We start from the raw sequence: 115,343 nt of genomic DNA, 5'->3' as shown, positions 1-115,343 counted from the left end.
GGTATTGGGGGATGTGCCGTTTTTCAGGTAAACCGCTAAGAAATCCCCTCGCCACAGGGTTTTGTGTTCGCCGTACTTACAAAGGCGTTATTCGGCCGACGAAGGCTTCTCCCAAAGATTGATGCCACCTTCCTGGGCAAACCGGTCGATCTGCGCCAGTTCTTCCGCGCTGAAGCTCAGGTTCTGCAACGCCCCGACGTTCTCGATGATCTGCTCAGGCCGGCTGGCGCCAATCAGCGCGCTGGTCACGCGTGGATCGCGCAGGGTCCAGGCCAGGGCCATTTGCGCCAGGCTCTGCCCGCGACGCTGGGCGATGTCATTGAGCGCGCGTACATGGGCGATGTTCTCCTCCGACAGGTGCGAAGCCTGCAACGAGCCGCCACCCGGGCGGTTGACCCGTGCATCGGCCGGAATGCCCTTGAGGTACTTGTCGGTCAGCAGGCCCTGGGCCAACGGGGTGAAGGCAATCACACCAGTACCCAGTTCATCGGTGGCGTCCAGCAGGTCTTTTTCCACCCAGCGGTTGAGCAGGTTGTAGGCCGGCTGATGGATCAGCAACGGGACTTTCCACTCTTTGAGCAGCGCCGCCATTTCCCGGGTCTTCACGCCGGAATACGAAGAGATGCCGATGTACAACGCCTTGCCCTGCTGCACGGCGGTGGCCAGTGCACTGGCGGTCTCTTCCAGTGGGGTGTCGGGGTCGAAGCGGTGGGAATAGAAAATATCCACATAGTCCAACCCCAGGCGTTGCAAGCTCTGGTCAAGGCTGGCCAGCACGTATTTGCGCGAGCCACCGCCTTGGCCGTAAGGGCCCGGCCACATATCCCAACCGGCTTTGCTGGAGATGATCAACTCATCGCGGTACTGCTTGAAGTCTTCGCGCAGCAAGCGACCGAAATTGATCTCGGCACTGCCGTAGGGCGGGCCGTAATTGTTCGCCAGGTCGAAGTGGTTGATACCCAGGTCAAACGCCGTACGCAGCAAGGCGCGCTGGGTATCGATCGGCGTGCTGTCACCAAAGTTGTGCCACAACCCCAGCGACAGCGCCGGCAGCACCAACCCGCTGCGACCGACGCGGCGGTAAGGAATGGACTCGTAGCGGTTTTCGGCAGCAGTGTAGGTCATCGAAAGGCTCTCTGTTCGGACGCTGGTGGCAGAAGCTAACATTTCACAGACGCATCGGTCAGGCGGAAAGTTCGCGCAAGGCTGCTGCTGCCAGAAAACCCGAACGCGAGCTATAACGCTGGTCACGTCGCACGGTTTGATCGATGCGTTCAAGCAATTGTTCGGGCAACGTGGCGTTGAACCGCACTGATTTCCCGAAATAGGGCGTGACATCAAACTCAACCACCCCCCATATCCCCCCGACGTATTGCGGATTGTCGAGATGATCGTCAATTTCATGGATCTGCGGTAGCGGCTCGCCGTCGGCTATCAGGCCCTCATAGTGCAGCGAGAGCGCTTCTTTCACATTTTCGAATGCCTGGTTCACGGTACTGCCTGCGGAAAAACAACCCGGTACATCCGGGACCGTCACTCCGTATTCGGAATCGGCATCCTTGTGCAGAACGACCGGAAATTTCATTTGGATGAATCCTTCCTCCAGATCCGGCAACCGTCGCAACCGGTCTGATAACAATGTATCCCCATCGGGGATTTCGTAATCGATCATGGGCTTCATTTCAGGCCCGCCTGTTTCAATATGCTGGCGATCGTGCCTCTGGGCAGATCGGCGTCAGGGTGTTTTATCGTCACCCTCCCAGCCTTGAAGGGGTGTTTGTATTGATGATGGCTACCCTTGACTGCCACCAGATACCAACCATCTTCTTCGATCTTCCTGATCATTTCCCGACTTCGCATCACCTTTGCCTTATTCGACAGCTCTGCCGGAAAACTCTAGCCGCGAAAGAGGATCTTGATACACACCATACACACCCTGAAAAATATTAGTTCAATTCTCCAGCCGTTGCACCGCCACCCGATCAGCGCGCCTGCGCAAACACTTCCGTCACCCAATCCACGAACACCCGAACCCGTGGCGACATGTGTCGGTTGTGCGGATAGAGCACCGACACCGGCATGGAGGGCGGTGGGGTGTCGGGGAGGACTTCCTGGATCAGGCCCTGCCGGATCTGCTCTTCCATTCGGTAATACGGGCATTGGATCAGGCCCAGGCCGGCGATGGCCGAGGCGGCGTAGATTTCAGCGCCGGACACTGACAACGTGCCCCCGATCGGCACCTCCTTGAGTTCGCCATCGACCATGAACTCAAACGGATAGAGTTTGGCGGTGGACCGCGAGACGTAATTCACCGCACGGTGATGTTTCAAGTCATCAAGGCTTTTCGGTTCGCCGTACTGGCGCAAGTAACCGGGGCTGGCACAGGTGATCTGCCGAAGATTGGCGACACGCCGGCCGATCAATGACGAATCCGCCAGCGTACCGGAGCGCAGCACGCAATCGACGCCTTCGGCAATCAGGTCGACGAAACGGTCCGCCTCGCTGATGAACAGTTCTATTTCGGGATAGCGGGCCATGAACTGCGGCAACGCCGGAATCACGAAATACCGGGCCTGGGTGCCGTGCAGGTCCACTCTCAGTTTGCCTTTGGGCGCTACGCCGCGAAACGCCAGTTCGGCTTCTTCAAGTTCTGCCAGCAGTTGCACGCAACGTGGGTAATAGGCTTCGCCGTCAAGGGTCGGACGCACCTTGCGGGTACTGCGCTCCAGCAGGCGAACGCCGAGCCAGGCTTCGAATTGATTGAGGGTGTGGGTCAGCGTCGCACGGGGCAGACTGAGGTCTTCAGCAGCCAGGGTGAAACTGCTTCGCTCGTAGATACGCACGAACACCCTCATCGCTTTGACTTGATCCATCAGAATCCGGCGCCTTGATTATTGGTGATTATTGAACAGTCAAGGCAACTCTCCTGCATTTATCGCCGGGAGTAAACATGTGAATCTGGCTCCACTCTTTGCAAAGGAACCCAACCATGACGACTCAAACAGCCAAAGTTGCCATCATCACAGGCGCCTCTCGCGGCATCGGCGCCGAAATCGCCAAGCAGTTGGCCAGCGAAGGTTTTGCCGTCGTAATCAATTACGCCAACAGCGCCAGCGAAGCTTCGAAACTGGTGGTGCAATTGCGCCAGGCCGGTCACCAAGCCATAGCGATCAAGGCCGATGTGTCCTCTGCCGCCGATGTCCGGCGGATGTTCGATGAAACCGAAGCGAAACTGGGCAAGGTCGATGTGTTGATCAACAACGCTGGCATTCTCCAGGTGATGCCCCTGGCGCAGCACAGCGACGAGCTGTTCGACCAGACGTTCGCCATCAACACCCGTGGCACCTTCAACACCCTGCGCGAAGCCGCGACCCGCCTGAACGACGGTGGCCGGATCGTGAATTTTTCCAGCAGCACCGTGGGCCTGAACCTGCCCGGCTATTCGGTGTACATCGCCAGCAAGGCTGCGGTGGAATCCCTGACCCAGGTGTTCGCCAAGGAACTGCGCGGCCGCCAGATCACCGTCAATGCAGTGGCTCCCGGCCCGGTCGCGACCGAATTGTTCATGCATGGCAAGAGCGAGGAGCAGATCCAGAACTACGCGAAAATGCCGCCTTTGGAACGCCTCGGCCAGCCGGAAGACATCGCCAGCATCATTTCTTTTCTGGTGAGCCCGGCCGCCGGTTGGGTGAACGGGCAGATCTTGCGGGCCAACGGCGGTCTTGTCTGAGACTTTCGCCATCGCCAGTCACACTGCCATCGCGAGCAGGCTCGCTCCCACAAGGGAATCACTTAACCTGTGGGAGCGAGCCTGCTCGCGATGAGGCCGGCGCGGTGCAGCTGAAAAACGCTCGGCGGCCTTTGTCTCTGGACCTCGATCAGCGCACCAGATGCAGGAACTGCATGTGTCGCTCGTACTGGTCGAGGATGTCGTTGATCACCTGCTCCTTGGTATAGCCCACCAGGTCGTAATCCTGGCTGCCTTCGCTCAAGTGCACTTCGGCACGGTAATAACGACGGTTGTTGAGCTCCTTGGAGCCCATGCCGCCCCGGGCGAAGGATGGCGTGAAGTAGCCGCGCATCTGCACCTGATAGATGAACGGATGCTGCTCGCCGTGGCCGATTTCCAGACTGACGCTGTCGTTGGCCGGGTCTGGCTGGGTCACCACCGTCAGGCCCTTCTCGACGAACACTGCCGTCACTTCTTCAATGGCCGGACGTACCGTGGTGTCGAGGAAACGGTACACCTCGTCGCGAGACGGAAAATGCACCGCCTGGCTCAAGCGTTGGCGCCAGCCCCCCGTGCCCCGGCGGGCCCCCGAGACCGGGGCCAGGGAGTGCAATTGTGCGATCTGTTTCTGGGATTCCAGGTAGAACGCTTTGTGCAGGCCCCACATCATCAGCAACAGAATCAGCGAGAACGGCAACGAGGTCAGCACCACCGCCGACTTCAAGGCATCGATGCTGCCGGAGAACAGCAACGCGCTGGTCACCAGCGCCGTCATCGCGCCCCAGAACACCCGCAGCCATTTCGGCCCGTCTTCATCGGGATTGCCGCCCTTGGCCGACAGTGTCGAAAGCACCACAGTGCCGGAGTCGGCGGACGTGACAAAGAACACAAAGCTGATGAACACCGTGACCGCGATGACAGTCTTGCTCCACGGGTAGGTTTCCAGCAGCAGGTAAAGGCTCATCGACGGGTTTTCCAGGGCCGACATGCCCAGGGCGCTCATGCCGTGGTTCAGCACCTGGTCGATGGCGCTGTTACCGAAAATCGACATCCACGCCAGGGTGAAGCCCAGAGGAATCAGCAACACGCCAAACACGAACTCACGGATGGTGCGACCACGGGAAATCCGCGCGATGAACAGCCCCACGAATGGCGACCAGGCGATCCACCAGGCCCAGTAGAACACCGTCCAACCGCCGAGCCAGTCGCTGGGTTCGTTATAGGCGTACAGGTCGAAACTCTTCATCGGCAGGGCGCCGAGATAATCGCCGATGTTCTGGATCAAGGTGTTGAGCAAATGCTGGGTGGGTCCGGCGAACAACACGAACAGCAGCAACGCACAGGCCAGCAGCATGTTGATGTCGGACATGACCCGTACGCCTTTGTCGACACCGGCCACCGCGACGATGATCGCCGCGCCCATCATCAGCACGATCAGGCCGACTTGAATCCATTGGGTGTGGGCGACACCGAACAGGTAATCGAGGCCCGAGTTAAGGTGCAACACCCCAAAGCCCATGTCCGCGCCGAGGCCGAACACCGTGGCGATGATGCCGAAACCGTCCACCGCATAGCCGATGGGGCCATTGATGCGCTTGCCGATCAGCGGGTACAACGCCGAACGCAGGGCCAGCGGCAAATTGTGCCGATAGGCAAAGTACGCCAGGGCCATGCCGACGAAAGCGAACACGCCCCAACCATGCAGGCCCCAGTGCAAAAACAGAATCTGCATGGCCTGACGCGCCGCGTCAGCGGTACCGGCCTCGCCCTGGGGCGGCTGCACCAAGTGCGTCAGCGGCTCGGAGACGCAGAAGAAAAACAGCGTGATGCTGATGCCGGCGGCGAACAACATGCCAGCCCAGGACAGGTAACTGAATTCGGGTTCGTCGTGGTCGGCACCGAGCTTGATCTTGCCGTAGCCGGACAAGGCGGTGACCACCACGAAGACCAGATACAGGGTCATCGCCAGCATGTAATACCAGCCAACCGTATTGGCCGCCCAGTTCTGCGCCGCCAGTAGCCAGGCACCGGCCTGCTCCGGCACGGCAATGACCACCAGGCCGAACAACAGGATAAAAGTCGCCGCGAAATAAAACACTGGCGGATTCATGCGGACCAGGCCGCTGGATGGAAGGGACGAGGCACTCATGAGTGAGGCTCCGCGGAAAAGGAAAGAGTGACGATCGAAAACGGACTCGGCAAAGGCAAGCCTCCTGTTGTGAGCGGGCAGCAAACCGACGGTTTAACTTGAATGAACGTTCAAGTTAAACATAGATAGGCAGCTAAGGACTAATCGCAGGGTTCGACGGTACGTTTCCTACGCGAGCCCGTGGGAGGGTAGACGCTGCTTGATGTGCATTCGTTCAGTGTTCAACAGACACCACACGCCCCTGTGGGAGCGAGCCTGCTCGCGATTGCAGTGTGTCAGTAAATAGATAGGCCAACTGAACCACCGCTATCGCGAGCAAGCTCGCTCCCACAGGTTTTTCGGTGCTCACAAATCATGCGTCCCCCTCCGACAAACGATTGCCAGTTGCCCATGAATATCGCCGTGCCTATAGTCCAGACATCTCCTACAACCAGTACGGCCCCATGATCAAACAACAGTTGGCCCGCTTTAATCGTCTCGACCTGCTCGGCCACCCGACACCGCTGGAAAAACTCGACCGCCTCTCCACCTGGCTCGGGCGCGACATCTATATCAAGCGCGATGACCTGACGCCCTTGGCGCTGGGCGGCAACAAGCTGCGCAAACTCGAATACCTGGCAGCCGACGCCCTGGCTCAAGGCGCCGATACCCTCATCACTGCCGGCGCGATCCAGTCCAACCATGTTCGCCAGACCGCTGCCCTGGCGGCGAAGCTGGGCCTGGGTTGCGTGGCGTTGCTGGAAAACCCCATAGGCACCGAGGACAGCAATTACCTGGGCAACGGCAACCGACTGTTGCTGGAGCTGTTCGACGCCAAGGTCGAATTGGTCGAAAACCTGGACAACGCCGATGAGCAGCTCCAGGCCCTCGCCGGTCGCCTGCGCAGCAATGGGAAAAAGCCGTATCTGGTGCCAATCGGCGGCTCCAACGCTCTGGGCGCGCTGGGCTATGTGCGCGCGGGCCTGGAACTGGCCGAGCAAATCAAAGACACCCGGCTTGACTTCGCCGCAGTGGTATTGGCCTCGGGCAGTGCCGGAACCCACAGCGGGCTGGCGCTGGCCCTCAGTGAAACACTGCCGGAGCTTCCCGTCATCGGCGTCACCGTTTCGCGCAGCGAGGAAGACCAGTTTCCGAAGGTCCAGGGTTTGGCCGAACGCACTGCCCAATTGCTGGATGTTGCCATTCCAGCAGCCTTCAAGGTGAACCTGTGGGACGAATACTTCGCCCCGCGCTACGGCGAACCGAACGCCGGTACGCTGGCAGCGGTCAAGTTGCTGGCTAGCCAGGAAGGCCTGCTGCTGGACCCGGTCTATACCGGCAAGGCCATGGCCGGCCTGCTCGATGGGATTGGCCGCGACCGCTTCGACGAAGGCCCGATCATCTTCCTGCATACCGGTGGCGCGCCGGCGTTGTTTGCCTATAACGCGGCGTTCCAGCCTTAGTGGAGACGTCTGTGGGAGCGAGCTTGCTCGCGATGACGGAGTGTCAGCTGAATAAATTTCGGCTGATCCACCGCCATCGCGAGCAAGCCCGCTCCCACAGGTATTCATTCCAAACAGGCATATACCATTGATTTAATATTATTTTCCAATCTATAAACGCCACCCTATAGTCTGGCCACAGGCGCATTTGCCGCGAGACGCCCGGGTTGCTTTAAGGCAGGATGTGGCAATCTTTTCGGATCGCGGCTACGCCTTTTCTCATCCAAAATAACGTCTTCATAAGAAAACACAGGGGCTTGTCATGAATTTCTCTGCATTACGTCGCAACCTGTTGGTGGGTTCGCTGGGCCTGGCACTGAGCGCCGGCCTGTTGGGGCAAGCGGTTGCCGGTGAGCAACTGCAAAAAATCAAAGACGCCGGCGTGATCAACGTTGGCCTGGAAGGCACTTACCCACCGTTCAGTTTCGTCGACGCCGACGGCAAGTTGGCCGGTTTCGAAGTGGAGTTTTCCGAAGCCCTGGCCAAGGAACTGGGGGTGAAGGTCAAGCTGCAACCGACCAAATGGGACGGCATCCTCGCGGCGCTGGAATCCAAGCGCCTGGACGCCGTGGTCAACCAAGTGACCATCTCCGAAGAGCGCAAGAAAAAATATGACTTCTCCACGCCGTATACCGTTTCCGGGATTCAGGCGCTGACCCTGACCAAGAATAAAGACACCATCAAGACCGCCGCGGACCTGGCAGGCAAGAAAGTCGGCGTAGGCCTGGGCACCAACTACGAACAATGGGTGAAAACCAATGTTCCCGGCGCTGACGTACGTACCTACGAAGATGACCCGACCAAATTCCAGGACCTGCGCGTTGGCCGTATCGACGCCATCCTGATCGACCGCCTCGCCGCGCTCGAATATGCCAAGAAAGCCAAGGACACTGCCGCCGCCGGCGAAGCGTTCTCCCGTCAGGAGTCCGGTATTGCCCTGCGCAAAGGCGAGCCTGAACTGCTGGACGCGGTGAACAAGGCCATCGACAAACTTCGCGCCGACGGCACGCTGAAAAAGCTCTCGGAAAAATACTTCAGCGCTGACGTCACTCAATAATGGAAGAGGCTTTTCAACTCGCGCTGGACTCCGCGCCCTTCCTGCTCAAGGGCGCGTATTACACGGTCATCCTCAGCCTGGGCGGGATGTTTTTCGGCCTGCTGCTGGGGTTCGGCCTGGCGTTGATGCGCTTGTCGCGCTTCAAACTGGTGAGCTGGATCGCCCGCATCTACGTGTCGTTCTTTCGCGGCACGCCGCTGCTGGTGCAGTTGTTCGTGATCTATTACGGCTTACCGCAACTGGGTGTCGAGCTGGACCCGCTGCCGGCTGCCCTGATCGGCTTCTCGCTGAACATGGCCGCCTATGCCTGTGAAATCCTGCGGGCCGCCATCAGCTCCATCGAGCGCGGCCAGTGGGAAGCGGCGGCGAGTATCGGCATGACCCGCGCCCAGACCCTGCGCCGGGCCATCCTGCCGCAAGCCGCACGCACGGCCCTGCCGCCACTGGGCAACAGCTTCATTTCCCTGGTCAAGGACACCGCGTTGGCGGCGACCATCCAGGTACCCGAGCTGTTCCGCCAGGCACAGTTGATCACTGCGCGGACCTTCGAAATCTTCACCATGTACCTTGCCGCCGCGCTGATCTATTGGATTCTGGCGAGCGTGCTCTCGCACCTGCAGAACGTCCTGGAAGCCCGGGTCAATCGGCATGACCAGGAGTCCTGACCCATGATTGTCGTGGAAAAACTGACAAAGCAGTTCAAGGGTCAGGTGGTGCTCAACGGCATCGACCTGAAGATCGAAGAAGGCGAAGTGGTGGCGATCATCGGCCCCAGTGGCTCGGGCAAGACCACTTTCCTGCGCTGCCTGAACTTCCTCGAAGAACCCAGCAGCGGCCGGATCAAGGTCGGCGACATCGAAATCGATGGCAGCCGTCCGTTGAACCAGCAGCAGAATCTGGTGCGTCGCTTGCGCCAGCAGGTGGGTTTTGTGTTCCAGAACTTCAATCTGTTTCCCCATCGCACTGCGCTGGAGAACGTGATCGAGGGTCCGCTGGTGGTGAAAAAGACCCCGCGCGCAGAAGCCGAAGCACTGGGCCGCAAACTGTTGGCCAAGGTAGGCCTGTCTGGCAAGGAAGACGCCTACCCTCGGCGCCTCTCCGGCGGCCAGCAACAACGTGTGGCGATCGCCCGAGCCTTGGCGATGGAGCCCGCGGTGATCCTGTTCGACGAGCCGACCTCGGCCTTGGACCCGGAACTGGTGGGCGAAGTCCTGGCAACCATTCGCGGCTTGGCCGAAGAAAAGCGCACCATGGTCATCGTGACCCACGAAATGGGCTTCGCCCGGGACGTGGCCAACCGCGTGGTGTTTTTCGACAAGGGTGTGATCGTCGAACAAGGCGAAGCCAAGGCGTTGTTTGCAGCCCCCAAGGAAGAACGCACTCGACAGTTTCTCAGCAAGTTCCTCTCGGCCGGACACGGCGCCCAGTAAGTTATTACAGCTGCCTCACTTCCAGGGACGGAAGTGAAACAACTGCAACAGAGCCAACATCGAACGGCCTGCAACTTATCAATAGCGAGACAACTTGCAACGCGCACGGCGTTCAACAAGCGTGCCGACATTTAAGATGTGCAACATGCGCATACCCACCGTAACACTTCCTTCGATCTGGGCAGCGATCCAATTTAGTCCCCAGGGCGCCTTCAAGCGCTTTACGCAAAAAAGGCAAGCCTAGGAAAAGGGCCTTCGACGCCAGGCATTATTGGCACCGGTGCGTAGGACATTTCTGAAGCCTTATACAATCAATTATTAAGCAAGGGCCTCTATTGACACTGAAACTACGGACCCCTTATCTAGTGGCCAACAGGCGACGCGCATTATTTGATTCTGCGCAGTGATTAACTACAGTCAGCCATCACGACTGCGCACATAAAAATATGTCGCGATTATCAAAGCGCCTTTGATCTTCCCGAAACGGACTTCGTTTTCAAGCATCAAGGAGAGCACCATGACATGTACGTCGAATATTCCTGAACTGGCCGCCCCCAACCTGGCCAATACCCGCCACAACGGCATCAACCGTACCAGCGCCGCTCACCTGGAGATTGCCATTGCCCCCTACCCCGGCATGGACGCGGGAGATCTGATCGAACTGTTCTGGGACAACTGCTACGTGGGTTCCCGCCTGCTCTCGCAGGCGGACTTGCAAGGCAGCGTTACGCTGCGGGTACCGGAGAGTTTCATCGTCAGCGGGACCTCGTGCATCCACTACCGCGTGATGCAGGTCGGGCGTGGACCGGCACTGTCCGCGGCGCGACGGGTGTACGTCAAGCTCGACTCCCCGGGCGGCCACCCGTCAGCCCTGAGCGGCGACGAAAACCAAGGGCTGGCGCCGGTGCGTATTCCCGAAGCCATCCGGCGTCAGGGCGTGAACCCGAGCCAGATCAAACGCGGCGTACCGCTGACTATCGAACCCTACCTGAACATGGCCGCCGACGATGCGGTCACCCTGCGCTGGGGCGATGTACGCATGGACCTGCCCCGGATCAAACCGTGCGAGGTAGGCCAGCCGATCAACATCTGGGTGCCGCCACAGATCATTCTCGAAGCCGGGGAAGACCTGCGCCTGGAAGTGACCTATTGCATCCTCGACCGCGTGGGCAACAACTCCCACTGGGCGCCGCCGCGGACACTGAAGATCGGCTGTATCAATCCCTACCTGAAAACACCGCCCAAAGAAGCCCTCATGGCGGCTGAGCCGCGCCGCAAAAAAACTTGATACGGGACTTTTGTGAGGAACGCTTTTGTAGCGAGGGGGCTTGCTCGCTCGCTACAAAAGCCGCTTCGCCCCAGTGCGCGTATAGCCCCAATTTAAATCCAGCCTATACATATTCCTAAAAGTTAGTTCAAAAATAATTTACACACGCTTAGGGTATATAGACCGGACCACCGGACATTCTTGATTTTCGCTCGTCGCCTTCATCGCGGCGTTTTCTTGAGATGTGAGGTGGGTATGGAACGCAACGCAATCACCCCAGTGCAGAGCGCCACGGCACTGCTCGCAGCCACGGAGTGGCTGTGATGTCTGATCTGGCGCAAGCAAAGGTCCAGAGCGACCTGGACATCGCACCACTGCTGCTGCCCGCACAGGTGCTGCGCAACGATGCCGAGGCCATCAAAGCGGCCCAAGATCTGGCACAGGTCGCCCGTCGGCAGGCCGCGCAGCGCGATCAACAACGCAAGCTGCCATGGTCGGAGATCGAGCAATTCACCCGCAGTGGGCTGGGCAGCATCGCCATCCCTCGGGAATACGGTGGCCCACAAGTTTCGTTCGCCACCCTTGCCGACGTGTTCGCGATCATTTCCGCTGCCGACCCGGCCCTTGGGCAAATTCCGCAGAACCAGTTCGGCGTACTCCACCTGATCCTCGGCACAGGCACCGAACGGCAGAAAAAAATCCTGTTGCAGAGCGTGCTCGAAGGCTGGCGCATCGGTAATGCCGGGCCGGAGCGTGGTACCCGCAATACCCTTGAACTCAAGGCACGGATCACCGCTGACGGTGACGGTTTTGTCATCAGCGGTCAGAAGTTCTATTCCACCGGCGCGCTGTTCGCCCACTGGGTGGCGGTCAAGGCGCTGAATGACGAAGGCCGGCAAGTGTTGGCGTTCGTGCGCCGTGGCACTCCGGGCCTGCGGATCGTCGACGATTGGTCGGGTTTCGGCCAACGCACCACGGCCAGCGGCACTGTGCTGCTGAACAATGTGCGGGTCGACGCCGAACTGGTGCTGGATAACTGGCGTATCAACGAAACGCCGAATGTCCAAGGCGCGATTTCGCAACTGATCCAGGCCGCCATTGACGCGGGCATTGCCCGTGGCGCCATCGACGACGCCATCGCCTTCGTGCGTGAACGGGCCCGACCCTGGATCGACGCCAAGGTCGAGCGGGCCAGCGATGACCTGTACGTGATCGCCGACATCGGCAAGCTGAAAATCGAGCTGCACGCCGCTGAAGCTCTGTTACGCAAAGCCGGACACGTGTTGGACCAGGTCAGCGCCGCCCCGATCACCGCGCTGTCTGCTGCCCGCGCCTCGATTGCCGTGGCCGAGGCCAAGGTGCTCACCACCGAGATCGCCCTGTTAGCCAGTGAAAAGCTGTTCGAGTTGGCCGGCAGCCGCGCCACCCTCGCCGAATTCAACCTCGATCGCCACTGGCGCAACGCCCGGGTGCACACCCTGCACGACCCGGTGCGCTGGAAGTATCACGCCGTAGGCGCCTATCACCTGAACGGCACCTTGCCGGCCCGGCATTCCTGGATCTGACGACCCGACCTCTGGAGCAGTACATGACGCTTTCTCAACACGTCGCGGTGATCACCAGCGATGAACAAGCCCTGATCGTAGCCAGCGACCTGGCCGATGACTTCAAGCGCGACAGTGCCCTGCGCGACCGCGAGCGCCGCCTGCCGCACCCGGAGCTGGAGGCGTTTTCCCGCTCCGGCCTGTGGGGTATCAGCGTGCCCCAGGCCTATGGTGGCGCCGGGGTTTCCAACGTCACGCTGGCCAAAGTCATCGCGCTGATTGCCCAGGCCGACAGCTCGCTGGGGCAGATTCCGCAAAATCATTTCTACGCCCTGGAAGTGCTGCGGGTAAACGGCACTCAAGCGCAAAAACAACGCCTGTACGCCGAAGTGCTGGCCGGCCAGCGTTTTGGTAACGCCCTGGCCGAACTCGGCACCAAGACCGCCCACGACCGCACCACCCAACTGCGCCGCGACGGCGAGGGCTATCGCATCAACGGCCGCAAGTTCTACGCCACCGGGGCGATCTACGCCCAGCGTATTCCCACCTCGGTGGTGGATGAAAATGGCGTGCAGCAGTTGGCATTCGTCCCTGGCCAAAGCAAAGGCCTGACGGTCATCGACGACTGGAGCGGTTTCGGCCAGCGCACCACCGGCAGTGGCTCAGTGGTGTTCGAAGACGTCTACGTCGCCGCCGAAGACATCGTGCCCTTCCAGAGCGCCTTCGAGCGCCCGACGCCGGTGGGACCACTGGCGCAGATTCTCCATGCGGCCATCGACACCGGCATCGCCCGCGCCGCCTATGAAGACGCCCTGCACTTTGTCCGCAGCAAGACCCGGCCATGGATCGACGCCACCAGCGACGTCGCCACCGAAGACCCGCACACCCTCAAGAGTTTCGGCCAACTGAGCATCCGCCTGCACGCCGCCGAAGCCCTGCTGGAGCGCGCCGGCAAATTTCTCGACCGGGCCCAGGCCGACACCCAAGCCGAAACGGTCGCCGCCGCCTCGATTGCCGTGGCCGAAGCCCGCGCCATCAGCACCGAAATTTCCCTGGCCGCCAGCAGCACGCTATTCGAATTGGCTGGCAGCCAGGCGACCCTGGCCGAATATGGGCTGGATCGCCACTGGCGCAACGCCCGGGTGCACACCCTGCACGACCCGGTGCGCTGGAAATATCACGCGGTGGGTAACTTCTACCTCAACGATGAAAAGCCGCCGCTGCGGGGGACCATTTAATGGCCCACGGCAAGAAAAAAATCCTGCTCAACGCGTTCAACATGAACTGCATCGGGCACATCAATCACGGCTTATGGACCCATCCCCAGGACACCTCGACCCAGTACAACACCCTGGAATACTGGACCGGGTTGGCGCAACTGCTCGAGCGTGGGCTGTTCGACGGGCTGTTCATCGCCGACATCGTCGGGGTCTACGACGTGTACCAGCAGTCGGTGGACGTCACGCTCAAAGAGTCGATCCAGCTGCCGGTCAACGACCCATTGATGCTGGTGTCTGCGATGGCGGCCGTGACAAAAAATCTCGGTTTCGGCCTCACTGCCAACCTGAGCTACGAACCGCCGTACCTGTTCGCCCGCCGCATGAGCACCCTCGATCACCTGAGTCGCGGCCGGGTCGGCTGGAACATCGTCACCGGCTACCTGGACAGCGCCGCCAAAGCCATGGGCCTGACTGCGCAGGTCGAACATGACCGCCGCTACGACCAGGCCGACGAGTACCTGCAAGTGCTCTACAAGCTCTGGGAGGGCAGTTGGGAGAACGACGCCGTGCTCAATGATCGTGAGCAGCGGATCTATGCCCAGCCGGAGAAAGTGCACAAGGTCCGGCACCAGGGCGAGTTCTATCAGGTCGAGGGCTATCACCTTTGTGAACCATCGCCCCAACGCACGCCGGTGTTGTTCCAGGCCGGCAGTTCGGAGCGCGGCCTGCTGTTTGCCGGGCGGCATGCCGAGTGCGTGTTCATCAGCGGCCAGAACAAGCCGGCGACCAAGGTCCAGGTGGACAAGGTCCGCGCCAGCGCCGTCGAGGCTGGGCGCAACGCCGAAGACATCAAGGTGTTCATGGGCCTGAACGTGATCGTCGGCCAGACCGAAGCGGCCGCCTGGGCCAAACATGCCGAGTACCTGGACCATGCCAGCGCCGAGGCCGGGGTGGCACATTTTTCCGCGTCGACGGGCATCGACTTTTCCCAGTACGAACTGGACGAACCGATCCAGTACGTCAAGAGCAACGCCATCCAGTCCGCCACCAAGACCCTGCAGAACAACGATTGGACCCGGCGCAAATTATTGGAGCAACACGCCCTCGGCGGTCGCTACATCACCGTGGTGGGTTCGCCCGAGCAGGTGGCCGACGAACTGGAGTCATGGATCGCCGAAACCGGCCTGGATGGCTTCAACCTGACCCGCATCGTCACACCGCAAAGCTATGTGGACTTCATCGACCTGGTGATTCCCGAGCTGCAACGACGCGGCGCGTACAAGACCGAATACGACGACGGCAGCCTGCGCGAAAAGCTGTTTCAGGCAGGGGCCCATCTACCTGGACGACACACCGGCTCCACCTACCGACACTGATCCCCTCGCCAAAAAAAACCGCACCTGACTATAAATGACTGGAAAAAACCATGACCAAACACGCGCTCTCCCTACCAGTCAAAGCACTGGCCCTGGCCCTCGGCCTGTTCAGCTCGGCGCTGTTCGCCGCCGATGCACCGTTGAAAATCGGTACTACCGCCGCGTTCGCCATTCCCCTGGAGGCCGCCGTGGAAGAAGCCGGCAAGCAAGGCCTGAAAGTCGAGCTGGTGGAGTTCAGCGACTGGATCGCGCCGAACGTCAGCCTGGCTTCCGGTGATATCGACGTGAATTATTTCCAGCACATCCCGTTCCTGGAAAACGCCAAGGCCGCCGCCGGGTTCGACCTGGTGCCCTTTGCGCCGGGAATCATCAACAACGTCGGCCTCTATTCAAAGAAATACAAAAGCTTCGACGAACTGCCCGAGGGCGCGAGCGTGGCCATTGCCAACGATCCGATCAACAGCGGTCGCGGCTTGCAACTGCTAGCCAAGGCCGGGTTGATCACCCTCAAGCCAGGCGTAGGCTACAAGGCCACTGAAGACGACATCGTTGCCAACCCGAAGAAACTCAAGATCCTCCAGGTCGAAGCCGTGCAACTGGTGCGGGCCTATGAAGATGCCGACCTGGTGCAGGGCTACCCGGCCTACATCCGCCTGGCCAAGACCTTCGATGCCACGTCGGCCTTGCTGTTCGATGGCCTGGATCACAAGGAGTACGTCATTCAGTTCGTGATCCAGCCCAAGAGCAAGAACGACCCGCGCCTGGCCAAGTTCGTCGACATCTACCAGCACTCGCCAGCGGTGCGTGCCGCCCTGGACAAGGCCCACGGCAAGCTCTACCAGGCCGGCTGGGAAGGTTGACCATGAACGCCGTCAACGCTCGACTCCGACACGAAGCCCCCACGCTCCAGAGCGCGGAACAGACTGAACTGCACCCGGAGCTGAACCGTGCCCATGTGCGTTTCATCGGTCTGGGCAAGACCTACAACGGCAGCCAAGGTCCGGTGGCTGCATTGCACGGCATCGACCTGGCGATCCAACGCGGCGAGGTGTTCGGCATCATCGGCCGCAGCGGCGCCGGCAAGTCGTCACTGATTCGCACCATCAACCGTCTGGAACAACCCAGCAGCGGGCGGGTGCTGATCGATCAGGTGGACATCGGCGAGTTCGATGAGGACCGCCTGGTGGAACTGCGCCGGCGCATCGGCATGATCTTCCAGCACTTCAACCTGATGTCAGCCAAGACCGTGTGGCAGAACGTCGAGCTGCCGCTGAAGGTCGCCGGCGTCCCCAAGGAACAGCGCCAGCGCAAAGTCCGCGAGCTGCTGGAACTGGTCGGTTTGCAAGGCAAGCACAAGGCCTACCCGGCGCAGCTCTCCGGCGGGCAGAAGCAACGGGTCGGGATTGCCCGGGCGCTGGTGCATGACCCGCAGATTCTGCTGTGCGACGAGGCCACATCAGCCCTGGATCCGGAGACCACCCAATCGATCCTCGGTCTGCTGCGCCAGATCAATCAGCGACTGGGCCTGACCATCGTGCTGATCACCCATGAAATGGCGGTGATTCGCGAAGTCTGCGACCGGGTGGTGGTGCTCGAACAAGGGCGAATCGTCGAGCAGGGCCCGGTTTGGGAAGTGTTCGGCAACCCGCAACATGAGGTCAGCCGGACGCTGTTGGCGCCATTGCAACACGCCGTGCCAGACGAGCTGCAAAGCCGCCTGCAAGCGCAGCCGGCATCGGCGGATGCAGCGACCGTGCTGCGCGTGCAATTCACCGGGGTTGGCCGTGACGAGCCAGACCTCGCGGCGTTGTTCAGCGCCCTTGGCGGACGGGTACGGCTGTTGCACGGCGGCATCGAACGGATTCAGGGCCACGGGCTGGGGCAATTGCTGCTCGCGGTGAGCGGCTCGTCATGGGGCGCCGAGGAATTGCGTCAACGTGCCGGCAACTGGGCGCAACGGGTGGAGGTGCTGGGTTATGTGGTTTGATCGGTTATTGCAGGGTTTCATCGACACGTTCCTGATGGTTGGCGTGTCGTCGCTGATCGCGCTGCTGGCGGGCATTCCGCTGGCGGTGATCCTGGTCACCAGCGGCAAGGGCGGGATCTATGAAGCGCCAGCCTTGAATCGCGCCTTGGGCGCGTTCGTGAATCTGTTTCGCTCGATACCGTTCCTGATTCTGATGGTGGCGTTGATTCCGTTCACCCGGTTGATCGTCGGCACTACTTACGGCGTCTGGGCTGCGGTGGTTCCGTTGACTATCGCCGCCACGCCGTTCTTCGCCCGCATCGCCGAAGTCAGCCTGCGGGAGGTCGACCATGGCCTGATCGAAGCCGCCCAAGCCATGGGTTGCCGCCGTTGGCACATCGTCTGGCATGTACTGCTGCCCGAAGCCCTGCCCGGGATCGTCGGCGGCTTTACCATCACCCTGGTGACCATGATCAACTCCTCGGCCATGGCCGGAGCGATTGGCGCCGGCGGCCTGGGCGACATCGCTTATCGCTACGGCTACCAACGCTTCGACAGCCAGATCATGCTCACGGTGATCGTGTTGCTGGTGGCCTTGGTGGCGGTGATTCAGCTGGGCGGAGACCGCTTGGCGCGGGGCCTGAACAAACGCTGACGCGGGGCTTTTCATGTGGGAGCGAGCTTGCTCGCGATTGGCTGCGAAGCCGCCAGTGTCCTTGCGGTATAGTCGGCTGACGCTCCCAACCCAGTCATGACTCATGAAACATACCGCCGAAGACCTGCAAGCCATCACGGCTACCACCCTGGGCCATTACAACGCGGTCGCCGATAGCTTTCGCGAAGGCACCCGTGACCACGATGTCAGCCAGAATATCGACGCGTTGCTGCGCCATATCCAGGGCCAGGCACCGCTGCATATCCTGGATTTCGGCTGTGGCCCGGGGCGCGATTTGCGCACGTTCACCGGCATGGGTCATGTCGCGGTCGGCCTCGACGGCTCAGCGGAATTTGCCCGGATGGCGCGCCAGGACAGCGGCTGTGAAGTGTGGCAGCAGGACTTCTTGAAACTCGACCTGCCGGCCGAACGCTTCGACGGGATCTTCGCCAACGCCGTGCTGTTTCACATTCCGCTGCAGGAACTGCCGCGGGTGCTCAAACAACTGCACGCCACGCTCAAGCCCGGTGGCGTGCTGTTCAGCTCCAACCCTCGGGGCGAGAACCAGGAGGGCTGGAACGGCCAGCGCTTCGGCGCCTATCACGACCTGGCCGCGTGGCGCACGCTGCTCAGCGAAGCAGGTTTTGTGGAGCTGGAGCATTACTACCGGCCGGCGGGGCTGCCACGCGAGCAGCAGCCTTGGCTGGCGAGTGTCTGGCGTAAAGCTTGAGATCCAACCCCCCTGAGGCGAGGGGATTTATCCCCTCGCCTCAAAGTATCGCGTTGAATCCGGGTATCAATTGTTTTCCGCAGGCTGCTTGCCCAACCACTTCTGCGACAACTGCTCCAACCGCCCATCCTCCTTGATCCGTGCCAGGGCATTGTCCAGGCTGGCCTTGAACGCCGGGTTGCCCTTCTGGAACGGAATCACCAGGTCCGGTGCCGGCTCGCTCTTTTCCTGCGGCTGGAACGACTGCGCCATGACCAGCGGACGTGGCGACTCCTCCTTGCTCGCCAACAGTTGTGCATCCGGATGGCTGTAAACGGCGCTGGTGTCGAAACGTTCCGCCAGTTCCGGGGTCATTGCTATGTGGTTGATGGCGACGTCGTACTTGCCGCTTTCCACACCACTGAGCAAGTCCCCGGCATCAGTGACTACGAAATCGGGCTGTACGTCGAGCTCACCCGCCAACATCTGGCCCAGCTCCACTTCGAAGCCAGTGAGCTTGCCGTCTTCCTTGAAGTTGAAAGGAGCGGTATTGGCCTCGAGGGCAATGCGCAGTTCGCCACGGTCATTGATATCGTCGATCAGTTCGGCATGGGCCAGAGGGCTCAAAAGGGGAAGCAGGCAGATCAGGCCAGGCAGGAAACGCATGGTCACTCCTTTGTAATTTATACAAGCGACGCTCGTTTCAGGCGCGCTTTGCTATGGTTGTTGCAGGCTTCGACAACGATTGGTCATGAAGTTGTCATGGCCAGGCGGATTTCATGGAAAAACTGGAGAAAAAAATGAAAAGCTTTATGTCTCGTGCGGCGTTGGCCGGCCTGTTACTGGGTGCTTCCGTGCTGGCAACCGCCGCAACTCCAGCGCCGAAAGGCGCAGAAGTGTTCATCGTATCCCCGGAAGACGGCGCCACCGTCGGCCAGGCATTCACCGTCAAGTTCGGCGTCAAGGAAATCGCCCTGGCACCGGCGGGCGACGTGACTAAAAATACAGGCCATCACCATTTGCTGATCGATGTGGACAAATTGCCTGCCGAAGGTGCGCCGATTCCAAACGACGCCAACCACATGCACTTTGGCAAGGCACAAACCCAGGCCGACATCAAACTGGCCCCGGGCAAGCATACCTTGCAGCTGGAACTGGGTGACAGCGGCCATATGCCGTTCGACCCACCGATCGTTTCCAAGAAGATCACGGTGAACGTGAAGTAACAGCGCCGACCGACACACTGCAGGCCTTTTGTGGGAGCGAGCTTGCCCGCGATAGCGGTGGTTCAGTTGATAGATCTGCTTCTGACACACCGCAATCGCGAACAAGCTCGCTCCCACCGGTTATGTGTTCGACAGAAAAAAACGGGAGCCCCCTGCGAGGCTCCCGTTTTTTATTGCAAGCCAGGCCTGCTTAGAACAACACGCGGCAACGAATCGTGCCGTTGATGTGCTGCAGCTTCTCTTGCGCCAGGTCCGAGTATTCGGCGTCGACGTCGATCACGACGTAGCCGACTTTCTCGTTGGTCTGCAGGAACTGACCGGAAATGTTGATGCCGTTTTCGGCGAAGACCTTGTTGATCTCGCTCATCACACCCGGGATGTTCTCGTGGATGTGCAACAGGCGGTGCTTGCCAGGGTGAGCCGGCAAGGCCACTTCCGGGAAGTTCACCGACGATACCGAAGTACCGTTGTCGCTGTACTTGACCAGTTTTTCCGCTACTTCCAGGCCGATGTTGGCCTGGGCTTCAGCGGTGGAGCCGCCGATGTGCGGGGTCAGGATCACGTTGTCCAGGCCACGCAGCGGGCTTTCGAAGATATCGTCGTTGGAGCGTGGCTCCACCGGGAACACGTCGATGGCCGCGCCGATCAGGTGCTTGTCCTTGATCGCTTCGGCCAGGGCGTCGAGCTCGACCACGGTGCCACGAGCGGCGTTGATCAGGATCCCGCCCTTCTTGATGGCACGGATTTCCTTCTCGCCGATCATCCACTGGGTGGCAGCGGTTTCCGGCACGTGCAGGGTCACGATGTCGGACATGCCCAACAACTCGTGCAAGTTGTTGACCTGGGTGGCGTTGCCCAGCGGCAGCTTGGTCACGGTGTCGTAGAAAAACACCTGCATGCCCAGGCCTTCAGCCAGTACCGACAGCTGGGTGCCGATCGAGCCGTAGCCGACGATCCCCAGTTTCTTGCCGCGGATTTCGAAGGAGTTGGCCGCGCTCTTGATCCAGCCGCCACGGTGGCAGGACGCGTTTTTCTCAGGGATGCCGCGCAGCAGCAGGATCGCTTCGGCCAATACCAGCTCGGCAACGGAACGGGTGTTGGAGTACGGCGCGTTGAACACCGCGATACCGCGCTCGCGCGCCGCGTTGAGGTCAACCTGGTTGGTGCCGATGCAGAAGCAGCCGACCGCGACCAGTTTCTTGGCGTGGTCGAAGATCTCTTCGGTCAATTGCGTACGGGAGCGAATGCCGATGAAGTGAGCATCAGCGATCTTTTCCTTGAGCTGGGCTTCCGGCAGAGAACTGGTGATGTACTCGATGCTGGTGTAGCCCGCCGACTTGAGGACGTCGACAGCCGATTGGTGGACGCCTTCGAGAAGAAGGAACTTGATCTTGCTCTTATCGAGAGAAGTCTTGCTCATCTGCGTAAACCTGTGTCCCGGAGAAAAATGGCAGGGAATCGGACAGCGCATGCTGACCCGACCGGCGTGACAGCCGTCGCCGCAGAACAGCCGTTGGGCACTACGCTGCGGGGTCGGTATGCTAGCATATGCACCCCGCTAAACACTCATTCCTGCGACGTGAAGCGTTCTCAGGATGACCATGAATTGTTCGAGAGTTCTGTCGATGACCAATCCTGCCCTGATAGATGAGCTGAAGACCCTGGTTGAGCCTGGCAAGGTCCTGACCGATGCCGACTCCCTGAACGCTTACGGCAAGGATTGGACCAAGCACTTCGCCCCGGCGCCAAGCGCCATTGTCTTCCCCAAGACCACCGAGCAGGTCCAGGCCATCGTGCGCTGGGCCAATGCGCACAAGGTTGCGCTGGTGCCATCGGGCGGACGCACCGGGCTTTCCGCCGCAGCTGTGGCGGCCAACGGCGAGGTGGTCGTGTCATTCGACTACATGAACCAGATTCTCGACGTGAACCTCACAGACCGCACCGCCGTCTGCCAGCCGGGCGTAGTCACCGAACAATTGCAGAACAAGGCGGAAGAACACGGCCTGTACTATCCGGTAGACTTCGCCTCGGCCGGTTCCAGCCAGATTGGCGGCAATATCGGCACCAATGCCGGCGGGATCAAGGTCATTCGTTACGGCATGACCCGTAACTGGGTTGCCGGCATGAAAGTCGTCACCGGCAAGGGTGACTTGCTGGAGTTGAACAAGGACCTGATCAAGAACGCCACCGGTTACGACTTGCGGCAGCTGTTCATCGGCGCCGAGGGCACCCTCGGCTTCGTGGTCGAGGCCACCATGCGCCTGGACCGCACCCCGAAAAACCTCACGGCGATGGTGCTCGGCACCTCGGACTTCGACTCGATCATGCCCGTGCTGCACGCCTTCCAGGGCAAGCTCGACCTGACCGCCTTCGAATTCTTCTCCGACAAGGCCCTGGCCAAGGTGCTGGGCCGTGGCGACGTGCCAGCACCGTTCGAAACCGAGTGCCCGTTCTACGCCCTGCTGGAATTCGAAGCCACCACCGAGGAAGTCGCCAACCACGCCCTGGAAACCTTCGAACATTGTGTGGAGCAAGGCTGGGTGCTGGACGGTGTGATGAGCCAGAGCGAAACCCAGTTGCAGAACCTGTGGAAGCTGCGCGAATACATCTCCGAAACCATTTCCCACTGGACGCCGTACAAGAACGACATCTCGGTTACCGTCTCGAAAGTCCCAGCGTTTTTGCAGGAAATCGATGCGATCGTCGGCGAACACTATCCGGATTTCGAAATCGTCTGGTTCGGCCACATCGGCGACGGCAACCTGCACTTGAACATCCTCAAGCCGGAAAACCTGAGCAAGGATGAGTTCTTCGCCAAGTGCGCGACCGTGAACAAATGGGTCTTCGAAACCGTCGAGAAGTACAACGGCTCGATTTCCGCCGAGCACGGCGTGGGCATGACCAAGCGTGACTACCTGACCTACAGTCGTTCGCCAGTGGAAATCGAATACATGAAAGCCGTGAAGGCCGTATTCGACCCGAACGGCATCATGAACCCGGGCAAGATTTTCGCGGTTTAAAAAACACCTGATGAATCCCAGAAGCAGGAGTCGGTAATGAGCTATCAGCACCAGTATGTCGACGGTACCCGTATTCATTTCCCGGTAGGGAAAGTGGTGTGCATTGGCCGTAACTACGCCGAACATGCCAAGGAACTGGATAATCCGGTGCCCACCGAACCGTTGCTGTTCATCAAGCCCGGCAGTTGCGTGGTGCCACTGGAAGGCGGCTTCAGCATTCCGACCGAGCGCGGCTCGGTGCACTACGAGGCGGAAATCGCCGTGCTGATCGGCAAGCCATTGTCGACCCGCCCGAGTGTCGAAGAAGTGCTGGACGCCATCTCCGGCTTCGCTCCGGCCCTGGACCTGACCCTGCGGGACAAGCAGGCCGAACTCAAGGCCAAGGGCCTGCCCTGGGAAGTGGCCAAGTCCTTCGACGGCGCGGCAGTGCTCGCACCGTTCGTGTCGAGCGGCACCTTTGCCGACCTGACCGATATCCCCGTTCGCCTGACCATCAACGGTGAAGTGCGCCAGGACGGCAACAGCAGCCTGATGCTCAACCCTATCGTGCCGATGATCCAATACATGGCCGGCTGCTTCTCGCTGCAGGCCGGCGACGTGATCCTCACCGGTACCCCGGCGGGCGTCGGGCCGCTGAATGTGGGCGATGAACTGGTATTGGAACTGCCAGGGGCGAGCCGCTTCGAAAGCAGCGTTCGCTAACCGCTGCCCTGTGTACGTCCTGCGGAAGCGAGCTTGCTCGTGATTGCGGTGCGCCAGCCAACATCAATATTGGCTGCGATGACCTCATCGCGAGCAAGCTCGATCCCACAGGGTACGGTTGGTCTCCCACCATTTACCGTTTTTTTCACATGCCATCCGGATAATTCCGAGGAATGCGGCATCTGAGCCAGCCATTCCCGTAACCGAATTATCTGGAACGCATTCCCCGATGGCCAAGACCCAAGCACTGCCCCCCGTCAAACCCATCCGCTCTCGCTTCGCCCTACCCTGGTACGCCTGGTTGCTGCTGGTGCTGGGTGCCGCCTACAGCTTGGCGTTTGCGATGCATTGGGATGATCGGGCCCTGCTTTGGCTGTCGGAACATTTTCAAAGCCCCGCCCAACGCCAGGAAAGCACTTGGCTACCGGACTACCGCGCGGTGATCGACGCCAAGCCACTGCCAGGCATGGAGAAGGATGAGGCGTCCGATGTGACCTACAATCCGCAGACCAAGACCCTGTTCGCGGTCATGGGCAAAAACCCGTTCCTGGTGGAGCTGAGCCTGCAAGGTGACGTACTGCGCAAAATCCCATTGGTGGGTTGGAGCAATCCCGAAGGCGTGGCCTATATGGAAAACGGCCTGCTGGCCATTACCGATGAGCGCAATCACGCGCTGACCATCGTCCACGTCGATGCCGACACCCGCGAACTGAACAATACAGACTTCCCTCACTATGACCTCGGCCCGTCAAAGAACCAGAACAAGGGGTTCGAGGCGGTCGTCTGGGATCCGCGTAACCAGCAATTGGTGCTCGGGGAAGAACGCCCGCCAGCGCTGTTCACCTGGAAAAGCGACGGCAGCCGCTTGCTCCAGGGCGACAAGCAGATCCACACCAGCAATGAATTGGACCTGCGTAACCTCTCCGCCCTGGCAATCGACCCGCGTACCGGACACCTGCTAGTGCTTTCGGCCGACTCCCATCTGCTGCTGGAGCTGGACGAAAAAGGTGAGCAGGTCAGCTTCATGACGCTACTGGGTGGTTTCAATGGTCTGAAAGACACGATCCCCCGTGCCGAAGGCGTGACTGTCGATGAGGCAGGCAACCTCTATATGGTCAGTGAGCCGAACCTCTTCTATCGTTTCGAGAAACAACGCTGATAGGGCTGACTCTGTAGGACCATTCCTCATTCGTTGTAGGGTGTGGCACACAGCCATTAAGCTTCAGTTCAGGCAACCGTGGTATTTCCAACCGCCTGTTCTTATCCGAGCCCACCCAGATGCGCCGACTCACCCGCCCCAAACCCTTGATTCTGATGGCACTGACGATCGCACTGACCCTCTCGATCGCCGTGGGGCAGTACCTGCGCCTGTTCGAACGCGCCTGGTTCAATCTCAATACCCTCTGGCACCCCCTCAGCGAACAGGCCATCGGCCTGGATCAATATCGGGTTGCGGTGGAGGCGCAGGCGATCGAAGGCCTGGACGACGACGTTTCGGCGCTGACATTCGACCCGGTACGCGAGAGTCTCTTCACCGTTACCAACAAGAACGCCGAGCTGATCGAGCTGTCACTGGACGGCAAGATCCTGCGGCGCGTGGCGCTGATCGGCTTCGGTGATCCGGAGGCGGTGGAGTTCATCAGCGAAAACACTTACGTCATCACTGACGAGCGCCAACAACGGCTGATCAAGATTCACCTCGAGGACGATACCCAATTCCTCGACGCAGCCGACGCCGAGCAAATGACCCTTGGCGTGCACATGAGCGGTAACAAAGGATTCGAAGGGCTGGCTTACGACTCGGTGGGCAAACGGCTGTTTGTGGCCAAGGAACGCGACCCGATGCTGATTTATGAAGTGCACGGATTTCCCCACCAAAATCCAGAAAAATCCTACGCAGTTCACGTGATCAACAACCCCAAGCGCGATGCCGGGCTGTTCGTGCGCGACCTCTCGAGCTTGCAGTACGATGAGCGCAGCGGCCATTTGCTGGCGCTGTCCGATGAGTCGCGGTTGATCATCGAGCTGGATATCGACGGCCGCCCCTTGAGCACGCTGTCATTGAGCAAGGGCCGCCAAGGCTTGCAGAAAACCGTACCCCAGGCCGAAGGCCTCGCCATGGATGACGACGGCAACCTGTATGTGGTGAGCGAGCCGAATCTGTTCTACGTATTCAAGAAGCCGTAGCCTTGATGCTCGCCTGGCGCAGCCCTGTGGGAGCGAGCAAGCTCGCTCCCACAGGGTCAGGTGTCAGCCACAGTCACCTGATTATTCAGCCCGCAGGGTTTTCACCCCTTCAGGAGTCCCCAGCAACAGCACATCCGCTGGCCGAGCCGCGAACAAACCGTTGGTGACCACGCCAACGATAGCGTTGATCTGGCTTTCCAGTTCCACCGGGTTGGTGATCTGCAGGTTGTGCACATCGAGGATGATATTGCCGTTATCGGTCAGCACGCCTTCGCGGTACACCGGGTCGCCGCCCAGCTTCACCAGTTCGCGGGCTACATGACTGCGGGCCATCGGGATGACTTCCACTGGCAACGGGAATGCACCGAGCACCGGCACCAGCTTGCTGGCATCAGCGATGCAGATGAAAGTCTTGGCCACAGCGGCGACGATCTTCTCGCGTGTCAGGGCCGCGCCGCCCCCCTTGATCAGGTTCAAGTGGGCGTCGCTTTCGTCGGCGCCGTCGATGTAGAACTCCAGGTCGCTCACGGTATTGAGCTCATACACCGGGATCCCGTGGCCTTTGAGGCGCGCGGCAGTGGCTTCGGAGCTGGCGACCGCGCCGTCGAACGCGCCTTTGTGTCGAGCCAGCGCGTCGATGAAGCAGTTAGCCGTTGAGCCGGTGCCGACCCCGACGATGCTCTTGTCATCCAGCTTCGGGAGGATGAGGTCGACAGCGGCCTGGGCCACGGCCTGTTTGAGTTGATCCTGGGTCATGCGGGCTCCGAGGGTGCCGAGAGGGAACGAAAGGCCGGCATTATAGGCGTAGAAACCGTGGTGGGGGAGCAAGCTCGCGCTTGAGTGCGAAGCGCTCATCGCTTTTTCTGGGGCCGCTGCGCGACCCAGCGGGCGCAAGCGCCCTCGCCACAGGGCGTTCGACGCCTTCAAACCACTTAATTCGTGTGGTCGTCCAGCCAAAAGCCGGGTTAGACTCCTTGGCCCTGCCCAACCCGCTCAGTGATGCTTTCCGATGCTTGAACAGTACGTCAAAAAGATCCTCACCTCGCGCGTTTACGACGTTGCCGTAGAAACCCCACTACAGACCGCTCGCCAGCTTTCCGAGCGGTTGGGCAACAGTATTTTGCTCAAGCGCGAAGACTTGCAGCCGGTGTTCTCGTTCAAGATTCGCGGGGCCTACAACAAGTTGACACAACTCAGCGACGAAGAGCGTGCACGCGGCGTGGTCACCGCATCGGCAGGCAACCATGCCCAGGGCCTGGCCCTGGCGGCCAAAGTGCTGGGCGTCAAAGCCACCATCGTGATGCCCAAGACCACCCCGGAAATCAAGGTCGAAGGCGTGCGCTCACGGGGCGGCAAAGTGGTGCTGCACGGCGACTCGTTCCCCGAAGCCCTGGCCTATTCGCTGAAGCTGGTGGACGAAAAGGGCTATGTCTACATTCACCCGTATGACGATCCCCACACCATTGCCGGGCAGGGCACAGTGGCGATGGAAATCCTGCGCCAGCACCCGGGGCGCCTGGATGCGATTTTCGTCCCGGTGGGCGGCGGCGGGCTGATCGCCGGGATCGCGGCCTACGTGAAGTACCTGCGGCCGGAGATCAAGATCATCGGCGTCGAACCGGACGACTCCAACTGCCTGCAAGCCGCCATGGCCGCCGGTGAGCGTGTGGTGCTGCCCACCGTGGGGCTGTTTGCCGACGGCGTGGCCGTGGCCCAGATCGGCCAGCACACCTTTGATATCTGCAAGCACTACGTGGATGAAGTGATCACTGTCAGCACTGACGAGATCTGCGCCGCCATCAAGGATATCTACGACGATACCCGCTCGATCACCGAACCTGCCGGCGCGTTGGGCGTGGCCGGGATCAAGAAATACGTCGAGTCGCGGGGCGTCAGCGGCCAGACGCTGGTGGCCATCGACTCCGGCGCCAACGTCAACTTCGACCGCTTGCGCCACGTCGCCGAACGCGCCGAGCTGGGCGAAGGCCGCGAAGCGATCATCGCGGTGACCATCCCCGAGAAACCGGGCAGTTTCAAGGCGTTCTGCGAAGCCATAGGCAAGCGCCAGATCACCGAATTCAACTACCGCTACAACACCGGCAGCGAAGCGCACATCTTCGTTGGCGTACAAACGCACCCGGAAAACGACCCGCGCAGCGCGCTGATCGCCAGCCTGACCGAGCAAGGCTTCCCGGTACTGGACCTGACCGACAACGAACTGGCCAAGCTGCATATCCGCCACATGGTGGGTGGGCACGCGGCGCACGTTATCGACGAAGTAGTGCTGCGCTTCGAATTCCCGGAACGCCCGGGGGCGCTGTTCAATTTCCTCAACAAGCTGGGTGGTCGCTGGAATATCTCGATGTTCCACTACCGCAACCATGGTGCGGCGGATGGCCGTGTTGTCGCTGGGTTGCAGGTGCCCCACGATGAACGCCACCTGGTCCCGGCCGCGCTGGAAGAAATCGGCTATCCGTATTGGGATGAGAGCGATAACCCGGCGTATCAGCTGTTCCTGGGGTGACCCCGCACCACTGGGGCTAAGCTGTTGAGCAAGTCATAAGGAAATCGAACGATGGAAACGTTAACCGTGCTGAAAGTCGCCCACGTCGTGGCCACGGGGTTGCTGTTGGCAGGCGCCCTGGGGTTGGCGATCTGGGTCTGGCGCACGCGCCGCAATGGCGATGCCACCGCGGCGGCTCGTACGCTGCAACGCCCGCGGCTGTTCATCTGGTTGGTGATGATCCTTGCGCTGGCAAGCCTGCCCTTCACGGGGTGGTGGATGGTCCATCAGGTCGGCTGGCCGCTGGGACAGACCTGGCTGTTGGCTTCCAGCGTGCTCTACACCGTGGCGGCGCTGGCAGGGTTCTGGCTCCTGGTGCGGCTGAACAAACTGCGCAAGGCGCCGGGAGGTAGCGGGAAGTTTACCTTTGCCTTGGCGCTGTTCAGCGTTGTCTGCTTTATCGCCATTGCGGGGTTGATGGGCGCCAAGCCGGTTTAAGGTTTTAGACCGAGCCGCCCCCATCGCGAGCAAGCTCGCTTCCACAGGAGTTGTGTGATCGCCGCAAATCTCTTGTGGGAGCGAGCTTGCTCGCGATGACGATTTCAGCCGCGCAACGAAATCACCGGCCAACCCCGCTTCTGGGCCTCGGCCCGAAGATTCGGATCCGGATCCACCGCCACCGGGTGCGTCACCACTTCCAGCAACGCCAGATCGTTCATCGAATCACTGTAGAAATAGCTGCCGTCGAGCGAATGCCCGGTCTCTTCCAGCCAGCGGTTCAGCCGGGTCACCTTGCCCTCGCGAAAGCACGGAACATCGGTACTGCGCCCGCTGTAGCGACCATCGATCATTTCACACTCGGTGGCAATCAGGGTCTCGACCCCCAGGCGCTCGGCAATCGGCCCGGTGACAAAGCGGTTGGTGGCGGTGATGATCACCAGCTTGTCGCCGGCGTCACGGTGCTTTTCCAACAATTCGATGGCCTGGGGCAACACAATCGGTTCGATACAATCGCGCATGTAGTCCAGATGCCACTGTGCCAGTACATCCATTTCCGTACGACCGAGGATTTCCAGGCAAAAATTCAGGTACTCGGCGTTGTCGAGCTTGCCGGCCAGGTAATCCTGGTAAAACTCATCGTTACGCGCTTTATAGGTAACGGCATCGAGGAAACCACGCTCACACAGGTAATCGCCCCAGGCGTGATCGCTGTCGCCACCCAACAGCGTGTTGTCCAAGTCGAATAAAGCCAGCCGCATTGCAGTTACTCGCTGAAAATTCTGAAGAAAGGTGTCCAGAATACGGACTTTTCACAAGAGTGCACATAAGGTAGGTGACGTGTGTGGTTAGTTCGTTGCTGCTTTCACAACCTTTGTGGAACAATGCGGCGACATGCGTTTGCGAGGTTCTTGCCGTGATCGATCCCGATGGTTTCCGCCCCAATGTGGGGATCATTCTTACGAATGATGCAGGGCAGGTGCTATGGGCTCGCCGTATCAATCAAGACGCCTGGCAGTTTCCCCAGGGCGGGATCAACCCCCAGGAGACGCCGGAAGAGGCCTTGTACCGCGAGTTGAACGAAGAAGTGGGGCTTGAGCGAGAAGATGTCGAAATACTCGCCTGCACCCGAGGCTGGTTGCGCTATCGTTTGCCGCAACGCCTGGTTCGCACGCACAGCCAACCGCTGTGCATCGGCCAGAAGCAGAAATGGTTTCTCCTGCGCCTGATCTCCAACGAGCAGCGGGTGCGGATGGATTTGACCGGTAAACCGGAGTTCGATGGCTGGCGCTGGGTCAGCTATTGGTATCCGTTGGGCCAGGTGGTGACATTCAAGCGCGAAGTGTATCGACGCGCTCTCAAAGAGCTTGCCCCGCGCCTGCTGACGCGCGACTGACGACGGAGTTCGACCCCGAGCCATGCTCAATACGCTGCGCAAGATCGTCCAGGAAGTTAACTCCGCCAAGGATCTCAAGGCGGCGTTGGGGATTATTGTATTGCGCGTCAAAGAGGCCATGGGCAGCCAGGTCTGCTCGGTCTACCTGCTGGACCCCGAGACCAACCGTTTCGTGCTGATGGCCACCGAGGGCTTGAACAAGCGCTCGATCGGCAAGGTCAGCATGGCGCCCAATGAAGGTCTGGTCGGCCTGGTCGGCACGCGCGAAGAACCCCTGAACCTTGAGAACGCTGCGGATCACCCCCGCTATCGTTACTTCGCCGAAACGGGGGAAGAACGCTACGCCTCGTTCCTCGGGGCGCCGATCATCCACCACCGCCGCGTTGTCGGCGTGTTGGTCATCCAGCAAAAAGAGCGCCGCCAGTTCGACGAGGGCGAAGAAGCCTTCCTCGTGACCATGAGCGCGCAACTGGCCGGGGTTATTGCCCATGCCGAGGCCACCGGCTCGATCAGCGGCCTGGGACGCCAGGGCAAGGGCATCCAGGAAGCCAAGTTCGTCGGCGTGCCTGGCTCACCGGGCGCGGCCGTGGGTACGGCGGTGGTCATGTTGCCGCCCGCCGACCTCGACGTGGTGCCGGACAAGACCATCACCGATATCGATGCCGAACTGGGCTTGTTCAAGACAGCCATTGAAGGTGTGCGCGCCGACATGCGCGCCCTGTCGGCCAAGCTGGCGACGCAACTGCGCCCTGAAGAGCGCGCGCTGTTCGACGTCTACCTGATGATGCTCGACGACGCCTCCCTGGGCAGCGAAGTGACCACGGTCATCAAGACCGGCCAATGGGCCCAGGGCGCGTTGCGCCAGGTGGTGACCGACCACGTCAACCGTTTCGAGCTGATGGACGACGCCTACCTGCGCGAACGCGCCTCCGACGTCAAGGACCTGGGCCGCCGGTTGCTGGCCTATTTGCAGCAGGAACGCCAGCAGACCCTGGTCTACCCGGACAACACCATCCTGGTCAGCGAAGAGCTGACCCCGGCCATGCTCGGCGAAGTGCCCGAAGGCAAACTGGCGGGGCTGGTCTCGGTATTGGGTTCGGGCAACTCCCACGTGGCGATCCTGGCCCGGGCCATGGGCATCCCGACGGTGATGGGCCTGGTGGACCTGCCGTATTCCAAGGTCGACGGCATCCAGATGATCGTCGACGGCTACCACGGCGAGGTCTACACCAACCCCAGCGAAGTACTGCGCAAGCAGTTTGCCGATGTGGTGGAGGAAGAAAAACAACTGTCCCTGGGACTGGACGCGCTGCGGGACCTGCCGTGCGTGACCCTCGACGGCCACCGCATGCCGCTGTGGGTCAACACCGGCCTGCTGGCCGACGTGGCCCGGGCGCAAAAACGTGGCGCCGAGGGTGTGGGCCTGTACCGCACCGAAGTGCCGTTCATGATCAACCAGCGCTTCCCCAGCGAAAAGGAACAGCTGGCGATCTACCGCGAACAACTGGCCGCGTTCCACCCGCAGCCGGTGACCATGCGCAGCCTGGACATCGGTGGCGACAAGTCGCTGTCCTACTTCCCGATCAAGGAAGACAACCCGTTCCTCGGCTGGCGCGGCATTCGCGTAACGCTCGACCACCCGGAAATCTTCCTGGTCCAGGCCCGCGCCATGCTCAAGGCCAGCGAAGGCTTGAACAACCTGCGCATCCTGTTGCCAATGATCTCCGGCACCCATGAACTGGAAGAAGCCCTGCACCTGATCCACAGGGCCTGGGGTGAAGTACGCGACGAAGGCACCGACGTGCCGATGCCGCCGGTGGGCGTGATGATCGAGATTCCGGCAGCGGTGTACCAGACCAAGGAACTGGCGCGCCAGGTGGACTTCCTGTCGGTGGGCTCCAACGACCTGACCCAGTACCTGCTGGCCGTGGACCGCAACAACCCACGGGTAGCCGACCTGTACGACTACCTGCACCCGGCGGTGCTGCAAGCCTTGCAGAACGTGGTGCGCGACGCCCATGCCGAAGGCAAGCCGGTGAGCATCTGCGGCGAAATGGCCGGCGACCCGGCAGCGGCGGTGCTGCTGATGGCGATGGGTTTCGACAGCCTGTCGATGAACGCCACCAACCTGCCGAAAGTGAAGTGGATGCTGCGTCAGATCAACCTCAGCAAGGCCCAGGAGTTGCTGGCCGAGGTGATGACCATCGACAACCCGCAGGTGATCCACAGCTCCTTGCAACTGGCGCTGAAGAACCTAGGGTTGGCGCGGATGATCAATCCGGCTTCGAACAAGACGCTCTGAATCTGTAGCGCACCTATCGCGAGCAGGCTCGCTCCCGCAGGAGATCTCGGTTGTTCACACAATATGTGTTCACCGCAGATCCACTGTGGGAGCGAGCCTGCTCGCGATAGGGCCAGACCTGACACCACAAAGCTAGACCCTGACCTCGACCTCCCCCAAATGCCCCCCATGCGGCCCGAAACTGCGCTCGACCATATGCCGTGTCCCATCGGCATGGACAATCAACGCCGTGCTTGCCCGCGTTCCATAAGCCGGGCTGGCAATGAACACGCTCGACAGCAGCATCTCAGTCGCCAGCCCCACGCCCGTATCCGGCAGTTCAGCCACCGGGGCGGGTTGCGGGTCGTTCAGCAGCGCCAATAGGGCCTGGGGCTGCGGATCGTCCAGCACCTCGGCCAGCGCCGCGCGGGCCTTGAGCACCTTGGGCCATGGCGTATTCAACCCGGCATTGGACAGGCCATAAACGCCTTCGGCCAACCGCTGTGGCTGGGTATCGCGGGCGTTGAAATGCCATAGCTCGGTACCATCGCCAAGCAGCAGGTTGAACCCGCCAAACTCGCTGGCGCGGGGCACCACTTCGCTCAAGTACTCGACAATCGAAAGATTTCCGGTCAGGAACCGAGCCACCAGCTCACCGCGCGACTTGAATGCCGGCAACTGACCCGGGTCACGGATGTTGGTCAGGGCGGCAAAGCGACCCTCGGCACCAACGCCGAGCCAGGTACCGCCGGCCTCCAGGTCACGACCGGCATGGACATGGGGCGCATCAGGCCACTGCGCCAGAGGCAAGGTCGGCCGGGCGTAGAACTCGTCGCGGTTGGCCGCCACGATCAGTGGCTGGGCGTGGCCGGGGCGCCAGGCAAATATGATCAGGCACATCAGGAAGTCCCGTTAGCAATGCCAGTCAGTTGAAAGAATAAGTCACTCTACCCAGACATCGCTCCCACATCCATCGCCTTCAGTAGAGCCAAAGGCCCTGGATCCGTTACCATGCCGCTCTTATTTCGGGGGATGGGCGGGGAGACGCTGGTGGAATTTTTGCTCTATCTGCTGCTCGGCGCCTGCGCCGGCGTGCTGGCCGGGCTGTTCGGCGTGGGCGGCGGGATCATCATCGTCCCGGTGCTGGTGTTCAGTTTCACGTTGCAGGGTTTCGACCCGCAGGTCTTGACGCACCTGGCCGTCGGCACCTCGCTGGCGTCGATCATCTTCACCTCGGTCAATGCCGTACGCGAGCATCAGCGCAAAGGCGCGGTGCGCTGGCCGGTGTTCGCCTGGATGACCGTTGGCATCCTGATCGGTGCCGGTTTTGGCGCGATCACCGCTGAAGCGATTTCCGGTCCGCACCTGCAGAGGATCATCGGCGTGTTCGCCCTGGTCGTCGCCGCGCAATTGGCCCTGGATCTCAAGCCCAAGGCCAGCCGTACGGTGCCAGGCAAGGGCGGCCTGACCTTGGCCGGCACGGTGATCGGCTGGGCCTCGGCGATCTTCGGCATCGGCGGCGGTTCGCTGACCGTGCCGTTCCTGACCTGGCGCAGCGTGCCGATGCAGCAAGCGGTCGCGACGTCATCGGCCTGCGGGCTGCCCATCGCCGTGGTCAGCGCATTGAGTTTCATGATTCTGGGCTGGCACGATCCGTTGCTGCCGGCCCATAGTCTCGGTTTTGTGTATTTGCCGGCGTTGCTGGGCATCGCCCTGACCAGTATGGTCTTCGCCCGTTTCGGTGCGCGGCTGGCCCACCGCCTGTCGCCACGCTTGCTCAAACGGCTGTTCGCCGCTTTGCTGTTCTGCGTCGGCTTGAGTTTCCTGTTCTGACGCAATCCTGGCTTAATCCCGAGGTGGCAGCGTCGCCCGGGTATTTTTGACGTTTACGAGGAATATCAATGCTGCCTTACCCGCAGATCGATCCGGTGGCCCTGGCCATCGGCCCGCTGAAAATCCACTGGTACGGCCTGATGTACCTGGTCGGCATCGGCGGCGCCTGGCTGCTGGCGTCGCGCCGGCTCAACCGTTTCGACCCGACCTGGAACAAGGAAAAGCTCTCCGACCTGGTGTTCTGGCTGTCCATGGGCGTGATCGTCGGCGGGCGCCTGGGCTACGTGCTGTTCTACGACCTGAGCGCCTACCTGGCCAACCCGACGCTGATCTTCGAGGTCTGGAAGGGCGGCATGTCGTTCCACGGTGGGTTCATCGGCGTGATGCTGGCAGCCCTGTGGTTCGGCAAGCGCAACAACAAGTCGTTTTTCCAGCTGATGGACTTCGTCGCGCCGATGGTGCCGATCGGCCTGGGCGCCGGGCGCATCGGCAACTTCATCAACGCCGAATTGTGGGGCAAGCCGACCGACGTGCCGTGGGCGATGATCTTCCCGCCGTTCAGCGACCCGGCACAGTTGCCGCGCCATCCGTCGCAGTTGTACCAGTTCGCCTTGGAAGGCGTGGCACTATTCCTGATCCTCTGGCTGTTTTCGCGTAAGCCGCGTCCGACCATGGCGGTATCGGGCATGTTTGCCCTTTTCTACGGCATCTTCCGCTTCATCGTTGAGTTCGTCCGCGTCCCGGACGCGCAGCTCGGCTATCTGGCGTGGAACTGGCTGACCATGGGCCAGGTGCTGTGCCTGCCGATGATCGTCGGCGGCCTGGCCCTGATCTGGCTGGCCTATCATCGCGCGCCAGCTACGACGGCCAAGGTTTAAATTCGAACCCCGGGGCGCTGGCCCCGGGTTCAAGGACACAGGTAATCCATGAAGCAATATCTCGATCTGGTGGCCGACGTCATCGAGCACGGTACCCGACAAGCCAACCGTACGGGCGTAGACACCATAAGCCTCCCCGGCGCCATGCTGCGCTATGACCTGAAGAAAGGCTTTCCGGCCATTACCACCCGCAAAATGGCCTTCAAGTCGGCCATCGGCGAGATGTGCGGTTTTCTCCGTGGGGTCAACAACGCCGCCGAATTCCGCGCCCTGGGCTGCAAGGTCTGGGACCAGAACGCCAACGAAAATGTCCAGTGGCTGGCCAACCCCTTCCGCCAGGGCGAAGACGACCTGGGCGAGATCTACGGCGTACAGTGGCGCAAATGGCCGGCCTACAAACAGGTCCCTTTGAGCAACCCGGCGGCCATCGAGCAGACTCTGGCCCAGGGTTACCGGCAGATCGCCGAAGGCGAAGAAAACGGTCAGGCCTACGTGGTGCTGTACAAGGCAATCGACCAGGTTCGCCAGTGCGTCGACACCATCATCAAGGACCCGGGCAGCCGCCGTATCCTGTTCCACGGCTGGAACTGCGCCCAGCTCGATGAAATGGCCCTGCCGCCGTGCCATCTGCTCTACCAGTTCCACCCGAATGTCGAGACCAAGGAAATTTCCCTGACCCTCTACATCCGCTCCAACGACCTGGGCCTGGGCACGCCGTTCAACCTCACCGAAGGCGCCGCGCTGCTGAGCCTGATCGGCCGCCTGACCGGCTACACGCCGCGCTGGTTCACCTATTTCATCGGCGATGCCCACGTCTACGAAAACCACTTGGACATGCTCAAGGAACAGCTCAAGCGCGAGCCATTCCCGATGCCGAAACTGGTGATTTCCGAGCGTGTGCCGGAGTTCGCCAAGACCGGTGTGTACCAGCCTGAGTGGCTGGAGCTCGTGGAGCCCAGCGACTTCTCCCTCGAAGGCTACCAGCACCACGCACCGATGACCGCGCCGATGGCGGTCTAAACCACACCACCATCCCCTGTGGGAGCGAGCTTGCTCGCAATAGCGGCTTCACATGCATCATTGATGTGACTGAAACTCCGCTATCGCGAGCAAGCTCGCTCCCACAAAGGGCTCAGTGTGTTCGAGATTGACGACAGGGGCTCAATGCCCATGACTCCTGCCCACATGTGAATGCTCCACTTCCGGCGCCACCGCCCCGCTCACCTCCAGGCGCTGCAAGATCCCGCATTGATCCAGGTCCGGCCCTTCGCCGCAGCGATGGCGCAGGTCGATCAGTTGTGTCTGCAAGGCCAACAGGCCATCGATGCGGGCCTTGACGTGCTGGATGTGTTCGTCGATCAGCGCGTTGACGTTTTCGCACTGGTCCTGGGGGCTGTCGCGCAGGGCCAGGAGACTGCGGATCTCTTCCAGGGTCATGTCCAGGGTGCGGCAGTTACGGATGAACGTCAGGCGCTCGGCATGGGCCTGGGTATAGACGCGGTAATTGCCATCGCTGCGGGCTGGCTCCGGCAGCAGGCCTTCGCGTTCGTAATAACGGATGGTTTCAACCTGGCAGTCGGTGATTTTCGCCAGTTCTCCGATCTTCATGGTGGACCTCCCAAATAGGTGCTTGACCCTATAGTGGCTACAGGGTCTTTACTGTGCAACAAGCACTTTTCACGGACGTAACCCGATGAGCGATTCCCTCCACATCCACAAGCCCGCCCACGGTCATGACCACGGACATTCCTGCTGCGCGTCGAAAGCGGCACCGGCGGTAGTCAACCTCGGCAAGACGCCGACGGACGGTGCACGGCTGAGCAGTTTTCGCATCGAAGCCATGGACTGCCCCACCGAACAGACGCTGATCCAGAACAAGCTCGGCAAGCTCGAAGGCGTGCAGCAACTGGAATTCAACCTGATCAACCGTGTGCTGGGCGTGACCCACGATTTGCCCAGCGACGCGCCGATCATCAAGGCCATCGAGTCCCTGGGGATGCAGGCCGACCCACTGACCCCGGGCCAGAAACCAGAAACCAACCACCTGCCCGCCCCGGCCAAGCCCTGGTGGCCGCTCGCGCTGTCCGGCGTGACGGCCCTGGGCGCCGAGGTGATCCATTTCACCAGCGCCGCGCCAAACTGGGTGGTCGCGCTGGTGGCATTGGTGTCGATCCTCAGCGGTGGCCTGGGTACGTACAAGAAGGGCTGGATCGCCCTGAAGAACCGCAACCTGAACATCAATGCCCTGATGAGCATCGCCGTGACCGGTGCGGTGTTGATCGGCCAATGGCCGGAAGCGGCGATGGTGATGTTCCTGTTCACCGTGGCCGAACTGATCGAAGCCAAATCCCTGGATCGGGCGCGCAATGCTATCGGTGGCCTGATGCAAATGGCCCCGGAGCAAGCCACCGTGCAACAGGCCGATGGCAGTTGGCAGGTGCAGGCGGTCAAGGCCATCGCCCTCGGCGCGCGCGTGCGAGTGCGCCCCGGCGAACGCGTGGGCCTGGACGGTGACGTGGTCGCCGGCCGCTCCACCGTCGACCAGGCACCGATCACCGGCGAAAGCCTGCCGGTGGAAAAAACCGTTGGCGACAAAGTATTCGCCGGTACCATCAACCAGGCCGGCGAACTGGAATACACCGTGACCGCAGCGGCCGATCACTCTACCCTGGCGCGGATCATCCACGCCGTGGAACAGGCCCAGGGCTCTCGCGCGCCGACCCAGCGCTTCGTCGATCAGTTCTCGAAAATCTACACCCCGGCGGTGTTCGCCCTGGCCTTGGCCGTAGCCGTCATCCCACCGCTGTTCATGGGCGCGGCATGGTTCGACTGGATCTACCGGGCGCTGGTGCTGCTGGTGGTGGCCTGCCCTTGCGCACTGGTGATTTCCACTCCTGTGACCATCGTCAGTGGCCTCGCCGCCGCGGCACGCAGAGGCATCCTCGTCAAAGGCGGCGTGTACCTGGAAGGCGGCTACAAGCTCGACTACCTGGCCTTGGACAAGACCGGCACGCTCACCCACGGCAAGCCGGTGCAAACCGACTATGTGGCGCTGGACCCCACCGTGGAAAGCACCGCTCCAGCCCTGGCCGCCAGCCTCGCCGCCCGCTCCGACCACCCGGTTTCCCGAGCGATTGCCCATGCAGCTGTGGATAAGCAACCGGCACAGCAGGTTGTGGATAACTTCGAGGCGCTTGCCGGGCGCGGCGTCCGCGGCGACATCGGCGGCAAGACCTATCACCTGGGCAACCATCGCCTGGTGGAGGACCTGGGCCTGTGCTCCCCCGAGCTGGAAGAAAAACTCTTCGCCCTGGAAAAACAAGGCAAGTCCGTGGTGCTGCTGCTCGACGGTACAGGCCCCTTGGCGCTGTTTGCCGTGGCCGACACCGTGAAGGACTCCAGCCGCGAAGCGATCCGGCAACTGCATGAGCTGGGCATCAAGACCCTGATGCTCACCGGCGACAATGCCCATACCGCCGAAGCGATTGCTGCACAGGTGGGCATGGATCAGGCCCGCGGTGATTTGTTGCCGGAGGACAAGCTGCAAGCCATCGAAGATTTGTACACCCTGGGTCACCGCGTCGGCATGGTGGGCGACGGCATCAACGACGCCCCGGCCCTGGCCCGCTCGGAAATCGGCTTCGCCATGGCGGCGGCCGGTACCGACACGGCTATCGAGACTGCCGATGTCGCCTTGATGGACGATGATTTGCGCAAGATTCCGGCCTTCGTTCGCCTGTCGCGGCAGACCTCAAACATCCTGAAGCAGAACATTGCCCTGGCGCTGGTCATCAAGGCGATCTTCCTTGGGGTGACCTTTGCCGGCTTCGCCACCATGTGGATGGCAGTGTTTGCCGACATGGGGGTGAGTTTGTTGGTGGTGTTCAACGGGTTGCGGCTGTTGCGTAAATAAGAAGTCCTGGGTGGCTGGATGGGCCCTATCGCGAGCAAGTTCGCTCCCACAGCGGTTCTCTGTTGCTCACAGAATATGTGCTCACCAAAGATCCCTGTGGGAGCTTGCTCGCGATGGGCTGCGCAGCAGGCCTTGTCGGGGGCGCTTCGCGCCCAGCGGGAGCAAGCGCCCTCGCCACAGGGCTAAACTTCGGCCCTTCAATCGCGTTTCGGCTCGCGAATCTTGTACCAGGCCACATACAGCGCCGGCAGGAACAGCAACGTCAGCAGGGTGGCGATGATGATCCCACCGATCATCGCGTAGGCCATCGGCCCCCAGAACACTTCCCGCGCAATCGGGATCATCCCCAGGCTCGCCGCGGCTGCGGTGAGCAGGATCGGCCGACGCCGATGCTGGGTCGCTTCCACCACGGCATCCCAGGGTTCGTAGCCGTCCCGTTCATACTCATCGATCTGGGTCACCAGGATCACCGAGTTGCGGATGATGATGCCGATCAACGCGAGAATCCCAAGGATCGCCACGAAGCCCATGGGCGTGCCCGTCGGTACCAGCGCCAATACCACGCCGATCAAACCGAGAGGGGCGACGCTGGCCACCAGGAACAGCTTCTGCACGCTGTGCAGCTGGATCATCAGGAAGGTCGCCATCAAGAACAGCATCAGCGGCACCACACTGGCGATCGGCCCCTGGGCCTTGCTGCTCTCTTCCACCGTACCGCCGGTGGCGACCTTGTAGCCAACCGGCAGGCCGGCGGCGAATTTGTCGATGTCCGGTTGCAGCTGCTTCACCAGGTCCGTGGGTTGGATCTCGTCGCGCACCGCCGCCTTGATAGTAATGGTCGGTTTGCGGTCGCGGCGCCATACCAGCGGCTGCTCCAGCTCATAGCGCACGGTGGCGAACGCCAGCAGCGGAATCGAGGTGCCACTCGGGGTGACGATCTGCAGGTTCTGCAGGGTTTCCGGCGAACCGCGCTCGGCATCTTCAGCGCGGCCAATCACATCGATCAGGTAAATATCGTCGTTGACCTGGGTCACCGGCGAACCACTGACAATGCTGTTCATCAGCTTGGCCACATCATCCGACGACAAGCCCAATTGCCGCGCCTTGTCCTGGGCGATGTCGATACGCAGGACCTTGCCCGGCTCGTTCCAGTCGTAAATGATCTCGCCGATGTGCGAGTTCTTGTCCAGCTCGGTAGCCAGTTCGATGGCGTGCTTGCGCACCTGGTCGACGTCCTTGCCGCTGACCCGGTACTGGATCGGCCGGCCCACCGGCGGGCCCATTTCCAAGGCCTGCACGTAGCTGCCAATGCCGACGAAGTCTTCACGCAGACGCTTTTGCAGGCGTTCGGTGAGGGCCGTGCGTGACTCCAGGCCTTTGCTGACGATCACCAGTTGCGCGTAGTACGGGTTCTGCAGTTGCTGGTCCAGCGGCAGGTAGAAACGAATCGCGCCTTCGCCGATGTAGGTGCTCCAGCGCTCGATGTCCGGGTCACCCTTGAGCGTGGCTTCCAGGCGGTCGACGGCTTTGCGGGTCTCATCCATCGAGGCGTTTTGCGGCAGGTTGAGGTCCACCAGGATTTCCGGCCGATCCGAGGACGGGAAGAACTGGTTCTGTACAAAACGCATGGAAAACACCGCCAGCACGAACAGCAGCACAGTGATGCCAATGGCCCACCAGCGATTGCGCATCGCCCACAGCAGGCCACCGTTGAAGGCCCGACCAATGCGCCCCGGCTCGGCGCTGTGAGGTTTCACGTTGGTGCTGAGGATGTGCACGCCGATCACTGGGGCGAACAATACAGCGACGATCCACGACACCAGCATCGCCACCGCGATCACCGCAAAAAGAGTAAAGGTGTACTCGCCGGCGGAACTGGCGTTCAGGCCTATGGGCACGAAACCGGCCACGGTCACCAGGGTCCCGGTGAGCATCGGGAACGCCGTCGAGGTATAGGCAAAGGTCGCGGCCTGCTCCTTGGTTTCGCCTTTTTCCAGGCGTGTGACCATCATCTCCACGGTGATCATTGCGTCGTCCACCAGCAGGCCTAGGGCAATGATCAGGGCGCCGAGGGAGATCCGCTGCATAGTGATGCCGCTGTACTCCATGAACAAAAAGACCATCGCCAGCACCAGCGGAATCGAACAGGCCACCACCAGTCCAGCCCGTATGCCTAGGCTGATGAAGCTCACCACCAGGACGATGATCACCGCCTCGAACAACGCGCTGGTGAAGCCGCCGACCGCCTCCTCCACCACTTCGGCCTGGTCCGACACGGTGTGCACGCCGACCCCCACCGGCAGGTCGGCGGTCAATTCGTTCATGCGCGTATGCAGCGCCTTGCCGAAATCCTGGATGTTGCCGCCCTTCTTCATCGCGATGGCAAGGCCAATGGCCGGCGTGCCATTGAAGCGGAACATCGGTGTCGCGGGATCAACGTAACCGCGGCTGATATCCGCGATGTCGGCCAATCGATAGAAGCGATCGTTGAGTCGCAGATTGACGTTGGCCAGGTCCTTTTCCGATTGGAACTGCCCGGACGTACGCACGGAAATCCGCTCCGGCCCGGCGTCGATCACCCCAGCCGGCGTCACGGCATTCTGCGACTGCAGGCTCTGCACCACTTGGCGCTGGTCGATGCCCAGGGCGGCGAGTTTGCGCGTGGAGAAGTTCAGGTACAGCACTTCATCCTGCTCGCCGATCATTTCCACCTTGCCCAACCCGGGCACTTCGCGGATCTCGGCGCGCACCTGCTCCACGTAATCGCGCAACTGGCGCATCGACAGGCCGTCGCCGGTGAAGGCGTAGACCGAACCGTACACATCACCGAACTCGTCGTTGAAGCCCGGCCCTTGCAGGCCTTGGGGGAAGTCGCCGCGAATGTCGTCGATCTTCTTGCGTACCTGGTACCAGATCTCGGGAATTTCCTTGGCGCCGGTGGTATCGAGCAGGTACACGAACACCGTCGATTCCCCCGGTCGGGTGTAGCTTTTCACGTAGTCGAGGGAATCGAGCTCTTCGAGTTTTTTCTCGATGCGATCTGTCACCTGCTTGAGGGTTTCTTCCTGGGTCGCGCCCGGCCAGCGGGTTTGGATGATCATGGTTTTGATGGTGAACGACGGGTCTTCTTCGCGACCCAGGTTCATGTACGAAAATACGCCCATCAACAACGCGACGAACATCAGGTACCAGACGAACGACTGATGCCGCAGGGCCCATTCGGATAAATTGAAAGGCCCTTTCATCGTGCGTCCTCGTCGAGTTTCACTTTCTGTCCTGGCTGAAGACTGTTCACGCCGGCGCTGACCACCCGGTCGCCGGCCTTGATACCGTTGGCCACCAGCACCGAATCGGCCGAGCGTTCGAGAATCCGCACGTCGTGGGGAGATACCGTCTGGCTCTGCGGGTCGATCAGCCAGATCCGCGCCTTGCCGTTTACCTCTTGCAGCGCGCTGAGCGGCAGCTCGATGCGCGGCTCGATGGTCGAGCTCAGGGTGACGCTGATGGCCGTGCCCAGGCGAAAACCTGGCGGGGTGTCGTTCAACGTCAGCCGCGCGCGGCGGGTGCGGGTGGCGCTCTGCGCCTGGGGTTCGATCTCGCGCAGGGAGGCGGTGGTGTGGATGCTCGGGTCCAATTGCGCGGCGACCTCGAACACCACGTCCTCGGGCAGGCGCTCGGCCAGGCCGGCCGGCAGGTCGATCACCGCTTCCTTGATGTCGGGACGGGCCAGGGTGACAACTTGCTGGCCGGCAGTGACCACCTGCCCGGCTTCGGCACTCCAGGCCGTGACGACCGCGTCGTGATCGGTGCGCAGTTCGCTGTAATTGAGCTGATCGCGAGCCTGTTCCATCGAGGCACGGGCCTGTTCGAGGGACGCCCCGGTGGTTTTCAGGTCCGTCTGGGCGATGTCCAATTGCGCCTGGGCACCAACGCCACGGTCAAACAACTGCTGTTGTCGACGGGCATTGGCCTGGGCGTTGATGTACTGCGCCTCGATCCGCGCCAGATCACTCTGGGCCGCGCGCAACTGGTTCTGCTGATCGGTGGGGTCGAGGGTGGCGAGCAGGTCGCCCTTCTTCACCTCGGCACCGACATCGACGTAGCGGCGGGCGATCCGCCCCGGCACGCGAAATCCCACGTTGCTCTCGTAACGGGCCTGGATGTTCCCGGCGAACCGCCCGAGGGCCTGTTGGTCGAGCGACTGGACCTCGATGGACAACACCGGACGCACCGGCGCAGGGGGCGCTTCTTCCTTCGAACAGGCTGCCAGCAACAGGGCGGCCGAGACCATCCACCAACGCTTCATGGCTGGGCTCCTGTCGGGGATGGCTCATGGGTATTTTCAGCAATCTCGACGCGCACGCCGGGGTGTAGCAATTGCCCGCCGGCAGTGACCACTTTCTCACCGCCCTTGAGACCGTCGCTGATGATGACCTTGCCGGTCAGGTATCGGCCAACCGTCACCGTTTGCAGTTGCGCCTTGCCCTCGCCGTCCACCAGCCACACGGCCGGGTCGCTGAGGTTCTTGGTCAGCGCCGACCAAGGCAATTGCACCGCGGTCTTGGCGGCGGACTTGGCGGTCGCGCTGACTACCGACCCCAGGTGCATACCTTCGGGTAAATCGTCGAGGGTGACCTTGACCTGCACCGTACCCGTGTCGGCGGACACCGCCGGGGTGATCTCGCGCACCGTACCGGTGGTCTTGATGGCCGGGTTGTCCAGCAAGCTGATGACGATGGAGGGATCCGACGGTGGTTCGTGCAGCAAGGATTCGTAGATGTTGAACACCGCGTCGCGCTCGCCGTCCCGGGCCAGGCTGAAGATCGGCTCTGTCGCCTGTACCACCTGGCCGACTTCCGCCTGGCGCGCCGTGACGATCCCCGGCGCCTCGGCGATCAGCGCCGTGTAGCTCAGTTGTTCACGGGCGTTGGCCAGTTGGGCCTGGGCAGCGCTCAATGCGCTCTGGCTGCTGCGCAGTTGCGCCTGGGCCGCGTCGTATTCGCTCTGGCTGGTGTAACCCTTGGGCAAGAGCTTCTGCTGACGCACGAAAGCCGCCGCGCTCTGCTTGACCCGCGCCTGCTCGGCGGCCACCTGGGCCTCGGCGGAGTCGACGCTGGTCTGCAAGTCCCGGGGGTCAAGCCGCGCCAACACTTGCCTCGCCGAGACCCGGTCACCGACATCCACCTTACGCTCGATGATCTTGCCGCCCACGCGAAACGACAGATCGGTTTGCACACGAGCCTGGACATCGCCGGTCAGGGTCACCGAAGCCGCATACTCGGAGGGCACGGCTTGCTGCACGAAGACCCGTGGCAGGGCTTTTTCCGCAGGCTTTTCATCACCGCATCCGGTCAGTAGTGCGCAGAGGCCCAGGCCAACTACCAGTTTGATTCGGGGACCAGCCATGCAGACTCCTTTGCGTTGTACGGGCGTACCAGTGACGATACGACTGTGAGCTTAGAACAGGGTTCAACGAATACAATGGACGCAGCAGATCAGGCAAACTGATCGCCTCCCCGTAGGAGCCTGCCCATGCTCAAGACCCTGGCGGTGGCCAATTACCGCTCGATCAACAAACTGGTCATCCCCCTGGCCCGGCTGAACCTGATCACCGGCCCCAACGGCAGCGGCAAGTCCAATCTGTATCGCGCCCTGCGTCTGTTGGCCGAGACGGCCCAGGGTGGAGTGGTCAACGCCCTGGCCCGCGAAGGCGGACTGGACTCGACTTTCTGGGCCGGGCCGGAGGAAATCAGCCGACGCATGCGCAACGGCGAGGTGCCGGTCCAGGCAGTTGTGCGCCAGGGCACCAAGCGCCTGCGTCTGGGATTCGCCGGTGAAGACTTCAGCTATTCAATTGCCTTGGGCCTGCCGGAACCCAGTCTTTCCGCGTTTTCACTGGACCCGGAAATCAAGCGCGAATGCATCTGGGCCGGTCCGGTGTTTCGGCCAGCCAGCCTGCTGGTGGATCGCAATGGGCCGATGATCCGTGCCCGCGAAGGCCGTTCATGGGATGTGCTGGCCCAGCACACGCCGACCTTCGACAGCCTGTTCGATCAGGTCGGCAGCCTGCGCACTTCGCCGGAGGTCCTGCAGATGCGCGAGTTCATTCGTCGCTGGCGCTTCTACGACCATTTCCGCAGCGATGCCGACGCCCCGGTGCGCCAACCGCAACTGGGCACCCGCACGCCGGTGCTGCACCACGACGGACGCGACCTGGCTGCCGCGCTGCAGACCATCCTTGAAATCGGTGACGTCGAGGCCTTGCATGCCGCCATTGGCGACGCGTTCCCCGGTGCTCACCTGCGCATAGAGAAACTGCAAGGCGGACGTTTCGCCATCGCGTTCCAACAGCACGGCTTGCTGCGGCCGCTGTCCGCCGCCGAACTGTCCGACGGAACCCTGCGCTATCTGTTGCTGGTGGCAGCCCTGCTTACCCCGCGTCCACCCTCGTTGATGGTGCTCAACGAACCGGAAACCAGCCTGCACCCGGACCTGTTGCCCGCCTTGGCGCGGCTGATCATCCGCGCTTCGACCAATTGCCAGGTCTGGGTGGTGTCCCATGCCACGCGCCTGATCGCCGCCCTGGAACAAGATGAGGACTGCAATTGCATCGTGCTGGAAAAGGAGCTTGGGCAGACCGGAATCGTCGGACAGCGAGCGTTGGATGAGCCGGCTTGGCATTGGCCGGATTGAGCGGCGCCTGATCAACCGAATCGCGAGCAAGCTCGCTCCCACAGTGAACCGGTCTAATGTGGGAGCGATCTAGCTCGCGATGGCGATCAAAAGATCAACCCATCACCCCTGCCACTTACCACCCTCGACAATCACACTCTCAGGCTTGGTGTCATCGCTCAATTCCTTGCGCACGTACTGGTCGTACAGCTTGAGCAGGTATTTCTCTTCACCCAGCTTCGCCAACTCGGCGTTGACCCAATCACGCAGCTCGACATTGCCTTTCTTCACCGCCGGTGCAATCGGCGCTTCGGCGCCCAGTGTCTGCGCTAGCACGCGATAGCCGGGGTTCTGCTTGGCCCAGCTGAACAGCACCAGATTGTCCTGGGCATAGGCATCGCCACGACCGTTGGCCAGTGCTTGCAGGGACTCGGAGTTCTTCTCGAACTTGAGCAGTTTCCAGTCCGGATGATTCTTGGTCAGCCAGATATCCGCCGTGGTGCCGGTGGTGACGATGGTGGTGCGGGTCGCCAGGTCATCAAGGCTTTTCACGGTGCTGGCTTGCGGCACCAGCGCCTGCACGGCGACTTTCAGATTAGGGTTGGTGAACTCCACCGCTTCCTTGCGCTCCGGAGTCACGGTCATGTTGGCCAGGATCAGGTCGACCTTGTCACTTTGCAGGAATGGAATCCGGCTCGCCGGCTCGACCGCGACGAACTCGACCTTGTTCTCATCGCCGAGCAGGTCCTTGGCGAATCGCCGGCCAATGTCGGTATCGAAGCCGACATAGCGTCCCGCCTCATCGACGAAGCCAAACGGTGGCTTGTCGGTGAAAACCCCGACGATCAACTTGTCCCGCGCCTTGATCTTGTCCAGGTAGCCGGCCGGCGCGGTGCTTTCGCTGGCGGTTTTTGGCTTTGGCGGTTCTTCGGTTTTATTGCAGCCGGCCAGCAGTGCGAGACCGAGCAGCGGCAGTAGCAGCAGAGAAGACTTGGCAGTTTTCATGACAGTTCCAGTTCCTTTGTTTGAGTCGTTTTGGGTAGTGCGGCGACGTAGGAGAACTTCTCCAGGAACTGCTGCGCTCGTGCGGTCTGCGGGTTCGTAAAGAACATCTCGGGAGGGTTTTGTTCAAGGATTCGCCCGCCATCCATGAACACAATGCGGTCAGCCACGGCTCGGGCGAAGGCCATTTCGTGGGTGACGATCAACAGCGTCATGCCTTCGCGGGCCAAGCCCTGGATAACCTCCAGCACTTCCTTGACCATTTCCGGGTCGAGGGCGGCGGTGACTTCATCGAACAACATGACCTTGGGGTTCATGCACAGTGAGCGAACGATGGCGATGCGTTGCTGCTGGCCGCCAGAGAGCTGGCGTGGAAAGGCATCGCGCTTGTCCAGCAGGCCCACCCGCGCCAGCAAGGCTTCGGCCTGGTCGCGCGCTTCGCGGCGCTCGCGTTTTTGCACTTTGACCGGGCCGAGCAGCAGGTTATCGAGCACGCTCATGTGCGGGAACAAGTGGTAGCTCTGGAACACCATGCCGATCCGCTGTCGCACTTCGCGCCAGTCGGTGCCTTTGTCCAGCAACTCGCGACCGGCGAATGTCAGGCTGCCGCTATGGGCCACTTCCAGCCCATTGAGGCAGCGCAGCAAGGTACTTTTGCCACAACCGCTGGGGCCGAGGATGACGATCACTTCACCTGGCTGCACGTGCAGGTCGATGCCGTCCAGCACCTGCTGTTCACCGAAAAACTTGTTGAAACCCTTGAACTCGATCAATGCGCTCATGCTTGCGTCCAGCGCCGCTCCAGCACGCGCGAGGCGGCCGAGAGCGGGTAGCAGATGAAAAAGAAAAACAGGAACAGCGCGCCGTAGATCAGCACGGATTCGTAGGTACGCTCGATGATCTGCTGGCCGACCTTGATCACATCCACCACGCCAATCAGCACGGCCAGGGAGCTGGTCTTGATGATCCGTGTGTAGACGTTGATGGTTGGCGGCGTCATGCGTTTGAGCGCTTGCGGCAGCAGTACATGGCCGTAGAGTTGCGGACCGCTCAGGCCAATCGACAAACCCGCCTCCCGCTGGCCGCGCGGCAACGAATGCACTGCGCCGCGCACCACTTCACCGACTTCACTGGCGCCCCACAGCGACAACACCAGGACAGCGCACCAAAAGCTGGGAATACTCAGGCCGAAAAAGATCGGCAGGCCGAAGAACAGCAGATACAACCAGACCAGCACCGGAATCGCCCGGAACAACTCCAGGTAGACCCGCAGGACAACGTCCAGCCACTTCACACCCAACGTACGCAACACGCCGTAAAGCACACCGCCAACGGTGCTGATGGCGATGCTCAGCAAGGAAATAGACAGGGTGTGCGCAGCGCCCTTGCCCAGTTGCGGCAACGACACCCACAGCAATTCAAGACCCGAACTGGCCATGCTGGAGCCTCCTTTCCAGACGGCTGAGCAGCAGCGACAACGGCAAAAACAGCAGCACGCATATCAGCGTCAGCACGGCGAGCATTTCGTAGGTCTTGTAATAGAGCGCGATGTAGCTTTTGGTGGTGTAGAGAATCTCCGGCACCGCCACGGCCGAGACCACGGTGGTCTCCTTCAGCAAGAAAATGAAGTTGGCGAACAGCGACGGCAGGCTGAGGATCCCGGCCTGCGGCAGGATCACGTAACGCAACAACTGCCCGCGGGACAGCCCGATGGAGCGACCGGATTCCAGTTGCGCCGCCGGCACCGCGTCCACACCGGCACGCAGCACTTCGGTGAGATAAGCCCCGCCCAGGAACGTCATGGTGATGATCGCTGCCGCAAATCCCGAGACCTTGATACCCAGGGCCGGTAACGCGAAGTAAACGAAGAACAGCTGGATAAGCAGGGGTGTGTTGCGCGCCAGCTCCACGTAGAGCCCGACCAGGCGTTGCAGGTAAGGCGTGCGAAACACCAGAATCGTCGCGTTGAGCAGTGCCACCAGCAGCGAGCTGGCGATGGCGATAAGGCCAACCTGCAGCGTCACACCCACCGCCTTGAGAAATGCCGGGAGCGTGCTGAGGATAAAAGCGTAATCGAAAGTCATTGAACATCCTGGACGCCGCTCGGTAAGCGGCGGTGGTGCGGTCCATGGGCACCGGATAGCTACTCGGCAGGAACTGACTTTAAAGGCATAAGAAGCGCAATTTAAATACTGTTAAAGCATATCGATATCACGCAAAAAACTATCCTTCGAATTTGCCGCGGGGAAAGAAGACGACTATTTTTCTTTTCGCCGTAGGACGGATCTTTTTTTCGAAATCCCCCTTCAAGGACGCACAGCTTTTGGCCAGACTCCCGGCCAAACCATCACAAGGAAGAGAACATGGCTGACGTAAAAGTGCCGCAGCGACTGGATCCGCAAGACATCGTGAAGTTGTTGGTGGCGTTGCGCAGGGCGTTGAAGACCAGGGTGGTTTGATCGGCCCCTGTGTGGGAGCGAGCTTGCTCGCTCCCACAGTTAAAATGCGGGCACAAAAAAACGCCGACGCTGTATCAGCCGTCGGCGCTTGAAACCGTGAGAAGGTTTACTGCGTAAATCAGAACGCCGGCAGTACCGCGCCGCTGTATTTCTTCTCGATGAACGCCTTCACTTCCGGGCTGGTCAGAGCCTTGGCCAGTTTCTGGATCGCGTCGCTGTCCTTGTTGTCCGGACGGGCTACCAGAAAGTTGACGTAAGGCGAATCCGCCCCCTCGATCACCAGCGCATCCTTGGCCGGGTTAAGACCCGCCTCCAGGGCATAGTTGGTGTTGATCATGTCCAGGTCGACCTGATCCAGCACACGCGGCAACATGGCCGACTCCAGTTCCTTGAACTTGAAGTTGTGCGGGTTCTTGGCGATGTCTTTCGGCGTTGCCAAGGCGTTTTTCGGGTCCTTGAGTTCGATCAGGCCAGCTTTCTGCAACAGGATCAGCGCGCGACCGCTGTTACTGCCTTCGTTGGGGATGGCGATAGTGGCGCCGTCTTTGAGCTCGGCCAGGCTTTTGACTTTCTTCGAGTAACCACCGAACGGTTCGACATGAACACCGATCACGGTCACCAGGTTAGTGCCTTTACCTTCGTTGAAGCTCTTGAGGTATGGCAGGGTCTGGAAGTAGTTGGCATCCAGGCGCTTCTGGTCAACCTGCACGTTGGGTTGGACGTAGTCGGTGAAGACCTTGATCTGCAGGTCCACGCCTTCTTTGGCCAGGGCCGGCTTGATCAGCTCGAGGATTTCAGCGTGGGGCACCGGAGTGGCCGCGACGACCAGTTTCTCCGCCGCCTGGGCCAGGCCAGAAGCCAGGGCTGCCGCCAATGCGGTGAACAACAGAACCTTTTTCATGCAGTGTCCTTATCGAAAATCACTGTCGTCTTGGACGACGGCCAAATGTGGGAGTGCCAGCGAAGTGCTATCGCTGACGTGAAGTGGAAGATACCGACATTTTTTATTCCTTAACAATACCTTTTATTCAAGTTCATATTCATTTTACTCATATAGAAAAAGCCGCGCTTTGTGACGAGAGGATTTATCCCATTGGAGCGCGAAGCGGCCCTGAATGCCGCCCCCCGGTGTGTCAGGCAGATTGAGTTTTATCGCTCAGGGGGCTGCTTCGCAGCCCAGCGGGGATAAATCCCCTCGCCACAATTGCGGTGTCTTCTACAGCGTTTGGCTCAATTGATTGAGCAGCGCCTTGAGGGCTGTGCGCTCGGCGTCCGTGCCTTGTGCAACGACCTGCGCCACCTGGCGGTCGATCAATTCCAGGGCCGATGACTGGGACGGCAAGTTCAGGTGCTCCGGCAAAATCTCCTCCCCCGTGCTCACCAGCAACGCGAAATGAATGACGTTTTCCAGTTCACGGGTATTGCCCGGCCAGCTGTGCTGTTCGAGCGCGTGCTGTGCCGCCTCGCTGATCAGCGGCACGCTCAGGCCGAGGCGCTGGGTGTAAATGCCCAGGAAGTATTCGGCCAGAGACAGAATATCGCCCGAGCGCTCGCGCAGGGCCGGCAGCTCGAGTCGACCTTCGCTGAGGTAGTGGTAGAGCCGCTCGTGGAATTTCCCGGCGGCTACCGCTTGCCCCAGGTCAATGCTGGTGGCCGCTACCAGCCGCACATCCACGGGGCTGGGCTGATGGGCGCCGACGCGGGTGACTTCATGGTTTTCCAGGGCCGCCAGCAGTTTGATCTGGATCGGTAGCGGCAAATCGCCGATCTCGTCCAGATAAAGGGTGCCGCCATTGGCCGAGCCGAACCAACCGGCCCGGCTACTGGCCGAGCCGCTGTAGCTGCCAGCGGCATAGCCGAACAGTTCGGCGTCAGCATAGGTCGGGCTGATGGCACCGCAATTGACCGACACAAACAACCCGGCGCGATCACTTTCGCGATGGATGTGCCGGGCAAGCAGTTCCTTGCCAGTACCGGTCTCGCCGCGTATCAGCACCGAGACTGAGCGCGGCGCCAGTTGCTCCAGCTCCTGGCGCAACTGCCGCGAACGAGGGTCGACGAACACCAGCGCCTTGGCGCGAATGCTCAGGGGGCTTTTTTCCGCATCGGGAAAGGTCAGCAATGGCTGACCGAAGGTTTCATGCAAGCTCATGGCAGGCTCCCGCCCCAAACCGCCGGGAGACGGGGGGCGCTAAAAATTCAGGCGCGACGCAAGGCGTGATGCTCCATGCGATTTTGCAGACGATAGAGGTAAGCGAAACCCTGCTCCCAACGCTGGTGACCGGACTTCACGTTGATATGCCCCGCCCCCGCCAGGATGCCGGCCTCGGCTCCCCAGTTGCGCGCCAGCTCCAGGGCGCGCGGGGCGCTCACGGCGGCGTCGTTGTCGGAGCTCACCACTTGGCTTGGGAACGGCAACAGATCGCTGGGGATCGGCGCAAAATTGCGCAGCGCCGGGGCGCAGGCTGGCCGCTCGACATCCGCCGGCGCCACCAGCAACGCCCCGCGGACCTGCCGCAAAAACTGCACCGGCGCGGTGGCGGCCCAATGGGCAACCGTGATGCAGCCCAGGCTATGGGCAATCAGGATCACCGGCGTACTGTCGACAGCGATGGCTTCGGCCAGCGCCGCCACCCAATCTTCGCGCCGGGGCGTCAACCAGTCCGCCTGCTCGACCCTGGCGCTGTTGGGCAGGCTGTTTTGCCAGTGGGTTTGCCAATGATTTTCCGGCGATCCTTGCCAGCCCGGCACAATCAGGTAGCGAATCGATTCGTTGCGCATGGGTTGCTCTCCTGCGTGTCTGTTCCCGGACGAGTATAGGCAGGAGAGTTATATTGTTTAAGGAATAAGAAGCTATTTATTAATTCAATTATGGAATAAACAATTAAACCTGTGGTTTTTGGTTCACCTTCCAAATGGTGCGTGCCTCACTCGCTACGTCCCTTCCTCAGCAATACGTCCAACTGGTCCACCACTTCCGCCCAATCCGCATCCTCGAGGATTTCTTCACGCAGCAACTGCTGCTGGCTTTCGCTCCAGAAAAACGCATCAGCCAAGTGAAGTTCAGGCTTGAGGGGTGAATGGGCGGCAATGAATTTGTCGATATCAACGGCGTCGTCAGACAGGCCCAATTGTTTGAACAGCGCGGGCAGGCTGTGGATCGGCGATTCCATGCGGGGCTCCTGAGCATAAGACGGATGGCTGGGTACATCCCTCAGTCTAGCCCCTTGGCGACCGTCAGACTGATCAAAATTCAATCAACCCTAGGCTCGACTAGACTTTGAATAACATCACGCCGAATGCGTTGCGGAGGTCCCGTGAACATTCACTACTTAATAATCGCGCTGCTGGCCATGAGCGGGCCAGCATTGGCAGCCGATGGCCTCGCACTGCTGGTGGCCAACCCCGTGGGGTTCTGGTTGATTGCCGTGGGCGTGGCTTTGCTGATCGCCGAGGCAGCGCTGCCCAACTACGGCGTTGCCGGTTTGGGCGGGATTATTTTGTGCGTGATCGGCTCGGTCATCCTGACCGACGCCGATGTACCGGTCCCCCTGATGATCGGCCTGGGGCTGGTCAGTGCCTTGCTGCTGATTGTCCTGCTGATCCGCGCGTTGAAAACCCGACCACGCCGCCCCGTCACAGGCGATGCCGCGCTGTTGGGCAACATCACGACGGTGACCGCGTTGCAGGGCGGGAACAATCATCATGGCTGGGTCCAGTTGGAAGGCGAACGCTGGCAGGTGGCAAGCACGACGCCGTTGCGGCCTGGGCAGGCGGTGCGGGTCATCGCCCGCAAGGGGTTGCTGCTGGAAGTGGCCCCGGCTGACTCACAAGGAGTCTGAGATGGGTATGCAAATCGGTTTTACGATGCTGTTGTTGCTATTGATCGCGCTGGCGGCTTCGACGTTTCGGATCCTGCGTGAATACGAACGTGCCGTGGTGTTCCAGCTCGGCCGGTTCTGGCAAGTCAAGGGACCGGGGCTGATCCTGTTGATTCCGGTGGTGCAGCAGATGATCCGCGTCGACCTGCGCACCATTGTGCTCGACGTACCGCCGCAAGACGTGATCACCCGCGACAACGTCTCGGTAAAGGTCAACGCGGTGCTGTATTTCCGCGTGCTCGACCCGCAGAAGGCGATCATCCAGGTCGAGAACTTTCTCATGGCCACCAGTCAACTGGCCCAGACCACCTTGCGCGCGGTCCTCGGCAAGCATGACCTGGACCAGTTGCTGGCCGAACGCGAGCAATTGAACAGCGACATCCAGCAAGTGCTCGACGCCCAGACCGATGCCTGGGGCATCAAAGTGGCGAACGTCGAGATCAAGCACGTGGACCTCAACGAATCGATGATCCGCGCCATCGCCCGCCAAGCCGAGGCCGAGCGCGAGCGCCGGGCCAAGGTGATCCATGCCGAAGGCGAGCTGCAGGCCTCGGAAAAACTCATGCAAGCCGCTGAAATGCTCGGGCGCCAGCCGGGTGCCATGCAACTGCGCTACATGCAGACACTGGGGGCGATTGCCGGGGATAAAAGCTCCACCATCGTTTTCCCGTTGCCGATCGAATTGCTCAAGGGGATGGCGGAGTTGTCGCCCAACAAGTCTTGATGCATTGATGATGGCCTGAGGGTGGGTCTTTGCGGCGCAATGCTTCGAGTGCTTCATAGGGCCCCTGCGCCCACCGCATGACCTGCCCACGCAATAGCGCCGAAGCCTCCCGGCGCTTGCCCTCGCTGTCACTGGCAAACACCTGCTCCGGCTGCTTGGCATGCTGCCCCACCGACGCAAACGCGCGTCCGCGCTGCGCGTCATCCAGCTCGAAGAACGCTGCCAGCCTGCCGGCCATCGCCCCCGGCAGCTCGTTGTAATTGACCGCCAGCCCGGTATAAGCCCGGCATTGTTCCAGCCCTACCTGCAACAGCCGCCCCAACCGGCGGGCGATGAAATCTTCCTGGTTGCTGAAAGGCGCCCCATCGTCCAGCACACTCGCACCAATCATCCCCGGCACCATGTGCATGCCCGGACGACGCAGATGAGAGACGGCGATTTCCAAGGGGTCGCGGTACAGGAACAGCCAGGGTGTGTCGGGAAAACATTCACGCAGCAGTGGCAGCTCACCGATGTTCCAGGCGTCCAGCTTGATCACCAGGCGTTGCTCCACACCTCGACGGCGCTGCCCATAGGCCGACATCAAACCCTTGAGTGCCACGCACCGCTCGGCAGGCGGTAAATCGCAGCGCAGCAACGTATCCAGGGGCGGAGGCTCGGAGATGACGATGTGATCGTCCAGTTGCGCCAGCATCTGGCTGATCAGGGTCGAGCCACAACGCGAGGCATGAAAAATGAACGCACCGGGCGCAAGGCCCGGGCTTTGTTGTTGCCACTGACTGAGAACGTCCAAGGAGGTCTGGCGGCGAAACGCCTGGTTGAAGGGCAGGCGCAGAGCGTCATCCACGGCATCGCCAAAAAAAGGCTGCGACAATGGCGTGTCGCCAAACCAGCACCAATCGACCTGCCATTGCCCTGCTTCTTGCCAGAGGCGGATCGGCAGCCAACCATGCAGATTCAGGTTTTCCATTGGCCTCTCCACCGTTGGCGACCGTTGCGCATCGCAGCCCGCAATTCTTCCCGGGTAAAATGAAGCCCTTGCTCGGCCCCCAGCGCCAGCGCGCACTCAACGAAAGCGTCCAGGTCATGCAGGCTCTGCAAAGTCCGAGCGAGGTCAGGGTCGGTCTCTACGCACCGCTGAAATCGGGCAAAATCGCTTTGCCCAACACCAGCGGCGGGTGTGCTGTGCAGCCCCTCGGCGATCTGCTGTTCCAACCATGGCCCTGGGCGGCAATCGAGCACCAGGTGAATCCTGGATTCTGCACTGCGGTTATCGACCCGATGAGGTCGCGACAAGTCGAGAAACCAGCACTCACCCGCGGCCATAGGAATACGCAGGTTATCCAGCCAGAAATCCACTTGCGGCGGACTGAGCAGCGGAATATGCAGGCGCAGGTCAGCGTTAGGCCCGCCCAGGTCATAGTCACGATGCTCGTGAATGCACCCACCTGGCCCGAGCCGCAGCAGCCGGGCCGAGACGATCTCCAGGGAGCAATCACGCAACGCTTCGCGCCAACGCCGATCGTCTGACCAGGGCGCGCGCGTCACAGGCTGACCACGCCCGGGAGACAATTCGGTCAAGGCATCGGCCGCCGAAATCAGCGCCACGCCGCTCCAGTCGCCACTGTAGAAGGCGCTGTTGAAATGCCCCTGCCAACGCTCGTCTTCAATGGCTGCCAGCGCCTGCAACAGCACCGGCAGGTCCACCGTCACCGGCAACCGGGAATACGCCGGGCGCATCATGCTCGCGCCCCGTTATTGAGTGACTGCGGCTGTCGGCACCTCGATATTGCCCTGGGCCCAGGCCGCTTCACGATTGGCCAGCGCTGTGGCGATCGACTGTACTTTGGTCGATTGCACTTCGTTTGGCAGTGGATCGAGGCCGGCGCTGGCGAAGATCTGCCCGTAGGCATTGCGCAGGTCGGCGTAAGCCAGGTCTCGGCGCAGATCGGCCTGCAGGGTGTTCAGTTCACCCTGGATCAGATCCAGCTCGCCGATGCCGGCAGCCTGGTGACGGCTGCGCAACTGACCGACAATCTGCCCGTCGATGTCCGACAGTTGCTGGCTGGTCTTGAACTGGCGCAGCGCTTCGCGATAGTTGGCATTGGCCACGTACAACTGTGCCAGCACGGCAATCGACATCGCCTGACGCCGCGCCGATGCCACTTCCTCACCAGCCTTGGCTACGTCGATGGCCGCCGGAGCGGAGATCACGTTGAACAGGTTCCAGGTGACTTTCACGCCATAGTCGGCCCAGCCCTGCTCCACCAGGAACGAGTTGCTGTCGTAATGCCCGCCAGCGGAAAACTCCAGCCCCGGCAACAGGCGCAGCATGGCTTTGCGGGTTTCGGCGGCGGTGATGCGGGTCTGGTAGTCCTGCTCACGCAGTTCCGGACGGCTGGCCAGGGCTTCCTGTTCGAGACGGGCCAGGTCGACCTTGAGTTCCGGGATGTCATATTCATCCTGGGTCGCCAGGGTCAGCTCGGTGCCCAAGGGCAAGTTGATCAAGGTCGCCAGTTCGGTCTTGGCCAGGGACAGCGCCCGGCGCTGCTCTTCGAGCTGGCGGGTGGCCTGGATCAGCGAGCGCTGGTAACCCAAGGCTTGCACCGGGTCGCCTATGCGCTGTTCGCTCATGCTCTGGCTGTTGCCACGCGCAGTCTCGACCCGTGCCATCAGGCTGTCGATCTGCTTGAGCAGGCGCTCGGCGGCCATGGCCCGCCAGTAGGCCGAACGCACGTCCTGGACGATGGTGTTGATCACCTTGCGCCGGCGCTCCTGCACGATCAGGCGCTGGTCCCCGGCCTGCTTGGCGCTGATGTAGCTGACGCCGAAATCAAGCACGTTCCAGACCATGGTCAGGTCCGCCACCTCGCGGTCGCGGTCCTGGGAGGTCGACGGTTCCAGGGACTGGGTGCCGGTTTCGACACTCTGGCTGCTGGAGGCATTGACGTTGTTACGCCCCACATAACCGGCGTCCAGGGCCATGCGCGGCAGCATGTCGAAACTGGCCAGGTCCAACTGACGCTTGGCCAGGGCTTCCTCCATGATCTTCAAGCGACCTTCGAGGTTGTACTTCACTGCCCGGGCCATGGCCTGGTGCAGGGTCAGGGGACCACTGAGGGGCTCCTGGTCCTTGTACATATTCTGCAGGTCGGTTCGGGCGCGCTGTTCGCTGACGCTGCGATCGATCGGCTCGCTGGTGACCGCACATCCACTGACCACCAACGCCAGCAAACTCACACCGAATAACTTCTGACTTCTATTCATTCCCTGGATTGCCCCTGGCTGCCCACTATATTTTTAGAGTTCTCAGGCCTGCACTTGGCTGATGCCGACCTGCTGTAAAGCCATTGCCAAGCCGTCGACCTGACGTTGCTCCATGTTCTTGAGGTGCTCCAGCTGCTGGCCCAGGGTCGGCGCGCCGAACAGCCCGCGCGCGCCTTGGGAACCATCGCCGCCCTGCATCGACTGGCTGCCAAAGGCGTCCATCGATTCACTTTCGGAACCGGTGTCGCGATTGAACAGGCCCGAGATGGTACTGCTGCCAAACACCCCGCCATCGCCACCACCAAAGCCCAGGAAGCCTTGGCCGGAGCCATCACCCGCGGCGTCGCTGCTGAAAACCTGGGCGATATAGCTCGGCGCCAATTCGCCACGGTTGATGAAAATATCCCCTATCGGCCGAAGGCCACCGCCCACGTCCCGTTGTTCGAACAGTGGCGGGAAGCCCAGCGGCGTGCCAAGGTCGCCCGTCGGTGGCGTGAAGACAATTGGCTGCAACGGCACCTCGGACGGTGGAATGACCGTCACAGGGTCCGATGTCAGGAACTCCGGCGGCGGCTTCACATCGTTGGGCACCACGGTATCGATCGCATAATTGTTCGACACCGCCACGCTGGCCCCGGCGTTGCCCGACAGGTCGCTGACGTTGCTGGTGTCCAGGGCGATGAAGTTGCTAGGGTCGGTGAGATTCACCGTTGGGGTGAATGTCGCCGTCCAGGTCCTGCCACCGTCGCTGGTGGTCAGGTTGGTCAGTTCACCGTTGGTGACGCTGAGGTCCGACAAGTCAAAATCCGTCACTGCTTCGCTGAAGGTGAAGGTCACCTGGGTCGTCTCGCCCACCGTCAGGTTCGGGTCGGCGACCACGATGGTCGCGATCGGCCGGGTGGCGTCGAGGGCGTAGTTGGCAGAGATCGCAATACCCACGCCGGCGTTGCCGGCGATGTCCTGCACAGTGCTGGCGTCGAGCAGGATCAGGTTGGTGGCATCGTTGACGCCGGCAGTTGGCGTCAAGGTCGCGGTCCAGGTCAGGCCGCCATCATTGCTGGCAAGATTGGACAATACGCCATTGGCGACACTCAGATCCGACAAGTCGAAACCGGACACCGCCTCGGTGAAGCTGATAGTCACCGTCGTGCTCTGGCCGATGCCCAGGGTGGTGTCACCCACAGTGATGGTGGCGCCAGGGCGAACCGTGTCGATCGCGTAGTTGTTGGAGTCCACCACGCCGACACCGCTGTTCCCCGAGACATTGACCACCCCACTGGTGTCCAGGCTGATCAGGTTGCTGGTGTCGGTGATGTTGCTTGCCGGGGTAAACGTGGCCGTCCAGGTCACACCGCCATCGGTGGACGAGACGTTGCTCAACGTGCCATTGCTGACACTCAGGTCGGCATTGTCGAACCCGCTGACCGCTTCCGAGAAGGTGATGGTCACCAGTGAGGTTTCCCCCACCTTGAGTGCGTTGTCGGCCACCACGATCGTAGCCGTCGGTACCTGCGTCTCGACCACATAGTTGGCCGAGTCGGTCGTGCCTGTCCCGGTATTGCCAGCCGCGTCGCTCACGCCGGTATTGTCCAGGGTGATCAGGTTGCTGGCGTCGGTCACGCCCAGGGTCGGCGTGAAGGTCGCGGTCCAGGTCAGGCCGCCATCGCTGCTGCTGACTGCGCTCAACGTGCCGTTGGCGACGCTCAGGTCAGCGTTGCTGAAACCGGTCACCGCCTCGCTGAACGTGATGGTCACCTGGGCAGTTTCACCCGGTTTCAACACCGAATCGCTCAGCACGATGGTGGCGGTCGGACGCTGGCTGTCGACGCTGTAGTTGTTCGAATCGGTGGTGCCGCTGCCGGCGTTGCCCGCCAGGTCGGCGACGCCGCTATTGGCGAGGGTGATGACGTTGCTGGCATCAGTGATGCCAGTGGTTGGCGTAAAGGTCGCGGTCCAGGTGATACCGCCGTCGCTGCTGCTCAACCCACTGAGCGTGCCGTTGGCAACGGTCAGGTCGGCGTCGGTGAAACCGGTCACGGCCTCGTTGAAAGTGATGGTCACCAACGAGGTTTCACCCGCGGCAATGGCCGTGTCGGCCACGACGATGGTCGCCGTTGGACGCACGGTATCGACGGCATAGTTGTTCGAATCGGTGGTGCCGACGCCGGCGTTGCCTGAGACGTTGATGACACCGGTATTGTCCAGGGTGATCAGGTTGCTGGTATCGGCAATGCTCGCGCTCGGGGTGAACGTGGCCGTCCAGGTGACGCCGCCGTCGGAAGACGACACGTTGCTCAACGTGCCGTTGCTGATGGTCAGGTCGCTGTTGTCGAAACCGCTCACCGCTTCGTTGAAGGTGATGGTCACGAGGCTGGTTTCACCGATGCCCAGGGATGTATCGGCCACTACGATGGTCGCCGTCGGCACCTGCGTGTCGATAGCGTAGTTGGCCGAGTTGGTCGTGCCGGTTCCGGTATTGCCCGCCGCGTCACTCACGCCGGTGTTGTCCAGGACGATCAGGTTGGACGTATCCCGCACGCCGAGGGTCGGGGTAAAGACCGCGGTCCAGGTCAGGCCGCCATCGCTGCTGCTGACAGTACTGAGGGTGCCGTTGGCAACGCTCAGGTCAGCGTTGGTGAAACCGGTCACCGCCTCGCTGAAGGTGATGGTCACCAGCGAGGTTTCGCCGACACTGAGGCTGGAATCGGCCATGACGATGGTCGCCGTTGGGCGCACGGTGTCGATGGCATAGTTATTCGAGTCGGTGGTGCCGACATTGAAGTTGCCCGCCAAGTCAACGATGCCACCACTATTGAGCGCGATGACATTGCTGGTGTCGTTGATACCCGCGGTCGGCGTGAAGGTTGCGGTCCAGGTGATGCCGCCGTCGCTGCTGCTCAGCCCCGAGATCACACCGTTGGCGACCGTCAGGTCGGCACTGGTGAACGCCGTCACGGCCTCGCTGAAGGTGATGGTCACCAACGAGGTTTCGCCAGCGGCAATGGCCGTGTCGGCGACGACAATGGTCGCCGTTGGACGTACGGTGTCGACGACGTAGTTGTTCGAATCGGTGGTGCCCACGCCCGCGTTGCCCGCGCCGTTGATCAAGCCGGTATTGTCCAGGGTGATCACGTTGCTGGTATCGGAAATGCTCGCGCTCGGCGTGAACGTGGCTGTCCAGGTCACGCCGCCGTCGGTGCTGCTCATGGTGCTGAGTGTGCCGTTACTGACGGTCAGGTCCGAATTGTCGAAGCCGCTGACCGCCGAGTTGAACGTCACGGTGACCAGTGAGGTCTCGCCGATACTCAGCGTGCTATCGGCAATCACGATGGTCGCCGTCGGAACGTTGGTGTCGACCTGGTAGTTGTTGGAGTTGGTGGTGCCGGAACCGCTGTTGCCCGCCGCATCGCTGACCCCGGTGTTGTTCAGGGTGATGACGTTGGACGTGTCGCTGACCCCGAGGGCCGGGGTGAAGGTGGCCGTCCAGGTGATGCCACCATCACTGCTGCTGACCGCACTCAGCGTACCGTTGGCGACGCTCAGGTCGGAATTGTCGAAACCCGTCACCGCTTCGGAGAAAGTGATGGTGACCAGCGAGGTTTCACCGACACTCAGTGCCGTATCGGCGACCACGATGGTCGCGGTCGGGCGCAGCGTGTCGACGACGTAGTTGTTGGAGTCGGTGGTACCGCTGCCGGTATTGCCCGCGCCATCCACCACGCCCGTGTTATTGAGCGTGATCAGGTTGGTGGCATCGCTGATGCCAGCGCTGGGCGTGAAGGTCGCGGTGTAGGTGATGTTGTCGCTGGTGCTCAGCCCGCTCAGGCTGCCGTTGGCCACGGTCAGGTCGGCCAGGGTAAAGCCGGTCACCGCCTCGTTGAAGGTGATGGTCACCAGCGAGGTTTCGCCTACGGCAATGGCCGTATCGGCGACCACGATGGTGGCGGTCGGGCGCGCGGTATCGATGGCGTAGTTGTTCGAGTCGGTGGTCCCGCTGCCAGCGTTGCCCGCCGAGTCCACAACCCCGGTGTTATCCAGGGTGATCAGGTTGGTGGTGTCGCTGACGCTGGCACTTGGCGTAAGCGTGCCGGTCCAGGTAATGCCGCCATCGCCGGTGCTCAATCCGGTGATTGTACCGTTGGCGACCGTCAGGTCGGCGGTGGTAAAGCCTGTCACCGCTTCGTTGAAGGTGATGGTTACCTGGGAGGTTTCGCCAACGCTCAAGGCATTGTCGGCCACGACGATAGTAGCGGTCGGACGCTGGGTGTCGACGGCATAGTTGTTGGAGCTGGTGGTACCGGTGCCGGTGTTGCCGGCCGCGTCCACAATGCCGGTATTGGCCAGAACGATCAGGTTGGTGGCATCGGTGATACTGGCGCTCGGGGTGAGCGTCGCGGTCCAGGTGATCCCGCCGTCGCTGCTGCTCAGCCCACTCAGGCTGCCGTTGGCCACGGTCATGTCGGCCAGAGTGAAACCGGTCACGGCCTCGCTGAAGGTGATCGTCACCAGCGAGGTTTCGCCGATCCTCAGCGCGGTATCGGCCACCACGATGGTGGCGGTGGGGCGTAGCGTGTCGATCGCGTAGTTGTTCGAGTCGGTGGTACCGCTGCCGGTGTTTCCAGACAAGTCGGCAATGCCGGTGTTATCCAGGGTGATCAGGTTGGTGGTGTCGCTGACGCTGGCACTTGGCGTGAGCGTGCCGGTCCAGGTAATACCGCCGTCGCCGCTGCTCAGGCCGGTAACCGTGCCATTGGCGACCGTCAGGTCGGCAGTGGTGAAACCACTCACCGCCTCGTTGAAGGTGATGGTCACCAGCGAAGTTTCGCCGACACTCAACGCGGTGTCAGCTACCACGATCGTCGCGGTCGGACGCAGGGTGTCGATAGCGTAGTTGTTGGAGTTGGTGGTACCCACGCCAGCGTTGCCACTCAAGTCCGCAACGCCGGTGTTGTTGAGGATCACCAGATTGGTGGTGTCAGTAATGGCCGCGTCCGGGGTCAGGGTTGCCGTCCAGGTGATACCGCCGTCGCTGCTGCTCAGGCCGCTGAGCGAGCCGTTGGCCACCGTCAAGTCAGCGGTGGTAAACCCACTGACGGCCTCGGAGAAAGTGATGGTCACCAGCGAGGTTTCACCAACCTTGAGAGCGGTGTCGGCCACCACGATGGACGCTGTGGGCGCCACGGTGTCGTTGACCACGTAATTGTTCGAGTCGGTGGTGCCCACGCCAGCGTTGCCGGCCAGGTCGGCAACGCCCGTGTTATTGAGGGTGATGACGTTGGTGGTATCGGCGATGTTGCTGGCCGCGGTCAGCGTACCGATCCAGGTAATGCCGCCGTCGCCACTGGTGAAGGTGCCGACGCTACCGTTCTGCACCGTCAGGTCTGCTGCGGTGAGGCCAGTCACGGCCTCGGAGAAGGTGATGGTCACCGTCGACGTAGCGCCGGAGTTCAGGCTGGTATTGGCCACCACGACGGTCGCGGTGGGCGGCGTCTCGTCCGGCACATAGTTGGTGTTGATGGTGCCGCCATCGCCGTAGACGTTGGACACCGACGCCGGCGAAACACCAGCGGTACCCGCACTCGTGCCACCCACGCCACTGCCACCGACGTTGCCGGCCAAGGCGGCGAAGTTGGCGGCGGTGATCAGGATCGAGCCTTTGTTCCAGATGGCCCCGACACCGACACCACCGGCACCGCCCGTGTGGTTGTAGCCGCCACCGGCACCACCGCCCCCACCGCCGCCGCCCGCGCCGACGTTGTTGGAAATCACCGAGTTGCCAATGATCCGCAGGGTCGCGCCGGTATCGTTATAAATACCGCCGACCGCTCCGCCACCGGCGCCGCCAATATCGTTATAGCCGTCGCCGCCACCACCGCCGCCGATGGACAGCCCACCGCTGGTGGCCGTACCGCCCGCGGAGCCGGTGCTATAGCCCGGATACGCGGAACCGCCAGCCCCACCGGCGGAGGAGCCGCCACGCCCGCCCATGTTGAAGAAGCCACCACCGGCACCGCCCTGCCCAGCCGAGCCGTTAGAGCCCGTGGCGTTGAGGGTGTCGCCACCCTTGCCGCCGGTACCGCCAGTGATCGCGCCGCCACCGCCACCGCCACCACCGGCGTATTGCGGGGTCACACCACCACCGCCGCCACCGCCAGAAGCGGCGTTCGCGGTGACCGTTACGTTGCGCAGGGTCAAGGTGCCGGCGTTGTAGATACCACCGCCCTTGGACACCAGTGCATCGTCGCCACCATTGCCGCCGTTGCCCGCCGTCATGCCCCGGGTGATCACCAGCCCATCGAGGGTTGCCGTCGTCCCGGCTGTCACGTTGATAATCTGGGTACGGTATTGCCCGTCGAGGGTGACGTCGGCCACGTTATCGTTGTTGAGATCACCATCGATGGTGACGTTTTTATTGACGTCCAACACCTGGGTCAGCGCGACGGTCATGCTGGTATTGAAGGTGACGATGTCGCCGTTCTGCGCCGAGGTCAGGGCGGCGCGCAAAGAACCGACACCCGAATTGAGGTTGTTGGTGGCCGTCCAGGTGGCCAGGCCCCATTGGTAGTCGCTCATGGCGTTGGCCGAGAGCACGTTGGCGCTTTCGATATTGCCCGTGGCGATTTCCAGGTCCCAGTCGCCGCCGAGGCCGGTGCGGTCGTTGGACGCCGCCACATCGCGGCCGGTCAACTGCGCCAATGAATCGACCAGACTGAGGCCACGTTCCCCTTCAGCGGTGTAGCAACCGTAGATCAGGATATCGCCACCGGCGTTCATGTCCTGGCCGATCTGCGCCAGCACGTCGCTGCGGGCCTGGACGTTGTCCGCCGACAAGTAGCTGTTGCCCAGCCACAGATCACCAGCGTTGCCGTGGGCGATGATCTGCACCGAGCTGATGCCTTGGTGGGTGTCCAGGTAATCGGCGATCTGCTGCAAGCCGTCCTTGGTAGCATCCAGCTGCACGACCTGGGTACCGGGCGCGACGCCTTCGAGCAGACTGGCGGAATCCTTGACCCGGGAATCGACAAATACCACGGTCTTGCCCGGCACGGCGGCCTGGGTAGCGTCGACCTGCCCCTGCGGTGCATGGGTGTCGGAAGCCTGGTCAGCCGTGGGTGTCTTGCCTGCATCGGCAGTGGGATGGGCGTCCGGTTGCGCGGCCTCGGCCACGGTAGCGGCCACCGCGCCGTCGAACAGCATTCGCGGCTCCAGGGACATGATCATTGGCGATGCCAGGGCCTGTGCGCCCTCGGTTACCCGCGACTTAGCTTTGCTCCACCACATGACGATCACCTGGACTCGAACTTCTTGAACACGCAAATGAAAAAAACCGCGATCAGCTGGTCGCGGCGTCGGTTTTCATACGAATGACATTGGCAGCGCTGGCGGAACCATCGCGCCAGAACGACAACTCGGCATACTTTTCAAACAGATCCGGCGGCAGCAAGGTCCGCCGGGCTTGCGGCGCGACCTTGGGCTTGACCTTGTGCAGGCCGGCAACGCCCAGGGCCTGATCGAAGGCCGGGGCGTCGTAGGTCAAATGATTGAAATCGTGCTCGAACCAGGGCTCACCGATGAATTCGTACACCAGTCGCATCACCCGCTCAGGCGCCTGGCTCAGCAGGTCGTAATCAACGATCAACAGGGACTCGGCGTTCTCGCCGTAATAGGCCTCTTTGAGCGCCGTCCAGGCAAATCCCACCAGGCGGTTGCGCTGGGCGAGGGTTTCGCAGCGGCTGTAGACGGTGTTGCGCTCGTCATCGTCGTTGAACAACTTGGTGTTCTCGAACGGATTGGCGCGGTAGAGCCGCTCCAGGCTGTCGAGTACCCAGGCGACGTTGCGCACACAAGCGATGGTCTTGGCTTGAGGAAACAGGTCGTGCAAGGCCGGCAGGCGCGCGCACCACTGACGGTTTGTATCGAAGATGACAGGTTTATCGGCTTTGTCGGCGTAGTAGGAATCGAAGAGTCCGCGCAATAGGCGGCGACGCAGGTCGGTGTCGATCACCGAGCCGAACTCACTGCCGGCACTGCATTGCTGCAGGACGCTGCTGAACAGCGAACCGACGGGGCTGGTCATGCCGGCATGGAAGCGCGGATTCTGCAGCAAAATGGCAGAAAGCAGGGTTGACCCCGACCGCGGTAAACCGGAAATAAAGTGAAACTGCGACAATCCCTTCACCGTATGTAGTCCCTTTGTAGCGCAAAGCGTAGCCGAGGAAACAATCGCCGCCTAGTAGTACTTTGATATCAAATTCATCCGAATCTGTAAAAAAGATGGACGGTATAGGCGCAATACGAACCTGAATCGATTAAGCCAATCGGCAGCATTTTTCCTCCCTTCCAACCTGCAGAATCAAACATCCCGGTCTACGCTCAGCCGTGCGTGACCAGGCCAGGGAGTGAAGAAGTCGGGCTGATCGCAATCCTCTCCCTTGGACCCTGTCGGCATTGCCAACTAAACAATCTGAAGGGATGAGGAATCTATGGAAGTCTTTATGGGCACCATCCAGCCGTTCGCCTTTAACTTCGCCCCCAATGGGTGGGCACTGTGCAACGGGCAGACACTCGGCATTTCCCAGTACCAGGCGTTGTTCTCCTTGCTCGGCACATACTACGGAGGCAACGGCACCACCAACTTCATGCTCCCCAATCTGCAAGGCCGCATGCTCTTGGGGCAAGGCAGCGGCCTGGGCCTGACGCAGCGGGTCATCGGCGAAGTCGCCGGCACCGAAAACGTCACCCCGACGCTCAACAACCTGCCCACCCACACTCACACTATGGCGGGACTCACCGCCTCCACCACCCTGCAACTGGCGAACCCGGCCAGCAACCCGGTGAATACGCCAACGGCCACCAACTCGTTCATCGGCACCTCGGGCACCGGACCGGGCGCGGCGAATATCTATTCCGACCAGATAGGCGCCTCGCCGGTACCGGTCAAGGGCGTGAGCACTACCATCGACGGCACGATTTCCCCGGCGGGCAACGGCTTGCCGCTGGCGATCATGAACCCGTTCCTGGCGATCAACTTCAGTGTCGCCTTGAATGGTCTCTTCCCGTCTCGTAACTGATGAACAGCCGGAGGGCTGCGGCCCTCCGTTTTTTGGAGTGTCGACATGCTGGAACAGGTTCATAGCCGCCATTTTCAACCGCTGCTGGGCCAGACCAGCAGCCTGACCCTGCCCGACGGCAGCTCTTTGCCGGTGCGAATCGAGAGCCTCGAAGAAACACCGCGATCGAAGATGCCCAACACCGAACGCATACCGTTCAGTGTGGAGTTCAATAGCCTGGAAAGCACCGATTTCGTCGATGGCTTGTGCGCGCTGCAAGTACCTGAACTTGGCAGGCTAGAAGGGGTGTTCGTGTCGCGGATACCGCCCATGGGACGGGATCCGGCGCTGGGGTATTTCTACATCGCATTTAACTAAAGACTGATGATCCTTTTGTGGGAGCGAGCTTGCTCGCGATGGCGGCGGCACAGCTAACATCACTTCAAACTGACCCACCGCTATCGCGAGCAAGCTCGCTCCCACAATGGATAACGGGCGAGCCAGAAACTGCTCAGTTCCCCTTCGGATACCAAACCAACCGCTCCGCCGCCGGGTTGCGTTCCTGCACTTCAAAACCCAGCGCCAGATAGTGCTGGCGAGCATGAGGGTTGCTGCTCCAGACCACGGTCGCCACCGGGCAGCGGATCTGTTGCGCGGCTTTCTGCACCCCTTGCAGCACCGCCCGACCATAACCTTTCCCACGGGCCTGGGGGATGAAGGCCAGGTACAGCACGCGGATTTCATTGGGACCAAAATCAGTGCTCAAGGCGCCAATAGCGGTGCCGAGTTTTTCCACGACGTAATGCATGGCGTTGGGGAAATTCTCGCCCAACCCTTGCTCCTGCACTTGGAATTGCTGGGCAACCACTTGCTGGACTTGCTCGTGCTCGCCGTCGATCCATTGCAGGTCTGGCCGCGCCGCCTGGTAAAGACTCTGCAAAAATGGCCCATCGCTGACCTGCGATGGCCGCACCACCAACCCCTCTGCCGCCACTGAATTCATACTCGCTCCTTAAAACCCGCTTTCCCTGACGCCCAACGCCGCCAACCGACGCCAGGCCGCTCCCAGCACCGACTCACCCTGCCCCTGCAACACCACCACACCTCGCAGCGGTTGCACCGGAGCGGACGTGTCGTCAACAGCACTCAAACGCACGCCATACTGCGCCTGCACAGGCTCGGCCCGTTGTTGCGAATCGCGACGTACAGCAATCGGCCCGTGGTGGTCGGACGTCAACGCCTGCTGTTCGACCCAGGCCACGCCGTTGGTGTCGATCTCATTCAGTTGCACGGCAATGGAGGTGTGCATCGGATCGTCAGCGATGAAGCGTCCCGTAGCACCCGGCCCGACCCGCCAGAGCTCGGCTTCGGTCAAGTACCCGCGCAACCGCGAATCAGCCTGCACCACCCGCGCCAACGACTGCGTGGGCGACAACCAGCGCCCCACCGACAACTGCGGCAGCAAGTCACGTACCTGGCCGGCATGGGGCGCACGCAGCAACAGGCGTTCACGCTGGGCAACCAGCCCCCGGTATTCGGCCACCGCTTCGGCCAATTGCTGCTCGACGATGCCGGCATCGGCGGCGGTTTCGCTGCGCCCGGCCTGACGGCGCATCTGCAACTGCTGGATCTCGATTTCCCGGCGCACGATGGTCAGGCGCGAGGCCATGTCCGGCGACTCCAGCTCAATCAGCACATCGCCCTGGGCCACGGTTTGACCGTCGTGCACATTCACCTGCTTGACCCGTGCCGCCACTGGCGCATGCAAGGCACTGGCACGCCCGGCCTCGAGCATGGCCGGCACTTCCACGGCGCTGCGCCAGGGCAGTAACAACGCCAACACCAATGCCAGCAATACCAGCCCGGTCAGCATCACTCGCGGACCATGGGCCTGCTCGCGCCGGCTCCACCATTGCCGCCACTCATTCACAATGGGCATAAAGATGAACCACACCAACTCCACCAACATCAGGAAAATGCCCAGCACCTTGAAGAACAAGTGATAGACCGCCAGGGCAATGCCGAAAAACAACGCCGCGCGCCACAACCAGGACCCGTACCCCCACACCAGCAAGCGGCGGCGCATCTTCGGTGACCAGGGTTCCGGCGCTGCCGCGCCGTAGCCGAACAAGGCTTCGCGCAAACGCCAGCGACACAAGGCGAACGCGCGGCCCTGGAGGTTATCCACACCCCAGAAATCGCTGAGCAGGAAGTAGCCATCAAAGCGCATGAACGGGTTCAAATTGATGATCAGCGTGGTGATCCACGTGGCGCTGGCGAGCATGAACGCCGCCGTGCGCGCCGGCCCGTCGGGCAGCAGCGACCAGGCCAGCAACGCGATGCACGCCAGCAGCAGCTCGGCCAAGACCCCACCGGCGCCAATCAGCAAGCGCGCGCGGCGATCATTGATCCGCCAGGCATCGCTGACGTCGGTATAGAACATCGGCAACAGCACCATGAACGCCACGCCCATGCTTTGCACACGACACCCGGCGCGCTTGGCCATGAAGGCATGGCCGAATTCGTGGCACAGCTTGGCGAAGAACAACGCCACCCCGAACGCCAGCGCCCCGCCCAAGCTGAACAGGTGCGGAAAGGTCGCGACGAAGCGCTGCCAATCCCGTGACACCAGGAAAATACCCAGGCCCAGGGTCAGCGGCAGGCCATAGCGCAGGATCCCCGGGCCAAACCGCGCCAACCAGGGCCAGGCGCGGTTGAGAAAAGCGTCCGGTCGCCACAATGGAATGCGAAAGAACAGGTATTGGTGCAGCAGGATCTGCCACAGGCTCTGGCGCTGGGCCGCGGTCTTGAATTGATAGCTGTCGCGCTGTTGCGGGTCCATCGCGCTGATCAGATCGTGACCGCGCAAAAAGCCCAGCAACTGCTCCAGCGATTCGCCATTGAGCGGCAGGCCCGGCTCGCGGTTCGCGGCTTGCAGCACCTGTTCCGGGTCGCCAAGGGACCAGTGCCGCAACATGCGCATCGCCGCCGCGCCAAGCTTGAAATAACGCCCGCGCACCGGGTCAGCCAGGGTCCACTGGGGCGAACCGTCCGGGTCCGACGCCGCCGGGGACAATTGCAGGTCCGGCCGCAGGCTCGGCAAGTCCATGCTACAGGCCTACGCTCTGGCGCAGCCCGGCCAGTGGCCGACGCAACAGATACAGCGCCAGCGGGGCGCGGTCACCGAAGATTTTCGCCGTGCCTCGCAAGCCGATGCGTGGCGCCGTCGCATCGAAACGTGCATCCAACCGATACGCCAGCTGCCCGGCGGCGGTGGGTTGCGCCTCGTAGGCCGAACGCTCGAGCCAGGCCAGGTGCCGTTGCAACGGGTCGCTGTCGAGAAACAGCGCCACTTGCGCTCCGGGCGCCAGGGCAATCGCATCGCCCACCGCCAGCTCGATACGCAACTCGGCCTGGTTCGGGTCGGCGATTTCCATTAACCGCTCGCCGGTCTGCACCGGTTTACCGAGCCAGCGTTCGGCATCGGCGAACACCGCAATGCCGTCGCGCTCGGCACGTACTTCGCTGCGCTTGAGCAATTCAAGCGCGTAGTTGCGCTCGGCGCGTTTCTGTTCGACACGGGCAGCCAGCAGATCGATCTTCGAACTCGACTCCGCATCGGCAAAGGAGCGTTGGGAATTGGCCTTGAGTTCCGCCTCAGCCACACCAAGCGCACGTTCGGCGACATCGGCCTGGGCCTTGAGGCTAGTGCTTTCGAAGCGCAGCAGCAGGTCACCGTTCTTGACGGCCTGGTTGGGCTTGACCAGGAACTCGGCGATCACCCCGTCCAGTGGTGCCGCCACCACCTGTCCGCCCAACGGCACCACCTCGGCCGGGGCCAGCACCGACTGGCGCACCGGAATCAACAAACCCAGCAACAGCACCGCCACCAGGGCCACCTGGCGCTTACGTGTCCAACGCAGGCGCCACGGCTTGCGCGGTTGCAGCGCCAGCCAGGCATGGCTGTAGGTGTCGCCCAGTTGCGATAGCAGTACTTGCTCGGGCGGAGTCCACGGCAGGTCGCGGGCCAGCCACAAACCGCCGAACACCTGGCCCTGATGATCGATCAATGGCAGCCAGAATACTTGGCCGGCCGACAGGCTTCGCCAGTCTACCCGGATGGATTCGCTGACCAGATCGGCGCTAATCACCCGGGCCTGGTTCAACACTCCCTGTTTGAACAACTGCGCCACCGCCTGCTCGACGAACGCCACGAACGGCGCATTCGGTTCCACGGCACTGATGCCGGTCACGGCCTGGACCTTACCGGCGATCAATAACGCAGCGTGGCGAAACCCGAACAAGGCCTGGCCGTCGTTGACCAGGCTGTAGCTCAACTGCGCCGGCGTACGCGCGGCCCGCGTCTGGCGTTCCAGGTCGAGGAAGCGGGCAAACACCTGCTCGGCATTGCCCGTTATCGGCGCGTTCACTTGGACTCCGCGAAACGCGCGGTACCACTCATGCCGGACAGCAAGCCGCTGGCATCCGGCACGGTCGCCACCAGCAGCAGGGTTTGGCTACCCTCATCGATGCGCGCCCCCAGGCGCTTGACCGTTGCCTGCAATGGCTTGCCGGTTTCATCGGGGATAAACGTGAACGGCTGGCCGGGCTTGAGCCTGCTCATCCAGCGCGACGGCACCAGCAGATGGATCTCCAAGGTGCGGTTGTCGACCACATCCAGCAACGGCGCGCCGGCCGCCACGCTCTCATAACGCTGGACCTTGCGCGCCACCACTTGCCCGTCGAACGGAGCGATCACGCTGCAGCGCTTGACCTGAACCTGATACACCTGGGACTGCGCCTGAGTCTCGTTGAGCCGGGCCTCGGCCCGCGACACTTCAAACCGCCCGACTGATTTCAATTCCGCCAATTGCCGGTTATGCGCCAACTCTTCACCGGCACCACGGCTGGCCGCCTGGGCCGCATTGAGCTGGGCCTGATACGCCGAGCAATCGAACCGCGCCAGGGTGTCACCCTTCTTGAACGACTCGCCCTCACTGAACGGCAACTCGACGATACGCCCGGCCAACTCGCTGGCCAGCACCGCCTGATCCCGCGCCCGAAGCACCCCTCGCGCCTCGTTGCCCGACGCACTGGCCGAGACGTTGCTCTCAAGCAACGGATCGTCGGAAGCCGGCGTTTGCGCCTGAACCCCGCACGTTACAAAGGCCAATCCTACAACCCAACTACTCAAACGCCGCATGACCGTTACTCCCTGACGGATGGGCGGAGTCTACGACAGCGGTGGGGGGCGTCAAGGGAGAGGTCGTGAGAGGTGAGAAATCTGGTGGTCATACTCGACCTGTGGCGAGGGGATAAATCCCCTCGCCACAGGTCGATTAACATCAGCACTTATAGCGTTGCCCCCACGGCCTCTTCCACTTAAGATGACCCCACTCAACCCCGTACGCAGAGATTAAGTTCTCTGGCCGTTGGGGTGAAAAAACCGGCCTCGGCCGGTTTTTTCGTTTCTGAGGATTGAGAACAGCCCCTGAGCTGAACGCACTCCCTCGCCACAGGTTCTGTGATCGACAGACATCGCGCAGGCCTACTCCACCAACCTCAACTCACCATCGCAATACACCACCTCACGCCCCAACCAAGCTACATCAACCTGAGGCAGTACCGCCGAAGGTTTGCGCAGTTCACGCAGTAGCGTCGAGCCATGGGACAAGCGCCCGCCCATGCGCGCAATCACTGCCCGGGCGCTTTGATAGTGGGCATGACGGCCAGGGTCGAGGGTGTCTTCCAGCAGAATGTCTTCACCCAAAATGCCTTGGGCCTGACCCGGGTAGATCAAAAAGCCGCTTGCCTGCTCGGTGCCTTCACGACCGTCCTGCCAGAAGCTGCCGTCGCGGCTGCGAATGTCCGGGTGCGGCGCGAACCACTGTGCCCGGTCCCCCGTCGGCATGGCGTGGTGCAGGCGAAAGAAGATTCGCATCAGGTTGTCGCGATACCATTCGCGCACTTGCAGGTAGTAACCGCGCAAACCCGGCAGGCCGGTCGAATGGGCAATACGAATCGCCAGGGACCATTGGGGGAAGGCCTGCAATGGCAGTTCGGTCGGTGCTGGGCGTGGCGTCGCCGGGTCGGTTTCCCAGGGCAGCCGATGGGGGCTGTGTTCAAGGTCGTCATAGGCAGTCGGCGGTCGCCCCAGCAGATCGCCGCCGCTGCTGGCCAACGCCGTCGCGATGCACAGGTTGCCCTGCACCACGAACACGTAGAAGCGGGTAAACCAGTCGGCCAGTTGCTGACCGTCCGCGCCTTGTCCGGTCAGTTCGTACAGCTCTCGGTCGAAGCGTTGCAAGCCGTTTTCCAGCGTCAGCAAATGACCACGCGCAATGTGCTGCATACGCAGGAACAACGGCAACGAACGCAGCAGGCGCAGGGGCCGCCAAGGTAGATGTGGGGTGGCGCCACCGACCTCACCGGCGTAGTTGCTGGCGCTGATGCCCCAGTCGGCCAAGCGGGCGAGAAACAGGTCGTTGTTGATATACGAAGCACCGCCAAACACCGCCGTGAAGGGCTCGTTGTCCTGCAACACCCGTGAATCCCAACGCGCCATGATCGCCGGGATGCTCGCCGCCGCACGACGCTGGGCGTACTCCACCAACACGCTGGGCTGCGGCGGCAGGATCTCTGCGATGTTGGCGGCGGTCAGGTGGCGGCGCCAACCGTAGTCGCTGATCGGCCGGTACTGCAGCAGCCACAGTTGCGTGCCGTCCCAGGCCCATTCAACGTCGCCGGGCACGTAGTGAAAGACCCGCAACACGCCCTGGAGAAACCGCCATAACGCCTCGGCGGTGAGGCCATGGGCTGGCTTGAATGCACCGCTGTTCCATGACTCGCCGAGACGGGAAATGATCGCCCGCTCCGGGCTCACCATGCCATCGGCCAACGACTCCAGGTGACCTTCGACCCATTCCAATTCAACTGACAGGTGACGCACGAATGCAATCCCGGACAGCCGTGGCGTGATGAAACGCTGCACCACCACTTCCTCGACACCTGCCGCACTCAACTCGGCGATGCGCGCCATCACGTTGTCCGTCGGCTCACGCAGGTAGGTGGTGCTCAAGCCGGCATTGGCCGCATCGGCCTGATCTTCTCCATAACTGGAGGAGCGCACTGCCCAGGTTGCGTTCGGCTGGCTGTCCAGGAAGCTCGGCAAGCGCGGGTCGTGGCAATCGTTGAGCGACAGCGCCGCCGGCACCGGCTGCCCAGCCAGTGCCGCCAGACGCAAGCGACCGCCTTTGGTGTGCGCAACGAACCCACGTTCGCCGGACTCCAACCACGCGGCGAATTCAGCGGGTGAGTCGATCCACGGGTAATGGCCCCAACCGGGTTTCAGGTTGATGGTCAAATCGGCACGGGCAAGAATGGCCGACCATGCCGCCGCCTGCTCGACGCCCAGCACCTTGTCCTGATCGCCCCACACCAGTTCGACCGGGTCGGTGATCCACTCCAGTAACGGCAACGCGGTGTCGGCACGCACCAAATCCCAGTGCGGCACAAAGGCACGGCAGCGGGCATATCCAGCGCCCATGCGTTGGTAGTGCGCGGGCGTCCAGGTCTGGCGGGAAAACTTGTGGGCAAACAGCGTCGGCTTGTTCGCGAGCAACCAGTGAATGGTCTTGCGAATCGGCAACGGCGACATCAACGCCGGCAGTCGCCGCTGCCACAAAAACGCGCCCACCGGCGCCAGCAACACACTGCGGCAAAAGTGCCCCGGCCGGCGTTGCAGCGCATGCAGCACCAGCAAGGCGTTCACGCCAACCGCCATGATCGCGCTGCCCTTGTCCGTCGCCGCCAGCAACGCCTGGGCGTAGGCCGACAAGTCTTCGCAAGGGACCTGTGGGTTATTGCCAAAGCCTGGTAACTCCAATGGCACCACGTCGTAGCGTTCAAAGTGCGGCAACGCGTCATCCCACCAATCGGCGGCGCTACCGTTGCCGGCCAGCAGGTACATCCGCGGCTTGCTCATGGATGCTCCTCAGGCCAGGTCGCGCAAGGCTGCGTCGAGTGTCGGGTAGCGGAACGTATAGCCCGCCTCGACAAGACGGTTTGGCAGCACACGTTGGCCGTCGAAGAACAACTGGGCCATTTCGCCGGCCAGGGCGCGCACCGGCGCGGCGGGGATGTGGAACCACACCGGGCGCTTGAGCACCTTGCCGACGCTTTCGGCGAACAGCGCCTGGCTGACCGTTTCTGGCGCCACCAGGTTGTAGGTACCGTTCAGGCTTTCGTCATCGAAGGTGCGGGCGATGACGGCAATCACATCGTCGCGGTGCACCCAACTCATGATTTGCCGACCATCGCCCATCCGCCCGCCGAACCCCAGGCGAAACGGAATCAGCAGCGGCAGCAATGCGCCGCCCGGCCCGAACACCACGCCCAGGCGCATCACCACCTGACGCACACCCAACTCGGTGGCGGGCAACGCTGAGGCTTCCCAGCGCGCACAGAGCTCGGCCATGAAGCCATCGCCTCGGGTGGCGCTTTCATCGAGGCTTTCGCTGGCGTCACGCACGCCGTAAAACCCGATGGCAGAGGCCTGGACCCACAACGCAGGCTTGTGCCGGGCGTTCTTCAGCCAAGCCATCAACGCCTCGGTGGTATTGACCCGGCTGGCGATGAGTTGCGCCTGACGCGCAAGGCTCCAGCGTGGGCCGGCAACCGGTGCGCCCGCCAGGTTGATCACCACATCGAAGGTTTCGTCATGGCCCAGTTTGCCTAGCGAACGCAGGCAACGGGCGCGGCCGTCGAACAGATAGGCCGCTTTCAAGGGATCGCGAGCCAATACGCTGACCGTGTGCCCGGCGTCGAGCAGTTGGTTGACCAGGGTTTCACCGATAAACCCGGTGCCACCCGTGACCAGCACGCGCTTGTAGGCGCCACCGGCAAACGGGTTGGCGGGCTTGCCCGCGCGTTGCATGCGCAAGGCCGCCAACCCGTCACGAATCCCCGAAGCCGTGACGCCGATGGCGAACAAGGTCAGCAGCCAACCGCGCCAGCCCAGGTCGATCGCACTCAGGCCGGTGGGCAAACTCGACCACTGCGCCAGTTGCACACCATACAGCGCGAAGAAGGCACCGCCGTTGACCGCCAGCACCGTGTGCATGATGCGTTCGATGGGCGGCAGCTTGCGGCTCCGGTCTTCGACCACGAAGTCCCAGAGCGTCAGGCCGATCTCCAAGGCGAACAACAAGGCGATGACAATCGCCCACGTGCCTTCAAAGGCCAAATGCGCAATGCCCAGGAACAGGATCCCGTAGAAGCACGAGCGCAGGGCATGGATGGACAATTCCAACCGGGCACTGTGGCGATAGGGCAACGCGACGGTGAGTTCGTGGTGATACAGGGTATCCAGCGCACCCAGGATCGCCTGGGCAATCAGCAGGGTGATGGCCCAGTCCAGCAGTGAAAAGTCAGGCATGGTTTGAATCACTCGACGCGTTGTCAGTCAGGGATATGCGGCGGTCGTGGCGATAGAGCCAGAGCAGCGGCGGCAGTAATACGAGCAGTGCGAAGCCGTCAAACCACAGGTGCGACCAGACCCGGGCCTGGGCAGAAATCAACATGTCCTGGGGCGCCCAGAGCACGATGCCGGCGATCAACCAGCCCCAAGGCATGGCGCTCTTCAATCGATTACCGATATGGACGAGGGCGAGCATGTACAGCCCATAGCTTTGCAACGTGGCGCCGAACAAGGCCAGCCACCAGACTTGCTGCATGCGGGCCGTTGCGGGCACCACCACGTCGGCGCCCCAGAAAGCCTGTTCGATGCTCTGCAGATAACCATCGAACAGGCCCGAATGACCGGCCCAGGTCAGCGTAGCGCCGGCGAGCAGATGCATCAGGGCGGCGGCATATAACCAAACGACCAGGGCTTTGCGAAGGGTGCTGGGAGGGGTTGGCATTCCATGTCCTGAAGGCTTGCTTGAGGGCGGCCAGTCTAAAGGAAATGCAGGGGGCTTTACTTGGCTAATGGGCTGGGCAGCGATAAATAAAATCCGCTCAAAGAGAGGCCTGCTTCTCAAGCCAGCGGGAGCAATTCCTCGCCACAGGGATCGGATTGAGGTTCAAGTGTCAGGTTGAGAGACCTGGGTGGATTGAAGATCGCCATCGCAAGCAAGCTTGCGATGACGTCAGCCCAGAACCTCGAACTGCGGCGAGGAGTACTGATCAGCGCTGCATCCCCCAACGCTTCACCGTCACCCGCTCCAGCGAATCAAACACCAGGTTCTCCACCAGCAACCCAATCAAAATCACCACCGCCAACCCGGCAAACACCTTGTCGGTGTACAGCTCATTACGGTTCTGGAAGATGTACCAACCCAAGCCACCCTTGCCACTGGTGGCGCCGAACACCAGCTCGGCGGCGATCAGGGTACGCCAGGCAAACGCCCAGCCGATCTTCAACCCGGCGAGGATCGACGGCAGCGCGGCCGGGATCAGGATGAACAACACAAAGCGCAAGCCTTTGAGCCCGTAGTTGCGCCCAGCCATACGCAGCGTTTCCGACACGCCGAGAAAACCCGCGTACATATTCAACGCCAACGCCCACAGCACCGAATGCACCAGCACGAAAATCAGGCTGTTCTGCCCCAGGCCGAACCACAGCAGCGCCAGCGGTAGCAGGGCGATGGCCGGTAACGGGTTGAACATCGACGTCAGGGTGCTGAGCACGTCGCGACCGAACTGGGTCGACACGGCCAGTGTGGTCAGGCCAAACGCCAGGACGATGCCCAGCAGGTAGCCCTTGATCAGCACCACCAGGGAAATCCACACCTTGCCCAGCAACTCGCCGCTGAGCAAACCGTCGTACAAGGCGCTGGCGGTTTGCAGGAAGCCCGGCAGCAGCAGGTCATTGTTCTGATACCGCGCCACACTCTCCCACAGCACCGCCAGCAGCAACAGGATCAGGCCTTTACGCAGCCAGCCCTGTTGCCAGAGGCGCTGGCCGAGGGGTAGCTCTCGCTCCAGCGGTACATGGGTCAACGGTTGCAGGTCGACTTCGTATTCTTCGCGCGCAGGTGATAATTGGCTCATGAAACGTTCCCCTTAGTACGCGATACGAATATCGGTGAAATCCAGCTCGCGCTCGGCTTCAAGCGGCTGGCCTTCATTGAATAGCAGCCCGTGGATGCGCCGCGCCGTATGCTGGAACCCCACGCCGCCGAGGCTGTGCAAGTCGTATTGATGGCTGTGGATTTCCGCCCGAACTCGTCCCGGGTGCGGTGACAGCAATAGGATGCGATTACCTACCACCAATGCCTCTTCGATGGAGTGAGTGACGAACAGCAAGGTAAAACGCACCTCTTCCCAAAGCAGCAGCAATTCTTCCTGCATCTTGCGTCGGGTCAGGGCATCGAGGGCAGCGAAGGGTTCGTCCATCAGCAGGATTTTCGGTTGCATCGCCAACGCCCGGGCAATCGCGACGCGGGCCTTCATGCCTCCAGACAAAGTGTGGGGATAGGCATCGGCAAACGCCGCCAGGCCGACCTTGTCCAGATAATGCAGTGCCCGCTCCTCGGCCTCGCGACGCTTGAGCGTGCCCGACGCCAACAGTGCGAACATCACGTTCTGCTTGACGGTTTTCCACGGCGGCAGTTGGTCGAATTCCTGGAACACCACGATCCGGTCCGGCCCCGGCGCGCTGACGGTTTGCCCCTGCAAGCGAATCTCGCCTTCGCAGGGGGCGATGAAACCACCAATCGCCTTGAGCAAGGTGGACTTGCCGCAACCGGACGGGCCGAGCAGTACAAAACGATCCGCCGGGTCGACTTCGAAACTCACTTGATGTGTGGCCCGCACCACCCGCTGCGGGGTGCGGTATTCCAGGCTGACGTTATCCACCGACAACAACGCAGTGCCGGTGCGAGTGGGGTTGCTGGCCGCGTGGCCTTGCAAACGCGCGTTCATGACGATCAGCTCCCCTGCAACGGTTTGGCGTCCTGGAAGAAATAGTCTTCCCATGACGCAGGTTTGTTCTTGATCGCGCCAACGCGGAAAAGGAATTCGGCCAGCGGGTAGGTGTTTTTCGGGGTGACGGTGAATTCGATCTGCGGGTTATCGATGATCTTCAGCAAGGTCGCCCGTTCGATCTTGGCTTTGGTCACTCGCAGGTAGGTGTCCGCCGCCGCGCCCTTGTCCTTCTGGGCGAACTCGGCCGCTTCGGTCAGCGCCTCGACGAACGCCTTGTAGGTTTTCGGGTTTTCATCGCGGAATTTCTCGGTGGCGAACAGCACCGTCGGCGAATTCGGCCCAAGCACGTCGTAGGAGTTGAGCACCACGTGAACGCTGGGATTTTGCAGGGCCTGATCCTGGAAAGGCGGGTTGGAGAAATGCCCGGTCAACTCGGTGCCACCGGCAATCAACGCCGCCGTGGCGTCCGGGTGCGGAACCGCCAAGGTGTACTTGTCCAGGCGATTGAAATCCTTGTCGCCCCACTGCTTCGCGGCAGCGTATTGCAGGAACCGCGACTGCACCGAAACGCCCACCGCCGGCACCGCGATGCGGTCCTGCTCGGTGAAGTCGGCGATGGTCTTGACCTTGGGGTTGTTGCTCAACAGGTAATAGGGAAAGTTGCCCAGGGAAGCCACCGCCTTGACGTTCTGCTTGCCACGGGTGCGGTCCCAGATGGTCAGCAACGGCCCGACACCGGCCCCGGCAATGTCGATGGAGCCCGACAGCAACGCATCGTTGACGGCCGCGCCGCCGGACAACTGGGTCCAGTCGACCTTGATGTCGATGCCTTCCTGCTTGCCATGTTTTTCGATCAACTGTTGATCGCGAACCACGTTGAGCAGCAAGTAAACGATGCCGAATTGTTCGGCGATACGAATCTCACCCTCGGCGTGGGCACTGGCGGGCGCGACCAGGCTGCCGGCCAGCAAACTGAACCCCAGGCCGATGGCGGCGGCCAGCGGTGCAAAAGCAATGCGTTTGGACATGGTGATTCTCCGGGCTCTGTGCACGAGGCGCAGCCGATCAGAAAGGGGCGTCGCCCTGGATGGTGGTGCGATACAGCTTGCGGCGCAGATGGCTCGGGCAACCGGCGGCCAAGTGGATCAACGAGCGGTTGTCCCAGAACACCAAGTCATGGGGCTGCCATTGATGGCGATAGATGTTCTGGGGCAGCACGCTGTGGGCATACAACTGGGCCAGCAGTGCGTTGCTCTCATCCTCCGGCAGCCCGACGATGCGGGTGGTGAACCCCTCGCTGACGAACAACGCCTTGCGCCCGGTTTCCGGGTGGGTGCGCACGATCGGATGCACCACTTCGGCGACTTGGGCCAGTTGCTCCGGCGTCAGCGTCGGGCGCCAGTTGCCTTCGAATTTGGTCTCGCTGTAGCGCGCCGTGTAGGAATGCGCCGCCGAACGGCCTTCAACCGCTTTACGCAAGGCTTCGGGCAGACCGTCCCAGGCCTTGTGCATGTCGGCGAACAGTGTGTCGCCGCCTTCGCTCGGCAGCTCTTGGGCGTGAAGCATTGAGCCGAGGCTGGGCAGTTCTTTATAGGAAAGGTCGGAGTGCCAGAACTTGCCCGCATCCCCCAGGCCGATGGATTGGCCGTTTTCGATGATGTTGGAGACGATGAGGATCTCCGGATGCCCAGCCAGCAGGAACTGCTTGAGCACATGGATTTGCAGCACGCCGAAACGGCGGCTGAAGGCGATCTGTTGTTCAGGGGTGATGCGCTGCTCGCGGAACACCACGACGTGATAGTCGAGGTGCGCACGGTGGATGCGGGCGAAGTCCTGGTCATTGACCGGTCGGGACAAGTCCAAGCCAACAATCTCGGCGCCTACGGCATCGCGGAACGGGCGGATTTCGAACGACTGCGGCGCAATGTTCGCGGTAGGTGAATCTGGAGAATAAGAGACGGCTGGCATACATCACTCCCACGCACAGCGCGCTCTACAGGCGCGCGTCGATCAAAAACTCACGGAGGTCCCGTGTCGGTTTGTGTCGTGCGGCGCGCCGATTGGTCGGCAGGTACGCAGGGGGATGACTTTAAAGGTATAAGAATTGGAATTTAAATACCGTTAGTGAATAACGATATGGCGTTTAGCGAAGTCGTTAAAAACCGTGGGAGCGAGCTTGCTCGCGATGGCGTCAGGTCAGGTACTTATCTGTCGCTGAGACACCGCCATCGCGAGCAAGCTCGCTCCCACAGGAATAAAGCACTTGATCATTCCCATGCGGAGCGTGGGAATGATCAACTAGCGCCGACGCTAGCGCTCGTGCAACGCCTCGGCCCGGGCCTTGATGATGGGCTTGAGCAGGTAGCTGAGCACGGTTTTCTTGCCGGTGATGATGTCCACCGACGCGACCATGCCGGGGATGATCAGCAGCGGCTTTTCATCGGTGCCCAGGTGGCTGCGTTCGGTGCGCAGCTTGATGATGTAGTAGGTGGTTTTCTTGTCTTCATCGGTGATGGTATCGGCACCGATCTGTTCCAGCTTGGCTTTCAGCCCGCCGTAGATGGTGTAGTCGTACGCCGTGAATTTCACCGTGGCGCTCTGGCCGGGGTGCAGGAAGGCAATGTCCTGGGGACGGATTTTCGCTTCCACCAGAATGGTGTCGTCCAGCGGCACGATTTCCACCAGGTCGCTACCGGGCTGGATCACCCCGCCGATGGTGTTCACCAGTAACTTGTTGACGATGCCGCGTACCGGCGATGTCACCAGGGTCCGGCTCACCCGATCCTCCAGGGCTTTGCCAGTGGCCTGGGCCTTGTTCAGGTCGGTGCGGGCCTCGTTGAGCTGGGTCAGGGCTTCGCTGCGGAATTTACCGCGGGTCTCGTCGATCTTGCGCTGCACTTCCTTGATCGCCGATTCGGCGCGGGGGATTGCCAGCGTCGTGGCGTCCAGTTGCCCGCGGGTTTCGACTTCGGCGCGCTTGAGCCGCAGCACTTCCACTGGCGATACCGCACCCTGGGCCACCAGCGGCTCGGACATGTTGATTTCCTGGCGTTGCAGCGCCAGGCCGGAACGGTACTGCGCCTGCTTGGACACGAACTCGCGCAGCTCTTGCTGACGTTGGATCAACTGTTCCTGCAAGCCGCCGATTTCATCGTGCAGCTGCTGACGGCGGCTGATGTACAGCGACTCTTCGCTGGCCGCCTGGCCCGGCACCGCCTTGAGCACATCGGCCGGGAAATTCAGCGGTCGATCATCGACCTCGGCGCTCAGGCGTTCGACCCGCAACAGCATGGACAGGCGGTCAGCCTCGGTTTCGCCGACGTTGGAGACAAACCGTGTGTCATCCAAACGAATCAACGGCGCGCCGGCCTCGACAATCTGCCCTTCCTTGACGAACAGCTCGGCGACGATCCCGCCTTCCAGGTTCTGGATTTTCTGGATCTTGGACGATGGAATCGCCTTGCCGTCGCCCTTGGTCACTTCGTCGATCACAGCGAAGTTAGCCCACAACCCGAGGAATACAAAGAAGCCGATGATTCCCCAGATGGTCAGGCGCACCACCCGTGGGGCGTCTTCGATCAGGGCCTTGTTGACTTCGGGCAGCGGTTGCCCGTGCAGCGAGTCGGAGCCTTTGAAATAGCGGCCCACGGCACCCTTCAAACCGGATTTAAGCAACACTGATCTGCCCCTTCTTCAACGCTTCCATGACAGCGGCTTTCGGGCCGTCGGCGAGAATCTGTCCACGGTCGATCACCAGCAGGCGATCCACCAGCGACAGCAAGGACGCTCGGTGCGTCACCAGCAGTACCGTCTTGTTCTCCACCACGGCGGCCAGGCGCTGTTTCAAGCGTTCTTCACCGGTGTTGTCCATGGCGCTGGTGGGCTCGTCCAGCAACAGGATGGGTGGGTTGAGCAGCAATGCGCGGGCCAGGGCGACGTTCTGGCGCTGGCCGCCGGACAGGTTCTGTCCGCGCTCGCCGACCTGCAGCTCATAGCCTTGCGGATGCAGGCGCGCGAACTCATGCACGCCCGCCAGTTCCGCGGCCTGGAGCACCAGCTCGTCTTCGACGTAACGGGCGCCGGAGGTCAGGTTGTCCCGCAGGGTACCGGCCAGCAGTTGGATGTCCTGGGGTACGTAGCCAATGTTGTAGCGCAGCTCGCTGACGTCGATCTGGCGGATGTCCACGCCGTCCACCAGCAACGCGCCGTCGTCCGGCTGGTACAAGCCCACCAGCAACTTGGCCAGGGAGCTCTTGCCCGAACCGCTGCGGCCGATGATGCCGATTTTCTCGCCCGGCTTGATCACCAGGTTGATGTTCTTCAGCGCCGCGTTCTGCTGGTTCGGGTAGGTGAAATTCAACTGACGGCATTCGACGGCGCCTTGCAAGACCTTACGGCTCAGCGGACGCTCGTCGAAATTGCGCTCCTGGGGCAGCTCCATCATCTGGTCGACCGAGGTCATGGTCACCCGCGCCTGCTGGTAGCGGGTCAGCAGGCCCGACAGCGAAGCCAATGGGCTGAGGGCGCGGCCGCTGAGCATGTAGCAGGCAACCAGCCCCCCCATGCTCAGGTTGCCAGCGATGATCAGGTACACGCCAAAGACGATCATGACCACGCCGGCCAGTTGCTGGATCAGCAAGGTGATGTTCATCGCCAGGCCGGACAGCATCTTCACCCGCAGTTCGAGGCGGCTGAGAGTGCCGATGGTCTGTTCCCACTGGTACTGGCGCTCGCTCTCGGCGTTGTTGACCTTCACTGCGTCCAGGCCAGCCAAGGTTTCGATCAGGCTGGATTGACGCTCGGCGCCCAAGGCCATGGTGCGCTCCATGGTTGCCACCAGGGGCTTCTGCAAGGCATAGCCAATCAATAGGGCAATCGGGAACGCCAGCACCGGAATCCACACCAGATGCCCGCCGATAATCGCGATGACCATGAAGATCAGCAAGGTGAACGGCAGATCGATCAGGCTGGTGAGGGTCAGCGAGGCCAGGAAGTCCCGCAGGCTCTGGAACTCATGGATGTTCTGGGCAAAGCTGCCGACCCGCGCCGGACGGTATTTCATGGACATGCCGACGATGCGCTCGAACAGCGTCGCCGAAATGATCAGGTCGGTTTTCTTGCCGGCCAGGTCCAGGCACAGGCTGCGCAGCATCTTGAGGATCAGGTCGAACACATAGGCGCCGGTGATACCGACGGCCAGCACCCACAGGGTCGATTCGGCCTGGTTCGGCACCACGCGGTCGTAGACGTTCATCACGAACAGCGGCGCGGCCATGGCGATGATGTTGATCAGCAGGCTGGCGGCGATGGCGTCGGCGTACAGCCAGCGGGATCGCTTGAGGGTGTCGCGAAACCACGAGCGCGCCCGAGGAATCAGCGTGCCGTGGTTCACGTCAAATTTATGCTGCGGCTGGGCAAAGAAGACCTTGCCAATGTAGTCATCGGCCAGCAGCTCGCGACTGACGGTAACCTCACCACCATCGCTTTCACTGAGCAGCAGCCGCGCCTGATCGTCGCCGCTCCAGCCCAGCAGCACGGCGCTGCGACCGTCCTTGAGCAGCAACAGCGCCGGCATGGCGATGGTCGGAATTTGCTCGAGCTTGCGTTGCAGCACCCGGCCTTGCAAACCGGCACGGGCCGCCGCACGCGACAATAATTCGACGCTCAGCCGTTGCTTGGGTAGCGGCAGGCCGGTGGTGAGCATCGCCGCGCTGGCCGGCTTCTGATGCAGCATGCAGAGCGCCAGCAGACCGTCCAGCAACGGGTCGTCGTGCAGCGTGCGCGGGTCATGAACGAGTTCGACTGGACTGACTTCTGATTCCACGCTCTGCACTCTGACTGATTAAAACGGGGTTGTAGACTCAATTCATCCCAGGCAACTGAACCTTGGGTTTCACGTCGTTCTGCACAACCGATGCCAACGGTGCGACCACACCCTGGCTTTTCAACAACTGACCCATGGTTGCCTTGATCCGGTACTGAGTGAACAGCTGCACATTCTTGATTTCCGCCAGGCGCCGGGATGCGCTGAACAGCTCGTTTTCGCTGTCGAGCAAGTCGAGCAAGGTACGCTCGCCGAGGCTGAATTGCCTCTGGTAGGCGGTGCGCACGCTGGTGCTGTGATCGACATATTGCTGGGCGATCGGCACCTGGGCGTTGGCGTTGTTCAAGGCGTTCCAGGCCAGGCCCAGCTCTTCATTGAGCTGACGCAGCGCATTGTTGCGAATATCCAGGGCCTGGTTGGACAGGTACGACTTGGACTCCAGGTCCGCCTTGTTGCTGCCGCCGGCATACAGGTTGAAACGCATGCGCAGCATGGCCTGCCATTCATTATTGTGGCCGTTCTGGCCATCCAGGTCGTTGTCGGCGGTACGGCCCAGCTCGGCGTCGAAACGTGGGTAGAAGCTCGACTTGGCGGCTTCGTACTGTTGCTCGGCAGCGGCGATGTCAGCTTCGGCCGAACGCAGCACCGGGCTGTTTTCCAGCATCTGGGCACGGGCTTCGGTCAGGTTGGCCGGCAACAGCGCCATAAAGTCGGCGGGGCGCTCCAACTGGTCCGGCAGTTGGCCGACGGCGCTGAGGTAGTTGGTCTGGGCGTCGGCCAGGTTGGTTTGTTCGGTGATCAGGTTGTTGCGGGCCTGGGCCATGCGCGCCTCGGCCTGGTCCAGGTCGGCACCGCTGCCCACGCCACGGGAAGTGCGCAGCTTGATCTGGTCGAAGATGCGCTCATGGCTCTTGAGGTTTTCCTCGGCCAGGCGCACGAACTCGCGACGGGTCAGCACGTCCAGGTAGACCTGGGCCACCGTCAACCCGGTGCGCTCGGAAGCGTCCAGCAACGAATAGGCACGGGCGTTGACGGTGGCTTGTTGACGCCCGACTTCGCTTGACGTCGCAAAACCGTCAAAAACCATCTGCGACAGGCGCAGGCTCGACTCGCTGCGGTTCAGGGTTTCCCAATGATTGTTACCGCCCGAGCGGGTGGTGACGCTGTCAGTGCCTTCACGACCATACCCGGCGGCAAGGTCCACCCTAGGCAGATAGCCGCCCTTGGCCGCCTTGAGCTGGTAGTCCGCCGCGAGGCGACTGTTCACGCCGGCCTGAATTTCAGGATGGACATCCAGCGCCTGTTGCATGGCCTGCGGCAAGGTTTGTGCTTGTACGAAACTGGCGGCGAGGGCAAAGGGTAAAGCCATGAACAAGGGCGAACGCATGGTGGATTTCTTCCTGAAACACTTGTCTTGGATCACAGCGAAACGTGGCGCTGCATCGGATGATGGCAACCGGAATGACCGTATGTCGGAAAGTTCAAAACAGGAGCTGGAACACGCACCGAAAGAACAGGTCGCCGCTTAAATATCAATGTGACATTACGAAAGCAATTGTTTAGGATGGCCAGCAGAAGGTCAATAGTTTGGCACAAACAAAATATGTGGAAATCTACAGCCAAATTATTGACACACAAAAGCGTCAAAACAACCTTATTTAGTGAGCAAGAACGTCCAGACCGCTGCCGCCTGCAGGCTGCCGGGTCCATGGAAGTCTACTGAGCGTGGCACCCGGAGAATCTTCAATGAGCAGTGTTGTTGCCGTTGTCAAAAGCATTGTTGGTCAGGTTTTCGCCGTATCCCCCGAGGGCATTCGGCGCGTACTCATTGAAGGGGATCGCCTGTACACGGGCGAGCAGCTGGACACCGGCCCTGCCGGTGCCGTCACACTGGAGCTGGCCGACGGTCGCTCCCTGGACCTGGGCCGCGACACTCAGTGGAGCGCCAATGCTCCGGACTCTTCCACTGACCTGGCACAAGCCACTGCCCAGGCCGCACCGTCGGTAGAAGAGCTGCAGCAAGCCATCGCCGCTGGCGTCGACCCGACGACCGACCTGGAAGCCACCGCCGCCGGCGCTACCGCTGCGGGGACTGGTGGTGCCGCCGGTGGCGGCCACAGCTTTGTGGTGCTGGATGCCACTGCGGGCAGCGTCGACCCAACCGTCGGTTTCCCAACGGAAGGTCTCGCTGCGGCTGCCGCCACCGATAACAACATCCTCGGTGGCGATACCACGGATACGACCGCCAACGCCGTGCTCAATGCAACGATGACCCTGAGCGCCACGCCAACCCTGACCGAGGCCGGCGGTGTGCTGGTCTACACTGCGACCGTGACCCAGGCCCCGCAGACCAACCTGACCGTGACCTTGTCCAACGGCGCGGTCATCGTGATCCCGGCGGGTCAACTCACCGGTAGCGTCAACGTCCCACTCGCGCCGAACGACACGGTCTACAACGACCCAAGCCAGATCAGTGTGACCGTCACTGGCACCACCGGCGGTACCGGCATTGCCGTGACCTTGCCCACCACGCCGGCCGTGACCCAGATCACCGACACCATCGACACCACCACCGTCACCCTGACGGCGGGCAACACCGTGACCGAAGGCGGCCAGATCACCTACACCGCCACGCTGACTAACCCGGCCCAGACGCCGGTGACCGTGACCTTGAGCAACGGCTCGGTCATTACCATCGCCGCCGGCCAGACTACCGGCACCGTCAATGTCGAAACGCCGGCCAATGACGTCTACAACAACGGCAGCACCGTCAGCACCACCATTACCGGTGCGACTGGCGGCAACTTTGAGAATTTGGTGCCGAGCACCGCACCTGCGGTCACCACGATCACCGACTCCACTGACAATACCGGCCTGACACTGACCGCCAGCGATACCATCACCGAAGGCGGGCAGATCACTTACACCGCGACGCTGACCAACCCGGCCCAAACGCCGGTGACCGTGACTTTGAGCAATGGCTCGGTCATCACCATCGCTGCGGGCCAAACCACCGGCACTGTTGCTGTCGATACTCCGGCCAATGATGTCTACAACAATGGCGGCACTGTCAGCACCACCATTACCGGTGCAACTGGTGGCAACTTTGAGAATTTGGTACCGAGCACTGCGCCTGCGGTCACCACGATCACCGACTCCACTGACAGTACCGGTCTGACGCTGACGGCTAGCGACACCATTACTGAAGGCGGCCAGATCACCTACACCGCGACCCTGACTAACCCAGCTCAAACGCCAGTAACCGTAACGCTCAGCAATGGCTCGGTCATCACCATCGCTGCAGGCCAAACCACCGGTACCGTCAACGTCGAGACGCCTGCCAATGACGTCTACAACAACAGCAGCACCGTCAGCACCACCATCACCGGTGCGACTGGCGGCAACTTTGAGAATTTGGTACCGAGCACTGCGCCTGCCGTCACTACGATTACTGATTCAGTCGATGCAACCGGTCTAACCTTGACCGCTAGCAACACCATTACCGAAGGCGGCCAGATCACCTACACCGCGACGTTGACCAACCCGGCTCAAACGCCGGTGACCGTGACCTTGAGCAACGGCTCGGTCATCACCATTGCTGCAGGCCAAACCACCGGCACGGTCAATGTCGAGACGCCGGCCAATGACGTCTACAACAACGGCAGCACCGTCAGCACCACCATTACCGGCGCGACTGGCGGCAACTTTGAGAATTTGGTGCCGAGCACCGCGCCTGCGGTGACTACGATTACCGATTCGATAGACACCACTACCGTGACGCTGACCGCGACACCGACCGTGAATGAAAACGGCACGATCACCTACACCGCCACGCTGACCGATGCCAATGGCAACCCGGTCACTGCGCAGAACGGTCCGGTCACCGTGACCTTGGACAGCGGCAAAACCATCACCATCGCCGCCGGCGCAAGCTCGGGCGTATTGGACGTCGCTGTTGGTAATGACGTTTACCAAGGCCCAACGACCATCAGCGAAAGCATCAGTACTGCCTCTGGCGGCAACCTGGAAGCCATCGCCCCGAACACCGCTCCTGCCACAACCATCGTTAGCGATGTCAACGACACCACTACCGTGACGTTGACCGCCACGCCAACCGTGAACGAAAACGGGACGATCACTTACACCGCCACATTGACCAATGCCAATGGCAACCCGGTCACTGCGCAGAACGGTCCCGTCACCGTTACGCTCGATAGCGGCAAGACCATCACCATCGCCGCGGGTGCAAGCTCGGGCGTGTTGGATGTGGCTGTTGGCAACGACGTGTACCAAGGGCCGACGACGGTGACTGAGTCGATTGCCTCGGCATCGGGCGGTAACCTGGAAGCTATCGCCCCGAACACCGCTCCGGTCAACACCGTGGTCAGCGATGTCAACGACACCACTACCGTGACGTTGACCGCAACACCAACCGTGAACGAAAACGGCACCATCACCTACACCGCCACGCTGACCGATGCCAATGGCAACCCAGTCACCGCGCAAAATGGTCCGGTGACCGTGACCCTGGACAGCGGCAAAACGATCACCATCGCCGCCGGCGCAAGCTCGGGTGTGCTGGATGTGGCTGTTGGCAACGACGTGTACCAAGGTCCGACGACGGTGACTGAGTCGATTGCCTCGGCATCGGGCGGTAACTTGGAAGCCATTGCTCCAAACACCGCGCCAGTTAGCACCGTGGTCAGCGACGTCAACGACACCACCACGGTGACGCTGACCGCCACGCCGACCGTGAACGAAAACGGTACGATCACTTACACCGCCACGCTGACCGACGCCAATGGCAACCCGGTCACTGCGCAGAACGGTCCGGTGACCGTGACCCTGGACAGCGGCAAGACCATCACCATCGCCGCGGGCGCAAGCTCGGGTGTGTTGGATGTGGCTGTTGGCAACGACGTGTACCAAGGGCCGACCACCGTGACGGAGTCGATTGCCTCGGCCTCCGGTGGCAACCTGGAAGCCATCGCACCGAACACCGCTCCTGCCACAACCATCGTTAGCGACGTCAACGACACCACTACCGTGACGTTGAGCGCCACGCCAACCGTGAACGAAAACGGTACGATCACTTACACCGCCACGCTGACCGACGCCAATGGCAACCCGGTCACTGCGCAGAACGGTCCGGTGACCGTGACCCTGGACAGCGGCAAGACCATCACCATCGCCGCGGGCGCAAGCTCGGGTGTGTTGGATGTGGCTGTTGGCAACGACGTGTACCAAGGGCCGACCACCGTGACGGAGTCGATTGCCTCGGCCTCCGGCGGTAATCTCGAAGCCATCGCGCCAAACACCGTGCCAGTCAGCACTGTGGTCAGCGATGTCAACGACACCACCACGGTGACGCTGACCGCCACGCCGACCGTGAACGAAAACGGTACGATCACTTACACCGCCACGCTGACCGACGCCAATGGCAACCCGGTCACTGCGCAGAACGGTCCGGTGACCGTGACCCTGGACAGCGGCAAGACCATCACCATCGCCGCGGGCGCAAGCTCGGGTGTGTTGGATGTGGCGGTTGGTAATGACGTCTACCAAGGTCCGACCACCGTGACAGAGTCGATTGCCTCGGCCTCCGGTGGCAACCTGGAAGCCATCGCACCGAACACCGCTCCTGCCACAACCATCGTTAGCGACGTCAACGACACCACCACGGTGACGCTGAGCGCTACGCCGACCGTGAACGAAAACGGCACGATCACCTACACCGCGACGCTGACCGATGCCAATGGCAACCCGGTCACTGCGCAGAACGGTCCCGTCACCGTTACGCTCGATAGCGGCAAGACCATCACCATCGCCGCGGGTGCAAGCTCGGGCGTGTTGGATGTGGCTGTTGGCAACGACGTGTACCAAGGGCCGACGACGGTGACTGAGTCGATTGCCTCGGCATCGGGCGGTAACCTGGAAGCTATCGCCCCGAACACCGCTCCGGTCAACACCGTGGTCAGCGATGTCAACGACACCACTACCGTGACGTTGACCGCAACACCAACCGTGAACGAAAACGGCACCATCACCTACACCGCCACGCTGACCGATGCCAATGGCAACCCAGTCACCGCGCAAAATGGTCCGGTGACCGTGACCCTGGACAGCGGCAAAACGATCACCATCGCCGCCGGCGCAAGCTCGGGTGTGCTGGATGTGGCTGTTGGCAACGACGTGTACCAAGGTCCGACGACGGTGACTGAGTCGATTGCCTCGGCATCGGGCGGTAACTTGGAAGCCATTGCTCCAAACACCGCGCCAGTTAGCACCGTGGTCAGCGACGTCAACGACACCACCACGGTGACGCTGACCGCCACGCCGACCGTGAACGAAAACGGTACGATCACTTACACCGCCACGCTGACCGACGCCAATGGCAACCCGGTCACTGCGCAGAACGGTCCGGTGACCGTGACCCTGGACAGCGGCAAGACCATCACCATCGCCGCGGGCGCAAGCTCGGGTGTGTTGGATGTGGCTGTTGGCAACGACGTGTACCAAGGGCCGACCACCGTGACGGAGTCGATTGCCTCGGCCTCCGGTGGCAACCTGGAAGCCATCGCACCGAACACCGCTCCTGCCACAACCATCGTTAGCGACGTCAACGACACCACTACCGTGACGTTGAGCGCCACGCCAACCGTGAACGAAAACGGTACGATCACTTACACCGCCACGCTGACCGACGCCAATGGCAACCCGGTCACTGCGCAGAACGGTCCGGTGACCGTGACCCTGGACAGCGGCAAGACCATCACCATCGCCGCGGGCGCAAGCTCGGGTGTGTTGGATGTGGCTGTTGGCAACGACGTGTACCAAGGGCCGACCACCGTGACGGAGTCGATTGCCTCGGCCTCCGGCGGTAATCTCGAAGCCATCGCGCCAAACACCGTGCCAGTCAGCACTGTGGTCAGCGATGTCAACGACACCACCACGGTGACGCTGACCGCCACGCCGACCGTGAACGAAAACGGTACGATCACTTACACCGCCACGCTGACCGACGCCAATGGCAACCCGGTCACTGCGCAGAACGGTCCGGTGACCGTGACCCTGGACAGCGGCAAGACCATCACCATCGCCGCGGGCGCAAGCTCGGGTGTGTTGGATGTGGCGGTTGGTAATGACGTCTACCAAGGTCCGACCACCGTGACAGAGTCGATTGCCTCGGCCTCCGGTGGCAACCTGGAAGCCATCGCACCGAACACCGCTCCTGCCACAACCATCGTTAGCGACGTCAACGACACCACCACGGTGACGCTGAGCGCTACGCCGACCGTGAACGAAAACGGCACGATCACCTACACCGCGACGCTGACCGATGCCAATGGCAACCCGGTCACTGCGCAGAACGGTCCGGTGACCGTGACCCTGGACAGCGGCAAGACCATCACCATCGCCGCGGGCGCAAGCTCGGGTGTGTTGGATGTGGCGGTTGGTAATGACGTCTACCAAGGTCCGACCACCGTGACAGAGTCGATTGCCTCGGCCTCCGGTGGCAACCTGGAAGCCATCGCACCGAACACCGCTCCTGCCACAACCATCGTTAGCGACGTCAACGACACCACCACGGTGACGCTGAGCGCTACGCCGACCGTGAACGAAAACGGCACGATCACCTACACCGCGACGCTGACCGATGCCAATGGCAACCCGGTCACGGCGCAAAATGGTCCGGTGACCGTGACCCTGGACAGCGGCAAGACCATCACCATCGCCGCGGGCGCAAGCTCGGGCGTGTTGGATGTCGCGGTTGGTAATGACGTGTACCAAGGTCCGACCACTGTCACCGAGTCGATCAAAGATGCATCCGGCGGCAATCTGGAAGCCATCGCTCCGAACACCGCTCCTGCCACAACCATCGTTAGCGATGTCAACGACACCACTACCGTGACGTTGACCGCCACGCCGACCGTGAACGAAAACGGCACCATCACCTACACCGCGACGCTGACCGATGCCAATGGCAACCCGGTCACCGCGCAAAACGGTCCGGTGACCGTCACGCTCGATAGCGGCAAGACCATCACCATCGCGGCGGGCGCAAGCTCGGGCGTATTGGACGTGGCCGTCGGCAACGACGTCTACCAAGGCCCAACCACCGTGACCGAGTCGATTGCCTCGGCCTCCGGTGGCAACCTGGAAGCCATCGCACCGAACACCGCTCCTGCCACAACCATCGTTAGCGACGTCAACGACACCACCACCGTGACCTTGACCGCCACGCCAACCGTGAACGAAAACGGGACGATCACCTACACCGCCACATTGACCGATGCCAATGGCAACCCGGTCACGGCGCAAAATGGTCCGGTGACCGTGACCCTGGACAGCGGCAAGACCATCACCATCGCCGCGGGCGCAAGCTCGGGCGTGTTGGATGTCGCGGTTGGTAATGACGTGTACCAAGGTCCGACCACTGTCACCGAGTCGATCAAAGATGCATCCGGCGGCAATCTGGAAGCCAGCGCTCCGAACACCGCTCCTGCCACAACCATCGTTAGCGATGTCAACGACACCACTACCGTGACGTTGACCGCCACGCCGACCGTGAACGAAAACGGCACCATCACCTACACCGCCACGCTGACCGATGCCAACGGCAAACCGGTCACCGCGCAGAACGGTCCTGTGACCGTCACGCTCGACAGCGGCAAGACCATCACCATCGCCGCCGGTTCAAGCTCAGGCGTATTGGACGTCGCTGTTGGTAATGACGTTTATCAAGGCCCAACGACGGTGACTGAGTCGATCAAGGAAGCGACTGGCGGCAACCTCGAAGCCATTGCTCCGAACACGACTCCAGCCAGCACCGTCGTTAGCGATGTCAACGACACCACTACCGTGACGTTGACCGCCACGCCGACCGTGAACGAAAACGGCACGATCACTTACACCGCGACCTTGACCGACGCCAATGGCAACCCGGTCACTGCGCAGAATGGTCCAGTCACCGTGACCTTGGACAGCGGCAAAACCATCACCATCGCTGCCGGTGCAAGCTCGGGCGTATTGGACGTCGCTGTTGGTAATGACGTTTACCAAGGCCCAACGACGGTGACTGAGTCGATCAAAGAAGCGACTGGCGGCAACCTCGAAGCCATTGCTCCGAATACCGCGCCAGTCAGCACTGTGGTCAGCGACGTCAACGACACCACCACGGTGACCTTGACCGCGACACCGACCGTGAACGAAAACGGCACGATCACCTACACCGCCACGCTGACCGATGCCAACGGCAACCCGGTCACCGCGCAGAACGGCCCAGTCACTGTCACGCTCGATAGCGGCAAAACGATCACCATTGCAGCCGGTTCAAGCTCAGGCGTACTGGACGTAGCCGTTGGCAACGATGTGTACCAAGGGCCAACGACGGTGACTGAGTCGATCAAGGAAGCGACTGGCGGCAATCTTGAGGCCATCGCACCAAACACGACTCCAGCCAGCACCGTCGTTAGCGATGTCAACGACACCACTACCGTAACGTTGACCGCGACACCGACCGTGAACGAAAACGGGACGATCACCTACACCGCCACATTGACCGATGCCAATGGCAACCCGGTCACGGCGCAAAATGGTCCGGTGACCGTGACCCTGGACAGCGGCAAGACCATCACCATCGCCGCGGGCGCAAGCTCGGGCGTGTTGGATGTCGCGGTTGGTAATGACGTGTACCAAGGTCCGACCACTGTCACCGAGTCGATCAAAGATGCATCCGGCGGCAATCTGGAAGCCATCGCTCCGAACACCGCTCCTGCCACAACCATCGTTAGCGATGTCAACGACACCACCACGGTGACATTGACCGCCAATCCGACCGTGAATGAAAACGGCACCATCACTTACACCGCCACCCTGACCGGTGCCGACGGCAAACCGGTCATTGCGCAAAATGGTCCAGTCACCGTTACCCTGGACAGCGGCAAGACCATCACCATCGCCGCGGGCGCAAGTTCGGGCGTGCTCGATGTCGCTGTGGGTAACGATGTTTACCAAGGCCCAACGACGGTTACTGAGTCGATCAAAGATGCATCCGGCGGCAACTTGGAAGCCATTGCTCCAAATACTGCGCCAGTCAGCACCATCGTTAGCGATGTCAACGACACCACCACGGTAACGCTGACCGCCAATCCGACCGTAAACGAAAACGGCACCATCACTTACACCGCCACCCTGACCGGTGCCGACGGCAAACCCGTCATTGCGCAAAATGGTCCGGTGACCGTGACGTTGGAAAGCGGCAAAACCATCACCATCGCTGCGGGTGCAAGTTCGGGTGTGTTGGATGTAGCCGTCGGCAACGATGTGTACCAAGGTCCAACGACGGTTACTGAGTCGATCAAAGATGCATCGGGCGGTAACCTGGAAGCTATTGCTCCAAATACTGCGCCAGTCAGCACCGTCGTTAGCGATGTCAACGACACCACCACGGTGACATTGACCGCCAATCCGACCGTGAATGAAAACGGCACCATCACCTACACCGCGACCCTGACCGATGCTGACGGCAAACCGGTCATTGCGCAAAACGGTCCGGTGACCGTGACGTTGGAAAGCGGCAAGACCATCACCATCGCTGCGGGTGCAAGTTCGGGCGTGCTCGATGTCGCTGTGGGTAACGACGTTTACCAAGGCCCAACGACGGTTACTGAGTCGATCAAAGATGCATCCGGTGGCAATTTGGAAGCCATTGCTCCAAATACTGCGCCAGTCAGCACCGTCGTCAGCGATGTCAACGACACCACCACGGTGACATTGACCGCCAATCCGACCGTGAACGAAAACGGCACCATCACCTACACCGCCACCCTGACCGGTGCCGACGGCAAACCCGTCACCGCGCAAAACGGTCCGGTGACCGTGACGTTGGAAAGCGGCAAGACCATCACCATCGCTGCGGGTGCAAGTTCCGGCGTGCTGGACGTGGCCGTTGGCAACGACGTGTACCAAGGTCCGACTACCGTCACCGAAAGCATCAGTACCGCCACTGGCGGCAACCTGGAAGCTATCGCTCCTAACACCGCTCCGGTCAGCACCATCGTCAGCGATGTCAACGACACCACCACGGTGACATTGACCGCCAATCCGACCGTGAATGAAAACGGCACCATCACCTACACCGCCACCCTGACCGGTGCCGACGGCAAACCGGTCATTGCGCAAAACGGTCCGGTGACCGTGACGTTGGACAGCGGCAAAACCATCACCATCGCCGCGGGTGCAAGTTCCGGCGTCTTGGACGTAGCCGTTGGCAACGACGTGTACCAAGGTCCAACCACCGTCACCGAGTCGATCAAAGATGCATCCGGCGGCAACTTGGAAGCTATTGCTCCAAATACTGCGCCGGTCAGCACCATCGTCAGCGATGTCAACGACACCACCACGGTGACATTGACCGCCAATCCGACCGTGAATGAAAACGGCACCATCACTTACACTGCGACCCTGACCGGTGCCGACGGCAAACCTGTCATTGCGCAAAACGGTCCAGTGACCGTGACGTTGGAAAGCGGCAAGACCATCACCATCGCCGCCGGCGCAAGCTCGGGCGCTCTGGATGTAGCCGTCGGCAACGATGTCTACACCGGTGCACCGTCCATCACCGAGTCGATCAAATCGGCGTCCGGTGGCAACCTCGAAGCCATCGCTGTCGATAAGACCGGTGCGTCGACTGCCGTGGGTGACACTGTCGACAACACCACCGTCAGTATCACCGGCAGCACGTCGGTCACCGAAGGCCAGGCTGCCACGTACACCGTCAGCCTGACGAACCCGGCGCAAACCGAGGTGACACTCAAGATCGTCTACAGCGGCACCGCCGCCGACGGCACGGACTTCACTGGTGTCTACACCGTGAAAATCCCGGCCAACGCCACCAGCGCGACCTTCAACGTGGCAACGCTGGACGACAAGATCACCGAAGGCACGGAAAACTTCGTGGTCAAGATCGACTCGGCCACTGGTGGCAACTTCGAGCACCTGGCGGTCAGCGGCACCAACGGCAGCGTCAGCACCTCGATCATCGACAACGATGCGCCTCCGGCTCTCGACCTGGACGCCAACAACTCCAGCGGCAAGACCGGTGCCGATTACCAGGTAACGTTCACCGAAGGCACCACCGGGCCGGGCGTGTCCATCGCCGACACCGATCTGAGCATCACTGACCCGGACAGCACCATGCTGACCGGTGCCACCATCGTGCTGACCAACCGTCAGCCCGGCGATGCGCTGAACCTGGGTAACAGCGTCAACGGCATCAGCATCAACGCCAACAGCACCGATGGCAAAGTCACGCTGACGCTGTCGGGCAACGCGACGCTGGCCGACTATATGCAGCAGATCAAGAACATCAGCTTCATTAACAACAGTGAAGATCCAAGCACCGTGCCGCGCATCATCACCGTGACGGTGACCGATGGCAGCAGCTACTCCAATACCGCCACCACCACGGTGAACGTGGTCGGGGTCAACGATGCGCCGGTTGCCACCGGCGGCGCCGTGACCGGTACCGAAGACACTTCGCTGGTGCTCGGCTGGTCGACCTTCGGCGTCAGCGACGTGGACAGTTCCGCCGCCAACCTGGGTGTGAAAATCACCGAGCTGCCGGCCGATGGCAAGTTGCAGTACCTGGACGGTGCAACCTGGAAGGACGTGGCCAACAACCAGACCTTCACCAAGGCTGACATCGACGCCGGCAAGCTGCGCTTCACTCCGGACGCCAACGAGTCCGGCGCCAATGGTTATGTTGGCAGCAGCACGGGCAACAACCAGGCCGACTACGCACAGGTCAAATTCCAGCCAACCGACGGCCAGACGCTGGGCAATACCAGCACCGTGAAAATCGACATCACCCCAGTCGCCGACGCACCGACCCTCGACGTGGCCGGCAACGCCGTGACTTCCACCGGTTTGATCAAGGAAGTCTGGACCGGCCTGTCGGGCCTGGGCACCGATGGCAGCGGTGCGCCGTCCGGCACCCTTAAATCGGTGATCGATGCCGCCGGCACACCGAACAGCACCAGCACCGTGACCAACGTGCAGTCCGACAGCAACGTCAACCCGGGCACCGCCTCGAAAACCTCGGGCCTGATCTTCCTCGAGGCCGGCAAGACCTACACCTTCAGCGGTACCGGCGACGACAGCCTGCTGGTGACCATCGGCGGCAAAGACGTGGCGGCCATTACCTGGGGCGCGGGCGGCAAGTTGAACGGTTCGTTCACCCCGACCTCCAGCGGCTACTACACCCTGGACATCTACCACCACAACCAGACCGGCCCGGGCAGCTATGACGTGAACCTGTCGGTCAACGGCAGCACGCCGGTCGACCTGAGCAGCGCGGGCGTGCCGCTGTACACCGGCGTGACCGACCTGGCGAACGCTGGCGTGACCGTCTCCGATCTGCACGGCACCAACGGCGAAGGTTATTACGACGGCTTCAAACTCAACGAAGGCGCCGAAGGCACCAGCGTGCACCTGTCGAAAATCACCACCGCCCTGACTGACACCGACGGCTCCGAAAGCCTGAGCGTGAAGATTGGTGGCATGCCGGAAGGCAGTGTGTTGAGCGATGGCGCGGGCCACTTTGCGACCGTGGGCAGCAATGGTGAAGCGTCGGTCAGTGGCTGGAACCTGGGCAGCCTGACCCTGACCCCGCCGACCTATTACAACGGCCAGCTCAACCTGACCGTGACCTCCACCTCCACCGAAGCCCTCGGCGGTTCGGCGACCACCACGGCGCAGATCCCAGTCACCGTGTACCCAGCGACCTATAACGCGGTCACCGCCACGTCGGGCAGTGACAACGTCACCGGCACCGACGGCAACGATATCGTGGTCGCCGACATCGGCGGGCTGACCGTGGTACCGGGGGTCAACTACAACATCGCCTTCATGGTCGACAGCTCCGGCAGCATGAGCGACTCGTCCATCGCCGCGGCCAAGACCTCGCTGACCTCGGTGTTCAACACCCTCAAGCAGAGCATGGGCAGCAATGCCGGGACGGTGAACATCTTCCTGGCGGACTTCGACAGCCAGGTGAACAAGTCGATCTCGGTCAACCTCAACGATCCGAATGCCTTGACCCTGCTCAAAGGGGTGCTCGACTCGATGGTGTCCGGTGGCGGTACCAACTACGAAGACGTGTTCAAGACCACGGCGAACTTCTTCAACAGTACCGAAGCCCTGAGCAATACCGGGGCGAAGAACCTGACGTACTTCATTACCGACGGCAAGCCGACTTACTACCAGACCGGCGAACAGACCAACCCGACGCTTTACGGCACCGTCAAGCTCGACGACGTCTTGAGCGCGGCCAATTACAGCGTCGGCAAGTACTACACCCAGACGATCGACAGCACGCACAAGTACACCATCTACGAAAACGGCGAGATGTACCTGTCGACCAAAAGCGGCAAGAAATGGACCGATAGCTATGTGGGCACGGTACATGCCGAGGGCAATGGCACCTTTGAACTGTCGAACCAGGGCGGTACCGGTTATGGCGAGTATTGGAACTATGTCGATTCGGCAGCGGGCTCGACCGACAGCTTCACGCTGCTCAAGGGCCTGAGCACCGTCGAGGCCATCGGCCTGAACAACGACGTGACCTTGAACGACCTCAAACCCTACGATTCGGACTCGACACCGCAGACCAACATCGACCCGAACAACCTGGCCAACTCGATCATCGGCCACACCGAAGCGACCCTGCCGGGCTCCGACACGGTCAACGGCGGCGAGGGCAACGACATCCTGTTCGGCGACCTGGTGAGCTTCAACGGCATCGCCGGCGAGGGTTACCAGGCCATCCAGGCGTTCGTGGCCCAGCAAAGCGGCGTGGACGTCAGCAAGGTCACCACCAGCAACGTGCACCAGTACATCACCGAACACTACACCGCGTTCGATGTGTCCGGCGCCCACGATGGCAATGACACCCTGTTGGGCGGTGGCGGCAATGACATCCTCTTCGGCCAGGGCGGCAACGACACGCTCAATGGCGGCAAGGGCAATGACATCCTGCTCGGTGGCTCTGGCAACGACACGCTGACCGGTGGCCCGGGCAATGACACCCTGATCGGTGGCCTGGGAGGCGATACCTTTGTCTGGAAGTCCGGCGACACCGGCACTGACGTGATCAAGGACTTCAAGGCCAGCGACGGCGACCGGATCGACCTGCGAGATCTGCTGCAGGGCGAAACCGGCAGCACCATCGACCACTTCCTGAAAATCAGCACAGTCGATGGCGTGACTTCGCTGCAGGTCAGCACCACCGGCCAGTTCAACGCGGCCAACGGCGCAGCGGCCACACCGGACGTGACGATCAAACTCGAAGGCAACAACTGGTCGAACGTCAACCTGAACTCGTTGATCGCCGGCAGTGACCCGACCATCAAGGTCGATCACAACAACAGCTGACCGGGCCCTCACGGCCGCCCTTCACAGGGCGGTCGTGCACGGCTGCTCCCAGGATGACGATTTCGTCTTCACCCTCCATACTCCCCCACAGTTGGCCTATGCTGCCCAGCATGACGCCGCTTCATACATGAGGGATGCCCGATGTTTTATGTGCAACGCGATGCACAAGGCCTGCTGGTGCGCGTAGAAGCCACCGCCTACGCCGAAGCCACCGAGACCTTGCCGGCCGACAACCACGAGATCCAGGACTGGTTCGCCAACCAGGCGGTAGAAAACAGCCTCAAACAGCTCAAGCAGAGCGACCTGGAGATGATCCGGGTACTCGACGACTTGATCCAGGTGCTGACCAGCAAAGGCGTCATCCGCGTCACCGACCTGCCACCGGCGGCCCAGGCCAAGCTGATGGACCGCACCCAGGCCCGGGAAGCATTGGGTGGGTTGAGCCGGTTGATCGATGATGATGAGAAGGGGTTGATCTAGCCTGCCGCCTGGATTGACGCGTTCCGGGCAGAGCACAAATCCCTGTGGCGAGTTGTCTGGGCGAAAGTCATCGCGAGCAAGCTCGCTCCCACAGTTGATCGGTTTTGATCTCGATCTGTCGGTTCGACGCAGATCCAGTGTGGGAGCGAGCTTGCTCGCGATGGCGATCGTCAATCCACCGCAGGCCTGTCAGCTCGACGCTTGCACTTCAAGCCGATCCATCGCCCGCTCCACCAACAGATGCACCCCATCGGCCATTCGGCTGATTGCCAGGATCACGCTGCGGCGCGAGCCGTCGACGTCATCCGCCAGGTCGGCGGCGATGGCGCTGATGGACAGCAGGTCTTCGGAGGCATTGGCCAGGAGGGTTTCGGTGTCGATGTCCGGGGAGACCATGAAGAGCTGGGCGGTTTGGGGTTTTCCCGAGGCTTCATCGGTTGGTTTGGGATTGAGGTAGTAGTCGAGGGCGCGTTCGGCGGCTTCGTCGAGTTTTTTGGATTTCGAGGATTTTTCGGAGATATTGCCAGGGTTTCCTGGCGGATTCGGAGTGACCTTGAACATAGAGACTTCCTAAACAGTTAAGTGGAAACCGTCACCGTTCGCTTGCACGCGAATAAGGTGGCGGCCGTACGCAGGTGTGCAAGACCGGGCCTGTTTAGGACACCCAGCAGATCCAAGGATCTCCTACGTGCAGCCGCCATAAAGCCAGTAGGCAGAAGAAAGCCCCTGAGCGATGTAGCGTCGCATCCTAAACAGTTTCTTCGGACTTGCACGTCCGTGTCACCGTTTTTTCAGTGACAAACCCAGACTAGTCACGGGGCAGACGCCGGACAAGTTCACCAAGTTCGCCACAACTCGAAGGAAATCTCCTAGGACCTTACTTTCAGAGGGGGTGTATATCCGTTTCTGCGGTAACGGCTACTGGCGGTTCCGCTCTTACAGCGGGTCACTTTTGGAAGAGCGCCAAAAGTAACCAAAAACGCTTTGCCCCACCACTCGGCACCTCGCCTAGGCTCGGTGTGCCCGAACGCAGGCATTGCTCCGTGGGCCGCCGCGAAGGGCCATCCATGGCCCAGCGCGGCTACCTCGGCATCCATGCCGAGGTGCCCACTGCGCAATGCCTGCGTTCGGCCAGCGTGGTTAATGGGGCCCCGAGATCAACGTCCACCACGAGGCGGCCTGAGAGCCGACCTGATTCTGAGTGATCGCGTTTCTCCTGTGGGAGCGAGCCTGCTCGCGATGACGCCAGCACATCCAACACCACCGCAAACTGACCCTTCGCTATCGCGAGCAGGCTCGCTCCCACATAGGTTTGCGGGTGTTCACAACATTCGCACACGATACAAAAACCTGTGGGAGCGAACTTGCTCGCGATGACGCCAGCACATCCAACATCACCGCAAACTGACCCTTCGCCATCGCGAGCAAGCTCGCTCCCACAGTTGGATCGGAGTATGGCCGGAGAACCAGGCCGGCTGTCAGGCCGCCTCGCTTCGGCTTTTGATCTGGGGGCCCCGTTAACCACGCTGGCCGAACGCAGGCATTGTGGAGTGGGCATCCCGGCATGGATGCCGGGATAGCCGCGCTGGGCCATGGATGGCCCTTCGCGGCGGGCCCACGGAGCAATGCCTGCGTTCGGGCACACCGAGCCTAGGCGAGGTGCCGAGTGGTGGGGCAAGACCTTTTGGTTACTTTTGGGGCGTTTGCCAAAAGTGACACGCCGTAAGGGCGTAACCGCCAGTGGCCGTTACCGCAGCAATGGATATGTACTCGGTCAGAAGGTCACCAAACTCACCCCCACCGCCGAGGCTCCCCAACCAACTGCCCCTGCACCCCAAACAACCCCATCTCCCGAATCACCGCCAACTCCCCTTCCGTCTCAACCCGCTCGGCAATCAACGGCAGGTCAATACTATGAGCAGCACGCTGGATCGCTTCAATGAACAAGCGCTTGTCACTCTCCTGATCAATGGCACGGATATAACTGCCATCGATTTTCAGATAGGCCAACCCCAACCGCGACAAGTTGCCGATCATGCTGAACCGTCCACCGAAACGCTGCAGACTCAGGGAAAAACCAAGCTCGCGCAGGCGCCGGGTCAATTGCTCCAGGACGGCTTGCTCCGGCAATTGCTCTTCACCGATCTCCAACGTCAGGCGCGGCCCGAGGTTGGAATGGGCGCGCAGGATTTCAAAGATCCCGTTCAGTGCCTGAGGATCGGCCAGGGTCGCCGAGGACAGGTTTAGCGCCAGGGATTGTTCGTGCCCGGTCATTTGCTTGAGCACCTGTTCGAGCATCAAGCGATCCAGCCGCGCGGTCCAGCCGAAACGCTCCAGCCACGGCAGGAAGCGCCCGGCAGGGATGGTCTGGCCCTGCTCGTCCAGCAACCGCGACAGCACTTTGTAATGCAGTACTACTTGGGTGTCCCGGGCCGCCACCACCGGCTGGAAGTACAGCTCGAAACGCTGATGATTCAAGGCCTGGTCGAGCAAAGTGTGCCAGGCATGGTGATCATCACCTACGCTGGCCACCGCACTGTGTTCCAGGCAGGCCCAACCCGGTTCGCCCTGGCTTTCGGCCTGGGCCAGGGCCTGGTCGCCGAGCTGGAGCACCGCTTGCGGCGAATCACCATGGACGAACGGCGCCAGCCCGATGGAAGCCACTGACGCCACGTCAGTCGCGCCGGTGGCGTGCAGGCTCGCCAACGCGGCTTCGAGGTTCTGCGCCAGTTGCAGCGCTTCCTCGCGCACCAGCCCAGGTGCCAGCACCGCGAACTCACCACCGCGAATACGCGTGACCAGGTTATGGGTTTCCGGATACCGCGCGCATTCGCGCAGCAATTGCTCGCCCACCGCCTGGAGCAACTGGTCGGTGCGCTGCCCGCCCAGCCGCTGGTTCAAACCGGCCAGGTCCTTGACCCGCAGCAACAGCAGATAACCGGAACTGGCCTGCTCCGGGTTGCTCACCCGGGCATTGAGCTGCATTTCGAAATAACGCCGGTTAGCCAAGCCCGTGAGGTTGTCCTGATAGGACTCGACCCGCAGCTTCTCACTGCGCTCGGCCTGTTCCTGGAACAGAGCCTTGAGCTTCTCGACCATCTGGTTCATCGCCTGCACCACGCGACGCAATTCAGGGGTACGCGGCAGTTCCGGCAGGCTCAAGAACTCACGACGGGCGATGGCGTGGGACTGATGCACCATGTAGTCCAGCGGCTTGAGTTGGCGCCGTAGCAACAAGGCCCCCAGCACCGCGCTCACGGCACCGCACAGCAGCAACCAACCCAGGCTGCCCAAGGCGCTCTGCCACAGCTTGGCGAGGGCGAACATCGGGTGGCTGACCACTTCGACCCGCGCAGCCTGCTCCCAACCGCGGCTGACGATGGCATCGCCGCCCGCTGGCTCCAGGCCAATGAGTTTGACGAACCATTGCGGCACGCTGCCGGCATCCGGAACACCGGTGCGCTCGACGAGGGTCTTGTCGGTCGCCACATCGACCACGCGGATGCTGGCGTAGTAACCGCTGTCGAAAATCGAGCTGACCATCAGTTCCACCATCGCCGGGTCGTCGATGTTCGGCGTCAGCGACAACGCCAGCGCCGTGGCCGCGTCCTGGGCGTGGGAGCGCAACTGGTTGACGTACTGGGCCCGCGAACTTTCGAGGCTGACCATGAAGCTGCCGCTGAAGGCAACCACCAGGAACAGACAGATAGCGATCAACAGCTGTTTGAACAAGGACATCTGAGCGCGCGCTCCTAGTTAGTCGTCTCGACCGGGAAACCTTCGGCCTGCATTTTTTTCAACACATCCTGCCACCGGGACAGGCGCTTGGTATCACCCACTTTCTTGTTGCCCTTGGCGCCCGGCAGCCACAGCCCTTCGGCATTGAAAGAGTAGACCGGCAGCAGGTCGGTTCGCTGGCTGGCCGGCTGGATGCCGTCGATCAGGCTATCGAGCACCAGCGGCATAGCCTCGGGCGTGGCGTAATAAGTGAGCACCATGTGCGCACGGTTCTGCCGCAGGGCCTTGACGTAGGTGATACGCAGTTTGTCACTGGAGACCCCGAGATGGCGCAGGCTGAAGTACTTGGCGATGGCATAGTCTTCACAGTCGCCAGCGCCCTTCCATAAGGCCTGGATTGGCGTTTCCCAATAATCGACCTCATGCCACAGGTCAATGTCTTCCACGTAGCGCACCTGCTTGTTGAAGAACAGGTTCACCACCTTGAGCTGCTCGAGCTCTGGAACTTGCTTCTGGGTCGCCAACAGTTGCTGCCAGGCGTCGATCCGTTGTTGCCCTTCGCCCAGTGGCCCATATAAGGCTTGCGCCCGCCTGCTGATCTGCGCAAAGTCCCAGTCGGCCTGCAGGCCGCCCAGCATGAGGCCGGCCAGCAACAATGCCGAACACAGCCAGCGCAAGGACCTGAGAGCAGGGGAAGGTGCAGCCAAGGGAATGCGTCCGAAAGGGGCCGTTGGAATTTCGTTGGATGGTGAAGCCTGGCCCACTAAAAGACAATGGCAGGGTGCAATCACCGCAGGCAGACTAAACTTTAGTTCAGAAGCCGGGGCCGAGAGACTTTGACGGTTGGGGAATCTGTAACTAACGTTCGCGTGGATCCAATTTTCGTTACTACCAGTCAGGATGCGTTGTCGTGACACAAAAGCCCAAACCACTCAGCACTATCCAGGTCAACGGGCCCATCCCCGCTTCCCAGGCTCGCTCGATCATCGAAGAGGCTCTGCGTGAGGCTATTCTCGACGGACGCCTGCCCTGCGGCACGGCCCTGCGTCAGCAGGAACTGGCCGATCTGTTCGGCGTGAGCCGCATGCCGGTGCGCGAAGCCTTGCGCCAGCTTGAGGCGCAGTCACTGCTCAACGTGGTCCAGCACAAGGGTGCCGTGGTGGCCCCGCTGATCACCAATGATGCTGTCGAAACCTACGCCTTGCGTTCAGTGCTGGAGTCTTTCGCCTTGCGCCTGTCCATTCCACTGCTCGATGACAGCGACCTGACACTGGCAGCCCAGTACATCGAGCAGTTGGAAACAGAAACCGATCACGCCCAGATCGCCAAGCTCAATCGGCTGTTTCACATGTCGCTTTATCACAAGGCACCCAATAGCAAGCTGCTGGACCTGGTGGAACGCGAGCTCAATGAAGAAGAGCGCTTCTTGCGCTTTCATCTGTCGTCCATGGGCCTGGGCAAGCTGACTCAGGACGATCATCACGCGCTGCTTGAAGCCGCGCGCGCCAAAGACGTCGATAACGCCATTACCTTGCTGGAACGCCACCTGGAAAAGGCCTGTGTCACCATGCGTCGGTATCTGGAACAACAATCGGGCCGATGATCCTGCGCCGGCGGTCCCGCCGGCGTAAAAACTTCTTACATATCCTTGCGACCCACTTCTCGCCTACCTGACGCGACCAAACCGTGGCGGCGATGCGGCGCCCCATCAGTTCAATGGCACTGCCATCGATTTGGGCTCACTCTTGCGCTTGTCGATTCAAAAACAGACCTGAAGAAGTCAGCGCCTGGCGATAGACCAGGCGAATCGAAGCCAATACGCAAGGAGCGTCGCCCACTGGCGGGATGATCGGATGTCCGACCGGTGTCCCTCCCTTAAATCACAAACTTCTTAATCCCCTGATCTCTGAAGTGCTCCGAGTGAGGCATTCACTCGAACTATTCGATTCTGATACCCCTAAATCGGAAGGAGCTTCTTCGCCTGAATAAAACTTATATTAAAAGTTTTAACAGGCCACTTCGCGCCCAATAAATACACCACTTTAAATAATAAAAAAACTTCTTGCCGCTTACTTGTTTTGTGTATTAGTTTTTTATTCGCCGGGTTGTTATCGACCGTTTCCGTTTTCGGCCAACGCTTCAGAATCAAGCACTACAGGCTGGCGACGCGTACTAAAGGCAAACACTTAAGCTACTTGGGTAATTCATGGATTCCGGTTCAGGCGCCCGCTCGCCTTGATAAATAACGGGCAACTTTCCGGACACAACATCATTGATGAGGACGTTCCAATGCAGCCAACCAAAGAACAACTATCTCTGAAAAAACACGAACTTGGCCAACACCCGGTTTTTTCCGAAATAACATCAATCGATCTGTTACGCCGCTTTATGGAAAGCCATGTGTTTGCCGTGTGGGACTTCATGTCACTGACCAAACGGCTGCAACGGGAACTGACCTGTGTGCACCTGCCCTGGCTGCCGCCGGCAGACCCGCACGCGGCACGCCTGATCAACGAAATTGTCTTGGGCGAGGAATCGGATGACCGCCCTGGAGCAGGCTACTGCAGCCATTTCGAACTGTACCTGGATGCCATGCGCGAGGTCGGTGCCGATACCCGCGCCATCGAGCAATTCATCACCCTGCAAAAGGAAGGCGTCAGCCCCGAGACAGCGCTGGAGAGTGTCGAAGTAGAACCGGCGGCGGCACGCTTCGTCCGCCAGACCCTGCACACCGCCCTGCACGCCCCGGCCCACAGTGTAGCCGCCGCGTTCGTGCACGGTCGCGAGAGTGTCATCCCGCAAATGTTCCAGCGCATGCTGGACGCCTGGGGCATTGGCCTGGACCAGGCGCCGACCTTTCGTTACTACCTGCAGCGGCACATCGAAGTCGATTCCGAGGACCATGGCCCGGCAGCGGAAAAACTGTTGGCCCGACTGATCGATGGCGACCCGCAGCGCGAAACCGAGGTATTGGCCGCCGCCCTCGCCGCCGTCCACAGCCGCGCGGCCCTGTGGGATGGCTTGCGCCAGAGCATGGCCCAACCGGTTGCGCAGGTGACGCCATGAACGCCGTCGAATACCAATCCTTCGCCGACGCCTGGGAAAGCCGCGCCACCATCCGCACCCGACCACGGCGCCGGGTTGAGGACGACGACAAGCTGATCTTCCCCATGAGCCGTCAGCCACTGGTGCACAGCCAGACCTTTCTCAGCCACTGCCCGCAGCTGCGCGACTTTGTGCTGGTGCAGAGCCTCTACAAGTTCATCAACGATGTGGTGATTTTCGAGACGGAACTGGTGGACCACACCGCCCGCCGCATCGCCAAGAACAGCTTCGGCATCGAGTTCCCCTTCGCCTGCCGCTATGACGCGATGACCGTGGTGGTCGACGAGGATTATCACGCGCTGGTGGCGATGGATTTCATGCAGCAGACCATCGACATGACCGGCATCGCCCCGATCCCATTGCCTACGCAGATCGAGCTCAGCCGCGCGATACCCGCGACCCTGGCCCAGGCGCCGGAGCATTTGCTCAGCGCCGTGGAGCTGATCTGCATCGCCATTGCCGAGAACACCGTGACCAACGAAGTGGCGGCTTTCGCCCGGGATGATTCGGTCAAGGCCTCGATCAAGGGACTGATGGCCGACCACTTGCTCGATGAGGGACGACACTCCGGTTTCTGGACCCGGCTGGTGCAGATTTACTGGCGCACCGCGCCCGAAACAGACCGTCAAGTGCTCGCGCAATTGATGCCCGGTTTCATCGCCCAGTACCTGGCGAGCGATCTGCAACAGGCGTTCGATTTCGAGTTGATCGCGCACCTGCCCGTCGACGAATCGGTGCGTCAGTCGTTGCGTGAAGACGCCAGTGCGCTGGCCTATCCCATCAATCGTTTCCATCCGTTGGTGGGCAATATCACGCGCTTTTTGCGCGGCAGCTCAATGCTCGCGTCCCCCTGCGTGCGCGACGCCCTCGCCGATTACTTGACCCCATGAGGACACTTCGATGAGACGCCTCGAAATTGCAGTGTCTGGCGTAAGCCAGGCCATGGTCGAACTGGCTCGGGAACTGGAACTGCACGGCCACGGGGTCGTGGTTCCTGGATCGTCGGCCAGCCACGGTGCCGTGGATTTATTGATTGAAGACGGTACGGTGCCGAACACCCTCCCGGCCCGGATGCACCTTCAGGTGCGCGTGGCCTTGCAGGTTGTGCCCGGCCAGGCATTGCCACAACCGGTGCTGGTTTTTCGCGACGCCGTGCAGCAGCTGTTAAGCCGGGAAGTCATCGCGCCGCAACCCTGCGGCAATGGTCAGTCCTTGCGCCTGCGTACGTTGGCGGCGGTGGTCGAGAACGGCGCACGCCTGGTCAGTCAGTTCTCCCGGGATGAAACCTGCTTCGATCACTGGCCGACGATACAGGCGCAGATGACCGAGCAGCCTTGGCTCGGCCTTGATGCGCTGGAGCCGCTGGCCTTCGAGCACCGCTTCAACCGGCCAGCGGTGCCCTGGCTCTTGGCCGCGGCCGAGGTGCCGGTGATGCATAGCATCGAACAGCGCATGCTCGATGAGGCGACTCAAGCGGCCCTATGGGTCGATGGGCAACTCACCGACTACAAAGCCTTGCGCAGCCTGGCGCTGAGGTTGCAGCAGTCGGTGCTGGCCATGCTGCGGGAAGCCTCCGACCACCCGCTGGTGATCGGCGTGTGCCTGCCCAAGTCCGCGCCGCTGTATGCGGCAATCCTGGCAGTACTGGGTTGTGGGGCTGTGTACCTGCCGCTCGACCCGCAGCACCCGGCACAGCGCCGGCGCTTTATCCTGGAGAACGCCAAGGCGGACCTGTTGCTGCATGACGGCAACACCGACCTGGGCGACCTCGTGCTGCCGACGCTGGATGTGCATCGGCTGCCGACGCCCCAGCCCGGCATCCCGGTCTCGCTGATCCGTCGCGTGGTGGACATCGACGAACCGGCCGTGGCGATCTACACCTCCGGCACCACTGGCCAGCCCAAAGGCGTGTTGCTCAGCCATCGCAACCTCAGCCATTTCTGTGCCTGGTACGGCGATTACGTCGGGTTGCAGCGCGACAGTCGGGCGCTGCAGTTTTCCACCATCAACTTTGACGCCTCACTGCTGGATATCCTGCCGACCTTCATCCAGGGCGCGTTGCTGGTGGTCCCCAGCGAAGACCAGCGGCGCGATCCGCAACAACTGGTGGAGCTGATGGGCGCGCAGCAGGTGACCCACGCGTTCCTGCCGCCGGCGCTGCTGAGCGTCATGCCACTGGACGCGCCGATCGGCCTGGCACACCTGATCACCGGTGGTGATGTCTGTGAGCCGTTCGTGATTGAACGGCTGGCACCGCAATGCAAGTTCCACAACATCTACGGGCCGACCGAAACCACGGTACTGGCCACCACCCGGCAGTTCAGCGTCGGCGACAATAACCGCAACCTCGGCGTGCCCATCGCCAATGGCCGGGTACTGATCCTGGACGAACAACTGCAACCCGTACCGCAAGGCACGCCGGGTGAGCTGTACATCGCCGGGCCGGGTGTCGGCCTGGGTTATCTGAACGATCCGGGGCTGACCGCGAACCGCTATCTCAACCTGACGCTGCCCGCCGGGCAAACGCTGCGGGTCTATCGCACCGGCGATATCGGCCAGTGGACCGACAGTGGCATTGAACTGAGCGGACGGCGTGATAACCAGGTGAAGATCCGCGGCTTTCGGGTCGAACCCGAGGAGATCGAGCATTGCCTGCGCGACAGCCAGTTATTTCGCCAAGTCGCGGTGGGCATCGATGAACGGCGGCGGATCCTGGCGTTCCTGGTTCACCCCCGGGAAGACCGGCCGGGCACCGCCCTCCAGGCCCTGCGCGAGCACGTGCAAAACACGCTGCCCAGCTACATGCACCCGGCGGCCTACGTCGAGTTGCCCAGTCTGCCTTACACCAGCAATGGCAAGGTCGACCGTCGGGCCCTGCTCGCCACGGCGGTGCAAGTACAAGTCGGCAGCCAGCGACGCCAGCCGCAGAACGCCCTGGAAAAGCAGTTGCAGCAACTGTGGGCCGAGCTGCTGGAGCTGCCAGTCGAAGACATCGCCACCGACGAGAGCTTCTTCAACCTCGGCGGGCATTCGATCCTGCTGTCGCAATTGCTGCTGGGCATCCGCGAGGCCTTCGGGCGCAGCTTGTCGATCAATCGGTTCATCGAAGCACCCACGCTGATGACCTTGGCGAAGTTGCTGGACGGACCAGAGCAAAGCAGCACCTCGGCCCTCAGCCCCCAGGCCTTCATCGACGCCGAAGCCGAGCTCAACCTCGATCCGCTGCCCATCAGCCAGTGTGGTGATGTACACAAGGTGGTGGTGACCGGCGCCAACAGCTTTCTCGGGGTGCATATCGTCGAGGCGTTGCTGGATTGGGGCGCCACCGAAGTTGCGTGCCTGGTGCGTGCATCCGCGGGGCAAAGCGCGGCCGAGCGCTTTGCCCAGGCCTTGCAGGACAATCGCCTGACCCACCTGGATCTGAGCCGCGTCAGTGTCTACGCCGCCGACATCACCCAGCCGCAATTGGGTTTGCCGGATGACGTCTACACCCGCATCGATCGCACCTTCGGCGCACTGGTGCACAACGCTGCCCACGTCAATCATGTGCTCGACTACGAGTCTTTGGCGCGGGACAACGTTGAGCCGATCTTTGAATGCCTGCGCCTGTGTGAAGGGCGCAGCAAGAAAATCTTCAACTTCGTCTCCACGCTTTCGGCGTCCAGTGCCCTGGATGCCGACGGCCAGGTGCTCGAACAGCCCGCCGCCAAGACACCGCCGATCTACATCAAGAACGGCTACAACCTGTCCAAATGGGTGGGCGAACGAATCCTGCAGCGGGCCCGCGAGCGCGGGGTGTGGGTCAATCTGTTCCGCCCCGGCAACATCAGTTTCAACAGCCTGACCGGGGTTTGCCAGCCCCACAAGAACCGCTTGATGCTGATGCTCAAGGGCTCGATCCAGTTGGGGCAGGTGCCAGACCTTTCCCTCAATTTCGACCTGATGCCGGTGGATTTCCTGGCGCGCTTCATCGCCTTCCACGCCAGCCGCTACCAGCCAACGCAGGCGGTATTCAACCTGCACAACCCCGAGCCGTTGAGCTGGGATGCTTATGTGGCGTCGTTCCGCGACAGCGGCCGGGAGTTTTCCCTGGTGAGCGTCGCCGACTGGCAACAGCAATTGGGCCGGGTAGACGCCGACAACGCGCTGTTTGGCGTGCTGGGTTTCTACCTCAACGGCTTCGAGGAAGACATCGGTGATATCTCGCTGATCAGCCACGACAACGCCCGTGCCGGCGTGCGGCAGATGGGTGCCCGCTACCCCGAGAAATCCCCGGCCCTGCTACGTCGCGGCGCCGACTACCTCAAAGCCATCGATTTCATTTGAACCACCCAACCCAAAGCAAGGAGCAAGACCATGAATGCATTTCAACCCGATACCCTGATCAAGAACCCCCACATCTGCCAGGTCGAAACCTCGGTGGAAGTAGCACGCGATGCGGCGAGCGTCTGGGAAGTGGTAGGTAACTTTGGTGGATTCGATCGATTCATCCCGGCACTGGAGCGTATTGAGATGACCGGCAATGGCGTGAGATCCCTGCGCAAGAAGTTCTTCCGCGATGGCCAGAACCTGGTGGTGGAACAGCTCAATAGCCATGACGACCAGGCCATGCACATGACCTGGACGCTGATCTACAACACCTTGGGCATCGACAACCTCTGGGCAGCGATGCGCGTCGAGCCCCTGACGGACAACCGCTGCCGCGCCACCTGGACCATCATCGCCGACCACACCGACGCCCATACACCGTCGGGGTTCAGGGACTTCCTGCAAGGGTTTGCCGATGAGGCGATGGCGAATGTGCAAGTGATGTTCAAGTAAGCGCCAATGTCCTGTGGGAACGGGCTTGCTCGCGAAAGCGGTGGGTCAGTTGGCAGTGATGTTGGCTGTGCCACCGCCATCGCGAGCAAGCTCGCTCCCACACTGAGCTGAAGTGAACCCAAGATCCAGGCTCACCACCCATCCCCTGTGGAGACAGAGGTGGGCGCGAACCCAGGTCCACCGCCAATCCCCTCTGGAGGCAGAGGTGGACGCCACCGCCAATCCCCTGTGGGAGCGAGCTTGCTCGCGATGGCGGTGGCTCAGCTTGCGGTGATGTCGACTGAGGCCTCAGATCTTGAAGCTGTCCACCAACTGCTTCAACCGATTGGCCTGCTGCGACAACGCATCGCAATCCTTCAGGGTTTCGTTGAGGTTGGCCACGCTTTGCTGGTTCAACAGGTTGATGTGGCTGACGTCCATGTTGAGGGTTTCCACCACAGCGGTCTGTTCTTCGGTCGCGGCGGCCACCGACTGGTTCATGCCGTCGATCTCACCGATTCGCTGCGTCACGCTGACCAGCCGCAGACCGGCCTGGTTGGCCACCTCCACACTTTCTTCACTGGAGGCCTGACTCGCGTTCATCGTGGTCACCGCTTCACGGGAACCGACCTGCAGCGAGGTGATCATCTTGTGGATTTCTTCCGCCGACTCCTGGGTGCGATGCGCCAGGTTGCGCACTTCGTCGGCCACCACCGCAAAACCACGTCCGGCTTCACCGGCCCGGGCCGCTTCGATAGCCGCGTTCAAGGCCAACAGGTTGGTTTGCTGGGAAATGCCCTTGATCACATCCAGGATGTGCCCGATGTTGTCGGTGCTGGCGTTCAGGGTTTCGATCTGAGTGCACGAGAGGCTGATTTTCTGCGACAACTCGGTCATCGCGTGAATGGTTTTTTCCACCACCTGACGACCATCATCGGCCTGCTCGCTGGCACCGCTGGCATGTTGCGAGGCATCGGCGGCATTGCGGGCGATTTCCTGGGTCGCGGCGCCCAACTGGTTGATGGCCGCAGCCACGCTATTGGTGCGAGCACTCTGTTCATCCGAGCCGATGAGCGAGGCGTTCGACGACGTCATCACCCGCTGGGACAAATCATGCACCTGCCGTGTGGCGGAAGACACTTCGGAGATCGAAGCGTGAATCCGCTCCACGAACTGGTTGAACGAACCACCCAACACCGCGAATTCATCCTTGCCCTGCACGACCAGACGCCGGGTCAGGTCGCCTTCGCCCTGGGCGATGTCCTGCATGGCGCGCCCCATGGTGGTCAATGGACGCATCAATACTTGGATCAACATGCTCAGCAGTAACGCGATGGCCGCTACCGCGACAAACATCGCAATCAACGCAGACGTACGGAACTGGCTCAACGGTGCGTAGGCTTTTTCCTTGTCGATCGACAGGCCGATGTACCACTCGGCGTTCGGCAAGCCAGTGACCGGGGTAAACGAAAGAATACGGTCCTTCCCGTTCAGCTCAACTTCCTGAGTCCCTTTGCCGATGCGCACCGGCGTACCAGGGTAGATGTCCTTGAGGTTCTTCATCACCTGGTCCTTGTCCGGGCTGACGATCACCTGCCCGTCGCCGCTGATCAGGAACGCATGACCGATACCGCCGAAATCCACCGAGTTGATGATTTTCACCAGGGTTTCCAGGCTCAGGTCGCCGCCCACCACGCCGAGCAGTTCGCCGTTGTGCTTCACCGGCAAAGCGATAGTCACCACCAGGCCGCCGACCGCCGCCAGGTAGGGCGGGGTCAGCATGGTTTTGTCGACGCTGACGGCCTGTTTGTACCAAGGACGTTGGCGCGGATCGTAGCCGTCGGGCATTTTTGCGTCAGGGCGTTGGGTGAAGACGCCGTTGGTCTGGCCCACGTAAGTGAACTGGAAATTCGACGTCAGTGCCGGCTGATCGACAAGCCCCGGCAAGTCGGCACCGGCACCTTGATGCGCGATGTTCTGCGCCAGGTTTTCCAGCACCAGGATCCGGCCACTCATCCAGTTCTGGACGCTGCTGGCCGTCAAGTCACCGGATTGCTCGATGGATGACTCGAGGCTGCGGCCGATGGTATTGCGCTGCAAATAGTCGTTGTAGAGCGTAAAGAGGGCAAAAGCCAGAACCACGACACCGGAGGCGGCAAGAAGGATTTTGTGGCTGAACTTTAGATTCATTTAGTTAGGCTTCTTATGCAGGGAGTGGGGGTGCATTCCGGTTGCAACATTTCATGTAAAAGCGCGAGCAGGCTTTTGACCCGCTCCACTTTGGTGCACGCATACCAATCTGTCGGCACGCCGTTGGAAAAAATTAGGGTTTTATGATGTTGGCCGACGAGAGGAGAAGATTAGACGCTTCCATGGGATGCGTTGGAATGCAGCCGGGAGGCCTGAGGGACTGCCCAAGGGCGAACGAAGCGTGGCCGCCGAGGTGAGTGGCCGGTTGCAACAATCTGTGGCGAGGGCTTGCTCCCTCGCCACAGGATTCAGATTTGGTTGAAATATCGGGGCTTGCCGAAGAGCTTTTTCAATAGCCGTCTCAAACCCGTACCGTATTCACCTCTTCCGTCACCGGCCCTTTCTCGCCCACAAACCGATTGGCCCGCCCAAACGTCCCAAAATCATTGAACCGCACGCCCATCTCGCGCATCACTTTGTGGGCCACCGGCACCGTGAGTTGGCGGATGTAGAACGGTTCCTTCACCACGAAATGATGGACCCCGTGGCTGCTGCCGAAGTTGAAGCAGAACGCCTGCAACGGCCACAGCCACCACGGGTTGAGCACCTGGGTCTGCTGGATGACGTTGCCCGGCTCGATGTCGCCGTAGTAGTGCATGTTCGAACTGATGAAGTGCAGGCAAAAAGTCCGCAGCACGTTCGGGCCGATGATCACCACTGCGGCGATGTCGATCACCTGCATCGTCGCCAGCGTAGTCGTCGACCAGTCAATCGACGTGCCCAGCAGGCTGGCGACACCGTTGGCCCCATGAAAACCGAGGAACACATACCAGGCGCCCCAGTGCAGCAGCGCCAGCGGGAAGTACACTTTCAGCGTGCGCTTGAGGATGCTGCGCTTGTGCGCCCAGGTCTTGGCCCGCAGCAGGCGGATGAAAGCCGACATCACGTTGTCGCCGACCATCAGCAACCGCGCCAGCCCCCAAGGCTCGCCGTTTGTGATGGCGCGCTCCTCCATATCGGCCTCGCTGCCGGAGACCTTGTGATGGTTGAGGTGCAGGTGGCGGCGGATCCATGGGTTGATGGTGCTGGGTCGTGCCAGCCACACCAGCCCCATCATCAGGTTGTGAGGCAGGCGCTGCTTGCGAAAGTACATGCTGTGGATCAGGTCATGCTCCAGCTCGTGGGTCAGTGAGGCGAAAAAAGCGTTGAGCAGCAGGCACGCCCACCCGGCCAGATGGCCATTGATGTAGAGCAGCGCCGAACCGATCATCCCGGCCAGGGCGAACGCCAGGATGCCCGCACCCAGTGCATCCTGGTGGCGCAAAATCGGGTAGCGCTGACGCAATTGCTCGCCCCGGGCCAGGACCACTTGGCGAATATGGGCGGCTCGCTGTTGTGCATTCAATCGTTCGGGGCTTGCGCAAGTGCCTTGCATGGCTTACATCCTCTGTTATCGATGTGCTCATCCTGCCGGGCGTTGTCCCCTCGGGTGGTAGCCGTAAACGCCAACCTGTTGACCGCAAGCGCCAATCGTCATGACTGAACCGACCTCCCTCGCCAGCTGGACCCGTGCGCTGCGCAAACAGCTCGATGCGTTGGGCCTGGACAGCCATGCCCTGTGCCTGGAGGCCGGCCTCGACCCGCAGTGGATGGACGATCCGAACGCCCGCTACCCGCTCTCGGGAACCACGCGCCTGTGGGCGTTGGCGGTACAGGCCAGCGGCGACCCGGCGATTGGCTTGCGAGTATCGCGCTTCGTCAGCCCCA

The 115,343-nt window shown here is 61.4% G+C and carries 87 protein-coding genes (2 of these 87 running past the window's edge); 41 read left to right on the top strand and 46 right to left on the bottom strand.

Translation table 11 applies throughout. The annotated features are described in order from the left end of the window. Window positions 1–31 carry the final stretch of a taurine dioxygenase gene (gene tauD, locus J9870_RS01240; protein WP_210642348.1) on the top strand. 812 nt of this gene lie to the left of the window's left edge, so 31 of the gene's 843 nt are visible here — the last part of the coding sequence; the start codon falls outside the window, past its left edge; its stop codon occupies window positions 29–31. Window positions 32–87: 56 nt separating this feature from the next. On the opposite strand, the gene mgrA is transcribed toward tauD, so the two are convergent. From mgrA to J9870_RS01220, 4 genes are all read right to left on the bottom strand, one after another. After that, entirely contained in the window at window positions 88–1,125 is a 1,038-nt protein-coding gene (gene mgrA, locus J9870_RS01235) for an L-glyceraldehyde 3-phosphate reductase (protein WP_210642347.1), read from the bottom strand. Window positions 1,126–1,183: 58 nt separating this feature from the next. Next, window positions 1,184–1,585 carry a type II toxin-antitoxin system HicB family antitoxin gene (locus tag J9870_RS01230; protein ID WP_210645067.1) on the bottom strand — a complete coding sequence of 134 codons (402 nt, stop codon included), beginning with the start codon at window positions 1,583–1,585 and terminating at the stop codon, window positions 1,184–1,186. A 92-nt stretch (window positions 1,586–1,677) separates the two neighbouring features. Next, window positions 1,678–1,860, bottom strand: a complete 183-nt coding sequence (locus J9870_RS01225) for a type II toxin-antitoxin system HicA family toxin (protein WP_134922407.1) — start codon at window positions 1,858–1,860, stop codon at window positions 1,678–1,680. A gap of 122 nt (window positions 1,861–1,982) precedes the next feature. Next, entirely contained in the window at window positions 1,983–2,873 is an 891-nt protein-coding gene (locus J9870_RS01220; RefSeq protein ID WP_210642346.1) for a LysR family transcriptional regulator, read from the bottom strand. 116 nt (window positions 2,874–2,989) lie between these two features. On the opposite strand from J9870_RS01220, the gene J9870_RS01215 reads away from it, so the two are divergent. Further along, window positions 2,990–3,730, top strand: a complete 741-nt coding sequence (locus tag J9870_RS01215; RefSeq protein WP_210642345.1) for an SDR family oxidoreductase — start codon at window positions 2,990–2,992, stop codon at window positions 3,728–3,730. Window positions 3,731–3,878: 148 nt separating this feature from the next. Here the strand turns inward: J9870_RS01215 and betT are convergent, their stop codons facing one another. Further along, the gene (betT, locus tag J9870_RS01210; protein ID WP_210645065.1) at window positions 3,879–5,840 is read right to left on the bottom strand and encodes a choline transporter BetT; all 1,962 of its coding nucleotides are present in this window, start codon (window positions 5,838–5,840) and stop codon (window positions 3,879–3,881) included. Window positions 5,841–6,322: 482 nt separating this feature from the next. Between betT and J9870_RS01205 the strand changes: the two genes are divergently transcribed. From J9870_RS01205 to J9870_RS01150, 12 genes are all read left to right on the top strand, one after another. Further along, window positions 6,323–7,321, top strand: a complete 999-nt coding sequence (locus tag J9870_RS01205; protein ID WP_210642344.1) for a D-cysteine desulfhydrase — start codon at window positions 6,323–6,325, stop codon at window positions 7,319–7,321. Window positions 7,322–7,622: 301 nt separating this feature from the next. Beyond that, window positions 7,623–8,417: a cystine ABC transporter substrate-binding protein gene (tcyJ, locus tag J9870_RS01200; RefSeq protein ID WP_210642343.1), complete on the top strand. Its 795-nt coding sequence runs from the start codon at window positions 7,623–7,625 to the stop codon at window positions 8,415–8,417. Beyond that, window positions 8,417–9,082, top strand: a complete 666-nt coding sequence (gene tcyL / locus J9870_RS01195; protein ID WP_135843164.1) for a cystine ABC transporter permease — start codon at window positions 8,417–8,419, stop codon at window positions 9,080–9,082. The genes tcyJ and tcyL overlap by 1 nt, the downstream gene beginning before the upstream one ends. 3 nt (window positions 9,083–9,085) lie before the next feature. Further along, window positions 9,086–9,847 (top strand): L-cystine ABC transporter ATP-binding protein TcyN, encoded by a 762-nt coding sequence (gene tcyN, locus J9870_RS01190; protein WP_210642342.1) that lies wholly within the window; start codon window positions 9,086–9,088, stop codon window positions 9,845–9,847. A gap of 517 nt (window positions 9,848–10,364) precedes the next feature. Further along, window positions 10,365–11,135 carry a hypothetical protein gene (locus J9870_RS01185; RefSeq protein WP_210642341.1) on the top strand — a complete coding sequence of 257 codons (771 nt, stop codon included), beginning with the start codon at window positions 10,365–10,367 and terminating at the stop codon, window positions 11,133–11,135. 302 nt (window positions 11,136–11,437) lie between these two features. Further along, entirely contained in the window at window positions 11,438–12,679 is a 1,242-nt protein-coding gene (locus J9870_RS01180; protein WP_210642340.1) for an SfnB family sulfur acquisition oxidoreductase, read from the top strand. Between the two features lie 23 nt (window positions 12,680–12,702). After that, window positions 12,703–13,896: an SfnB family sulfur acquisition oxidoreductase gene (locus tag J9870_RS01175; protein WP_210642339.1), complete on the top strand. Its 1,194-nt coding sequence runs from the start codon at window positions 12,703–12,705 to the stop codon at window positions 13,894–13,896. Continuing rightward, entirely contained in the window at window positions 13,896–15,254 is a 1,359-nt protein-coding gene (locus J9870_RS01170; RefSeq protein WP_210642338.1) for an LLM class flavin-dependent oxidoreductase, read from the top strand. Before J9870_RS01175 ends, J9870_RS01170 begins: the two co-directional genes overlap by 1 nt. Before the next feature lie 50 nt (window positions 15,255–15,304). Continuing rightward, window positions 15,305–16,114 carry a MetQ/NlpA family ABC transporter substrate-binding protein gene (locus J9870_RS01165; RefSeq protein WP_210642337.1) on the top strand — a complete coding sequence of 270 codons (810 nt, stop codon included), beginning with the start codon at window positions 15,305–15,307 and terminating at the stop codon, window positions 16,112–16,114. A 2-nt stretch (window positions 16,115–16,116) separates the two neighbouring features. After that, on the top strand, window positions 16,117–17,241 hold the full coding sequence (locus J9870_RS01160) for an ATP-binding cassette domain-containing protein (protein WP_210642336.1): 1,125 nt from the start codon (window positions 16,117–16,119) through the stop codon (window positions 17,239–17,241). Beyond that, window positions 17,231–17,875 carry a methionine ABC transporter permease gene (locus J9870_RS01155; protein WP_025211262.1) on the top strand — a complete coding sequence of 215 codons (645 nt, stop codon included), beginning with the start codon at window positions 17,231–17,233 and terminating at the stop codon, window positions 17,873–17,875. Before J9870_RS01160 ends, J9870_RS01155 begins: the two co-directional genes overlap by 11 nt. A 103-nt stretch (window positions 17,876–17,978) precedes the next feature. Beyond that, complete coding sequence (locus J9870_RS01150; protein ID WP_210642335.1) at window positions 17,979–18,605, top strand: class I SAM-dependent methyltransferase; 627 nt, start codon at window positions 17,979–17,981, stop codon at window positions 18,603–18,605. Between the two features lie 66 nt (window positions 18,606–18,671). Here J9870_RS01150 and J9870_RS01145 read toward each other — a convergent pair whose 3' ends face one another. Beyond that, window positions 18,672–19,250, bottom strand: a complete 579-nt coding sequence (locus J9870_RS01145; protein ID WP_210642334.1) for a transporter substrate-binding domain-containing protein — start codon at window positions 19,248–19,250, stop codon at window positions 18,672–18,674. 134 nt (window positions 19,251–19,384) lie between these two features. Here J9870_RS01145 and J9870_RS01140 point away from each other — a divergent pair, with 134 nt between their 5' ends. Then, window positions 19,385–19,810, top strand: coding sequence for a DUF4399 domain-containing protein (locus J9870_RS01140; RefSeq protein WP_210642333.1), 426 nt, complete (start codon window positions 19,385–19,387; stop codon window positions 19,808–19,810). A 190-nt stretch (window positions 19,811–20,000) separates the two neighbouring features. On the opposite strand, the gene serA is transcribed toward J9870_RS01140, so the two are convergent. After that, entirely contained in the window at window positions 20,001–21,230 is a 1,230-nt protein-coding gene (gene serA / locus J9870_RS01135) for a phosphoglycerate dehydrogenase (RefSeq protein WP_210642332.1), read from the bottom strand. A 205-nt stretch (window positions 21,231–21,435) separates the two neighbouring features. On the opposite strand from serA, the gene J9870_RS01130 reads away from it, so the two are divergent. From J9870_RS01130 to J9870_RS01115, 4 genes are all read left to right on the top strand, one after another. Then, window positions 21,436–22,830, top strand: a complete 1,395-nt coding sequence (locus J9870_RS01130) for an FAD-binding oxidoreductase (protein ID WP_210642331.1) — start codon at window positions 21,436–21,438, stop codon at window positions 22,828–22,830. Window positions 22,831–22,866: 36 nt separating this feature from the next. Continuing rightward, a complete protein-coding gene (locus J9870_RS01125) occupies window positions 22,867–23,532 on the top strand; it encodes a fumarylacetoacetate hydrolase family protein (RefSeq protein ID WP_210642330.1) in 666 nt (221 codons plus the stop codon). Window positions 23,533–23,761: 229 nt separating this feature from the next. Next, window positions 23,762–24,691: an SdiA-regulated domain-containing protein gene (locus J9870_RS01120; RefSeq protein WP_210642329.1), complete on the top strand. Its 930-nt coding sequence runs from the start codon at window positions 23,762–23,764 to the stop codon at window positions 24,689–24,691. 119 nt (window positions 24,692–24,810) lie between these two features. Beyond that, window positions 24,811–25,719: an SdiA-regulated domain-containing protein gene (locus J9870_RS01115; protein ID WP_210642328.1), complete on the top strand. Its 909-nt coding sequence runs from the start codon at window positions 24,811–24,813 to the stop codon at window positions 25,717–25,719. A gap of 81 nt (window positions 25,720–25,800) precedes the next feature. Here the strand turns inward: J9870_RS01115 and rpiA are convergent, their stop codons facing one another. Then, complete coding sequence (rpiA, locus tag J9870_RS01110) at window positions 25,801–26,475, bottom strand: ribose-5-phosphate isomerase RpiA (protein WP_210642327.1); 675 nt, start codon at window positions 26,473–26,475, stop codon at window positions 25,801–25,803. Between the two features lie 253 nt (window positions 26,476–26,728). Here rpiA and ilvA point away from each other — a divergent pair, with 253 nt between their 5' ends. Together ilvA and J9870_RS01100 are read left to right on the top strand one after the other, a co-directional pair. Next, complete coding sequence (ilvA, locus tag J9870_RS01105; protein ID WP_210642326.1) at window positions 26,729–28,243, top strand: threonine ammonia-lyase, biosynthetic; 1,515 nt, start codon at window positions 26,729–26,731, stop codon at window positions 28,241–28,243. Window positions 28,244–28,294: 51 nt separating this feature from the next. Continuing rightward, window positions 28,295–28,720 (top strand): DUF2269 family protein, encoded by a 426-nt coding sequence (locus J9870_RS01100; protein WP_210642325.1) that lies wholly within the window; start codon window positions 28,295–28,297, stop codon window positions 28,718–28,720. Window positions 28,721–28,824: 104 nt separating this feature from the next. Here the strand turns inward: J9870_RS01100 and J9870_RS01095 are convergent, their stop codons facing one another. Continuing rightward, on the bottom strand, window positions 28,825–29,481 hold the full coding sequence (locus J9870_RS01095) for an HAD family hydrolase (protein ID WP_210642324.1): 657 nt from the start codon (window positions 29,479–29,481) through the stop codon (window positions 28,825–28,827). Between the two features lie 155 nt (window positions 29,482–29,636). Between J9870_RS01095 and J9870_RS01090 the strand changes: the two genes are divergently transcribed. After that, window positions 29,637–30,116: an RNA pyrophosphohydrolase gene (locus tag J9870_RS01090; RefSeq protein WP_003186867.1), complete on the top strand. Its 480-nt coding sequence runs from the start codon at window positions 29,637–29,639 to the stop codon at window positions 30,114–30,116. Between the two features lie 22 nt (window positions 30,117–30,138). Then, a complete protein-coding gene (ptsP, locus tag J9870_RS01085) occupies window positions 30,139–32,418 on the top strand; it encodes a phosphoenolpyruvate--protein phosphotransferase (protein ID WP_058546640.1) in 2,280 nt (759 codons plus the stop codon). Window positions 32,419–32,550: 132 nt separating this feature from the next. Here ptsP and J9870_RS01080 read toward each other — a convergent pair whose 3' ends face one another. Further along, complete coding sequence (locus tag J9870_RS01080) at window positions 32,551–33,297, bottom strand: NRDE family protein (RefSeq protein WP_210642323.1); 747 nt, start codon at window positions 33,295–33,297, stop codon at window positions 32,551–32,553. A 150-nt stretch (window positions 33,298–33,447) separates the two neighbouring features. Between J9870_RS01080 and J9870_RS01075 the strand changes: the two genes are divergently transcribed. From J9870_RS01075 to J9870_RS01065, 3 genes are all read left to right on the top strand, one after another. Next, window positions 33,448–34,230 carry a sulfite exporter TauE/SafE family protein gene (locus J9870_RS01075; RefSeq protein WP_109752344.1) on the top strand — a complete coding sequence of 261 codons (783 nt, stop codon included), beginning with the start codon at window positions 33,448–33,450 and terminating at the stop codon, window positions 34,228–34,230. 68 nt (window positions 34,231–34,298) lie between these two features. Further along, the gene (gene lgt, locus J9870_RS01070; protein WP_210642322.1) at window positions 34,299–35,108 is read left to right on the top strand and encodes a prolipoprotein diacylglyceryl transferase; all 810 of its coding nucleotides are present in this window, start codon (window positions 34,299–34,301) and stop codon (window positions 35,106–35,108) included. Between the two features lie 48 nt (window positions 35,109–35,156). After that, a complete protein-coding gene (locus J9870_RS01065) occupies window positions 35,157–36,128 on the top strand; it encodes a thymidylate synthase (protein WP_210642321.1) in 972 nt (323 codons plus the stop codon). A 141-nt stretch (window positions 36,129–36,269) separates the two neighbouring features. Here the strand turns inward: J9870_RS01065 and cadR are convergent, their stop codons facing one another. Continuing rightward, window positions 36,270–36,716, bottom strand: coding sequence for a Cd(II)/Pb(II)-responsive transcriptional regulator (cadR, locus tag J9870_RS01060; RefSeq protein WP_134922380.1), 447 nt, complete (start codon window positions 36,714–36,716; stop codon window positions 36,270–36,272). Window positions 36,717–36,801: 85 nt separating this feature from the next. On the opposite strand from cadR, the gene J9870_RS01055 reads away from it, so the two are divergent. Further along, complete coding sequence (locus J9870_RS01055; RefSeq protein ID WP_210642320.1) at window positions 36,802–39,021, top strand: heavy metal translocating P-type ATPase; 2,220 nt, start codon at window positions 36,802–36,804, stop codon at window positions 39,019–39,021. Between the two features lie 197 nt (window positions 39,022–39,218). Here the strand turns inward: J9870_RS01055 and J9870_RS01050 are convergent, their stop codons facing one another. Genes J9870_RS01050 through J9870_RS01040 form a run of 3 tightly spaced genes read right to left on the bottom strand, consistent with a single transcriptional unit; the run spans window position 39,219 to window position 44,427 of the window. Continuing rightward, window positions 39,219–42,266, bottom strand: a complete 3,048-nt coding sequence (locus J9870_RS01050; protein WP_210642319.1) for an efflux RND transporter permease subunit — start codon at window positions 42,264–42,266, stop codon at window positions 39,219–39,221. Beyond that, window positions 42,263–43,327 (bottom strand): efflux RND transporter periplasmic adaptor subunit, encoded by a 1,065-nt coding sequence (locus J9870_RS01045; RefSeq protein ID WP_210642318.1) that lies wholly within the window; start codon window positions 43,325–43,327, stop codon window positions 42,263–42,265. Before J9870_RS01045 ends, J9870_RS01050 begins: the two co-directional genes overlap by 4 nt. Next, a complete protein-coding gene (locus tag J9870_RS01040; RefSeq protein ID WP_210642317.1) occupies window positions 43,324–44,427 on the bottom strand; it encodes an efflux RND transporter periplasmic adaptor subunit in 1,104 nt (367 codons plus the stop codon). The genes J9870_RS01045 and J9870_RS01040 overlap by 4 nt, the downstream gene beginning before the upstream one ends. 126 nt (window positions 44,428–44,553) lie before the next feature. On the opposite strand from J9870_RS01040, the gene J9870_RS01035 reads away from it, so the two are divergent. Beyond that, window positions 44,554–45,714, top strand: coding sequence for an AAA family ATPase (locus J9870_RS01035; RefSeq protein WP_210642316.1), 1,161 nt, complete (start codon window positions 44,554–44,556; stop codon window positions 45,712–45,714). A gap of 102 nt (window positions 45,715–45,816) precedes the next feature. On the opposite strand, the gene J9870_RS01030 is transcribed toward J9870_RS01035, so the two are convergent. The 8 genes from J9870_RS01030 to J9870_RS00995 all read right to left on the bottom strand — a co-directional run bounded on the left by J9870_RS01030 (window position 45,817) and on the right by J9870_RS00995 (window position 52,327). Next, window positions 45,817–46,698, bottom strand: coding sequence for a transporter substrate-binding domain-containing protein (locus tag J9870_RS01030; RefSeq protein ID WP_210642315.1), 882 nt, complete (start codon window positions 46,696–46,698; stop codon window positions 45,817–45,819). Further along, window positions 46,695–47,477 carry an amino acid ABC transporter ATP-binding protein gene (locus tag J9870_RS01025; RefSeq protein ID WP_210642314.1) on the bottom strand — a complete coding sequence of 261 codons (783 nt, stop codon included), beginning with the start codon at window positions 47,475–47,477 and terminating at the stop codon, window positions 46,695–46,697. The genes J9870_RS01030 and J9870_RS01025 overlap by 4 nt, the downstream gene beginning before the upstream one ends. After that, entirely contained in the window at window positions 47,474–48,133 is a 660-nt protein-coding gene (locus J9870_RS01020; RefSeq protein ID WP_210642313.1) for an amino acid ABC transporter permease, read from the bottom strand. Before J9870_RS01020 ends, J9870_RS01025 begins: the two co-directional genes overlap by 4 nt. Continuing rightward, window positions 48,114–48,779 carry an amino acid ABC transporter permease gene (locus tag J9870_RS01015; protein WP_210642312.1) on the bottom strand — a complete coding sequence of 222 codons (666 nt, stop codon included), beginning with the start codon at window positions 48,777–48,779 and terminating at the stop codon, window positions 48,114–48,116. The genes J9870_RS01020 and J9870_RS01015 overlap by 20 nt, the downstream gene beginning before the upstream one ends. A 493-nt stretch (window positions 48,780–49,272) precedes the next feature. After that, window positions 49,273–50,055 carry a MetQ/NlpA family ABC transporter substrate-binding protein gene (locus J9870_RS01010; protein WP_210642311.1) on the bottom strand — a complete coding sequence of 261 codons (783 nt, stop codon included), beginning with the start codon at window positions 50,053–50,055 and terminating at the stop codon, window positions 49,273–49,275. A 315-nt stretch (window positions 50,056–50,370) separates the two neighbouring features. Continuing rightward, window positions 50,371–51,306: a sigma 54-interacting transcriptional regulator gene (locus tag J9870_RS01005; protein WP_210642310.1), complete on the bottom strand. Its 936-nt coding sequence runs from the start codon at window positions 51,304–51,306 to the stop codon at window positions 50,371–50,373. Window positions 51,307–51,353: 47 nt separating this feature from the next. Then, a complete protein-coding gene (locus J9870_RS01000) occupies window positions 51,354–51,935 on the bottom strand; it encodes an alpha/beta hydrolase (protein ID WP_210642309.1) in 582 nt (193 codons plus the stop codon). Window positions 51,936–52,081: 146 nt separating this feature from the next. Then, window positions 52,082–52,327 carry a DUF2789 domain-containing protein gene (locus J9870_RS00995; RefSeq protein ID WP_210642308.1) on the bottom strand — a complete coding sequence of 82 codons (246 nt, stop codon included), beginning with the start codon at window positions 52,325–52,327 and terminating at the stop codon, window positions 52,082–52,084. Window positions 52,328–52,471: 144 nt separating this feature from the next. On the opposite strand from J9870_RS00995, the gene J9870_RS00990 reads away from it, so the two are divergent. Then, window positions 52,472–52,996 (top strand): NfeD family protein, encoded by a 525-nt coding sequence (locus tag J9870_RS00990; protein ID WP_210642307.1) that lies wholly within the window; start codon window positions 52,472–52,474, stop codon window positions 52,994–52,996. A 1-nt stretch (window position 52,997) separates the two neighbouring features. After that, on the top strand, window positions 52,998–53,759 hold the full coding sequence (locus tag J9870_RS00985; protein ID WP_210642306.1) for a slipin family protein: 762 nt from the start codon (window positions 52,998–53,000) through the stop codon (window positions 53,757–53,759). Here the strand turns inward: J9870_RS00985 and J9870_RS00980 are convergent. From J9870_RS00980 to J9870_RS00960, 5 genes are read right to left on the bottom strand one after another with little or no spacing between them, the layout of a single operon-like run. After that, window positions 53,722–54,729, bottom strand: a complete 1,008-nt coding sequence (locus tag J9870_RS00980; RefSeq protein WP_246883069.1) for a sulfotransferase family protein — start codon at window positions 54,727–54,729, stop codon at window positions 53,722–53,724. The genes J9870_RS00985 and J9870_RS00980 overlap by 38 nt on opposite strands. Continuing rightward, window positions 54,717–55,502 carry an aspartyl/asparaginyl beta-hydroxylase domain-containing protein gene (locus tag J9870_RS00975; RefSeq protein ID WP_210642305.1) on the bottom strand — a complete coding sequence of 262 codons (786 nt, stop codon included), beginning with the start codon at window positions 55,500–55,502 and terminating at the stop codon, window positions 54,717–54,719. Before J9870_RS00975 ends, J9870_RS00980 begins: the two co-directional genes overlap by 13 nt. A gap of 12 nt (window positions 55,503–55,514) precedes the next feature. Continuing rightward, complete coding sequence (locus J9870_RS00970; protein WP_210642304.1) at window positions 55,515–57,026, bottom strand: TolC family protein; 1,512 nt, start codon at window positions 57,024–57,026, stop codon at window positions 55,515–55,517. A gap of 42 nt (window positions 57,027–57,068) precedes the next feature. Further along, entirely contained in the window at window positions 57,069–64,307 is a 7,239-nt protein-coding gene (locus tag J9870_RS00965; RefSeq protein WP_210642303.1) for an Ig-like domain-containing protein, read from the bottom strand. A 52-nt stretch (window positions 64,308–64,359) separates the two neighbouring features. Next, window positions 64,360–65,205: a sulfotransferase gene (locus J9870_RS00960; protein WP_210642302.1), complete on the bottom strand. Its 846-nt coding sequence runs from the start codon at window positions 65,203–65,205 to the stop codon at window positions 64,360–64,362. Window positions 65,206–65,509: 304 nt separating this feature from the next. On the opposite strand from J9870_RS00960, the gene J9870_RS00955 reads away from it, so the two are divergent. Beyond that, entirely contained in the window at window positions 65,510–66,097 is a 588-nt protein-coding gene (locus J9870_RS00955) for a tail fiber protein (RefSeq protein ID WP_210642301.1), read from the top strand. Between the two features lie 45 nt (window positions 66,098–66,142). Next, window positions 66,143–66,454, top strand: a complete 312-nt coding sequence (locus J9870_RS00950; RefSeq protein WP_210642300.1) for a hypothetical protein — start codon at window positions 66,143–66,145, stop codon at window positions 66,452–66,454. Between the two features lie 133 nt (window positions 66,455–66,587). Here the strand turns inward: J9870_RS00950 and J9870_RS00945 are convergent, their stop codons facing one another. The 14 genes from J9870_RS00945 to J9870_RS00880 form a co-directional block, all read right to left on the bottom strand. Beyond that, entirely contained in the window at window positions 66,588–67,079 is a 492-nt protein-coding gene (locus tag J9870_RS00945) for a GNAT family N-acetyltransferase (protein WP_210642299.1), read from the bottom strand. A 9-nt stretch (window positions 67,080–67,088) separates the two neighbouring features. Next, window positions 67,089–69,185: a biotin/lipoyl-binding protein gene (locus J9870_RS00940; RefSeq protein WP_210642298.1), complete on the bottom strand. Its 2,097-nt coding sequence runs from the start codon at window positions 69,183–69,185 to the stop codon at window positions 67,089–67,091. A gap of 1 nt (window position 69,186) precedes the next feature. Beyond that, entirely contained in the window at window positions 69,187–70,506 is a 1,320-nt protein-coding gene (locus tag J9870_RS00935; protein WP_210642297.1) for an HlyD family efflux transporter periplasmic adaptor subunit, read from the bottom strand. Further along, window positions 70,503–71,279 carry an efflux RND transporter periplasmic adaptor subunit gene (locus J9870_RS00930; protein ID WP_210642296.1) on the bottom strand — a complete coding sequence of 259 codons (777 nt, stop codon included), beginning with the start codon at window positions 71,277–71,279 and terminating at the stop codon, window positions 70,503–70,505. Before J9870_RS00930 ends, J9870_RS00935 begins: the two co-directional genes overlap by 4 nt. Window positions 71,280–71,624: 345 nt before the next feature. Beyond that, the gene (locus tag J9870_RS00925; RefSeq protein ID WP_210642295.1) at window positions 71,625–74,060 is read right to left on the bottom strand and encodes an alpha/beta fold hydrolase; all 2,436 of its coding nucleotides are present in this window, start codon (window positions 74,058–74,060) and stop codon (window positions 71,625–71,627) included. A 9-nt stretch (window positions 74,061–74,069) separates the two neighbouring features. After that, on the bottom strand, window positions 74,070–75,512 hold the full coding sequence (locus J9870_RS00920) for a TIGR01777 family oxidoreductase (RefSeq protein WP_210642294.1): 1,443 nt from the start codon (window positions 75,510–75,512) through the stop codon (window positions 74,070–74,072). After that, complete coding sequence (locus J9870_RS00915) at window positions 75,505–75,996, bottom strand: cell division protein (protein ID WP_210642293.1); 492 nt, start codon at window positions 75,994–75,996, stop codon at window positions 75,505–75,507. The genes J9870_RS00920 and J9870_RS00915 overlap by 8 nt, the downstream gene beginning before the upstream one ends. A 265-nt stretch (window positions 75,997–76,261) precedes the next feature. Continuing rightward, on the bottom strand, window positions 76,262–77,128 hold the full coding sequence (locus J9870_RS00910) for an ABC transporter permease (protein WP_210642292.1): 867 nt from the start codon (window positions 77,126–77,128) through the stop codon (window positions 76,262–76,264). Between the two features lie 12 nt (window positions 77,129–77,140). Beyond that, entirely contained in the window at window positions 77,141–78,001 is an 861-nt protein-coding gene (locus J9870_RS00905) for an ABC transporter ATP-binding protein (protein ID WP_210642291.1), read from the bottom strand. Between the two features lie 5 nt (window positions 78,002–78,006). Next, window positions 78,007–79,032: an ABC transporter substrate-binding protein gene (locus tag J9870_RS00900; protein WP_210642290.1), complete on the bottom strand. Its 1,026-nt coding sequence runs from the start codon at window positions 79,030–79,032 to the stop codon at window positions 78,007–78,009. Between the two features lie 37 nt (window positions 79,033–79,069). Further along, window positions 79,070–79,972, bottom strand: coding sequence for a TauD/TfdA family dioxygenase (locus J9870_RS00895; protein ID WP_210642289.1), 903 nt, complete (start codon window positions 79,970–79,972; stop codon window positions 79,070–79,072). Between the two features lie 342 nt (window positions 79,973–80,314). Beyond that, window positions 80,315–81,682, bottom strand: a complete 1,368-nt coding sequence (locus tag J9870_RS00890) for an HlyD family type I secretion periplasmic adaptor subunit (protein ID WP_210642288.1) — start codon at window positions 81,680–81,682, stop codon at window positions 80,315–80,317. Further along, window positions 81,672–83,828, bottom strand: a complete 2,157-nt coding sequence (locus J9870_RS00885) for a type I secretion system permease/ATPase (RefSeq protein ID WP_210642287.1) — start codon at window positions 83,826–83,828, stop codon at window positions 81,672–81,674. Before J9870_RS00885 ends, J9870_RS00890 begins: the two co-directional genes overlap by 11 nt. 37 nt (window positions 83,829–83,865) lie before the next feature. Beyond that, window positions 83,866–85,215: a TolC family outer membrane protein gene (locus J9870_RS00880; protein WP_210642286.1), complete on the bottom strand. Its 1,350-nt coding sequence runs from the start codon at window positions 85,213–85,215 to the stop codon at window positions 83,866–83,868. Between J9870_RS00880 and J9870_RS00875 the strand changes: the two genes are divergently transcribed. The 3 genes from J9870_RS00875 (at window position 85,196) to J9870_RS00865 (ending at window position 99,743) form a co-directional block, all read left to right on the top strand. Beyond that, window positions 85,196–85,357, top strand: coding sequence for a hypothetical protein (locus J9870_RS00875; RefSeq protein ID WP_210642285.1), 162 nt, complete (start codon window positions 85,196–85,198; stop codon window positions 85,355–85,357). The two genes, J9870_RS00880 and J9870_RS00875, sit on opposite strands and share 20 nt — an antisense overlap. A gap of 217 nt (window positions 85,358–85,574) precedes the next feature. After that, window positions 85,575–99,263, top strand: coding sequence for a retention module-containing protein (locus J9870_RS00870; protein WP_210642284.1), 13,689 nt, complete (start codon window positions 85,575–85,577; stop codon window positions 99,261–99,263). A gap of 141 nt (window positions 99,264–99,404) precedes the next feature. Beyond that, window positions 99,405–99,743: a hypothetical protein gene (locus tag J9870_RS00865; RefSeq protein WP_003196545.1), complete on the top strand. Its 339-nt coding sequence runs from the start codon at window positions 99,405–99,407 to the stop codon at window positions 99,741–99,743. Between the two features lie 189 nt (window positions 99,744–99,932). On the opposite strand, the gene J9870_RS00860 is transcribed toward J9870_RS00865, so the two are convergent. The 3 genes from J9870_RS00860 to lapG form a co-directional block, all read right to left on the bottom strand. Continuing rightward, on the bottom strand, window positions 99,933–100,304 hold the full coding sequence (locus J9870_RS00860) for a DUF6124 family protein (RefSeq protein ID WP_210642283.1): 372 nt from the start codon (window positions 100,302–100,304) through the stop codon (window positions 99,933–99,935). Between the two features lie 1,230 nt (window positions 100,305–101,534). Beyond that, window positions 101,535–103,481 carry a cyclic di-GMP receptor LapD gene (lapD, locus tag J9870_RS00855; protein WP_210642282.1) on the bottom strand — a complete coding sequence of 649 codons (1,947 nt, stop codon included), beginning with the start codon at window positions 103,479–103,481 and terminating at the stop codon, window positions 101,535–101,537. Window positions 103,482–103,495: 14 nt separating this feature from the next. Then, window positions 103,496–104,119, bottom strand: a complete 624-nt coding sequence (lapG, locus tag J9870_RS00850) for a cysteine protease LapG (protein WP_246883131.1) — start codon at window positions 104,117–104,119, stop codon at window positions 103,496–103,498. Window positions 104,120–104,391: 272 nt separating this feature from the next. Between lapG and J9870_RS00845 the strand changes: the two genes are divergently transcribed. From J9870_RS00845 to J9870_RS00825, 5 genes are all read left to right on the top strand, one after another. Beyond that, entirely contained in the window at window positions 104,392–105,084 is a 693-nt protein-coding gene (locus tag J9870_RS00845; RefSeq protein ID WP_210642280.1) for a GntR family transcriptional regulator, read from the top strand. Window positions 105,085–105,770: 686 nt separating this feature from the next. Further along, window positions 105,771–106,547 (top strand): DUF3050 domain-containing protein, encoded by a 777-nt coding sequence (locus tag J9870_RS00840; protein ID WP_210642279.1) that lies wholly within the window; start codon window positions 105,771–105,773, stop codon window positions 106,545–106,547. Continuing rightward, entirely contained in the window at window positions 106,544–107,476 is a 933-nt protein-coding gene (locus J9870_RS00835) for a diiron oxygenase (RefSeq protein ID WP_210642278.1), read from the top strand. The genes J9870_RS00840 and J9870_RS00835 overlap by 4 nt, the downstream gene beginning before the upstream one ends. A 10-nt stretch (window positions 107,477–107,486) precedes the next feature. Beyond that, entirely contained in the window at window positions 107,487–110,912 is a 3,426-nt protein-coding gene (locus tag J9870_RS00830; protein ID WP_210642277.1) for a non-ribosomal peptide synthetase, read from the top strand. A 30-nt stretch (window positions 110,913–110,942) separates the two neighbouring features. Then, window positions 110,943–111,407: an SRPBCC family protein gene (locus tag J9870_RS00825; protein WP_210642276.1), complete on the top strand. Its 465-nt coding sequence runs from the start codon at window positions 110,943–110,945 to the stop codon at window positions 111,405–111,407. 288 nt (window positions 111,408–111,695) lie between these two features. Here J9870_RS00825 and J9870_RS00820 read toward each other — a convergent pair whose 3' ends face one another. Together J9870_RS00820 and J9870_RS00815 are read right to left on the bottom strand one after the other, a co-directional pair. Then, entirely contained in the window at window positions 111,696–113,576 is a 1,881-nt protein-coding gene (locus J9870_RS00820) for a methyl-accepting chemotaxis protein (protein ID WP_210642275.1), read from the bottom strand. A gap of 361 nt (window positions 113,577–113,937) precedes the next feature. After that, window positions 113,938–115,011, bottom strand: a complete 1,074-nt coding sequence (locus J9870_RS00815) for a fatty acid desaturase (RefSeq protein WP_210642274.1) — start codon at window positions 115,009–115,011, stop codon at window positions 113,938–113,940. Between the two features lie 100 nt (window positions 115,012–115,111). On the opposite strand from J9870_RS00815, the gene J9870_RS00810 reads away from it, so the two are divergent. Then, a protein-coding gene (locus J9870_RS00810; RefSeq protein WP_210642273.1) for an AraC family transcriptional regulator crosses the window boundary here: on the top strand, window positions 115,112–115,343 show its 5' end (the start). Its footprint extends 773 nt past the window's final position; the window shows 232 of its 1,005 coding nt (coding positions 1–232); it begins with the start codon at window positions 115,112–115,114; its stop codon lies off the right edge, out of view.

The sequence above is a fragment of the Pseudomonas sp. Tri1 genome, assembly GCF_017968885.1.
Lineage (GTDB): Bacteria > Pseudomonadota > Gammaproteobacteria > Pseudomonadales > Pseudomonadaceae > Aquipseudomonas.
This window is presented reverse-complemented; position numbering and strand designations above follow the sequence as displayed.

Coding starts and splice junctions, on each gene's coding strand:
- J9870_RS01205 (WP_210642344.1), top strand. CDS start 6,323: ATGATCAAACAACAGTTGGCCCGCTTTAATCGTCTCGACCTGCTCGGC.
- J9870_RS01150 (WP_210642335.1), top strand. CDS start 17,979: ATGAAACATACCGCCGAAGACCTGCAAGCCATCACGGCTACCACCCTG.
- J9870_RS00975 (WP_210642305.1), bottom strand. CDS start 55,502: ATGATGCGCCCGGCGTATTCCCGGTTGCCGGTGACGGTGGACCTGCCG.
- J9870_RS01185 (WP_210642341.1), top strand. CDS start 10,365: ATGACATGTACGTCGAATATTCCTGAACTGGCCGCCCCCAACCTGGCC.
- J9870_RS01035 (WP_210642316.1), top strand. CDS start 44,554: ATGCTCAAGACCCTGGCGGTGGCCAATTACCGCTCGATCAACAAACTG.
- J9870_RS00835 (WP_210642278.1), top strand. CDS start 106,544: ATGAACGCCGTCGAATACCAATCCTTCGCCGACGCCTGGGAAAGCCGC.
- J9870_RS00930 (WP_210642296.1), bottom strand. CDS start 71,279: ATGCGGCGTTTGAGTAGTTGGGTTGTAGGATTGGCCTTTGTAACGTGC.
- J9870_RS01145 (WP_210642334.1), bottom strand. CDS start 19,250: ATGCGTTTCCTGCCTGGCCTGATCTGCCTGCTTCCCCTTTTGAGCCCT.
- J9870_RS00950 (WP_210642300.1), top strand. CDS start 66,143: ATGCTGGAACAGGTTCATAGCCGCCATTTTCAACCGCTGCTGGGCCAG.
- J9870_RS00920 (WP_210642294.1), bottom strand. CDS start 75,512: ATGCCTGACTTTTCACTGCTGGACTGGGCCATCACCCTGCTGATTGCC.
- J9870_RS00880 (WP_210642286.1), bottom strand. CDS start 85,215: ATGCGTTCGCCCTTGTTCATGGCTTTACCCTTTGCCCTCGCCGCCAGT.
- J9870_RS01165 (WP_210642337.1), top strand. CDS start 15,305: ATGACCAAACACGCGCTCTCCCTACCAGTCAAAGCACTGGCCCTGGCC.
- J9870_RS01030 (WP_210642315.1), bottom strand. CDS start 46,698: ATGAAAACTGCCAAGTCTTCTCTGCTGCTACTGCCGCTGCTCGGTCTC.
- J9870_RS00840 (WP_210642279.1), top strand. CDS start 105,771: ATGCAGCCAACCAAAGAACAACTATCTCTGAAAAAACACGAACTTGGC.
- J9870_RS00900 (WP_210642290.1), bottom strand. CDS start 79,032: ATGTCCAAACGCATTGCTTTTGCACCGCTGGCCGCCGCCATCGGCCTG.
- tcyN (WP_210642342.1), top strand. CDS start 9,086: ATGATTGTCGTGGAAAAACTGACAAAGCAGTTCAAGGGTCAGGTGGTG.
- tcyL (WP_135843164.1), top strand. CDS start 8,417: ATGGAAGAGGCTTTTCAACTCGCGCTGGACTCCGCGCCCTTCCTGCTC.
- J9870_RS00820 (WP_210642275.1), bottom strand. CDS start 113,576: ATGAATCTAAAGTTCAGCCACAAAATCCTTCTTGCCGCCTCCGGTGTC.
- J9870_RS01125 (WP_210642330.1), top strand. CDS start 22,867: ATGAGCTATCAGCACCAGTATGTCGACGGTACCCGTATTCATTTCCCG.
- cadR (WP_134922380.1), bottom strand. CDS start 36,716: ATGAAGATCGGAGAACTGGCGAAAATCACCGACTGCCAGGTTGAAACC.
- ptsP (WP_058546640.1), top strand. CDS start 30,139: ATGCTCAATACGCTGCGCAAGATCGTCCAGGAAGTTAACTCCGCCAAG.
- J9870_RS01130 (WP_210642331.1), top strand. CDS start 21,436: ATGACCAATCCTGCCCTGATAGATGAGCTGAAGACCCTGGTTGAGCCT.
- J9870_RS00910 (WP_210642292.1), bottom strand. CDS start 77,128: ATGAGCCAATTATCACCTGCGCGCGAAGAATACGAAGTCGACCTGCAA.
- J9870_RS00945 (WP_210642299.1), bottom strand. CDS start 67,079: ATGAATTCAGTGGCGGCAGAGGGGTTGGTGGTGCGGCCATCGCAGGTC.
- J9870_RS01020 (WP_210642313.1), bottom strand. CDS start 48,133: ATGGCCAGTTCGGGTCTTGAATTGCTGTGGGTGTCGTTGCCGCAACTG.
- J9870_RS01225 (WP_134922407.1), bottom strand. CDS start 1,860: ATGCGAAGTCGGGAAATGATCAGGAAGATCGAAGAAGATGGTTGGTAT.
- ilvA (WP_210642326.1), top strand. CDS start 26,729: ATGCTTGAACAGTACGTCAAAAAGATCCTCACCTCGCGCGTTTACGAC.
- J9870_RS01000 (WP_210642309.1), bottom strand. CDS start 51,935: ATGCGCAACGAATCGATTCGCTACCTGATTGTGCCGGGCTGGCAAGGA.
- J9870_RS00830 (WP_210642277.1), top strand. CDS start 107,487: ATGAGACGCCTCGAAATTGCAGTGTCTGGCGTAAGCCAGGCCATGGTC.
- J9870_RS01095 (WP_210642324.1), bottom strand. CDS start 29,481: ATGCGGCTGGCTTTATTCGACTTGGACAACACGCTGTTGGGTGGCGAC.
- J9870_RS01055 (WP_210642320.1), top strand. CDS start 36,802: ATGAGCGATTCCCTCCACATCCACAAGCCCGCCCACGGTCATGACCAC.
- J9870_RS00905 (WP_210642291.1), bottom strand. CDS start 78,001: ATGAACGCGCGTTTGCAAGGCCACGCGGCCAGCAACCCCACTCGCACC.
- J9870_RS01040 (WP_210642317.1), bottom strand. CDS start 44,427: ATGGCTGGTCCCCGAATCAAACTGGTAGTTGGCCTGGGCCTCTGCGCA.
- J9870_RS00825 (WP_210642276.1), top strand. CDS start 110,943: ATGAATGCATTTCAACCCGATACCCTGATCAAGAACCCCCACATCTGC.
- J9870_RS01120 (WP_210642329.1), top strand. CDS start 23,762: ATGGCCAAGACCCAAGCACTGCCCCCCGTCAAACCCATCCGCTCTCGC.
- J9870_RS00965 (WP_210642303.1), bottom strand. CDS start 64,307: ATGTGGTGGAGCAAAGCTAAGTCGCGGGTAACCGAGGGCGCACAGGCC.
- J9870_RS01155 (WP_025211262.1), top strand. CDS start 17,231: ATGTGGTTTGATCGGTTATTGCAGGGTTTCATCGACACGTTCCTGATG.
- J9870_RS01115 (WP_210642328.1), top strand. CDS start 24,811: ATGCGCCGACTCACCCGCCCCAAACCCTTGATTCTGATGGCACTGACG.
- J9870_RS01180 (WP_210642340.1), top strand. CDS start 11,438: ATGTCTGATCTGGCGCAAGCAAAGGTCCAGAGCGACCTGGACATCGCA.
- J9870_RS00995 (WP_210642308.1), bottom strand. CDS start 52,327: ATGGAATCGCCGATCCACAGCCTGCCCGCGCTGTTCAAACAATTGGGC.
- J9870_RS01160 (WP_210642336.1), top strand. CDS start 16,117: ATGAACGCCGTCAACGCTCGACTCCGACACGAAGCCCCCACGCTCCAG.
- J9870_RS00970 (WP_210642304.1), bottom strand. CDS start 57,026: ATGAATAGAAGTCAGAAGTTATTCGGTGTGAGTTTGCTGGCGTTGGTG.
- J9870_RS01100 (WP_210642325.1), top strand. CDS start 28,295: ATGGAAACGTTAACCGTGCTGAAAGTCGCCCACGTCGTGGCCACGGGG.
- J9870_RS00860 (WP_210642283.1), bottom strand. CDS start 100,304: ATGTTCAAGGTCACTCCGAATCCGCCAGGAAACCCTGGCAATATCTCC.
- J9870_RS01005 (WP_210642310.1), bottom strand. CDS start 51,306: ATGAGCTTGCATGAAACCTTCGGTCAGCCATTGCTGACCTTTCCCGAT.
- J9870_RS00925 (WP_210642295.1), bottom strand. CDS start 74,060: ATGAGCAAGCCGCGGATGTACCTGCTGGCCGGCAACGGTAGCGCCGCC.
- serA (WP_210642332.1), bottom strand. CDS start 21,230: ATGAGCAAGACTTCTCTCGATAAGAGCAAGATCAAGTTCCTTCTTCTC.
- J9870_RS01015 (WP_210642312.1), bottom strand. CDS start 48,779: ATGACTTTCGATTACGCTTTTATCCTCAGCACGCTCCCGGCATTTCTC.
- lapG (WP_246883131.1), bottom strand. CDS start 104,119: ATGCTGGGCGGCCTGCAGGCCGACTGGGACTTTGCGCAGATCAGCAGG.
- J9870_RS01025 (WP_210642314.1), bottom strand. CDS start 47,477: ATGAGCGCATTGATCGAGTTCAAGGGTTTCAACAAGTTTTTCGGTGAA.
- J9870_RS01175 (WP_210642339.1), top strand. CDS start 12,703: ATGACGCTTTCTCAACACGTCGCGGTGATCACCAGCGATGAACAAGCC.
- tcyJ (WP_210642343.1), top strand. CDS start 7,623: ATGAATTTCTCTGCATTACGTCGCAACCTGTTGGTGGGTTCGCTGGGC.
- J9870_RS01140 (WP_210642333.1), top strand. CDS start 19,385: ATGAAAAGCTTTATGTCTCGTGCGGCGTTGGCCGGCCTGTTACTGGGT.
- J9870_RS01065 (WP_210642321.1), top strand. CDS start 35,157: ATGAAGCAATATCTCGATCTGGTGGCCGACGTCATCGAGCACGGTACC.
- lgt (WP_210642322.1), top strand. CDS start 34,299: ATGCTGCCTTACCCGCAGATCGATCCGGTGGCCCTGGCCATCGGCCCG.
- J9870_RS01230 (WP_210645067.1), bottom strand. CDS start 1,585: ATGAAATTTCCGGTCGTTCTGCACAAGGATGCCGATTCCGAATACGGA.
- J9870_RS01215 (WP_210642345.1), top strand. CDS start 2,990: ATGACGACTCAAACAGCCAAAGTTGCCATCATCACAGGCGCCTCTCGC.
- J9870_RS01010 (WP_210642311.1), bottom strand. CDS start 50,055: ATGAAAAAGGTTCTGTTGTTCACCGCATTGGCGGCAGCCCTGGCTTCT.
- J9870_RS00915 (WP_210642293.1), bottom strand. CDS start 75,996: ATGCCAACCCCTCCCAGCACCCTTCGCAAAGCCCTGGTCGTTTGGTTA.
- J9870_RS01050 (WP_210642319.1), bottom strand. CDS start 42,266: ATGAAAGGGCCTTTCAATTTATCCGAATGGGCCCTGCGGCATCAGTCG.
- J9870_RS00955 (WP_210642301.1), top strand. CDS start 65,510: ATGGAAGTCTTTATGGGCACCATCCAGCCGTTCGCCTTTAACTTCGCC.
- betT (WP_210645065.1), bottom strand. CDS start 5,840: ATGAATCCGCCAGTGTTTTATTTCGCGGCGACTTTTATCCTGTTGTTC.
- J9870_RS01080 (WP_210642323.1), bottom strand. CDS start 33,297: ATGTGCCTGATCATATTTGCCTGGCGCCCCGGCCACGCCCAGCCACTG.
- J9870_RS01220 (WP_210642346.1), bottom strand. CDS start 2,873: ATGGATCAAGTCAAAGCGATGAGGGTGTTCGTGCGTATCTACGAGCGA.
- mgrA (WP_210642347.1), bottom strand. CDS start 1,125: ATGACCTACACTGCTGCCGAAAACCGCTACGAGTCCATTCCTTACCGC.
- J9870_RS00980 (WP_246883069.1), bottom strand. CDS start 54,729: ATGGAAAACCTGAATCTGCATGGTTGGCTGCCGATCCGCCTCTGGCAA.
- rpiA (WP_210642327.1), bottom strand. CDS start 26,475: ATGACCCAGGATCAACTCAAACAGGCCGTGGCCCAGGCCGCTGTCGAC.
- J9870_RS00940 (WP_210642298.1), bottom strand. CDS start 69,185: ATGGACTTGCCGAGCCTGCGGCCGGACCTGCAATTGTCCCCGGCGGCG.
- J9870_RS00985 (WP_210642306.1), top strand. CDS start 52,998: ATGGGTATGCAAATCGGTTTTACGATGCTGTTGTTGCTATTGATCGCG.
- lapD (WP_210642282.1), bottom strand. CDS start 103,481: ATGTCCTTGTTCAAACAGCTGTTGATCGCTATCTGTCTGTTCCTGGTG.
- J9870_RS00815 (WP_210642274.1), bottom strand. CDS start 115,011: ATGCAAGGCACTTGCGCAAGCCCCGAACGATTGAATGCACAACAGCGA.
- J9870_RS01170 (WP_210642338.1), top strand. CDS start 13,896: ATGGCCCACGGCAAGAAAAAAATCCTGCTCAACGCGTTCAACATGAAC.
- J9870_RS01045 (WP_210642318.1), bottom strand. CDS start 43,327: ATGAAGCGTTGGTGGATGGTCTCGGCCGCCCTGTTGCTGGCAGCCTGT.
- J9870_RS00865 (WP_003196545.1), top strand. CDS start 99,405: ATGTTTTATGTGCAACGCGATGCACAAGGCCTGCTGGTGCGCGTAGAA.
- J9870_RS00875 (WP_210642285.1), top strand. CDS start 85,196: ATGAACAAGGGCGAACGCATGGTGGATTTCTTCCTGAAACACTTGTCT.
- J9870_RS00870 (WP_210642284.1), top strand. CDS start 85,575: ATGAGCAGTGTTGTTGCCGTTGTCAAAAGCATTGTTGGTCAGGTTTTC.
- J9870_RS00895 (WP_210642289.1), bottom strand. CDS start 79,972: ATGCCAGCCGTCTCTTATTCTCCAGATTCACCTACCGCGAACATTGCG.